Origin of the sequence: Dactylosporangium sp. NPDC050588, from assembly GCF_040654975.1 — a bacterium.
Lineage (GTDB): Bacteria > Actinomycetota > Actinomycetes > Mycobacteriales > Micromonosporaceae > Dactylosporangium > Dactylosporangium maewongense.
In genome coordinates, this window is record NZ_JBFAJA010000026.1 from 1 (window position 1) to 113234 (window position 113234).

The 113234-nt window shown below is 73.6% G+C and carries 107 protein-coding genes, 1 tRNA gene and 3 pseudogenes (1 of these 111 running past the window's edge); 53 read left to right on the forward strand and 58 right to left on the reverse strand.

Annotated features, from left to right (window positions below; all coding sequences use genetic code 11):
- Positions 1-45: 45 nt before the first annotated feature.
- Complete coding sequence (locus tag AB0I21_RS19460) at positions 46-918, reverse strand: AraC family transcriptional regulator (protein WP_360562856.1); 873 nt, start codon at positions 916-918, stop codon at positions 46-48.
- A gap of 136 nt (positions 919-1054) precedes the next feature.
- Between AB0I21_RS19460 and AB0I21_RS19465 the strand changes: the two genes are divergently transcribed.
- Positions 1055-1696: a hypothetical protein gene (locus AB0I21_RS19465; RefSeq protein ID WP_360562858.1), complete on the forward strand. Its 642-nt coding sequence runs from the start codon at positions 1055-1057 to the stop codon at positions 1694-1696.
- Positions 1697-1769: 73 nt separating this feature from the next.
- A complete protein-coding gene (locus AB0I21_RS19470; RefSeq protein WP_360562860.1) occupies positions 1770-2153 on the forward strand; it encodes a hypothetical protein in 384 nt (127 codons plus the stop codon).
- A gap of 75 nt (positions 2154-2228) precedes the next feature.
- Here AB0I21_RS19470 and AB0I21_RS19475 read toward each other — a convergent pair whose 3' ends face one another.
- From AB0I21_RS19475 to AB0I21_RS19485, 3 genes are all read right to left on the reverse strand, one after another.
- Positions 2229-2984, reverse strand: coding sequence for a carbohydrate ABC transporter permease (locus tag AB0I21_RS19475; protein WP_344500728.1), 756 nt, complete (start codon positions 2982-2984; stop codon positions 2229-2231).
- A 143-nt stretch (positions 2985-3127) separates the two neighbouring features.
- A complete protein-coding gene (locus AB0I21_RS19480) occupies positions 3128-4012 on the reverse strand; it encodes a sugar ABC transporter permease (RefSeq protein WP_360563042.1) in 885 nt (294 codons plus the stop codon).
- An 80-nt stretch (positions 4013-4092) separates the two neighbouring features.
- Positions 4093-5370, reverse strand: coding sequence for an extracellular solute-binding protein (locus AB0I21_RS19485; RefSeq protein WP_360562861.1), 1278 nt, complete (start codon positions 5368-5370; stop codon positions 4093-4095).
- A 271-nt stretch (positions 5371-5641) separates the two neighbouring features.
- On the opposite strand from AB0I21_RS19485, the gene AB0I21_RS19490 reads away from it, so the two are divergent.
- Positions 5642-6265, forward strand: coding sequence for a GNAT family N-acetyltransferase (locus tag AB0I21_RS19490; RefSeq protein WP_360562863.1), 624 nt, complete (start codon positions 5642-5644; stop codon positions 6263-6265).
- A gap of 122 nt (positions 6266-6387) precedes the next feature.
- Positions 6388-6534: a hypothetical protein gene (locus tag AB0I21_RS19495; RefSeq protein ID WP_360562865.1), complete on the forward strand. Its 147-nt coding sequence runs from the start codon at positions 6388-6390 to the stop codon at positions 6532-6534.
- 53 nt (positions 6535-6587) lie between these two features.
- Here the strand turns inward: AB0I21_RS19495 and AB0I21_RS19500 are convergent.
- The 3 genes and pseudogenes from AB0I21_RS19500 to AB0I21_RS19510 all read right to left on the reverse strand — a co-directional run.
- Positions 6588-6890 (reverse strand): annotated as a pseudogene (locus tag AB0I21_RS19500) (methyl-accepting chemotaxis protein); the annotation flags it as partial.
- A 271-nt stretch (positions 6891-7161) separates the two neighbouring features.
- Positions 7162-7965, reverse strand: coding sequence for an SAM-dependent methyltransferase (locus AB0I21_RS19505; protein ID WP_360562867.1), 804 nt, complete (start codon positions 7963-7965; stop codon positions 7162-7164).
- 78 nt (positions 7966-8043) lie between these two features.
- Positions 8044-9387 carry an extracellular solute-binding protein gene (locus AB0I21_RS19510; protein ID WP_360562869.1) on the reverse strand — a complete coding sequence of 448 codons (1344 nt, stop codon included), beginning with the start codon at positions 9385-9387 and terminating at the stop codon, positions 8044-8046.
- 219 nt (positions 9388-9606) lie between these two features.
- Here AB0I21_RS19510 and AB0I21_RS19515 point away from each other — a divergent pair, with 219 nt between their 5' ends.
- Both AB0I21_RS19515 and AB0I21_RS19520 read left to right on the forward strand, forming a co-directional pair.
- On the forward strand, positions 9607-10446 hold the full coding sequence (locus AB0I21_RS19515; protein WP_360562870.1) for a hypothetical protein: 840 nt from the start codon (positions 9607-9609) through the stop codon (positions 10444-10446).
- A gap of 241 nt (positions 10447-10687) precedes the next feature.
- Complete coding sequence (locus AB0I21_RS19520; protein WP_360562872.1) at positions 10688-11473, forward strand: hypothetical protein; 786 nt, start codon at positions 10688-10690, stop codon at positions 11471-11473.
- A 667-nt stretch (positions 11474-12140) separates the two neighbouring features.
- On the opposite strand, the gene AB0I21_RS19525 is transcribed toward AB0I21_RS19520, so the two are convergent.
- Positions 12141-13877, reverse strand: a complete 1737-nt coding sequence (locus AB0I21_RS19525) for a S8 family serine peptidase (protein ID WP_360562873.1) — start codon at positions 13875-13877, stop codon at positions 12141-12143.
- Positions 13878-14162: 285 nt separating this feature from the next.
- On the opposite strand from AB0I21_RS19525, the gene AB0I21_RS19530 reads away from it, so the two are divergent.
- From AB0I21_RS19530 to AB0I21_RS19545, 4 genes are all read left to right on the forward strand, one after another.
- The gene (locus AB0I21_RS19530; protein WP_360562875.1) at positions 14163-16595 is read left to right on the forward strand and encodes a SpoIIE family protein phosphatase; all 2433 of its coding nucleotides are present in this window, start codon (positions 14163-14165) and stop codon (positions 16593-16595) included.
- A gap of 85 nt (positions 16596-16680) precedes the next feature.
- Entirely contained in the window at positions 16681-17928 is a 1248-nt protein-coding gene (locus AB0I21_RS19535; protein WP_360562877.1) for a calcium-binding protein, read from the forward strand.
- Between the two features lie 99 nt (positions 17929-18027).
- The gene (locus AB0I21_RS19540; RefSeq protein ID WP_360562879.1) at positions 18028-18531 is read left to right on the forward strand and encodes a SigE family RNA polymerase sigma factor; all 504 of its coding nucleotides are present in this window, start codon (positions 18028-18030) and stop codon (positions 18529-18531) included.
- Entirely contained in the window at positions 18528-19886 is a 1359-nt protein-coding gene (locus AB0I21_RS19545) for a hypothetical protein (protein ID WP_360562881.1), read from the forward strand. Before AB0I21_RS19540 ends, AB0I21_RS19545 begins: the two co-directional genes overlap by 4 nt.
- Here AB0I21_RS19545 and AB0I21_RS19550 read toward each other — a convergent pair.
- The gene (locus AB0I21_RS19550; RefSeq protein WP_360562883.1) at positions 19834-21510 is read right to left on the reverse strand and encodes an MFS transporter; all 1677 of its coding nucleotides are present in this window, start codon (positions 21508-21510) and stop codon (positions 19834-19836) included. The genes AB0I21_RS19545 and AB0I21_RS19550 overlap by 53 nt on opposite strands.
- A 156-nt stretch (positions 21511-21666) precedes the next feature.
- Between AB0I21_RS19550 and AB0I21_RS19555 the strand changes: the two genes are divergently transcribed.
- On the forward strand, positions 21667-22383 hold the full coding sequence (locus AB0I21_RS19555; RefSeq protein ID WP_360562885.1) for a VOC family protein: 717 nt from the start codon (positions 21667-21669) through the stop codon (positions 22381-22383).
- Between the two features lie 26 nt (positions 22384-22409).
- Here the strand turns inward: AB0I21_RS19555 and AB0I21_RS19560 are convergent, their stop codons facing one another.
- Complete coding sequence (locus tag AB0I21_RS19560; protein ID WP_360562887.1) at positions 22410-23843, reverse strand: PepSY domain-containing protein; 1434 nt, start codon at positions 23841-23843, stop codon at positions 22410-22412.
- 149 nt (positions 23844-23992) lie between these two features.
- On the opposite strand from AB0I21_RS19560, the gene AB0I21_RS19565 reads away from it, so the two are divergent.
- Positions 23993-24691, forward strand: a complete 699-nt coding sequence (locus AB0I21_RS19565; protein ID WP_360562889.1) for a YcnI family protein — start codon at positions 23993-23995, stop codon at positions 24689-24691.
- Here AB0I21_RS19565 and AB0I21_RS19570 read toward each other — a convergent pair.
- Positions 24670-25197 carry a hypothetical protein gene (locus AB0I21_RS19570; protein WP_360562891.1) on the reverse strand — a complete coding sequence of 176 codons (528 nt, stop codon included), beginning with the start codon at positions 25195-25197 and terminating at the stop codon, positions 24670-24672. The genes AB0I21_RS19565 and AB0I21_RS19570 overlap by 22 nt on opposite strands.
- A 69-nt stretch (positions 25198-25266) precedes the next feature.
- Between AB0I21_RS19570 and AB0I21_RS19575 the strand changes: the two genes are divergently transcribed.
- Positions 25267-26130 (forward strand): LysR family transcriptional regulator, encoded by an 864-nt coding sequence (locus AB0I21_RS19575; protein WP_360562893.1) that lies wholly within the window; start codon positions 25267-25269, stop codon positions 26128-26130.
- 121 nt (positions 26131-26251) lie between these two features.
- Positions 26252-27835, forward strand: coding sequence for a pectate lyase (locus AB0I21_RS19580; RefSeq protein WP_360562895.1), 1584 nt, complete (start codon positions 26252-26254; stop codon positions 27833-27835).
- Positions 27836-27893: 58 nt separating this feature from the next.
- On the opposite strand, the gene AB0I21_RS19585 is transcribed toward AB0I21_RS19580, so the two are convergent.
- Entirely contained in the window at positions 27894-28652 is a 759-nt protein-coding gene (locus AB0I21_RS19585; RefSeq protein ID WP_344499944.1) for a PIG-L family deacetylase, read from the reverse strand.
- Between the two features lie 173 nt (positions 28653-28825).
- Here AB0I21_RS19585 and AB0I21_RS19590 point away from each other — a divergent pair, with 173 nt between their 5' ends.
- Complete coding sequence (locus AB0I21_RS19590; protein WP_360562897.1) at positions 28826-29782, forward strand: ion transporter; 957 nt, start codon at positions 28826-28828, stop codon at positions 29780-29782.
- Positions 29783-29802: 20 nt separating this feature from the next.
- On the opposite strand, the gene AB0I21_RS19595 is transcribed toward AB0I21_RS19590, so the two are convergent.
- The gene (locus AB0I21_RS19595; RefSeq protein ID WP_360562899.1) at positions 29803-31290 is read right to left on the reverse strand and encodes a phenylacetate--CoA ligase family protein; all 1488 of its coding nucleotides are present in this window, start codon (positions 31288-31290) and stop codon (positions 29803-29805) included.
- A gap of 99 nt (positions 31291-31389) precedes the next feature.
- Between AB0I21_RS19595 and AB0I21_RS19600 the strand changes: the two genes are divergently transcribed.
- Both AB0I21_RS19600 and AB0I21_RS19605 read left to right on the forward strand, forming a co-directional pair.
- On the forward strand, positions 31390-32532 hold the full coding sequence (locus AB0I21_RS19600) for a sensor histidine kinase (protein ID WP_360563043.1): 1143 nt from the start codon (positions 31390-31392) through the stop codon (positions 32530-32532).
- Positions 32520-33167: a response regulator transcription factor gene (locus AB0I21_RS19605; RefSeq protein ID WP_360562901.1), complete on the forward strand. Its 648-nt coding sequence runs from the start codon at positions 32520-32522 to the stop codon at positions 33165-33167. The genes AB0I21_RS19600 and AB0I21_RS19605 overlap by 13 nt, the downstream gene beginning before the upstream one ends.
- A 66-nt stretch (positions 33168-33233) precedes the next feature.
- Here the strand turns inward: AB0I21_RS19605 and AB0I21_RS19610 are convergent, their stop codons facing one another.
- Both AB0I21_RS19610 and AB0I21_RS19615 read right to left on the reverse strand, forming a co-directional pair.
- Complete coding sequence (locus AB0I21_RS19610) at positions 33234-35771, reverse strand: FtsX-like permease family protein (RefSeq protein ID WP_360562903.1); 2538 nt, start codon at positions 35769-35771, stop codon at positions 33234-33236.
- Between the two features lie 8 nt (positions 35772-35779).
- Positions 35780-36514 (reverse strand): ABC transporter ATP-binding protein, encoded by a 735-nt coding sequence (locus AB0I21_RS19615; protein ID WP_360562905.1) that lies wholly within the window; start codon positions 36512-36514, stop codon positions 35780-35782.
- Between the two features lie 139 nt (positions 36515-36653).
- Between AB0I21_RS19615 and AB0I21_RS19620 the strand changes: the two genes are divergently transcribed.
- Positions 36654-37589 (forward strand): 5,10-methylenetetrahydrofolate reductase, encoded by a 936-nt coding sequence (locus AB0I21_RS19620; protein WP_360562907.1) that lies wholly within the window; start codon positions 36654-36656, stop codon positions 37587-37589.
- Positions 37586-38356: a phosphotransferase gene (locus tag AB0I21_RS19625; RefSeq protein ID WP_360562909.1), complete on the forward strand. Its 771-nt coding sequence runs from the start codon at positions 37586-37588 to the stop codon at positions 38354-38356. The genes AB0I21_RS19620 and AB0I21_RS19625 overlap by 4 nt, the downstream gene beginning before the upstream one ends.
- Positions 38357-38376: 20 nt before the next feature.
- On the opposite strand, the gene AB0I21_RS19630 is transcribed toward AB0I21_RS19625, so the two are convergent.
- Together AB0I21_RS19630 and AB0I21_RS19635 are read right to left on the reverse strand one after the other, a co-directional pair.
- Positions 38377-38919, reverse strand: coding sequence for a hypothetical protein (locus tag AB0I21_RS19630; protein WP_360562911.1), 543 nt, complete (start codon positions 38917-38919; stop codon positions 38377-38379).
- A gap of 72 nt (positions 38920-38991) precedes the next feature.
- Positions 38992-39558 carry a hypothetical protein gene (locus AB0I21_RS19635; protein ID WP_360562913.1) on the reverse strand — a complete coding sequence of 189 codons (567 nt, stop codon included), beginning with the start codon at positions 39556-39558 and terminating at the stop codon, positions 38992-38994.
- 114 nt (positions 39559-39672) lie between these two features.
- Between AB0I21_RS19635 and AB0I21_RS19640 the strand changes: the two genes are divergently transcribed.
- Both AB0I21_RS19640 and AB0I21_RS19645 read left to right on the forward strand, forming a co-directional pair.
- Positions 39673-40071, forward strand: a complete 399-nt coding sequence (locus AB0I21_RS19640) for a cupin domain-containing protein (RefSeq protein WP_360562915.1) — start codon at positions 39673-39675, stop codon at positions 40069-40071.
- 33 nt (positions 40072-40104) lie between these two features.
- Positions 40105-40851, forward strand: a complete 747-nt coding sequence (locus tag AB0I21_RS19645) for an SDR family oxidoreductase (RefSeq protein WP_360562917.1) — start codon at positions 40105-40107, stop codon at positions 40849-40851.
- A 134-nt stretch (positions 40852-40985) separates the two neighbouring features.
- On the opposite strand, the pseudogene AB0I21_RS19650 reads toward AB0I21_RS19645, so the two are convergent.
- A pseudogene (locus AB0I21_RS19650) lies at positions 40986-41177 on the reverse strand (NAD(P)-dependent oxidoreductase); the annotation flags it as partial.
- A gap of 162 nt (positions 41178-41339) precedes the next feature.
- Between AB0I21_RS19650 and AB0I21_RS19655 the strand changes: the two are divergent.
- On the forward strand, positions 41340-44084 hold the full coding sequence (locus tag AB0I21_RS19655) for a CHAT domain-containing protein (RefSeq protein ID WP_360562919.1): 2745 nt from the start codon (positions 41340-41342) through the stop codon (positions 44082-44084).
- Between the two features lie 17 nt (positions 44085-44101).
- Here the strand turns inward: AB0I21_RS19655 and AB0I21_RS19660 are convergent, their stop codons facing one another.
- Both AB0I21_RS19660 and AB0I21_RS19665 read right to left on the reverse strand, forming a co-directional pair.
- Positions 44102-44626, reverse strand: coding sequence for a zinc ribbon domain-containing protein (locus tag AB0I21_RS19660; RefSeq protein WP_360562921.1), 525 nt, complete (start codon positions 44624-44626; stop codon positions 44102-44104).
- Positions 44627-44633: 7 nt separating this feature from the next.
- Positions 44634-45632, reverse strand: coding sequence for a M48 family metallopeptidase (locus AB0I21_RS19665; RefSeq protein ID WP_344499912.1), 999 nt, complete (start codon positions 45630-45632; stop codon positions 44634-44636).
- Between the two features lie 108 nt (positions 45633-45740).
- Here AB0I21_RS19665 and AB0I21_RS19670 point away from each other — a divergent pair, with 108 nt between their 5' ends.
- Positions 45741-46265, forward strand: coding sequence for an RDD family protein (locus tag AB0I21_RS19670; protein ID WP_360562923.1), 525 nt, complete (start codon positions 45741-45743; stop codon positions 46263-46265).
- Here the strand turns inward: AB0I21_RS19670 and AB0I21_RS19675 are convergent.
- Both AB0I21_RS19675 and AB0I21_RS19680 read right to left on the reverse strand, forming a co-directional pair.
- Positions 46191-48935 carry a dipeptide ABC transporter ATP-binding protein gene (locus tag AB0I21_RS19675; RefSeq protein WP_360562924.1) on the reverse strand — a complete coding sequence of 915 codons (2745 nt, stop codon included), beginning with the start codon at positions 48933-48935 and terminating at the stop codon, positions 46191-46193. The genes AB0I21_RS19670 and AB0I21_RS19675 overlap by 75 nt on opposite strands.
- On the reverse strand, positions 48928-49923 hold the full coding sequence (locus tag AB0I21_RS19680) for an ABC transporter permease (protein ID WP_360562926.1): 996 nt from the start codon (positions 49921-49923) through the stop codon (positions 48928-48930). Before AB0I21_RS19680 ends, AB0I21_RS19675 begins: the two co-directional genes overlap by 8 nt.
- Before the next feature lie 98 nt (positions 49924-50021).
- Here AB0I21_RS19680 and AB0I21_RS19685 point away from each other — a divergent pair, with 98 nt between their 5' ends.
- Positions 50022-51686 carry an ABC transporter family substrate-binding protein gene (locus tag AB0I21_RS19685; protein WP_360562928.1) on the forward strand — a complete coding sequence of 555 codons (1665 nt, stop codon included), beginning with the start codon at positions 50022-50024 and terminating at the stop codon, positions 51684-51686.
- Positions 51687-51689: 3 nt separating this feature from the next.
- On the opposite strand, the gene AB0I21_RS19690 is transcribed toward AB0I21_RS19685, so the two are convergent.
- From AB0I21_RS19690 to AB0I21_RS19700, 3 genes are read right to left on the reverse strand one after another with little or no spacing between them, the layout of a single operon-like run.
- Positions 51690-52166 (reverse strand): CoA-binding protein, encoded by a 477-nt coding sequence (locus AB0I21_RS19690; protein ID WP_360562930.1) that lies wholly within the window; start codon positions 52164-52166, stop codon positions 51690-51692.
- Complete coding sequence (locus AB0I21_RS19695) at positions 52166-53482, reverse strand: O-acetylhomoserine aminocarboxypropyltransferase/cysteine synthase family protein (protein ID WP_360562931.1); 1317 nt, start codon at positions 53480-53482, stop codon at positions 52166-52168. The genes AB0I21_RS19690 and AB0I21_RS19695 overlap by 1 nt, the downstream gene beginning before the upstream one ends.
- Positions 53479-54684, reverse strand: a complete 1206-nt coding sequence (locus AB0I21_RS19700; protein ID WP_360562932.1) for a homoserine O-acetyltransferase — start codon at positions 54682-54684, stop codon at positions 53479-53481. Before AB0I21_RS19700 ends, AB0I21_RS19695 begins: the two co-directional genes overlap by 4 nt.
- Before the next feature lie 87 nt (positions 54685-54771).
- Between AB0I21_RS19700 and AB0I21_RS19705 the strand changes: the two genes are divergently transcribed.
- The 4 genes and pseudogenes from AB0I21_RS19705 to AB0I21_RS19720 all read left to right on the forward strand — a co-directional run.
- Entirely contained in the window at positions 54772-55320 is a 549-nt protein-coding gene (locus tag AB0I21_RS19705) for an OsmC family protein (protein ID WP_344499896.1), read from the forward strand.
- Between the two features lie 10 nt (positions 55321-55330).
- Positions 55331-56545 carry an NAD(P)-binding domain-containing protein gene (locus tag AB0I21_RS19710; protein ID WP_360562934.1) on the forward strand — a complete coding sequence of 405 codons (1215 nt, stop codon included), beginning with the start codon at positions 55331-55333 and terminating at the stop codon, positions 56543-56545.
- Between the two features lie 77 nt (positions 56546-56622).
- Positions 56623-57087 (forward strand): hemerythrin domain-containing protein, encoded by a 465-nt coding sequence (locus AB0I21_RS19715; RefSeq protein ID WP_360562936.1) that lies wholly within the window; start codon positions 56623-56625, stop codon positions 57085-57087.
- A 114-nt stretch (positions 57088-57201) separates the two neighbouring features.
- A pseudogene (locus AB0I21_RS19720) lies at positions 57202-57492 on the forward strand (MarR family transcriptional regulator); the annotation flags it as partial.
- Positions 57493-57499: 7 nt separating this feature from the next.
- On the opposite strand, the gene AB0I21_RS19725 reads toward AB0I21_RS19720, so the two are convergent.
- From AB0I21_RS19725 to AB0I21_RS19750, 6 genes are all read right to left on the reverse strand, one after another.
- The gene (locus tag AB0I21_RS19725) at positions 57500-58588 is read right to left on the reverse strand and encodes a GNAT family N-acetyltransferase (protein ID WP_360562938.1); all 1089 of its coding nucleotides are present in this window, start codon (positions 58586-58588) and stop codon (positions 57500-57502) included.
- Between the two features lie 342 nt (positions 58589-58930).
- Positions 58931-61309, reverse strand: a complete 2379-nt coding sequence (locus AB0I21_RS19730; protein ID WP_360562940.1) for a tetratricopeptide repeat protein — start codon at positions 61307-61309, stop codon at positions 58931-58933.
- 175 nt (positions 61310-61484) lie between these two features.
- Positions 61485-63674, reverse strand: coding sequence for a DUF4132 domain-containing protein (locus AB0I21_RS19735; RefSeq protein ID WP_360562941.1), 2190 nt, complete (start codon positions 63672-63674; stop codon positions 61485-61487).
- 112 nt (positions 63675-63786) lie between these two features.
- Positions 63787-64473 carry an MOSC domain-containing protein gene (locus AB0I21_RS19740; RefSeq protein ID WP_360562943.1) on the reverse strand — a complete coding sequence of 229 codons (687 nt, stop codon included), beginning with the start codon at positions 64471-64473 and terminating at the stop codon, positions 63787-63789.
- A 144-nt stretch (positions 64474-64617) separates the two neighbouring features.
- Positions 64618-67533: a DUF6493 family protein gene (locus AB0I21_RS19745; RefSeq protein ID WP_360562945.1), complete on the reverse strand. Its 2916-nt coding sequence runs from the start codon at positions 67531-67533 to the stop codon at positions 64618-64620.
- Positions 67530-68882, reverse strand: coding sequence for an SWIM zinc finger family protein (locus AB0I21_RS19750; RefSeq protein ID WP_360562946.1), 1353 nt, complete (start codon positions 68880-68882; stop codon positions 67530-67532). Before AB0I21_RS19750 ends, AB0I21_RS19745 begins: the two co-directional genes overlap by 4 nt.
- A 69-nt stretch (positions 68883-68951) precedes the next feature.
- Between AB0I21_RS19750 and AB0I21_RS19755 the strand changes: the two genes are divergently transcribed.
- Positions 68952-69024: transfer RNA gene (locus AB0I21_RS19755), tRNA-Arg, on the forward strand.
- A 32-nt stretch (positions 69025-69056) separates the two neighbouring features.
- A complete protein-coding gene (locus AB0I21_RS19760; protein ID WP_360562948.1) occupies positions 69057-70589 on the forward strand; it encodes a hypothetical protein in 1533 nt (510 codons plus the stop codon).
- Here AB0I21_RS19760 and AB0I21_RS19765 read toward each other — a convergent pair.
- The gene (locus AB0I21_RS19765) at positions 70582-71712 is read right to left on the reverse strand and encodes a pyridoxal-phosphate dependent enzyme (RefSeq protein WP_360562949.1); all 1131 of its coding nucleotides are present in this window, start codon (positions 71710-71712) and stop codon (positions 70582-70584) included. The genes AB0I21_RS19760 and AB0I21_RS19765 overlap by 8 nt on opposite strands.
- 86 nt (positions 71713-71798) lie before the next feature.
- On the opposite strand from AB0I21_RS19765, the gene AB0I21_RS19770 reads away from it, so the two are divergent.
- The 3 genes from AB0I21_RS19770 (at position 71799) to AB0I21_RS19780 (ending at position 74806) form a co-directional block, all read left to right on the forward strand.
- Positions 71799-72767 carry an aldo/keto reductase gene (locus tag AB0I21_RS19770; protein ID WP_360562951.1) on the forward strand — a complete coding sequence of 323 codons (969 nt, stop codon included), beginning with the start codon at positions 71799-71801 and terminating at the stop codon, positions 72765-72767.
- Positions 72768-72842: 75 nt separating this feature from the next.
- Positions 72843-73541, forward strand: a complete 699-nt coding sequence (locus AB0I21_RS19775) for an Lrp/AsnC family transcriptional regulator (protein WP_360562953.1) — start codon at positions 72843-72845, stop codon at positions 73539-73541.
- Positions 73542-73645: 104 nt separating this feature from the next.
- Positions 73646-74806, forward strand: a complete 1161-nt coding sequence (locus AB0I21_RS19780) for an endonuclease (RefSeq protein WP_360562955.1) — start codon at positions 73646-73648, stop codon at positions 74804-74806.
- Positions 74807-74872: 66 nt separating this feature from the next.
- Here AB0I21_RS19780 and AB0I21_RS19785 read toward each other — a convergent pair whose 3' ends face one another.
- From AB0I21_RS19785 to AB0I21_RS19800, 4 genes are all read right to left on the reverse strand, one after another.
- A complete protein-coding gene (locus AB0I21_RS19785) occupies positions 74873-75232 on the reverse strand; it encodes a VOC family protein (RefSeq protein ID WP_360563045.1) in 360 nt (119 codons plus the stop codon).
- Positions 75233-75285: 53 nt separating this feature from the next.
- A complete protein-coding gene (locus AB0I21_RS19790) occupies positions 75286-78336 on the reverse strand; it encodes an ExeM/NucH family extracellular endonuclease (RefSeq protein ID WP_360562956.1) in 3051 nt (1016 codons plus the stop codon).
- 224 nt (positions 78337-78560) lie between these two features.
- A complete protein-coding gene (locus AB0I21_RS19795; protein ID WP_360562958.1) occupies positions 78561-79250 on the reverse strand; it encodes an ABC transporter permease subunit in 690 nt (229 codons plus the stop codon).
- A complete protein-coding gene (locus AB0I21_RS19800; RefSeq protein ID WP_360562960.1) occupies positions 79240-79929 on the reverse strand; it encodes an ATP-binding cassette domain-containing protein in 690 nt (229 codons plus the stop codon). Before AB0I21_RS19800 ends, AB0I21_RS19795 begins: the two co-directional genes overlap by 11 nt.
- A 108-nt stretch (positions 79930-80037) precedes the next feature.
- Here AB0I21_RS19800 and AB0I21_RS19805 point away from each other — a divergent pair, with 108 nt between their 5' ends.
- Both AB0I21_RS19805 and AB0I21_RS19810 read left to right on the forward strand, forming a co-directional pair.
- The gene (locus AB0I21_RS19805) at positions 80038-81177 is read left to right on the forward strand and encodes a histidine kinase (RefSeq protein WP_360562962.1); all 1140 of its coding nucleotides are present in this window, start codon (positions 80038-80040) and stop codon (positions 81175-81177) included.
- Entirely contained in the window at positions 81174-81842 is a 669-nt protein-coding gene (locus AB0I21_RS19810; protein WP_344499852.1) for a response regulator transcription factor, read from the forward strand. The genes AB0I21_RS19805 and AB0I21_RS19810 overlap by 4 nt, the downstream gene beginning before the upstream one ends.
- On the opposite strand, the gene AB0I21_RS19815 is transcribed toward AB0I21_RS19810, so the two are convergent.
- Both AB0I21_RS19815 and AB0I21_RS19820 read right to left on the reverse strand, forming a co-directional pair.
- On the reverse strand, positions 81815-82420 hold the full coding sequence (locus tag AB0I21_RS19815) for a LysE family translocator (RefSeq protein WP_360563047.1): 606 nt from the start codon (positions 82418-82420) through the stop codon (positions 81815-81817). The two genes, AB0I21_RS19810 and AB0I21_RS19815, sit on opposite strands and share 28 nt — an antisense overlap.
- Positions 82420-83148, reverse strand: a complete 729-nt coding sequence (locus AB0I21_RS19820) for a metallophosphoesterase (RefSeq protein WP_360562964.1) — start codon at positions 83146-83148, stop codon at positions 82420-82422. Before AB0I21_RS19820 ends, AB0I21_RS19815 begins: the two co-directional genes overlap by 1 nt.
- A gap of 98 nt (positions 83149-83246) precedes the next feature.
- Between AB0I21_RS19820 and AB0I21_RS19825 the strand changes: the two genes are divergently transcribed.
- On the forward strand, positions 83247-83822 hold the full coding sequence (locus AB0I21_RS19825; RefSeq protein ID WP_360562966.1) for an ABATE domain-containing protein: 576 nt from the start codon (positions 83247-83249) through the stop codon (positions 83820-83822).
- On the opposite strand, the gene AB0I21_RS19830 is transcribed toward AB0I21_RS19825, so the two are convergent.
- Both AB0I21_RS19830 and AB0I21_RS19835 read right to left on the reverse strand, forming a co-directional pair.
- Positions 83795-84244 (reverse strand): Hpt domain-containing protein, encoded by a 450-nt coding sequence (locus AB0I21_RS19830; protein ID WP_360562967.1) that lies wholly within the window; start codon positions 84242-84244, stop codon positions 83795-83797. The two genes, AB0I21_RS19825 and AB0I21_RS19830, sit on opposite strands and share 28 nt — an antisense overlap.
- 103 nt (positions 84245-84347) lie before the next feature.
- Entirely contained in the window at positions 84348-84932 is a 585-nt protein-coding gene (locus AB0I21_RS19835) for a hypothetical protein (protein ID WP_360562969.1), read from the reverse strand.
- Positions 84933-85064: 132 nt separating this feature from the next.
- On the opposite strand from AB0I21_RS19835, the gene AB0I21_RS19840 reads away from it, so the two are divergent.
- From AB0I21_RS19840 to AB0I21_RS19850, 3 genes are read left to right on the forward strand one after another with little or no spacing between them, the layout of a single operon-like run.
- Entirely contained in the window at positions 85065-85442 is a 378-nt protein-coding gene (locus tag AB0I21_RS19840) for a DUF2089 domain-containing protein (RefSeq protein ID WP_360562970.1), read from the forward strand.
- A complete protein-coding gene (locus tag AB0I21_RS19845; RefSeq protein ID WP_360562971.1) occupies positions 85439-85699 on the forward strand; it encodes a hypothetical protein in 261 nt (86 codons plus the stop codon). The genes AB0I21_RS19840 and AB0I21_RS19845 overlap by 4 nt, the downstream gene beginning before the upstream one ends.
- An 11-nt stretch (positions 85700-85710) precedes the next feature.
- A complete protein-coding gene (locus AB0I21_RS19850; protein ID WP_360562972.1) occupies positions 85711-86133 on the forward strand; it encodes a hypothetical protein in 423 nt (140 codons plus the stop codon).
- 1 nt (position 86134) lies between these two features.
- On the opposite strand, the gene AB0I21_RS19855 is transcribed toward AB0I21_RS19850, so the two are convergent.
- The 3 genes from AB0I21_RS19855 to AB0I21_RS19865 all read right to left on the reverse strand — a co-directional run bounded on the left by AB0I21_RS19855 (position 86135) and on the right by AB0I21_RS19865 (position 87932).
- Positions 86135-86926 carry a class I SAM-dependent methyltransferase gene (locus tag AB0I21_RS19855; protein WP_360562974.1) on the reverse strand — a complete coding sequence of 264 codons (792 nt, stop codon included), beginning with the start codon at positions 86924-86926 and terminating at the stop codon, positions 86135-86137.
- Between the two features lie 86 nt (positions 86927-87012).
- Positions 87013-87447, reverse strand: a complete 435-nt coding sequence (locus AB0I21_RS19860) for a DUF1801 domain-containing protein (RefSeq protein ID WP_360562975.1) — start codon at positions 87445-87447, stop codon at positions 87013-87015.
- Between the two features lie 29 nt (positions 87448-87476).
- Positions 87477-87932: a carboxymuconolactone decarboxylase family protein gene (locus AB0I21_RS19865; protein ID WP_360562977.1), complete on the reverse strand. Its 456-nt coding sequence runs from the start codon at positions 87930-87932 to the stop codon at positions 87477-87479.
- Positions 87933-88098: 166 nt separating this feature from the next.
- Here AB0I21_RS19865 and AB0I21_RS19870 point away from each other — a divergent pair, with 166 nt between their 5' ends.
- Positions 88099-90324 carry a tetratricopeptide repeat protein gene (locus AB0I21_RS19870; RefSeq protein WP_360562978.1) on the forward strand — a complete coding sequence of 742 codons (2226 nt, stop codon included), beginning with the start codon at positions 88099-88101 and terminating at the stop codon, positions 90322-90324.
- On the opposite strand, the gene AB0I21_RS19875 is transcribed toward AB0I21_RS19870, so the two are convergent.
- The 9 genes from AB0I21_RS19875 to AB0I21_RS19915 all read right to left on the reverse strand — a co-directional run bounded on the left by AB0I21_RS19875 (position 90325) and on the right by AB0I21_RS19915 (position 95048).
- Positions 90325-90657, reverse strand: coding sequence for a sigma factor-like helix-turn-helix DNA-binding protein (locus AB0I21_RS19875; protein WP_360562980.1), 333 nt, complete (start codon positions 90655-90657; stop codon positions 90325-90327).
- Between the two features lie 11 nt (positions 90658-90668).
- Positions 90669-90983, reverse strand: coding sequence for a sigma factor (locus AB0I21_RS19880; RefSeq protein WP_360562981.1), 315 nt, complete (start codon positions 90981-90983; stop codon positions 90669-90671).
- Positions 90984-91006: 23 nt separating this feature from the next.
- On the reverse strand, positions 91007-91663 hold the full coding sequence (locus AB0I21_RS19885) for a hypothetical protein (RefSeq protein WP_360562983.1): 657 nt from the start codon (positions 91661-91663) through the stop codon (positions 91007-91009).
- Positions 91664-91795: 132 nt separating this feature from the next.
- Positions 91796-92224 carry a nuclear transport factor 2 family protein gene (locus tag AB0I21_RS19890; RefSeq protein ID WP_360562985.1) on the reverse strand — a complete coding sequence of 143 codons (429 nt, stop codon included), beginning with the start codon at positions 92222-92224 and terminating at the stop codon, positions 91796-91798.
- The gene (locus AB0I21_RS19895) at positions 92221-92664 is read right to left on the reverse strand and encodes an SRPBCC domain-containing protein (protein WP_360562987.1); all 444 of its coding nucleotides are present in this window, start codon (positions 92662-92664) and stop codon (positions 92221-92223) included. Before AB0I21_RS19895 ends, AB0I21_RS19890 begins: the two co-directional genes overlap by 4 nt.
- Positions 92661-93005, reverse strand: coding sequence for a metalloregulator ArsR/SmtB family transcription factor (locus AB0I21_RS19900; protein WP_360562989.1), 345 nt, complete (start codon positions 93003-93005; stop codon positions 92661-92663). Before AB0I21_RS19900 ends, AB0I21_RS19895 begins: the two co-directional genes overlap by 4 nt.
- Before the next feature lie 56 nt (positions 93006-93061).
- The gene (locus AB0I21_RS19905) at positions 93062-93583 is read right to left on the reverse strand and encodes a hypothetical protein (RefSeq protein WP_360562991.1); all 522 of its coding nucleotides are present in this window, start codon (positions 93581-93583) and stop codon (positions 93062-93064) included.
- Positions 93580-94341, reverse strand: coding sequence for a hypothetical protein (locus tag AB0I21_RS19910; protein ID WP_360562992.1), 762 nt, complete (start codon positions 94339-94341; stop codon positions 93580-93582). The genes AB0I21_RS19905 and AB0I21_RS19910 overlap by 4 nt, the downstream gene beginning before the upstream one ends.
- Positions 94338-95048 (reverse strand): ATP-binding cassette domain-containing protein, encoded by a 711-nt coding sequence (locus tag AB0I21_RS19915; RefSeq protein WP_360562994.1) that lies wholly within the window; start codon positions 95046-95048, stop codon positions 94338-94340. Before AB0I21_RS19915 ends, AB0I21_RS19910 begins: the two co-directional genes overlap by 4 nt.
- Positions 95049-95160: 112 nt before the next feature.
- Here AB0I21_RS19915 and AB0I21_RS19920 point away from each other — a divergent pair, with 112 nt between their 5' ends.
- From AB0I21_RS19920 to AB0I21_RS19955, 8 genes are all read left to right on the forward strand, one after another.
- A complete protein-coding gene (locus tag AB0I21_RS19920; protein WP_360562995.1) occupies positions 95161-96012 on the forward strand; it encodes a histidine kinase in 852 nt (283 codons plus the stop codon).
- A 32-nt stretch (positions 96013-96044) separates the two neighbouring features.
- Positions 96045-96692, forward strand: coding sequence for a response regulator transcription factor (locus AB0I21_RS19925; protein ID WP_354894664.1), 648 nt, complete (start codon positions 96045-96047; stop codon positions 96690-96692).
- A gap of 54 nt (positions 96693-96746) precedes the next feature.
- Complete coding sequence (locus tag AB0I21_RS19930; RefSeq protein WP_360562997.1) at positions 96747-97988, forward strand: sugar efflux transporter; 1242 nt, start codon at positions 96747-96749, stop codon at positions 97986-97988.
- Positions 97989-98024: 36 nt separating this feature from the next.
- A complete protein-coding gene (locus AB0I21_RS19935) occupies positions 98025-98705 on the forward strand; it encodes a GPP34 family phosphoprotein (protein ID WP_344499812.1) in 681 nt (226 codons plus the stop codon).
- A 60-nt stretch (positions 98706-98765) separates the two neighbouring features.
- Positions 98766-99920 (forward strand): winged helix DNA-binding domain-containing protein, encoded by a 1155-nt coding sequence (locus AB0I21_RS19940; RefSeq protein ID WP_360562999.1) that lies wholly within the window; start codon positions 98766-98768, stop codon positions 99918-99920.
- Positions 99921-99942: 22 nt separating this feature from the next.
- Positions 99943-100491 (forward strand): hypothetical protein, encoded by a 549-nt coding sequence (locus AB0I21_RS19945; protein WP_360563000.1) that lies wholly within the window; start codon positions 99943-99945, stop codon positions 100489-100491.
- Between the two features lie 190 nt (positions 100492-100681).
- Positions 100682-101089: a YciI family protein gene (locus AB0I21_RS19950; RefSeq protein ID WP_360563002.1), complete on the forward strand. Its 408-nt coding sequence runs from the start codon at positions 100682-100684 to the stop codon at positions 101087-101089.
- The gene (locus AB0I21_RS19955; protein WP_360563003.1) at positions 101086-102228 is read left to right on the forward strand and encodes a DUF6596 domain-containing protein; all 1143 of its coding nucleotides are present in this window, start codon (positions 101086-101088) and stop codon (positions 102226-102228) included. Before AB0I21_RS19950 ends, AB0I21_RS19955 begins: the two co-directional genes overlap by 4 nt.
- 7 nt (positions 102229-102235) lie before the next feature.
- Here the strand turns inward: AB0I21_RS19955 and AB0I21_RS19960 are convergent, their stop codons facing one another.
- The 4 genes from AB0I21_RS19960 to AB0I21_RS19975 form a co-directional block, all read right to left on the reverse strand.
- Complete coding sequence (locus AB0I21_RS19960; protein ID WP_360563004.1) at positions 102236-102373, reverse strand: hypothetical protein; 138 nt, start codon at positions 102371-102373, stop codon at positions 102236-102238.
- Between the two features lie 122 nt (positions 102374-102495).
- Positions 102496-102828 (reverse strand): cupin domain-containing protein, encoded by a 333-nt coding sequence (locus AB0I21_RS19965; RefSeq protein WP_360563006.1) that lies wholly within the window; start codon positions 102826-102828, stop codon positions 102496-102498.
- 30 nt (positions 102829-102858) lie between these two features.
- A complete protein-coding gene (lepB, locus tag AB0I21_RS19970) occupies positions 102859-103410 on the reverse strand; it encodes a signal peptidase I (protein WP_360563048.1) in 552 nt (183 codons plus the stop codon).
- 214 nt (positions 103411-103624) lie between these two features.
- Entirely contained in the window at positions 103625-104080 is a 456-nt protein-coding gene (locus AB0I21_RS19975) for a TerB family tellurite resistance protein (RefSeq protein WP_360563007.1), read from the reverse strand.
- 229 nt (positions 104081-104309) lie between these two features.
- Here AB0I21_RS19975 and AB0I21_RS19980 point away from each other — a divergent pair, with 229 nt between their 5' ends.
- Entirely contained in the window at positions 104310-105503 is a 1194-nt protein-coding gene (locus AB0I21_RS19980; protein ID WP_360563008.1) for a hypothetical protein, read from the forward strand.
- A 39-nt stretch (positions 105504-105542) separates the two neighbouring features.
- Here AB0I21_RS19980 and AB0I21_RS19985 read toward each other — a convergent pair whose 3' ends face one another.
- A complete protein-coding gene (locus tag AB0I21_RS19985) occupies positions 105543-105938 on the reverse strand; it encodes an MmcQ/YjbR family DNA-binding protein (RefSeq protein ID WP_360563009.1) in 396 nt (131 codons plus the stop codon).
- A gap of 59 nt (positions 105939-105997) precedes the next feature.
- Between AB0I21_RS19985 and AB0I21_RS19990 the strand changes: the two genes are divergently transcribed.
- Positions 105998-107023 (forward strand): medium chain dehydrogenase/reductase family protein, encoded by a 1026-nt coding sequence (locus tag AB0I21_RS19990; RefSeq protein ID WP_360563011.1) that lies wholly within the window; start codon positions 105998-106000, stop codon positions 107021-107023.
- A gap of 1 nt (position 107024) precedes the next feature.
- Here the strand turns inward: AB0I21_RS19990 and AB0I21_RS19995 are convergent, their stop codons facing one another.
- On the reverse strand, positions 107025-108281 hold the full coding sequence (locus AB0I21_RS19995; protein ID WP_360563012.1) for a hypothetical protein: 1257 nt from the start codon (positions 108279-108281) through the stop codon (positions 107025-107027).
- Between the two features lie 105 nt (positions 108282-108386).
- Between AB0I21_RS19995 and AB0I21_RS20000 the strand changes: the two genes are divergently transcribed.
- The 3 genes in view from AB0I21_RS20000 to AB0I21_RS20010 are tightly spaced (each overlapping or abutting the next) and all read left to right on the forward strand, a layout consistent with a single transcriptional unit that may run on beyond the window.
- Positions 108387-110246, forward strand: a complete 1860-nt coding sequence (locus tag AB0I21_RS20000; protein WP_360563014.1) for a hypothetical protein — start codon at positions 108387-108389, stop codon at positions 110244-110246.
- Complete coding sequence (locus AB0I21_RS20005) at positions 110243-113002, forward strand: ATP-binding protein (protein WP_360563016.1); 2760 nt, start codon at positions 110243-110245, stop codon at positions 113000-113002. Before AB0I21_RS20000 ends, AB0I21_RS20005 begins: the two co-directional genes overlap by 4 nt.
- Positions 112999-113234 carry the beginning of a hypothetical protein gene (locus AB0I21_RS20010; protein ID WP_360563018.1) on the forward strand. 436 nt of this gene lie beyond the right edge of the window, so only the first 236 of its 672 coding nucleotides appear in the window; its start codon is at positions 112999-113001; its stop codon lies off the right edge, out of view. The genes AB0I21_RS20005 and AB0I21_RS20010 overlap by 4 nt, the downstream gene beginning before the upstream one ends.

Below are 113234 nucleotides of genomic sequence, written 5' to 3' on the forward strand. Positions count from 1 at the left end.
CGGCGCTCGGGCCGAGCGCCGTCGCGGGGCTGGCTGGTCAGCCGGTCATGACGCCGGCTCGACCGGGAGCCAGAGCTCGCAGGTCGCGGTGGCGAAGTCGGCGGCACGGTCGAGGATCGAGACGATGGAAGGGCCCGGCCGCAGGCGCCACGGGTTGGAGGGGAACCACTCGGTGGCGGTCGCCGCCCAGGTCGACTGCAGCGTCTGCGGGAACGGGCCGCTGGTGCGGAACACGGCCCACCGGCCGGCTGCGACCTCGATGGCGTCGAGGTCCTCCGGAACCGCCGAGCCCTGAGCGACGGCGACGCCGTGCAGGTAGGTCAGCTCGGTGCCCTCGGCGGCGTCGGGGTCGACGTCGTCGGTGACCTGCAGCAGGCCACCGGGTTCGGTGTCGCTCAGCGCCTTCAGGCGGACGTGCTCGGTCTGCGGCAGGGCGGCGATGTGCTCCTGGATGTGCGGGTTGACGCCGTGGTGGATCAGCGGCACGCGGGCCGCGTGCCCGATGAGCCGGAACGCGGGCCGCTCGACGATGCGGGTGTCCATGGGGTTGCTCCCTTCGACGGTCAGGCGGAACCTGACCTGCGGTTGTGTGCGAAGGGGGCCACCGTCCCGCCGGACGTCGCCGGGTGCGGCGCCGTGCACCGCCCGGAACGCCCGCCCGAACGCCTCGGTCGAGGTGTACCCGTACCGGACGGCGATGCTGAGCAGGTCGTCGCCGCCCTGCACGACGTCGGCCGCGGCCACCGTCATCCGGCGCCGCCGCACGTACTCCGACAGCGGCATCCCCGCCAGCGACGAGAACATCCGCCGCAGGTGGTACTCCGTGGTGCCGGCCGCCCCGGCGAGCCCGGTGACGTCGAGCTCGCCGGTCAGCTGCCGCTCGATGTGGTCCACGAGCCGGTTGAGCGCTGCGATCACGGTGGCCTCCCTTCGACGTCCAGCCTCGCCGCCGACGGGCCGGTCGCGCCCGACACCTGCGGACCGATCCGATCATCCGCCACCGTCGCCGCCACGGGACACACCGACACCGTTGCGGCGGCTAAGGTGCGACCCCATGGGCCTGCACTGTGGATTCCTCGTCGCCACCGCCGAACCCGCCGCGCTGCTGGAGGAGCTGTCCCGGCACGCGGGTGAGCTCACGCCGGGCGCCGTGGTCGACCGGACAGCCGACGCGGACGCCGGCGAGTTCGGCCTGCTGCTCGGCGGCGGCGACGGCCGGGCGTTCCTGGTCGACACGTCCATGATGCTGTCCGACGCGGCCGACATGATCATCGAGATGTCCAAGGTGCTGGGCACCGTCGTCGGCGCCGGCGCGGAGACGGTTTCCGGCTCGTACTGGCTGACGGTGGCGCGCGACGGTGACCTCGTCCGGCACGCGTTCATGTCGTTCGCGGGGCTGACCCTCGGCATGGCGATCGGTGCGCCGCTGCCGTGCGAGGAGGAGTTCCCGCTCGTCGACAGCAGCGGCGACGGCGTGTTCGCCGCGATGGCGGAGTTCGGCCTCGACCCGTCCGCGTGGCTGCGCTCCGGGCCGGCGACGGTCGTGACGTTCGACGCGACCAGGCTCCCGGCGGGCGGGCACGTCGCCGAGATCCGCCGCGAGCACACCGAGCGGCACGGGCGCCCGGATGGCGAGTGGCTGCACGAGCTCGTCGCCGTCGAAGCGAAGCAGTCCCGCCGGGCCGTCAGCGGTTGAGCGCGCCGGCCGGAGCGTCGTTCCCCGGTGTCGTGACTCCGCGGGGCGGGCTTCGGCCAGCACAATGGTCCGCATGGATGTGAAGCTGACCGTTGTGAGCCTGTTCCCCGACGACGCGGGGGCGCAGGACGAGGCCACCCGGCTGTTCGGCGCCGAGCTGTGGCGTGCGGGGGTCGACGCCGTGCCGGTCACCGGGCCGGCGCCGGAGGGGGCGAAGTCCGGCGCCGCGCAGACGATCGGGCAGCTCGCGGTCGCCGGGGTGTTCTCCGCCGCGACCGTCACCGCGATCAGCCAGATCGCGGTCGCGTTCATCAACCGGCACGCCGCGAAACGGATCAGGCTGACCGCCGGCGACGTCGAGCTGGAGATCGACGGCGACCTCGGCCCGGCGCAGCAGGAGGCGCTCGCCAAGGTCGTCGCCACGCTGGCGGACCGCGGGGCCGCAGCCGACCGGTAGGCCGGCACGAACGCGGAGGAGGAGCCCGCGACGGTGCTCGGCCCGGATGCGCCGAGCCCGCCGCGGGGCACGTAGTCAGCTCTTGACGGAGCCTGCCATGAGACCGCCGATGAACCAGCGGCCGAGCACGATGTAGACGAGCAGGGTGGGCAGCGACGCGATCAGCGCGCCGGCCATCGAGGCGGCGTAGTCCGGGGACTGGGCGCCGGCGAGGGCGTTGAGCGCGATGGTGATCGGGCCGTTGCGGGTGTTGGACATGAAGATGGCGAACAGGTAGTCGTTCCAGGCCGACGTGAACTGCCAGATCACCGTGACGACGAAGCCGGGCGCGGACAGCGGCAGGATCACCGACCCGAACGTGCGGAGCATGCCGGCGCCGTCGACGCGGCTCGCCTCGATCAGCTCGACGGGCACGGTGGTGGCGTAGTAGTTGCGGAAGATGAGGGTGCAGATGGGGATGCCGTAGACGCAGTGGACGAAGACCAGGGTCGGGATGCCGGGCGGCAGGCCGATGTCGTGGACGATCGAGCGCAGCGGGATCATGACGGCCTGGTACGGGATGAACATGCCGAACAGGATCAGCGTGAACACCACGTCGGCGCCGGGGAAGCGCCAGCGGGACAGCACGAAACCGTTGGCGGCGCCCAGGATCGAGGAGATGACCGCGACGGGGACGGCGAGCTCGAACGTGCGGATGAACGACGGCCGCAGCGACGTCCACGCCTTCTCCCACGACGCGAACGTCCACTCGTGCGGGAGGTTCCACTGGCCGTTGACGCCGATCTCGCGGCCCGACTTCAGGCTGGTCACGATCAGCACGTACGCCGGCATCAGCACGATGACGAGAAAGAGCAGCAGCAGCGCGTACGTGATGACCCGCCCGAGCGGCGAGCGGCGGTTGATCCCGCCACTCGGCTTGCGGCCGGGGGACGGCACCGTGGCGGCGTCGGCGGCGTCGCGTGGGATGGTGGCGGTCATGAGCGTCGCTCCACGCGGTTGTTGTAGACCAGGTACGGGATGATGACGACCGCGACGAGCAGCAGCAGGATGACCGAGATCGCGGCGGCCTTGGCGTAGTCGCTGGTGAGCAGCGTCTGCCACACGTACACGGCGGGGACCTCGGTGATCCACTGGGCGCCCGACACCGACATGATCAGGTCGAACATCTTCATCGACATGTGCCCGAGGATGATCAGCGCCGACAGTGCGGTCGGGGTGAGCTGCGGGAAGATGACGTGCCGGTAGAGCTGGTAGCCGGAGGCGCCGTCCATCGCGGCGGCCTCGCGCAGCTCGGCGGGGATGCCGCGGAACCCGGACAGGAACAGGGCCATCACGTAGCCCGACAGCTGCCAGATCGCGGGCAGGGCCATCGCGGCCATGCCCCAGTCGGGGTCGGTCCACCACGGGTTCTGCAGGAAGCCCAGGTGCAGGTCGGCGAAGATGCGGTTCAGGCCGCCGGCGGCGTCACCCGTGCCGGAGTTCATCAGCCACCGCCACACGACGCCGGACGCGACGAACGACACGGCCATCGGGAACAGGTACACCGCCCGGAAGAACCCCTCGGCGCGCACGCCGCGCTCCAGGAGGAACGCCCACAGCAGGCCCATCAGCAACGCGCCGAGCATGAAGACGACGGTGAAGACGAGCAGGTTCTTGAGCGAGTGCACGAACCGGTCGTTGATGTCCTCGGTGAAGAGGTCGACGAAGTTCTTCAGTCCGACGAATCCCTTGCTGCCCAACGCGTCGTGCTCGTCGGTCAGCGACAGCTTCGTGGTCCAGCCGATGAGGCCGTACACGAAGACGCCGAGCACGACGAGCGAGGGGGACAGCAGCAGCAGGCCCGGCGCCCACCGGCGCATCCGGGCCGTGTTCTTGGTGGTCAACGTTCTCCAATCACCGACGCGCCGGGGCTTTGTCCAAAGCCCCGGCGCGAAGACACCTACTTGCCGGCGAACTGCTTGGCGGCGGCGACGAGCGCCTTCTGCAGCGAAGCGACGTCACCGTCGCTGGAGAACTTGCCCTGCGCCGAGCCGACCGCACCCTGCCAGCCCTGCGAGCAGGCCGAGCCGTGCGGGCAGGACGGGACCGGGGTGCCCTTGGCCCAGTCGGCGATCGCGGCCTGCTGGTAGGCCGGGTAGTCGGTCGCGACGGAGTCGGTGCGGGCCGGGATGGAGCCCTTCTTCACGTTGAACGCCTTCTGCCCGGCCGCGGAGCCGAGGGTCTTCAGCCAGCACTTGGTGCCTTCGGCGTTCTTGGCGTTCTTCGGCAGCACGAACGAGTCGGCCAGCCACTGGTAGGCGTCGCCGTTGCCCGGGAACACCGAGTAGCTGTAGTCCTTGAAGTTCTTGGCGTCGAGGTCGGCGGCCTCCCAGTCACCCATGAGCTGGAACGCGGCCTTGCCCTCCATGAGCAGCTTCTCCGCGTCGGTCCAGTCGAACGTGTCGCGGTCCTTGTTGCTGTAGGTGAGCAGCTTCTTGTAGTCGTTGATCGCGGTCGTCACGTCCGCGCCGGCCCAGTCGGTCTTGCCGCTCCACAGGCCGTTGAACTTGTCGGCGCCGAGGTCGGAGATGAGCACGGCCTCGAACAGCATCTGCTGCGTCCAGTCCTTGCCCAGCGCGAGCGGCGCCGCGATGCCCTTGGCCTTCAACGTGTCCAGCTGCGTGAAGAACTCGGGCAGCGACTTCGCCGGCGCGGTGATGCCCGCGCTGGCGAGGACGGTCTTGTTGGCCCACAGCACGTTCGCGCGGTGGATGTTCGCCGGCACGGAGTAGATCTTGCCGCCGACGGTGAGGCTGTCGACGAGACCCTTCGGGAACGCCGTGGTCAGGCCCCACTCCTTGTACTGGGCGCTGAGGTCCTCGATCTGGCCGGCCTTGATGTAGTCGGACAGCTCGGCGCCGGCGTGCGCCTGGAACGTGTCCGGCGGGTCGCTCTGCTGCAGGCGGGACGCGAGGACCTGCTTGGCGTTGGAGCCGGCACCGCCGGCGACCGCGCCGTTGACGAACTCGTACTGCGAGCAGTCGGTCTTGAACTGCGCGACGAGGCCGTCCAGGCCCGCCTTCTCACCGCCGTCGGCCCACCAGGTGAAGACCTCGACCTTCTTGCTGCCACCACTGCCGTTGCTGCTGCCGTCGCCGTCGTCGGCGCCGCAGCCGCTCACCACGAGGGCGAGGGCGAGGCCGGCGGCGGTGACGAGCGCACGCGTCTTGACGCGCATGTGTCCTCCTGTGCGGGGATTACACGGGGGTGTTGAGAGATGTCGGTGTGTGGTCGAACATGTTCGAGCATGATTGAAAGACCTGCCCGAACCTTCGTCCCGTACAGGCTGTTCTGTCAACTCACGGCAATCAAACTGTGATGTGACGGCTCATGGCCCAGACTTTTGAAGAGACTTGACGAAACTCGCCACCTCGGCTTCTCAAGGCCGGACGCGGTCGATCGATGGATATTCGGCTGACGCCGGGCCTGCGGCGGCTTAGCCTTCGCCGGTGCCGTCCGACTTGATCATCCGTGCGATGCGCGCGCCCGCCGACTACGCCGCGGTCGCGGACCTGCTGACCCGCTGCGGCGACACGGTCACCGCAGAGGACCTCGCCGGGCAGGACGCCGCGATGCCGCCGCACGGCGCGCTGTCCACCGACGACGAGGGCAGGGTGGTGGGGCATGACCGCGTCCGGTACGTCTGTCCGGGCGACGGCGGCCTCGTCGGGTACGCCGTGGCCTGGCGCGCCCCATGGACGCCCGCCGGCGTGGTCGACGGCGACAGGTGCCGCCCAGACTGGCTGTTCCTCGCCCTGCACGACGAGGCCCCGCACGACGAGGCCCCGCACGACGAGCGGGTCGTCGGCGTGTGCCAGCTGCGCGCCACCGACGACCCGCACACCGCCTGCAACGACTACACCGCCGTCGCCCGCTCCTGGCGCGGCCACGGCATCGCCCGCGCGCTGAAGCTCCACGCCGCCGGACAGGCGGCCCGGTCCGGGATCCAGCACCTGCGCACCGAGGTCGAGGCCTCCAACGGCCCGATGCTCGCCGTCAACGACCGGCTCGGCTACCGACGCGGCCGGGGCCACCACCGCATGGTCAGAACCTGCGGGCGCGACGCCGGATAGTCGGCCGCGATCCACGCGGGCTGATTGAACCGGCGCCGTAGCGGGCAACCACTCTCCTAAGTGGTGTGTCGCGCCTCCCCCGGCGCGGCGCCGATCGGCAACGAATGCGAGGAGCGGTATTCATGGCTGAGAACACCAAGCAGACCAGCGAGAAGGCGGCCTCCGCGGCGAGCGAGGTCCTGCGCGACCCCGACGCGACCAACGCGGACAAGCAGGCCGCCGGCAGCGCGCTGTCGCAGAAGGCCCCGAAGTCCGGCTCGCAGAAGTGACGCACTGACGAAGGCCCGGCCGATCCGGCCGGGCCTTCGTCGCGCGAGGGACCTCAGCCGCGTTCGAGCAGCTTCGCCATGCGGGCCTGGTCCTCGAGGACCTCGTTGATGCGGGCCTGCACGGTGTCCATCTGGCCGATGGTCTCGCTGGTGACGTGGATGCCGTCGGTGACGGACTGGGCGTTGGTCTGGATGCCGGCGATCTGCTCGGCGACCTTCTGCGTCGCCGTGGCGGTCTCACGGGCGAGATCCTTGACCTCGCCGGCCACGACCGCGAAGCCCTTGCCGACGTCGCCGGCGCGGGCGGCCTCGATGGTGGCGTTGAGGGCGAGCAGGTTCGTCTGGTCGGCGATCGAACGCCGGGCGGGCCCGAGGACTTGGCAGCCAGACCGCGCCGCAGAGGAACCCGTAGGAGCCGACCAGCGACTCGACCGTGATCCGCCAGGTCGACGCCTCGTCGGCCGCCCGCTCCAGGGCTACGACCAACTGCTCCAACGCCTCCACGTCCCTGGGGAACGCGGAGTCGGGCTCCTGGACTCGACCACGTGCTCGCAGCAGGCCCAACGTGACCCCTCCGGTCGGTGCGGCGGCCGTACTTGCGACCAACCGGCGCCGAACCCTGCAACTTTACGGCTTCCGGGCGACCACCGCGTAGATCTGCAGGTCCTCGCTGACCGGGCGCTGATCCGTGTCGGGGCGCCAGTCGCCGACCGGGACGATGCCGGGCTCGACGATCTCCAGGCCCGCGAAGTAGCGCTCGAGGGTGGCGCGGGGCCGGGCGCGGACGTCGGTGCGGCCGGCGGCGAACATCTGCTCATACGCGGTGATGCCCTGCGGGGTGCTGAAGTCCATCGTGCCGTGGGTGATCACCAGGTAGCTACCGGACGGCACCGCGTCGACCAGGCGCTTGACGATGGCGGCGACCTGCTCGTCGTCGTGCACGAAGTGCAGGGTGGTGATCAGCAGGACGCCGACCGGGCGGGTCATGTCGAGCGTCTCGAGGAGGCTCGGGTGCTCCAGGATCGAGTCGGGGTCACGGACGTCGGCCTCGAGGTAGGCGGTCGCGCCGGACGGGTCGCCCTGCAGCAGCGCCCGGGCGTGCACCATCACGATCGGGTCGTTGTCGACGTAGACCACCCGCGACTCGGGGGCGACCCGCTGCGCGACCTCGTGCGTGTTGTCGGGCGCGGGCAGGCCGGTGCCGAGGTCGAGGAACTGCCGGACGCCGGCCTCGGCCAGGAAGTGCACGACGCGGCGCAGGAACGCCCGGTTGGCCCTGGCCAGGGCGACGACGGCCGGGAAGGCGGCGGCGATCGCGTCGCCGGACTCGCGGTCAGCTGCGAAGTGGTCCTTGCCGCCGAGCCAGTAACTGTACCGCCGCGCCGGGTGCGGCACAGTGGTGTCGATCCGGCTCTGCTCGCTGCTGTCCACCGGCATCCTTTCCAGGCGGCGTGCTGTGTCGTGACCGAACTTAGCGGTTCGTCACAACAACACCAACCACCGCCCGGACTACTCGCCGATGCCGGTCCGGCCCGGATCGGCCAGGGTCTCGTCGATGTCGGCGCTGGTCTTGGCCAGGATCGAGCGGACCTCGTCGCGGGTCAGCTCCCCCGGCGCGTGCCACAGCTCGGCGAAGTCCTTGGCGATCACGCTCTCCACCACGATCCACGCGGCGACCGACGGGTACATCCTGCCGTGGCCGATCATCTCGCGGAACGCGGCGTACGCGGGCTCCGTCTCCAGCCTCGTCCCGGCGACCGCCTCCGAGCGCGCGGGCCAGAGGCCGGTGCTCACGGCGTACCGCTGCTGGCTCTGCTTCCCGGTGAGGAACCGCACCCATTCGAAGGCGGCCCCGGGGTGCTTCGCGTCCTTGAGGATCGCCAGGTTGGAGCCGCCGAGGAAGCCGAACCGCCCGGCCCTGCCCGCCGGCAGCGGCGCGGTCGCCCAGCCGGCCCGCAGGCCGGGGCGGTCCGGGTCGGCCAGGAAGTCGCCGACGGACTGGGAGTTGTCGATGGTGACAGCGCCGCGACCGGCGGCGAACGCGGCCGGCACGTCGTTGGAGACCATCCGCGCCACCTGCGGGTCGTTGAACCGCGCGACCAGCCGCTGGTAGTAGCGCACGGCGTCGACGGCCGCCGGCTCGGACAGGCGCGACGCGGTGCCGGCCGCGTCCAGCAGGTCCCCGCCCGCGCTCCACACGAACGGTGCCACGTTGTGGATGATGCCGAAGGTGTTCTCGTTGCCGATCGCCAGCGGCGCGACCCCGCCGCCGGTGGCCTGGATCCGCTGCAGGGCCGCCTCCAGCGACTCCCACGTGGCGAACGCCGTGGCCGCGTCCAGACCGGCGGCCTTGAGCACGTCGGTACGGTAGAACAGCGCCCGCACGTCGACCAGCCATGGCATCGCCGTCGTGTCCGGGGATCCGATGAGATGGCTGGAGCTCCAGCTGGCGGCGGTGAAGGCCGTCTGCCCGCCGACCGCGTCGATCTCGGCCGCCGTGTAGGGGCGCAGCGCCCCCAGCTGGCTGAAGCCGCCGACCCAGGTGGTGCCGAGCTGGGTGACGTCGGGGCCTTCGCCGCTGGCCGACGCGGTGCTCAGCCGCGTGAGCGCGTCCTCCCAGACGACCCGCACGGGGTTGACGGTGATGTTGGGGTGCGCGGCGTGGAACTCCTTGGCCTCCTCGGCCACGGCCTTCTCCTGCAGCGGCCCGCCCGACGGCATGTACCAGAAGTCGATCGTGACGGGCGGCTGGTCCGCGGCGTACCCGACGGTCTCCTTCGCACCGTCACCGCCTCCGGCGCACCCGGACATCGCGAGCGCGGCGACGACGGCGACCGCCAGAACCCTGAACACGCCCCGTCCATCGGCCGCACGACCCTCCACTTGAGCCCCGCGACCAAGGCGAATAGTCGACACAAGTCGTGTCACGCGAATGAGGCCGACCGCGCACACCTGCGCCGATCCGGTTTTCGGCTGGTCGGGGGCGTGGTGGCCGGCCGATACCGTCCGTGCCGCTGCGCCGCCGGGCCTGGGGGTGCAGCCTGAAACGGAGGCCTTCGCCAGATGAGACATATGACTGTGCTGTTCGTGCTCGCCGTCGCCGCCGCCCGCGACAGGGCGCGCCAGGCCGCTCTGGTCGCGCCTGGCCGTCCGGCCGGCCGGGCGGGCGTGGCCGGCCCGCTGCACGAGCTGGCGGTGCTGCTGCTCGACGAAGGGCGGCCCGGGGACGCGCTCGAATCGGCCCGCACGGCCATCGCCGCGTGGCGCGCCGTCCTCGCCGACGACCCGGACTACTACAGCGGCGAGCTGGCCGGCACCCTCGCCGTCCACGCCCGTGCGCTGTGGGCGGTCGGCCGCCGAGGGGAGGCACTCGCCGCGGGCCTCGAGGCGGCCGACCGGTTCCGTGACCTCCTGCCCGCGAGCCGGGCCGACCTGATCCGCGCGCTCCTGCTGGTCTCCGGATTCCGCCGGGACGAGGATGCCCTTCCGCACGCCCTCGAAGCGGTGGAATTGGCCCGGGAGGCGGCGCCGGAGCTGCTCGCGCGGGCGCTGGCCCGCCTCGCGGCGGTCCACACCGGCCTGGGTCGCGCCGACGACGCCGCCGCGGCCACCCGGGAGGGGCTGGCCGTGTGGCTGCGGGCGGAGCCCGCCTCCGGCCTCCTCGAACCCGAGGACGCCGGAGTGCTCACCGGGCTCGCCGCGGCCCTCGCGTCGAACGGCCGGCCCGGCGTGGCGGTCGAGGTGATGAGCGCCGTCGCCACGGCGTACCGGCGCCGCATCCGCACCTTCCGGCTGATCGACGGCCCGGCCGGGCCCGCCGCGACCTCCGACGCGCGACAGTTGCGCCACCACCTGCGGACCCGGCTGCGCGACACCTTGCGCGCCAGGGCCGCTTATCACTCCAAGCGCTGACGGCCGCCGTCGCCGCCAGAACCCTGAGCACGCCCCGTCCATCGGCCGCACGACCCTCCACTTGAGCACGGGAGCCGGGGACGGATAGTCGACACAAGTCGTGTCACGGAAATGAGGCCGATCGCGCTGACCTGCGGCACCACGGCTTCCGGCCGCTCGGGGGCATGGCGGCGGGCCGATACCGTCCGTGCGGCTGCGCCCCCGAGCCTGGGGCGCACCTTGATACGGAGGCAATCTCAGCATGCGACACATAACCGCGTTGTTCGTGCTCGTCCTGGCAGGGGCCGGCCTGACCGGCTGCAAGGTCGAGACACAGGCCGGGACGCCGGCGGCGGGCCAGGTCGTCGGTTCGCCCGCGGCCGCGTTGCCGCCGAAGGAGGCCCTGCTGGCGGCCGTGCGGGAACTGGGCAGCACCGCCTACACGTTCGAGATCAAGCAGGGCGCGAAGACCGGCGGGGGCAGGATCGACCCCGCGGACCAGGCCGCCACGATGTCCATGGGCGGCCGGGTCGGGTCCATCGACATGTCCGTGGCGTACACCGTCATCGCGCCCGAGCTGTGGGTCAAGGCCGACTTCGGCGCGCAGCTCAACAAGGCGTGGGGCGTCGACGCGGCGCACTGGATGCGGGTCGACCGGTCGAAGGTCGGCGCCGCGGCGACGCTGCCGATCGACCCGGCCGGCGCACCGCGGCTGGGCATCACCGAACTGTGCGAGAGCGGTCTGGGCGAGGTTGAGCGGACCGATGCCAAACACTACAAGGGCACCGTCGACGTGACGGCCGCCGACACCATCCTGGCGCCCCCGGACGACGCGGTGCGCAAGGCCGGCGCGAAGGCCAAGGCGGTCCCGTTCACGGCGACCGTCGACGCCAAGGGCCGGCTGACCGAGTTCGCCGTGGACGGCGACGCGATCGACCCGGAGCTGTCGATCCGGCTGACCTTCGCCGGCTTCGGCTCGGTCCAGCCGGTCACCGCGCCGGCCGGCGCGGTGACCGCCCCGGACTCGGTCTACAAGCTGTTCGAGTGAAGCTCCCAGGGTGGGGTGCGGTGGCCGCCGCACCCCACACGGTTTCCCAGTAATCCTATCTACTAAGTATCAATTAGTCCACGCCCGGGCCGGCTTCGTGACGAGCGCGACGGGTCGTTGACAGCCGCGCATCGACGCTGCTGCACTGTTTGCATGGCCAGCACGCCACTGTGGACCCGCGACCACATCGACTTCGGTCGAGTGTGGTCGGCCAGCTGTCCCGCCTGACTCACGCCCGCTTCCTTCCGGCGACCCCTGCGCGACGCGGGATGTGTTCGCCCCCGAACCACTTCGTGAGGAACCCGTGATGTCGGCTCCGCGTGCCCGCAAACGTCCATCCACCGCAGACAGACACCGTTACGACTCGGCGTACGTCGTCGTCGCCGTCCCCTTCCCGGGTGGCGGACCGGCCGGCGACGTCGCTCCCCCGCTGGTCTTCCGGCTCCAGCCCCGTCCCCAGGGCCGGCGGCGATGAGGCGCGTCCGCACCGCCTACCGCTGGCTGCGCTGGCTGGGCGGCACCGACGCCGCCGACCGCCACTCCGGGCGCTGACCACCGCCGTTCCCCGCGCGGCCGCCGCCGGCGGACCAGCGTGGCGGCAGCACCAAAACGCTCCCGGTCGCGGGGTCGGAAACCCTGCGACCGGGAGCCGGTGAGCCGGGACGCGTCAGCCCCAGTAGCTCGCGGACCAGGCCTGCCCCGACCAGGTGCGGCCGGACCACGTGCGACCCGACCAGGTCCGGCCCGACCACGTGCGGCCGTCCCAGACGGCGCCGGACCACGTGCGGCCCGACCAGGTGCGACCGGCCCAGTTGCTGCCGGACCAGGTGCGGCCAGACCACGTGCGGCCGTTCCACGTGTCGCCGTTCCAGGCGGTGCCCGTCGTGCAGACCTGTGCCCAGCCGGCCGGCGTCCACGCCTGGCCCATGATGTCGACCTCGCCGGTGAGCTCGGCGCCCGTGTCGGGGTCGGCCACGTGCGAGGTGCCGCGCGACGCCTCCAGCGAGCCGAGGCCCGTCGCCGGCAGGTAGCCCTGCGCCGCGGCGGCCGGGGTCGGCGCCTTCACGGCGGCGGCGATGTCGAGCTGGCCCGCGCCCTGGGCGAGCGTGTCACCGGCCGGCATGGCGTCGGCGGTGCCCGTCAGCAGCTTCTTCACCTGGTCGGGGGTGAGCCCGGGGCGCTGCTGCAGCAGCAGCGCGGCGGCGCCGGACACGACCGCGGCGGCCTGCGAGGTGCCGCTGCCACGGAAGTACCGCTGGTCGGGGTCCTCGGGGATGCGCGCCTGCGGGTAGGCGGCGTCGATGAAGGCGTTGGGCACGCGCAGCGACACCACCGACTTGCCGGGCGCGACGAGGTCGGCGTGGCGGGCCGCGGAGCCGCCGGTGCTGAAGTCCGCGACGACGTCGTCGGAGCGGTCCGCGGTGGTCAGCGGGTCGGCGGCGCCGACGGCCAGGACGTTCGGGTTCTGCGCCGGCATCCCCACACGGGACTCCTGGAGGCCGTCGTTGCCGACGGACACCACGACGACGATGCCCTTCTTCCAGGCCGCCTCCACCGCGTACGACAGCGGGTCGAGGCGCTGGTCCTGGGTCGAGTCGGTGCCGAACGACAGGTTGAGCACCCGGATGTTGAGGCCGGGGTCGTCCTTGTGCGTCACGACCCAGTCGATCGCCGCGATGACCTGCGAGACGTCGACGGCGCCGTCGGCCGCGGCGACCTTCATGTTGACCAGGTGCGCGTCCGGCGCGACCCCGACGAACCGCTTCTTGTCCGCCTCTTTGCCGGCCGCGACCCCGCTGTCGCGGCCGGCGATGATGCCCGCCATGTGGGTGCCGTGCCCGAACGTGTCCAGGTTGCGCAGCGCGGGCGTCTGCGACTCGAACGACAGGTCGGGGCCGTTGACGACCTTCCCCGGCGTGTCGAGACCCGCGACCGGCGCGATCCCGGAGTCGATGACGGCGACGCCGACGCCCTGACCGGTCAGCTTCGCGCCGGACGCGTCGGTGGCCGACCAGACGTCCTGCGCCCCGATCGACTGGGTCAGGCTGTACATCGAGTGCTGGTCCTTGTCGGCGTTCCACTCCTCGCCCTGCAGGCGCACCGCGCCGTCGAGCGTGACCGCCCGTACCCCCGGCGCGGCGCTCACCGCGGCGAGCGCGCCCGCGGGAATCGTCGCGGTGAACGCCCCGACCAGGTCGAGGTGCTGCCCCACGGTGCCTCCCACCCGGGCTACGGCGGCCTCCGCTCCGCCGGACCCGTCATGCCGGACGATCACCGCCACCGACGCCTCGGCGGCGTGCCCCGTGCGGACGGCCGCGGCCGCCGGCCCCACGAGCGGCCCGGCCAGCAGACCGGTCGCCGCGGTCGCGGCAACAGCGGCCCGGATCAGGGAACCTGAACGCATCAAACCTCCATCTGACGGTGCGGTCATTCGATCGTGAGGCCCCCGCGGGCCCGGGACTGTCGTCCGATCAGCCGGTCCCGTCCCGTTTCGTGGTTACCACCGCCACATCGCCCGATTCCGCACCCTGCTCGCACCCGGCTCGCACCCGTCCCGCAACCGAGCCCGCCGTCTGCGAAGCTCCCGGCACCGACGAGGGGTCCGCGTCGCGCTGGTTCGACGGCGCGCGGCGGATGCGGGAGGATGACAGGGCGTCACCGGGACGCACCGGGGAGAAGGAGAGGCCCGTTGGGCGAGGACGGCGGCGCGCCGCGCGATGCGCGACTGCTGGCAATGCTCGACGACGACCGGCAGGGCTGGGTGCTCGCCACGGCGGTGCGCGAGGACGGCGAGATCGTCGACTTCGAGATGGTGTACATCAACGACGCCGGCTGCCGGTTCGCGGGCCGGTCCCGCGAGGAGCTGATCGGCCGGCGCTACCGGGAGCTGTGGCCGGAGACCGTGCACGACGGGACGCTGCCGCTCTACCGGGAGGTCGTGGAGACCCGGCAACCCGTCACCCGCACGGTCTACTACGACCGGCCGAGCGTGACCGGGCACTTCGAGATGCGGGTCAGCCCGTGGGGTGACGGGCTCGGGGTGCGGTTCGTGGACCTGCGGCAGCTGACGGTCGCGCCGCAGTCGACGGCTGGCACCCGGCTGTATGACGTCCTCGACGCCGCCTTCGACGGCTTCACGCTGCTGCGGGCGGTGACCGACGGCAGCGGCGCGATCGTCGACTTCGTCTGCGACTACGTCAACCAGCTCGGCGCGAAGCTCGTCGGCCGCACCGCCGAGGAGGTCATCGGGCACCCGCTCAGCGAGGTGTCACCCGGCAGTTGGGACGACGGCCTGTTCGACCGGTACCGGTCGGTGGCCGAGACCGGCGAGCCGTGGCTGGAGCAGCGGCCGTATCCGCAGGTCGGCCAGGTGTGGGAGGTGAAGGTCGCCCGGGCGCGGGCCGACGCCGGCACGCCGGCAGTGGCGGTGTCGTTCCGGGAGGTCACCGACCAGGTCGGGCAGCAGCGGCACCTCGCCGCCGTCGCCGCGGAGGCCGAGCGGGCCGCCGCCCGCGCGACGGACGCGGCGGCCCGCGCCACGGCGCTGCAGACGGCGACGACGGCGCTGGTCGCGGCCAGCACGACGGCCGAGGTGTATGCGGCGATCGGCTCGGTGCTGCGCCCGTCGGCGGGCGGCCAGGGCCTCGCGCTCCTGCTGCTGCACGAGCAGCAGCTGCAGCTGCGGTTCCACGACGGCTACGAGCCCGACGTCGTCGCGAAGCTGCGGGAGCTGCCGCTGGACCACCCCTATCCGGCGACGGCGGTCGCGCGGACCGGGCAGCCGCTCTACCTGACGTCCCTCGCCCAGTTCCAGGCCGCGCAGCCGGACCCGGCGGTGGCGGTGCCGGCGGGCGAGCGGCAGGCCTGGGCGTTCCTGCCCCTGGCGGTCGGTGGTGAGGTCCTCGGCACGCTCGTCGTCGGCTACCGCAGGCCGCGCGAGTTCGACTACGACGAGCAGGCGACGCTCATGGCCCTCGCCGGCCTCGGCGCCCAGGCGCTGCAGCGGGCGCTGCTCTTCGAGGCGCGCACCACGCTCGCGTCCGCGCTGCAGCGGGCGCTGCTGCCCGCGACGCTGCCGCGCGTGCCGGGGCTGCGCCACGCGGCCAGGTACCTGCCGTGGACCCACGGCGTCGACGTCGGCGGCGACTGGTATGACATCATCGACCTCGGCGAAGGGGCCGTCGGCGTCGTCATCGGCGACGTCGCCGGGCACAGCGCGGCGGCCGCGGCGACGATGGGGCAGGTCCGCAACGCGCTGCGCGCGTACGCCGGCGAGCGGCACAACCCGGCCAGCGTCGTGCACCACGTCAACCGGCTGGTGCTGGACCTGCACCCGGACACCATCGCGACCTGCTGCTACCTGGAGGTGCACCTCGCGGAGGGCACCGTCACCGCCGTCTCCGCCGGCCATCCGCCGCCGATGCTGCGCACCGCCGACGGCGTGCACCGGTTGCAGCTGCGGCCCGGCCCGCCGCTCGGCGTGACCCCTGACGCGGTCTACCTCGACACGACGCTGCTGATCCCGGAGGCGGCGACGCTGCTGCTCTACACCGACGGCCTCGTCGAGGACCGCCGGCACCCGATCGACCAGGGGCTGCGGGAGCTGCGCGCGGCCCTGCGCAGCGCGCCGACCCGCGAACCCGGTGGCACCCTGGACCACATCCTCGGCAGCGACGTCGGCCCGCGGCCCCGCACCGACGACGTCGCCGTCCTCTGCCTCACCAGCGACGCCGTGCCGACCGCGCCGCCGACCGCGCGGCGCCGCTTCCGGGGCGAGGCGATCAGCGCGTCGGCGGCCCGCCGCTTCGCCGCCGACGTGCTCACCGCATGGAAGCAGGCACCGATCATCGACGACGCGCTGCTGCTGCTCGACGAGGTGATCACCAACGCGATCCAGCACACCGTCGGTGACGTGACCGTCGAGCTGCGCCTGGGCGAACACCTGCGGGTCACCGTCCACGACACCAGCATCCGCCCGCCGGAGCGCCGGGCGGCACCGGACGGCGCCGACCGCGACAACGGCCGCGGCCTGCACATCATCGAGCAACTGGCGGCCGCGTGGGGCTCCGAGCTCGTCCCGACCGGCGGCAAGCTCGTCTGGTTCGACCTGCCCCGCGTCTGACCGGGGATGCCAACCTGGTCACGCAACGTGTCGGATAGCTGACCCCGTCGGAGCGGCCGGTGACCGTCGCTGGTACCACGGCTGCATGATGCGACGGCTGGCCGCGCTCACTGTGGCGGCGACGATGAGCACGGTGCTGGTCACGGTCGAGCCGGCGGCGGCCGTGCCGCCCGGCGGATCGGCGGGCACGGACATCTCCCACAACCTGACCTTCAGCGGTGCCCCCGGGTTCGCCAACGACGTCGTGGTGACGAAGTCCGGCACGACCGTGACGATCGACGACATCCATCCGATCAGCGTTTCCGGCGACTGTACGCACCCCGTGCTGGGCGACGACACGGTCGCGCAGTGCACGGTGTCGATGTCACCCGACATCCACGTCGAGCCGGGCGACTGGAGCGACCGGGTCACGGTGATCGGCGGCGGCTCGGTGCACTGGCTCATCGGTACCGGCGACGGCAACGACACCATCGACCTCACCGGCGTGACCGTCTCCGGCTCCAACGTGGCCGCCGGCAACGGCAACGACACCGTCACGTCCAGCACGCACGGCGAGCAGATCGACGGCGGCGCCGGCACCGACACGGTCAGCTACGCACAGCACCCCGGACCCGTCGCCGTCGACCTGAGCACCGGCGACGGCGGCCCCGAGCACGACGGTCTCGCCGCCGTCGAGGCGGTCGTCGGCGGCCCCGGCGACGACACGCTCACCGGCGACGCCGGGGCCAACACGCTGAGCGGCGGCGACGGTGACGACCTGCTCAGCGGGGGCGGCGGCGACGACACCCTCCTCGGCGGCGAAGGCGCCGACACGATGTACGGCGGCACCGGCGTCGACACGGTCAGCTACGGCGACCACGCGGTCCCGGTCACCGCCAGCCTGGACGGCCTGGCCAACGACGGCGCACCCGGCGAGGGCGACCTCATCGGCGCCGCCGTGGAGAACCTCACCGGCGGCTCCGCCGACGACGTCCTCTACGGCAACGACTCCGCGAACGTCCTGCGCGGCGACCCGAGCGGCAACTGGCTGCCCATCGCCGGCGGCGACGACACCATCTACCCGCTCGGCGGCAACGACGTCTCGTACGGCCTCGGCGGCGACGACACGATCACCGACGGCGACGGCGCCGACACCATCTACGGCGGGTACGGCGCCGACGACCTCCACGGCGGCGCCGGCGGCGACACCATCCACGGCGACCAGGGCGCCGACACGCTGTCCGGCGGCTCCGGCTACGACGCCCTCGACGGCGGCGCCGACATCGACTGGTGCCACGCCGACACCGGCGGCGCCAGCAAGACCGCCTGCGAGTTTCCGGGCCAGCTCCCCTGACCTTCCGCGCCGACACCGCATCCCGCAGAATTTCCGGGCGGCGGGCACAACCGATCCGGTGGTTGCTGCGATCCAGGAGGTGAGCAGGGAGGGAGCCGGATGCGGGCCGACGAGGAGCACGCCTACGTGCAGTACGTGAGCGACAGGGTGCTCGCGCTGCGCAGGACCGCCTACCATCTGTGCGGGGACTGGCACGAGGCGCACGATCTGGTGCAGGCGACCTGCATCAAGCTGTACCGGCACTGGGGCAGGATCAGCGCCGCGGACTCGCCGGACGCCTACGTGCGGCAGGTGCTCGTCAACGTGTACCTGCAGCAGCGCGGCACGTGGTGGGCGCGCAACGTGCGGCTGTTCACCGACGCCGAGCCCGATCCCGTGCCGGTGGCGCCGGCGCTGGAGCACCGGGTCGACCTGCACGCGGCGCTCGCCAAGCTGGCGCCGGGGCAGCGGGCGGTGCTGGTGCTGCGGTACTGGGAAGGGCTCGACGTCGCGGAGACCGCTCGGGTCCTCGGCTGCTCGACCGGCACGGTGAAGAGCCAGACGTCCTACGCCCTCGCGGCGCTGCGCCGCCTCATGCCCGACTACGCCTGGGAGGCGCGGTGAGCGAGCAGCTGTTCCGGTCGGTGCCGCTCGACGAGCCGCCACTGCCTCCGCAGTACGTCGACACCCTCGTCGCGCGGGGGCGCAGGTCCGTGCGGCGCCGCCGGGTCGCCGCGGTGATCGCCGTCGTGGCCGTGCTCGCCGCCGGCCTCGGGCTGCTGCCGCTCGTGCGGCCGGTCGCCGTCGTGCCGGCCGCGCCGGGGGCGACGCCGTCGCTGCCCGACCACATCGCGCCGTACTCGTCGCTGACCAGCACCGTCAGCCGCTCCCCCGGCGGGCGGGCCGTCATGCTGTACCAGTTCGGCAACGGCGAGCTGTTCAACCAGTTCCAGCCGCTCGCGCTCGGCGCCGACCGGGACACCTACCGGCAGCTGGACGCGGCCGAAGGGCGCCGCGGCATCCGGCCCTGGCTGCTGTCGCCGGACGGGACGACCGCCGTCCTCACCGAGGACCGGATCGCCGTCGACGCGCTGACCCTCGTCGACCTGCCCACCGGGCGCCGGCGGGCGGTCCCGCTGCCCGCGCCGACGGGTGCGGTGCCGCTCGCGTTCTCCCCCGACGGGCGGACCCTGGCGTACTCGGCGGTGCCGATGCCGATGGGCGACCCGTACAACAGCACCCTCGGCGAGTCCCGCCGGACCGGCGTGCTGACCCTGGTGGACCTCACCACCGGCCGGCACCGCACGCTGAGCGGCGTGACCCCGGTCTTCGCCGCGTCGTTCGCGCCCGACGGGCAGCGGATCGCGGTCCAGACCGGGCCCCAGGTCGAGATCGTCGACCTCGACGGCGCGGTGGCGCGGACCGTCGACCTGCCCGCCGAGCACATCCTCACCATGAACGCCGCCTGGTCGCCCGACGGCCGTCTCCTCGCCGCGACCGGCGCCACGACCTCCAGCGGCGGCGACGGGATCGTGCACTACCACCGGCGGATCGTCTTCGCCGACGCCACCGGGAGCGGGCCGGTGCCGGAGCCGGTCGCGGCCGAGGAGATGCTCGGGTGGCGGTCCGGCGACCGGATCGTCGCGCTGGTCCCCGCCGGCGAGGGCCCCGGTGAGCTGCGGGACGTGCCGCTGGACGGCGGGCTGCCCGGCACGCTGCTGAGCCGGTTCGACGCCGGGCAGAGCTGCGAGTACGGGACGCAGACGTGCCAGGCGTACGAGATCCGCATGGCGACCGGGCTGCTGCCGTCGCTGGTGATGCGCCCCGCCGACCCGGACCGCGGGCCGTGGCCCGGGTGGTTCACCGTGACCACCGCCGGCGGCAGCGTGTTCCTGGTCGTCGTGGTGTTCCTGCTGTACCGCCGGATCACCCGCCGACGAGGGGCTGGTGCGTCGCGGGAAGGCGCTGGAACGGAATGAGCCCCTGGACCCGGTCGGGGCTCAGCTGGAGCACCTGGTCGGCGTCGACGGACACCGCGAGGAGCAGTGCGGTCGGCGTGGGGTCGACGCCGTCGACGAGCACGACCGGGATCTTCCCCGCGTCGATCATCTCCGCGATCGCCGCCGTCTCGTGCGGGTGCGGCGGCGTCTCGGCGGTGATGGCCAGCACGGTGTGCGCCGGCAGGTGCCGGCGCAGGCCCGCGACGAGCTGAAACCCGATGCCCGTGCCGCCGTCCCGGCAGACGACCGCCAGCTCGTGCCGGGTGGCGAGGGTCGCGAGGACGGCGGTGACGTCGCCGAGGTAGGCGCGGACCTGCGGCCCCTCCAGCGCCACGATCGTCGTGGCGGCCTGCGACGCGTCGTCGGCCTGGGCCGCGACATCGGCCGGCGCGGGGAAGGCGACGGCGGCGCCGATCCAGGCGCGCCGGGCCCGCAGGCTGGTCGCGCCGCTGACCGCGGCGGCGGCGAGCAGGATCAGCCCGATGGCGTAGGAGCCGTTGATGTCGTGCACGGTGCTGAGCAGCAGCGCCGGGAAGAGCCCGACCCCGCTGCCGACGGCGCCGATCACGCCCGTGATGGTGCCGGCCTGGGCGGGCGGCGCGGTGCGCCCGATGAGCGCGAGCACGCTGCCGAACGCGGTGCCCAGCGCGACCGCGACGCCCCCGAGGGCCGGACCCGCGGCCCAGGCGAGCGGCAGCTCGAACGCCAGGACCACCAGCAGCGCGGCGAGGGCGGTGAAGCAGGTGCCGATCACGGCGGTGGGTGCGCGCCGCCGGCACAGCCAGCCGCCGAACGGCCCGGCCAGCGCGCCGAGACCGACCGCGCCCGCCGCGAACAGCATGGCCGCGGTCCAGCCGACGCCATACGTGTGGTGCAGGTACGCCGGCAGGTACACGTCGAGGGCGACGAGGCCGCCGCACGAGACGCCGTACCAGACGGCGAGATAGCGGGTGACCGGCCTGCGCACCAGGGCGGGAACGGCCGACCAGGCACCCCCCGGCCGCCGCCCGGTGGTGGGGCGGTCGCGCAGCACCGCGGCGGCCAGCACGGCGTGGCCGAGCAGCGCGCACGTCAGGATCAGCGGGCCGTGCTCCCGGTCGATGGCGACCGTGGCCCGCACGGCGACCCCTGCCGTGGCGGCGAGGCACATGCCCGCGGCGAGGAGGCTCAACGTGGACGCCCGGCGGCCGGGCGCGACGGCACGCACGAGGGCGCCCGCGGCGGCGGGCAGGCCGGCACCCCCGACGCCGAGGGCGCACGCCACGACGATCAGCGCCGCGAGCCCGTCGACGACGGCCAGGGCCCCCGCCGCGATGGCCGCGACGAGGCTCACCGCCGGCAGCACGATTCTGGCCCCGAACCGGTCGGTCAGCACCCCCGCCGGGACCCGCAGCAGCACGCCGACGACGAGCGGCACGCTGCCGAGCAGTGCCCAGGCGCCCTCGTCGAGGCCGAAGCGGTAACCGAGCTGCGGGCCGAGCGGGCCGATCAGCATCCACGCCCAGTAATGCAAGATGTAGCCCGTGACGGCCACGGCCAGCGTGACGCCGACCCTGCCCACCGGCGCCGCCCTGCCCGGCGGGTCGACCCGCCGCATCAGCATCGTGCCATCAGCCCCGCACCCCCACGCAACGCTCGGCCGGCCCACCTCGTCTGCTGGACCTCACTCCTCAACGACCTGAGGACGTAGCCGGTTACGCGTGCCCCGGACGAGATCCCGCGCACGGGTGCGCCGCCGCGGCGGTCGTATCCTCGACGCATGATCGGAACGCTGGACGTCGTGGTCCTGGACGCCGCCGACTACCGCGGCCTGGCCGCGTTCTACGCCGAGCTCGCCGGCTGGGAGCAGACCTACGCCGACGACGACTGGGTGTCGCTGCGCGCGAACGACGGATGGAAGGTCGGCTTCCAGCTTGCCCCCGACCACCGCCCGCCGCTGTGGCCCGGCCAGGAGCGCCCGCAGCAGGCGCACCTGGACCTCCGCGTCCCCGCCCTCGAGCCCGCCCTCGAGCGGGTGCTGGCGCTGGGCGGCACCCTGCTGCGCCGCAACGACCGCTGGATCACCGTCGCCGACCCGGCCGGCCATCCGTTCGACCTCTGCTGGCATCCTGGCAACGACGGTGTGACCCTCCTCGGCCCGGTCGTGGACTGCGCGGATCCGTGGCGCCTCAGCCAGTTCTACACCGCCCTGCTCGGCAAGCCCCTGACCCACAACGACGACGACTTCGCGCAGATCGGCGACAACGGCGACCGCCCCGTCCTCTTCCAGCGCGTCAACGGCTACACCCCGCCGCGCTGGCCGGACCCGGCCCACCCGCAGCAGCTGCACCTCGACGTGCTGGTCGACGACCTGGACGAGGCCGAGGCGGCGACCCTTGCGCTGGGCGCGACCCGACTCCAGGCCGGCGGCGACACCTTCCGCGTCTTCCTCGACCCGGTCGGCAAGCCCTTCTGTCTCTGCGCCCAGCCCGGCTGACCCGCCCCGGCCGGCCCGGGGCACCGCTACGCGACTGCCGGCGGGTCCGCCGCGGCGCGACGGCGGCGGAGCAGGCCGGCGATGACGTCGATGACGATGAACGCGGCGAGCGTGACGCCGAACGTCGGCAGGGCCCAGCCGATCGCGCCGGTGACCACGATGCCCGCGATGAGGACGGGCGGGCGGACCCGGCGCCACGCGCCCCGGGCGGGCGGCGCACCGGTCAAGGTGCGGGTGGGCCGGCGCTGCCACCACATGCGGTAGCCCCAGACGATGACGCAGAGCAGGCCGATCGCGAGGGCGGCGAGGAGGATCTGGTTGGCCGGGCCGAACAGGTAGCCCATGTGGGCCTGGACGCCGAGGCTGGTCAGCTGGGCGAGCAGCGGCCAGTCGGCGAAGTCGGAGCGGTCGGTGACGGTGCCGGTGACCGGGTCGACGGCGATGCGGTCGAAGTGGACGGGCCACACGTTGTCGTTCTCGAAGACGGTCCAGGCGGCGCCGTCCGCGGCGGGCGGGGTGATGTCCATCGGCCCGGTGAGGCCGTTCGCGCGGGCGATGCGCAGCACGGCGTCGACCTGGGCCGGGTCGCCGGCCGTGGCCGCCGCGCCGCCCTCGCCGTGGTGGCCACCGCCGCCGGAGGGAGCGCCGGACAGGGCGGTGCTGACGGCGGGGCGGCGCGAGTCGAGGCCGTCCAGCGCGAGGCTGAAGTTGGCGCCGGCCCAGTCCGACCAGGTCAGGCCGGTCGCGGAGAGGAAGAGCAGGCCGGCGGTGAGCCAGACGCCGGTCGCGGCGTGCATGCCCCGGGTGCGGCGGACTCCCTTCGCGGCGCGCAGATCATAGAGCAGTGTCGCTTCGGTACGGCGCCGCCGCCGCTCCCCGCGGGACCGCCACTGACGGTTGCACCACAGGACGAGCCCGCCGAGCACGACGACCCACAGCCAGCTCGCGGCGGTCTCCGAGTACACCAGGCCGATGTCGCCGAGGAGCAGGTGGCGGTGCAGGTCGTCGAGCCGGGTCGTCAGCGGCGTCTCGCCGAACCAGGTGGTGAGCTGGCCGCGGATCTCGCCCGTGTAGGGGTCGACGTAGACGGTGTGCGTCTTCTCGCCCAGCGACGGCACGCTGAAGACGACCTTCGTGGTCGCGTCCGGCGCCGACGCCGGCGTGACGGAGGTGAAGGTGCCCGACGGGTGGGCGGCGATCGCCGCGGCGACCTGCTCCGACACCGGCTTCGGCAGCCCGGGCCCGACCCGGGCCACGTGCAGCTCCTTGTCGTAGACGAGGTTGTCGAGCTGCGGGGTGAACACGAACAGCAGCCCGGTGACCGCCGCGGCGACGAGCAGCGGCGCGACCAGCACCCCGGCGTAGAAGTGCAGGCGGGTCAGCAGCGGCACGATCGACCAGACCGGCGCCCCGGGGCGGGGCTGCACGGCTGGGGGTGAGACGTCGGTGACGACGGACATCGGGGAACCTCCGGATACAGGCGATCGGGGCGGGCGGGCCCACGAGCATGTAGTCGCCGCCGGACCGGAGGAAGTTCCCGGGAACTTGTCGCGCCCGATCGCCGACTACCTCATGCCCCATTCCGCCGAAAACCGAGGAACGCCAACCCATGCGTCTCACCCGCCCGGCCGCCGCCCTGGCCGCCGCATTGATCGCCGTCTTCGCCGTCCCCACCGCCGCGGATGCGCACGTGACCGTCAACCCGGGCGCCGCCACGCAGGGCGGCTACACCAAGGTGACGTTCCGGGTGCCGAACGAGCGCGACGACGCCTCCACCACCAAACTCGAGATCGCGCTGCCCACCGACAAGCCGATCGCGTCGGTGTCGCTCAAACCCCTCCAGGGCTGGACCGCCGTCGCCGAGACCAGCAAACTCGCCACCCCGATCAAGACCGACGACGGCGAGCTCACCGACGCTGTCTCCAAAATCACCTGGACCGCGTCAGCCGGCGCGGAGATCAAGCCCCACCAGTTCCAGGAGTTCGACGTCTCCCTCGGCCCCCTGCCGACCACCGACCAGATCGACTTCAAGGCCCTCCAGACCTACTCCACCGGCGAGATCGTCCGCTGGATCGACGAGCCCGCCGCCGGCGCCGAGGCCGAGCACCCCGCCCCCGTCCTCAAGCTCACCAAGAAGACCGGGACGCCCGCCACCACGGCCGTGATCACCGCCGCGCAGGACGCCGCCGACACCGCCACCGACAGCCAGACCGACGGCACCGCGATCACGCTGGGCATCGCCGCGCTGCTCGCCGGGTTCGCGGCGCTGTTCGCCGCCGTGGTCGCCTACCGCCGTACAGGCGCCTGATCCAGGGCCTGATCGAGGCTGCGCAGGATCGCGGCCTCGGCGGCGGCCCACGCCTCGGTGTGGTGCAGCCACGGCGGCGCCGGGGCCGGCTGCGGGCCGAACAGGAACCGGTGCGGCACGATGCCGCGCAGCGCCTCGTGCACGTCGAGCTTGTCGTCGACGAAGTGGGTGATGCCCAGCTCCGCGCAGTGCACGGCCTTCTCGGGCCGCCGCAGGCAGAACCGGAGGTGTTCGCGGGGGATCCCGGTGCGGGCCGCGAACGCGTGATGGTCGAGCCACTGCCGCGTGTGGCGCTGCACCCGCTCGCCGCACTTGGAGATCAGCCACACCTGCTCGAAGCGCGGCACGAGACGGGCGAGGGCCTCCAACGCGCCGGGCACCGCCGGCGTGGCCAGCATCCTGGCGGGGTCGCCGCTGAAGAACTGGGTGTCGCCGCCGCCCGGGGCGGACCCGCCGATGATGACCCGGCCGATGTCGACGCCGAGCCTGCTGCCTGCTGTGTTCATGTGGTTCAGCGTCGCCGCCGCGACGCTAGCGCGGAACTATTCTTGTCCGCGCGACTATAGTCTGCGGTTATGGCCGTGTCGCCGGACGCCCTCGCCGCGTTCGCGGTGTTCGCCGAGCACCTCAACTTCACCCGGGCGGCGGAGCGGCTGCGCATCTCCCAGCCCGCGCTGCACGTGAAGATCGGCAAGCTGGCGCGGGAGCTGGGCCGGCCGCTGTACCACCGGGTGGGGCGGCGGCTGGTGCTCACGCCCGACGGTGAGGCGGTGGCCCGGTTCGCCCGCGCACACGACGAGCGGCTCGCGCAGTTCCTGACCGAGTTCGCCGGTGCCGCGCCGCGCCGGCCGGTCGTGCTCGCCGCCGGTCAGGGCGCCTACCTGTACCTGCTGGGCGACACGATCCGGGCGGTGCTGGCCGAGGAGCCGACCCGGCTGCGCCTGATCAACTGCGACCACCGGCAGATGCTCGCCGCGGTGCGGACCGGGCAGGCGCACCTCGGGGTGAGCGTGCTGGACGTGCTGCCCGAGGACCTGACCGTGGCGGAGCTGGCGACGTTCCCGCAGATGCTGTTCGTGCCCGAAGGACACCGGCTGGCCCGGTGCAGGAGCGTCGGGCTGCGCGACCTGGACTGCGCCCGCATGGTCGTGCCGCCGCAGCACCGGCCGCACCGGGTGCTGCTGGAGCAGGCGCTGCGGGCCGCCGGCGCCGGCTGGACGGTCGCGGTGGAGGCGGAGGGGTGGCCGCTGATCGCGCAGTTCGTCGCGCTCGGCGTGGGGCTGGCGGTCGTCAACGGCTGCGTGCCACCGCCCGCGGGCGTCGTCGCCCGGCCGGTCCGGGACCTGCCGCCTATCACGTATCACCTGGTGCATCAACCAGCGGCGATGTCAGACCCGCGGATCACCGGTCTTGTGCAGCGCCTTCTCGCCCGCGCCTGAAAATTTCACGGCTCCCGATTCCTGCAACAAACCTGCACACCAGAACCCTTGTCGTGGAGGAAAGCGCTTTCCTAGTATCGGGTTCCGCCGATGCTTTCACACCCCCACCCGGAGGCTTCGAATGAGCTCAAAGACCCGAACACCCCGCCTCGCGTTCCGAGCCGGCGTTGCCGCGGCCGCCACCGCCATCGTCGGCACCGCGATCGGCGTCGCCCTGTCCACGCCGGAGGCGTCCGCGGCGACCGGCGGCGTCACCGGCTTCGCGACCCAGAACGGCGGGACCACCGGCGGCGCCGGCGGGCAGACGGTCCGGGCCACCACCGGCACCGCCATCCACGCCGCCCTGTGCAACCGCGCCAGCAGCAGCACCCCGATCATCATCCAGGTCGAGGGCACGATCAACCACGGCAACACGACCAAGGTCTCCGGCAGCAGCTGCAACACCGCCGAGGACAAGATCGAGCTCAAGGAGATCAGCAACGTCACCATCATCGGTGTCGGCGGCGGGGCGGTCTTCGACCAGCTCGGCATCCACATCCGCGACTCGAGCAACATCATCATCCAGAACGTGACGGTCAGGAACGTGAAGAAGTCCGGCTCGCCCACGTCCAACGGCGGCGATGCCATCGGCATGGAGAGCACCGTCCGCAACGTCTGGGTCGACCACGTGTCCCTGGAGGCGTCCGGCGGCGAGTCGGCGGGCTACGACGGCCTGTTCGACCTCAAGGACGACGTGCAGTACGTGACGCTGTCCTACAGCACCCTGAAGAACTCCGGCCGTGGCGGCCTCATCGGCTCCAGCGAGAGCGACCGGGGCAACAGCTACATCACGTTCCACCACAACTCGTACACGAACATCGACTCCCGCACGCCGCTGCTGCGCGGCGGCATCGCGCACATCTACAACAACTCCTACGTGAGCCTCAACGAGTCCGGCATCAACTCCCGGGCCGGCGCGCGGGCACGCATCGACAACAACTACTTCAAGAACTCCAAGGACGTCATCGGCACGTTCTACACCAGCGAGGCCGGCTACTGGCAGGTCGCGGGCAACATCTTCGACAACGTGACCTGGTCGCCGAAGGGCACCGACACCAACCCGGCGGGCCCGAACCCGACGTCCAACACCAGCGTCAGCATCCCGTACAGCTTCTCCCTCGACCCGGCCAGCTGCGTGCCGGACGTCGTGAGCCGCACCGCGGGCGCGAACAAGGGCCTGCAGGTCTCCAACGGCAGCTGCACGCCGACCAGCCCGACCGGCGGTCCGACCTCCGCCGGGCCGACCTCGTCGTCGCCGCGGCCGTCCTCCCCCGGCCCGTCCTCGCCGGGACCCACGCAGGGCGGCACGAACCTCAGCATCGGCGCCGGCTCCGACGGCTCCAGCAAGGCCGACGGCACCAGCTACGGCGACGTCCGCGACGGCAGCATGAGCACGTACTGGTCGCCGTCCGGCACGACCGGCTCCATCTCCATCAAGTGGGGCTCGGCCACCGCGATCTCGCGCATCAACATCCGCGAGGCGTCCGGCTCCACCGGCGTCATCCGCAACTGGCGCGTGCTCAACGGTGACACCGGTGCGGTCCTCGCGTCCGGAACCGGCGCGGGCGTCATCACCTTCACCCGCACCTCGCTGAAGAAGGTCACCTTCGAGATCACCAGCGCCACGGGCACCCCGAAGGTCGCCGAGTTCGAGACCTACGCCTGATCCGCGGGCACGGGCGGCGGGGCCGGATTCCTCCGGCCCCGCCCGCTCGCGGCAGCGGTCAGAGCAGGCTCAGCTTGAACACCTCGAACGCGGCGGCGAACGTGACGCCGAGGCGGGTGCCCGTCTGCCGGGAGAAGCCCTCCAGGAACTCCTCCGCGTCGAAGTCGCCGGTGCCGAGACCGCGCAGGTAGGCCTCGTGCGCCTCCAGGGACCGCACGCCGAGGTCGAACGTGGCGGTCGTGTCGGCGGCATGCTTGGACAGCGGCGAGTTCGCCGCCCACACCTGCCGCACCCCGCCCCACCGCTCCAGCCCCTCATCGATCTGCTCCCGGAACACCCACCGGTTCCCCGCATCGCGCGCGGCGTCGAGGACCGCCCGGCCCGTGACGATGTGGTCCGACATGTTGAGCGCGTCGCCGGCCTCGTCCCAGCTGTCGCGGAAGTTGTTCGTGATGACGATGTCCGGCCGGTGCGTGCGGATCACCCGCGCCAGCTCGCGCCGCAGCGGCACACCGCCCTCCAGGACACCGTCGGGCAGGCCCAGGAACTCCACCTGCGACACCCCGACGATCTGCGCGGACTCCCGCTGCTCCCGCTCCCGCAGCGGCCCGGCCTCCGCCGGATCCATCCCGTCGATGCCGGCCTCGCCGCTGGTCAGCAGCACGTACGCCACCTCCTTGCCCTGACCGGTCCAGCGGGCGATGGCGGCGGCGGCGCCGAACTCCAGGTCGTCGGGGTGCGCGACGATCGCGAGGGCCCGCTGCCAGTCCTCGTCGACCGGCTGCAGCGGGTGCGGTGTGGCAGGCGTTTCAGTCATGCCTCCCATCTTGCTGCACGTCGCGCGCCGAGGGCGCCAGGTCCGCCCGGGCCCGGGCAGGCCGGTTGAGCACGGCATCCTCGGGCGGGTTGTCCCGTCGATCCGGACATGTCGATCATGTCGTAGGCTGCGTCCCGGTTTGAAGGTCACCGTCCTGGGAGTCCGGCCCGTCAATGAACACCATCCATCCGTCCGTGGCCCGCGTCGCCACGGCGTGCCGCGCGCTGATCGACGCGCGCTGGTTCACCGTCGCCTCGTTCACGGTGATCGTCATCAACGCGGCGGTGCTCGGCCTGGAAACCTACGACGGTGCGCACCGCGCCGCCGCCGGCGTGCTCCGGGCCGTCGAATACGGCTGCATCGTGTGCTTCGCGGTCGAGCTGCTGGTGCGGTTCGGCGCGCAGCTGCCGGCGCCGCGGGCGTTCTTCCGTGACGCCTGGAACCTCTTCGACCTGTTCATCCTGCTCTCGCCGCTGCTGCCGGGGGTGCGGGAGAACGTGACCGTGCTGCGCATGCTGCGCCTGGCCCGGATCGTGCGGACGTTCCGGCTCTTCCCGAGCCTGCGGGTCATCCTGGTGGGCATCCGGCGCAGCCTGCCCGGCCTCGGCAGCTTCCTGCTCGTCACCGTCCTGCTGCTGTACGGCTACGCCATGCTCGGCTGGATGATGTTCGCCGACGCCAACCCCGCCCGGTACGGCACCGTCGGGCAGGCGATGCTGACCCTGTTCCTGCTGCTGTCCCTCGACGGCATCACCGACACCCTGCAGACCGGCCGCGCCGTCACCGAGTGGGCGGTGCTGTACTACGTCTCCTACATGGTCGCCGCCTGCTTCCTGCTGACCAACCTCCTCGTCGGCGTCGTGCTCAACGCGCTGCAGGACGCCCATCAGGAGGAGCGCGACACGGCGAACGCCGCCCCCGCCCCAGCCGACGACCCAGCCGAAGACCCAGCCGAAGACCCCGCCGATGACCCTGTCGAGCGGCCGGGAGACGCGACGGTCGCGGCGCAGCTGGCATCGTTGCGGGCGGCCGTCGACGCCCTCGAGCAGCACCTCGCCCGCCAGGCCGCGACGGACCCGGCCGGACCGGTGCCGCGCCAGCCGTCGCCGGTCGGCGACGGATCAGGCTGAGGCCGGCGAACGCGGCGGGATCACCCGGCCGGGCGGGTGTAGCGGTGCTTGACCTGCGGCGGGAAGTACTCGGGGTCGCCGGCTGGGCGCAGCTCGACCCGCGGGGTCTGGTAGGCGGCCGGGACGTAGTTGGCGAACTCGCTGTTGAGCCTGCGCAGCTCGTCGCGGATCGCGCCGGCCAGCTGCCCGGCCCTTGCGGGGTCGCCGGTCTCGCCCTGCGCGAGCTCCGCCACGACGGACAGGTGGCGCTCCTCGTCGCTGTCGGAGAGGACCTGCAGGACGAACTTGCCCGTGACCCAGTCGCTGATGCCGTCGCGTTCCAGGGCGACGGTCACGTTCTCCGGGTAGATGTTGGCGCCGAAGTACGACACGGTGAACAGCGACCTGCCGAAGACCCACACGAACGGCAGCCGCGGGGCGGCGCCGGCGTCCAGGCCCTCCTCCGGATCGAAGCCCAGGCCGGCGCAGTACGCGAGCATCGCCTCGTGCGACAGCAGGCCGCCCTCGTCGGCGATGTGGTAGCGGACCAGCGGGATCCCGCCGTCGCCGGTGAAGAGCAGCGTGCCCTCGTGGGTCTCGAAGTAGCGGGTCGCCGGGTCGTACTGCACGAGCGTCGGCAGCCGCGGGTCGCCGAACAGCGCGCGGGCGGCGTCGGGACGGCCGGCGAGGAACCGCCGGATCGCCACGCTCAGCGGCGTCTCCGTGCCCAGGACGCCGGCGTCGGCGGTGCCGTACAGCGAGACGGAGTCCGACAGCGGGTCCGCCATGCCGGCCCTGGCGCCGACGAGTGTGCGCCACTCCTCGCTGAAGACCTCACCGGCGAGCAGCAGCTTGATCGCGTACGCGGGGCAGTCCACGCCCCGCTCCCGGCCGGCGTCCACGACGTTCTTCACGAACGGCGGGTACCCCGCGAGGACCACCTGCTCGAAGTGCGGCCCCAGCTCCTGGACGACCCGCAGGATCTCGTCGACGTTGTTGCCGGGCGTCGCCACCGTGACCGGGTAGCCCTTCGCGGCCAGGTGCCGGCAGGCGGCGGCGGTGTACATGCCACCGACCCACGACCCGAGCGCGAAGCACACCACGACGAGCGTGCGCCGGCGGTCGGCCCGGAAGCTGCCGACCAGCGCCTGCTCGAACCGGCGGGCGACGACGAGCTCGTCCGGCACGGAGCGCGGCCACACGGTCGGCTGCCCCGACGACCCGGACGACACGGCGACCGTCTCGGCGCCGTCGAGGGTCCCGCCGCGGCACAGCTCCGGCAGCGGATACCGGCGGTGGTAGTCGGCCTTCGTCAGCAGCGGCACCCGCGCGAGGTCGCCCGCCGTGGCGATGCCGGCCGGGTCGACGCCGCGCTCCCGCAGGAACGACCGGTACGCGGGCACGCTCGCGGCGACGTCGTGGAACAGCCGCAGCGCCCGCTCGGCGCCGTCCTCCACTGTCGCCGCGCCCGGTGGTGCCTCGTAGAACTCGCGCAGGCCCGCGAGGACCCGCCGCGCCCTGTCATCCACTGTCCGCACTCCGTCCGGTAGACGCCCGGCCGATTGTATTGGCGGGCGCGACGATCTTTGGGCAGACTCGACGCCGTGCGGGCGGCGCGGCGGGGCGGGGTGTACCTCTTGGGCTCGCTGCTGTCCGCGGTCGGCACCGTGCTCGCGCTGCCACTGCTGTGCGTGCCGCGGCTCGCCCGGTGGTGGGCGGCCTGGCACCGCGGCCGCGCCCGGCGGCTGCTCGATCCGGCGTCTGGGGCGCGGCCCACGCTGCGGGCGGCGTGGGCGGACGCGGCGACGGGCCGGACGGCCGGCGCCCTGCTCTGGCTGCCGGTGCACGCGGTCACGGGGGTGGCGTTCGGGCTGCCGGCGCTGCTGTGCGTGGGCAACATCGTGGTCGCGCTGATCGCGACGCCGCTGTGGTGGGCGTTTCCGTTCGTGGAGCGGCCGCGGCTGTTCATCGACGTGCCCGTCACCGGGTGGGCGACGGCGCTGACCCTCGGGCCGCTGCAGATCGTGCTGCTCGCCACGCTGGCCTTCGTGGCCTTCCCGCCGGTCGCCCGCGCGCACGCCCGGATCTGCGTGGCGGTGCTGGCGCGCCGGGCCGGCGAGGAGCTCGCCGAGCGGGTCGAAGTGCTGACCCGGACCAGGGCGGACGTGCTCGACGCGCACGGCGCGGAGCTGCGCCGGATCGAGCGGGACCTGCACGACGGCACCCAGGCCCGGCTCGTCGCCATCGCGATGCGGCTGGCCGTGGCCCGGCAGGCGTTCGCCGAGTCGCCGCGGGACGAGCAGTTCGTGGAGGGGCTGCTCCGGGACGCGCACGAGGGCACCGAGGAGGCGATGGCGGAGCTGCGTGAGGTGATCCGGTCCGTGTACCCGCCGATCCTCGCCGACCGGGGGCTCGACGGCGCCCTGACCGCCGTGGTCACCCGCTGCGGCGTGCCGACCCGGCTGGAGATCGGTGAGTTCGAGCGGGTCCCGGCCGCCGTGGAGGCCGTCGTGTACTTCGCCGTCGCCGAGGCGCTCACCAACGTCGCCAAGCACAGCGGCGCGACCGCGGCCCGGGTACGGGTCGGCCGCACCGCGGACCGGCTGTCGGTGGTCGTCACCGACGACGGTGCCGGCGGCGCCGACGAGCGGCGGGGCACCGGCCTCGCCGGGATCCGCCGCCGGGTGCTCGCGCTGGACGGCGCCGTCGACGTCGACAGCCCGGCCGGCGGGCCGACGACCGTGACCGTGGAGCTGCCGTGCGGGTGGTGATCGCCGAGGACAACGTGCTGCTGTCCACCGGGCTGGAGCTGCTGCTCGGCCGGGCCGGCTTCCAGATCGCGGCCGTCGCGCAGGACGCGGACGGGTTTCTCGCCGCCGTGCGGGAGCACCGGCCCGACGTGACGATCGTCGACGTCCGGCTGCCGCCGACGTTCCGCGACGAGGGGATCCGGGCCGCGCTGCAGGTCCGGCGGGAGCACCCCGGGCTGCCGGTGCTGGTGCTGTCGCAGTACGTGGAGCAGCAGTACGCCGCGGAGCTGCTCGCCACCGCCGGCGGTGGTGTCGGCTACCTCCTCAAGGACCGGGTCAGCCGGGTCGACGGGTTCGTCGACGCGCTGCGCCGGGTCGCCGACGGCGGCAGCGCGATGGACCCCGAGGTCATCGCCCAGCTGGTGCAGCGCGCCGGCGACCCGCTCGCCGCGCTCACGCCCCGCGAACGCGAGGTGCTCGGGCTGATGGCGCAGGGCCTCGACAACACCGCCATCGGCGCCCGGCTCGTCATCACGGACAACGCCGTGCACAAGCACATCGGCAACATCTTCGCCAAGCTCGGCCTCGCCGTCACCGACAGCGGCCACCGCCGCGTCCTGGCCGTCCTCGCCTACCTCAACGCCGCCGGCCGCTGAGCGGCGCCGCCGAGGCCTTCGCCCGCGAGCGGCGACGGCGTGGCGCGGCGCGGCGTGGCGCTGCGTTCACGAGCGGGCACCGATCGCGTCGACCGGCGCCGGCCGCATCGCGATCCGGGTCGACGTCATGATCGCCGCCCAGCCGAGCAGCGCCGCGACGGCCACGATCCCGGCGTACATCGGCGGCGGCACCGACGGGATCAGCGACCTGGTCAGCGCGAAGCTCGTGCCGACCAGCGACGGGAGCGCGGCCAGCGATCCGATGACCACGGCGGCCACGACGACGATCCTCGTCTCGCCGCGCATCATCGCGCGCACCTGCCCGGGGCTCGCGCCGACCAGCCGCAGCAGCGCGAACTCGCGGAAACGCGCGGCGGTCGCCATCACCAGCGTGTTCACCACCGCGATCGCGAGGTAGCCGAGGAGCACCGCGTTGAGGGCGAGGCCGACCACCGACTCGCCGGCGGTGGCGTCCTGTTGCGCGGCGACGAACGAGTCCCGGTCGCTGACCCGGACCGTCGGCAGGTCCCGGACGGCGGCCCGCAGCGCGTCGCCGAGCGCCCCGGCGTCGGTGCCCGGCGCCGCCGCGACCAGCACGGCGAGGTCGAGCCGGTCCGTGGTGTGCGCCAGGACGACGTCGTGCGGCAGGGTGACGTCGCCGAGGCCGAGGCCGCGCTCGTAGATCGCCACCACCGTCGGGGTGACCGGCGTGCCGTCGCCGAGCCGGAGGTCGACGGTGCCGCCGAGCGTCGCGCCCAGGGTGCCCGCGGCGATCCGGCTCAACGCCACCGTGTCGCCCCGCAGGTCCGCGACGTCGCCGTCGAGCACGCCGAGGTCCAGGGTCGCCGCGAGCCGGTCGCCGGTGACCCCTTGCGCGGCGTAGCTGCGGATCTGCCGGTCGTCGCCGGAGCCGAAGAGGGCGAGGGTCCGCGTGCGCACGAGCGGGGTCACCGCCGCGACGCCCGGCACGTCCCGCAGCGAGTCGGCGACCTCGGGCGACACCCCCGCGGAGGTCGCGGTGACGACGTAGCCGGCGCGCAGCCCGTCCCCGGCCTGCTCCCGGGCGGCCGCACCCGCGGTCGTGCCGCTGAAGAGCTGCCCGGCCGCGAGGGTGACGCCGATGATCAGCGGGGTGGTGGCCGCGGCGAGCCGCCGCGAGTTGGCGCGGGCGTTCGCGGTCGCGAGGAACCCGCTGACGCCCGACCCGCGGTGCAGCCAGGGGCTCAGGACGCGGACGGCGCCGGTGAGCAGCCGCGGCCCGAGCAGCCCGACGGCGAAGACGAGCAGGAACGCCGAGAACGCGGCGCCCTCGGCGGCGCCCTCGCCGGGCACCCGCAGCGGCGGCACGATCGCCATGGCCAGGCCCGCTGGGACGAGCAGCAGGCCGGCGGCCAACCGGATCCGGCCGAGTCTCGCCGGCTCCGCGGCGGCCTCGCCGAGCGCGTCGACCGGCCTGAGCCTGGCCGCGCGCCGGGCCGCGATCCAGCCGCCGAGGCGGGCGCCGATCAGGCACAGCACCGTCGCGGCCAGCAGCGGCAGCGGGCCGATCGACAGCTCGAAGTCGTCCGGCACCGCACCGGCGAGGGCGAAGACGCCGCGCAGGAGGAAGGCGAGCCCGATGCCCGGGACCACGCCGAGCACCGCGCCGAGCGCGCCCACCAGCACGGTCTCCGCGGCGATCATGCGCAGCACCTGTTTCGGGGTCGCGCCGATCGCCCGCAGGAGGGCCAGTTCCCGCAGCCGCTGCCGTACGGACAGCGCGAGGGTGCTCCCGACAACGACCATGATCACCACGACCATGCTGCCGCCGAAGGCGAACGACAGTTCGGTGATGAACGACCGCGTCGCGCCGACGTCGAGGAACTCGGCCTCGCCGCGGTCCCTGCCCGCGTAGACGACCACACCCGGGACCGCGTCCTTGACGGCGCGGGCGAGGTCGCCGGCGTCGGGAGCGGCCAGCACGCCGATCACGGCCACCCGGTCCGGCCGGCCGGTCAGCTCCATGGCCCGCTCGTCGGTGAAGTACACCGCGGGCTGCCGGCTCCCCGGCGGCACCGCGATGCCGGTCACCCGGTAGGTGGTCGTGTTCGAGCCGACCGCGAGCCGGACGTCCGCGCCGGCGGCGACGCCGGCCCGATCGGCCAGCGTGGCGTCGAGCACCACGTCCCGCGGCCCGGCCGGCGCCCGCCCGGCGCTGATCGTGACCGGGCCGAGCGCGGCGGAGCCCCAGCCGTGCCCCAGCACAGGGCGTCCATCCGGCGCGTCGGCCGTCAGCAGGCTCACCGGGACGCTCACGTCGGCGATCGCCGCCCGTACACCGGGAACCCGCGCGATCTCCGCGACCTTGGCGGCCGGCAGGGTGGCCCGCTCGGCGAACCGCGGGTCGACGTCGTCGGCCACCGGCAGCGCCTGCGGGGCACCCACCACGAGGTCGGCGGCCCGGTAGCGTTCGGTGGGAGCCCCGGAGCGCTCGCTGCTCTCCAGCAGGATCCCGCACGCCGTGATCACCGCCGAGCCGAACACCACCGCCACGAACGCCGCGACGAACGCGCCCTTGCGGTCCTTGACGGTGCTCCATGCCAGCCACACAGCCAGCCACAGCATCCGCCGGTTCACGCGTCCCCCAGGTGCGTCAGCCGCTGCGCGATCCGCTCCGCGGACGGCCGGTGCAGCTCGCCGGCCAGCCTCCCGTCGGCGAGGAACACGACGGTGTCGGCCCGCGCCGCGGCGACCGGGTCGTGCGTGACCATCAGCACCGTCTGGCCGAGCTCGTCGACGATCCTCCTGAGCAGATCCAGGACCTGGCGGCCGCTGCGGCTGTCCAGCGCGCCGGTCGGCTCGTCGGCGCACACCAGGTCCGGCTCGGTGATCAGCGCCCGGGCGACCGCCACCCGCTGCTGCTGGCCGCCGGAGAGGCTGCCCGGCCGCCGGTCGTGATGCTCGGCGAGCCCGACCGCGGCGAGGACGCCCGCCAGCCGCCCGCGGTCGACCGGCTTCCCGGCCAGCCGCAGGGGCAGCGTGACGTTGTCCGCCACGCTCAGCGCGCCGAGCAGGTTGTACGCCTGGAACACGAACCCGATCCGGTCCCGCCGCAGCCGCGTCAGCTCGGTCTCGGACCGGCCGGACAGCTCCGTGTCGCCCAGCAGCACCCGTCCCGACGTCGGGCGGTCCAGCCCCGCCGCGCAGTTGAGCAGCGTGCTCTTGCCGGACCCGGACGGCCCCATGACCGCGGTGAACGTCCCGCGCGCGAACCCGGCCGTCACCCCGTCGAGCGCGCGCACCGCGTGCTTGCCCGACCCGTACACCTTCGACACCGCATCGAGGCGCACCGCACAGTTGGATCTCATGCCCTCCGAGGCTAGGCACGGCGGCGACCAGGACCGATACCCCGCGCCACCGCATCCGTGGTACAGCGGGCTGTAGTGCCGCTGAGGCGTGAGTCGGGTGACATCGTCCTCGGCGGGGGTCGGCTCGTAAGGTGATGGGATGTCTGGAAGTGCTCTTCACCAGAAGCTGGCGGAGGCGCGGTCGGGGGTCCTGCTGTTCAGCCTGACACCGCCGCGGCGCAGCGAGAGCGATGAGCGGGTCAAGGAGATCGCCGCGGTGACGCTCGACCGGCTCGCCGGGCTCGACGTCGACGGCCTCATCCTCTACGACATCGACGACGAGTCGGACCGCAACCCCGACGAGCGGCCGTTCCCGTACCTGCCGACGATGGACCCGGCCGTGTTCCACGCGGAGCACCTCGGCGGCTGGGACAAGCCGACGATCATCTACCGCTGCGTCGGCAAGTACCACGAGGACGACCTCGCCGACTGGCTGCGGCACGCCGACCCGAGCCGGGTCCTCAGCGTCTTCGTCGGCGCGTCGTCGGGCGACAAGTCGGTGCGCACCGACATGCGCCGCGCCCAGGCCGTGCGGCGGGAGGTCCGCCCCGACCTGCCGCTGGGTGCCGTGGTCATCGGCGAGCGGCACACCCGCGGCGGCGACGAGCACCTGCGCATGCTGGCCAAGCAGGAGCGTGGCTGCTCGTTCTTCGTCTCGCAGGTCGTGTACCACGTGAACGACACCAAGAACCTGCTCTCCGACTACTTCTACGCGTGCCGGGAGCGGGGGACGGCGCCACGGACCGTCGTCTTCACGCTGTCGCTGTGCGGGTCGCTCAAGACGCTCGAGTTCGTCCGCTGGCTGGGCGTCGACGTGCCCCGCTGGCTGCAGAACTCGATCCGCTTCGCCGACGACCCGCTCGCCGAGTCCTACCGGCAGGCCATGGCGATCGCCCGGGACCTCGCCGACTTCTGCGAGCACCTCGGCATGCCGTACGGCTTCAACGTCGAGAGCGTCTCGATCCGCCGCGCCGAGATCGAGGCCACGATCCGGCTGGCGGCCGACGTCGCGGCGCTGCTGCGGGAGCGCCGTTGACCGCTGGAGGCGACGGGCAGCGCCTCGCCGGCGGGTTCGACAACGGCGCGGTCCGCGTGGGCGACACCGTCCGGCGGGCCGCGGGGGTGTGGACGCCGGCCGTACACCTGCTGCTGCGGCACCTGGAGTCCGCCGGGTTCGACCGGGCGCCACGCGCGCTCGGCCTCGACGACCAGGGCCGGGAGGTGCTGTCCTTCCTGCCCGGCACGGTCGTCGGCGCGCAGCGGCCGTGGCCGGAGTGGGTGCACAGCGACGACGCGCTGCGCCAGGTGGCCACCTGGCTGCGCGACTACCACGCCGCCGTCGCGACGTTCGTGCCGCCGGACGGCGCGGTCTGGCGCGACGGGAGCGTCTGGCGGCCCGGGCTCGTCATCGCGCACAACGACGCCGCGCCGTACAACGCGGTCTGGTCCGGCGGGCGGCTGGCCGGGTTCTTCGACTGGGACCTCGCCGCGCCCGCCACGGTCGAGGAGGACCTGGCGTCGGTCGCGTTCGGGTGGGTGCCGCTGCACGCGCGGCACGTGGTGGCGGCGGAGGGGTTCACGGCGTTCGCCGACCGGCCGCGCCGGCTGCGGCTGTTCCTCGACGCGTACGGGTGGCCCGGCCCGGCCGGCGACTTCGTCGGTGTCGTGCGCCGGCGGGTCCTCGCCATGGCGGCGGAGGTCCGTCGCGCCGCGGCGGCCGGCGACGCCACGTTCATGCGGATGCTGGCACACGGCACCGACGCGACGCTGGAGGCGGCGGCCGCCGAGCTCGCCTCGTTCTAGTCCTCGTTCTGGTCCTGGTTCTAGACCGTCAGGAGCCGGTCCAGCAGCTGGTGGTACCGCAGGACCGTGTCGCGCATGCCCTCGGTGCTGTCCGACGACCGGGCGCCGGCGCGTTCGAGCTGGTCCTCGCGCTCGTGGACGCTGGCGGACAGGGCCTGCATCGCCTCGTCGACCAGCTGGCGCGCCTCGGTGACGCTGCCGCGGGGGTCCTCGACGAAGTGGGTCTGCACGTCGTGCCAGCGGTGCCGGAACTCGTCGGCCTTGCCGGTGTCCCAGATGCTCAGGTCGCGGACGCCTTCCGGCACGGCGGCGGTGGTCTGCGGCGCGGCCGGCTCGCCCGCGCCCGTGGTGGTCGTCTGCGGCGCGGCCGGTTCGCCCGCGCTCGTGGTGGTCGTGGGTGGCGCGGCCGGCTCGCCCGCGCCCGTGGTGGTCGTCTGCGGCGCGGCCGGTTCGCCCGCGCTCGTGGTGGTCGTGGGTGGCGGCGTCGCGGGCGGCGTCTGGAACGCCCCGGGTGGCTGTGGCGCCTGGCCCCCACCGACGGGAGCGTTGTCGTCTCGGATCACGGTCGCGCCTCCTTGCATCCCTGCGTCTCAGCGGTTCCCTGTGGTTCCCTGTGTATCAGCCGTGCCTTCGTCTCAGCCGTGCCCGGGGATCGGCCGGCCGCCGCCCGAGGGTTCGCCGAGCAGCTCGGCGAACAGCAGGCGGTAGTGCATCAGCGCCTGGCGGAGCTGCTCCGTCGACGCCTGCCCACGCTCGTTCACCTGGTTGATCTCGTGGGCCTCGCGGTAGTGGCCGAGCGTCTCGGCGTGGTCGACGCTGAGGTCCTGGACCCGGACGTCGAAGTCCCCGGTCGGGTACCCGCGCTCGTGCATCACCTTCGTCACCAGTTCGTCGGCCTCGCGGGTGGCCGCCTCCGGCTCCTCCACGAAGTGGGCCTGCATGCGTTCCCACTGCTCCGCGTACCGCTGCCGCTGCTGAGGATCGAGCTCCTTGAGGTCCAGCTCGTCGTGGCGGCGCTGGCGCTGCTGCAGGTCGCGCTCGGCCGCACGGCGGCTCGACTGCTCGCCGATCGCCCGGTCGTACTCGGGCCCGAACTGCTGCTTGAGCTCATTGGTGCGACGGTGCCGGCTGAAGCTGACCGCGATGAGCGCGATGACCAGCACGACGATGATGGCGACGAGCAGGACTGCGGTTGAGGACATCACGAATCCCTTCCGAGGTTGCCAGGTCCGACGCTACTGCGGCGCGGGACGGCTCGGCCTCACCCTCTCGCCGGCGGCTTGTGTGGGCCCGGCCCGGGCGGGTAGTGCGCCGGCATGAAGGCTCACTCTGATGCCTGGCAGTCGGCGCTCACCGTCGTCCAGGAAGCGACACCGCCGTGGATCCCGGCCGACGCGCACGAGATGACGGTCCTGGTGGAGTTCCCGCCGGGAGACCCCGGCACCCCGCCGCACCGGCACCCCGGGCCCGCCTTCGGTTACGTCCTCGAGGGCGAGATGCTGTTCGAGCTGCAGGGCTCGCCGCCGCGGGTCGTGAAGGCCGGGGAGGCGTTCTGGGAGCCGGGCGGCGACGTCATCCACTTCCAGGACGGCAACAACCGCGACGACGTCCCGCTCCGCTTCGTCGTCACCATGTTCTGCACCCCCGGCGAGCCCATGCTGACGCTCGTCGACGAGTCCGAGCTCCGGACGCTGTCCAGGCAGTCCCGGCGCTGAACGCTGTGTAGGAACGCTTGTAGGGAGGACATCATGCACATCGCTGTGATCGGCGGCACCGGCCGCATCGGCTCGCGGGTGGTCGACATCCTCACCTCGCGTGGCCACCGGGCCGTGCCGCACGCCCTGTCCACCGGTCTCGACCTGTTCACCGGCCGGGGCGTCACCGAAGGCCTGCGCGGCGCCGACGTCGTGGTCAACGTGACCAGCTCGCCGACGTTCGACGACAGGGCGGCGGCGTTCTTCCGCACCACGATGGACAACCTGCTGCGGGCGGCCGTTTCCGAGGACGTCGGCCACGCGGTCCTGCTGTCGATCGTCGGCATCGACCGCGTGCCCAACCTCGCCTACTACCGGGCGAAGGTCACGCAGGAGGACATCCTGAAGTCCGCCCCGGTGCCGTACTCCATCGTCCGCGCCACCCAGTTCTTCGAGTTCATCGACACGGTGATGTCGTGGACCTCCGACGAGCACGCCGTGCGCCTGCCGGCCACCCCGATCCAGCCGATCGCCGCCGACGACGTGGCCCGCGCCGTCGCCGACGTCAGCGTCGGAGCGCCGCTGCGGGGCACCCGGGAGGTCGCCGGCCCCGACGTCTTCTCCCTCGACGCGCTGGGCCGTCTCGCCCTCGCCGCCCACCACGACCCCCGCCCGGTCATCACGGACAATTCGGCGGGCCTGTTCGCCGCCGTCCCGGGCGACGCCCTCATCCCCCGTTCCGGCGTCGTCATCGCCCCGACCCGCTTCCAGGACTGGTCCGCCCGCGTCCCTGTCCGCTGAACCGCTGCCAGAACACCGCGTCCAGCTCCCGCTCGACCAGCGCGCGCTCCACCGGGGCGCACGAGGTCGACGGCCTCAGCGACGCGCCCCTGCCGGACGAGCCGGACCGCCACCCGCGTGCCGGTCTCGTCCGGTCAGGTCGCGGGCTCGCGGAGCAGCTGGGCGAGGCGGGCGTAGTCGTCGCCGCCGTGGCCCGCGGCGACGGCGCGGTCGACGATGCGCTGGACGGCGCGCAGCGGGGCGGCGTCGATGCCGCGGGCCGTGGCGGCGTCGGCGACGTGGGCCACCGCAGAGCCGGCGGACGCGATGCTGGAGATGTCGGCGGGGAAGCGATGTCGGTGTCTGTCACGCCCGGATCACCCGATCGATCGAGAAGCTCGCCGCTGCCCGCGCCATCCTGGACCGCCTGATCCAGGGCCCCTGACGGGTGCGCGCGGCGCGATCGGGGACTGTCGCGCGTGAGGGGCCGTCCTCTACGTTGGTCCGTGATGGAACTGATCCTCAAGGCGATCGACGTGGACGGCCGGCATGCGTGGCGGTGGCTGTTGACCGACGCCGCCGGCAGCGTGCTCGGCGATCACACCGTCAGGGTCGACCGGTCGGCCTGGCAGGCCGCCGGAATGGACGACCTGCACCGGTTGGTGCGCCACGGGAGCGGGGGCGGGCCCGCGGTCCTCGACGGGTTCGGGGAGTGGCTGGGCCGGGAGGTGCTCGGGGAAGGCATCGGCCGGGCGATCGTGGCCGCGCGGCCCGCCACCGTGTGGGTCGAGGCGGCGCCGCCGGTCGATCCAGGGCCGCTCGAGTTGGCGCATGTCGCCGGTGTACCGCTGGCCGCCCGCGGCGACATCGCGCTGGTCTTCGGGGCAGCGGGCGCCGGGCAGGACAAGCGGCCGGTCGGGACGCGGCTGCGGATGCTGGCGGTGTTCAGCCAGCCGACCGCGACCACGGCGCTGGCGCTGCGGCACGAGCGGTTCGCGCTGAGCCGGCTCGTCCGCCGGCTGGCGGCGCACGAGCGCAAGGCGATCGACCTGGAGGTGCTGCAGTACGGCGCGACCCGCCAGGAGCTGATCAACAAGATGTGGCTGCGCCAGGGGCCGGACGTCCTGCACATCTCGGCGCACGGCACCGCGGGCGGCCTCGTGCTGGAGTCCGAGTCCGGCGGCCGTGACCTCGTCGGCACCGACGATCTCGTCGAGCTGCTGCGCCCGGGGAAGAACCAGCTGAAGCTGGTGGTGCTGTCGGCCTGCGAGTCGGGCGCCGGCCTGGCGGAGGCGGCGGCCTGGGCCGGCCTGGCCGGTGACCCGGATGGCGCCCCTTCCGGCCGGGACCTCGCCGGATGGGGTCTGCCAGGCACGGAGCGCGGCCCGGTCCGATGGGCCGGCAGCAGCCTGGCGGACGTGATCGCGCGCGAGCTCGGCGCCGCGGTGCTGGCCATGCGGTTCCCGGTGAGCGACGACTACGCCATCGCGCTGGCCCGCGAGGTGTACACCGGGCTGTTCACGTTCGAGCTGCCCGTGGCCGCCGCGGTCGCCCGGGCGGTGCCGGCGGCGGTAGGCATGACGCCGACGCTCGACCGGCCGGCGATCTCGATCGCCGTCCCGACGCTGCACGGCGCGGCGACCGCCGCGCTGCCGCTGGTGCCGCCGGCCGCCGGGCCCGTGCTCGACCCGGCGCAGGCGCCGATGGCGGGGTTCCCGGCCGAGCCGGAGTCCTTCGTGGGCCGCACCGCGGTGCTGATCTCCGCCGGCCGTGCCCTGTCCGCGGGCAGCGGGTTCACGACGGTGCTGCTCGACGGCGAGGCGGGCGTCGGCAAGACCGCGTGCGCCCTGGAGCTCGCCTACGGCCGCCACGACACGTTCGCGGCCTCCGCGTACTGGGCCGCGCCGCCGCCGGACGGGTTCGCCGGCGCGCTCCTCGGCCTGGCCCGGTCGCTGGAGCGCCAGCTGCAGCCGTACGGGTTCGCCATGGCCGAGGCGGTCGAGTCGGTTGCCGGCCTGCACGCGTTCCTGCCGCAGCTGACCAAGCTCCTCGCGGACCGTGGCCTGCTGATCGTGCTGGACGGCCTGGAGAGCCTGCTCACCCCGGAAGGCCGCTGGCGCGACCCGCGCTGGGCGGACCTGATCGGCGCGCTCGCCGGGCACCGCGGCGAGTCGCGGGCGATCCTGACCAGCCGGGTCGCCCCGGTCGATCTCCAGCGTCCCGACGTGTGCCGGCACCGGCTCCTGGGCCTCGACCTGATCGAATCGCTGCAGCTGATGCGCGAGCTGCCCGGCCTGAGCGGGCTGCTGCCGGCCCGCGCCGGCGAGCACCGGTCCGGGCAGGCGGGTCCCGGCGGCGACCGGGCCCGGTGCCGCAGGATCCTTGACACCACGCGCGGCATCCCGCAGCTGATCATGCAGGCCGAGGCGAAGCTCGCCATCGGCGTCCCCGCCGACCTCTGGGAGCCCGTCGCGCCGCCGCCCGACGAGCCGGAGCCGGCCACACCATGGATGCCGCCCGTGGAGCCACCGCCGGCGCAGCCCAGCACCTCCACACCACCGCCCGTAGACCCGCCGCCGCCCGCAAACCCGCCGCCGTTCACGAGCCAGCCACCGCAGACGAGCCCGCCGCCGTTCACGAGCGCGCCACCGCAGACGAGCCCGTCACCGCAGACGAGCCCGCCGCCGTACACGAGCACGTCACCGCAGACGAGCCCGCCGCCGTACACGAGCACGCCACCGCAGACGAGTCCGCCGCCGTACACGAGCACGCCGCCGTACGGGTACGCGCTGCCGTTGCCGGGCGAGGCGCCGCCGATGCCCGCGGCACCGCAGTCACCGGCCGCGCCGCCGGCCGCGTTGATCGATGCGGTGGTCGCGGCCCGTACCGGCGCGATCACCGGCATGCAGGTCGCACCCGCCGCCCGCAGCCGCCTCGAACGGACGATCCGCAACACGGCGGGCGTCGCCGACCGCGAGCAGACCCTGGCGGTCGGCCGGCTGCCGGTCGGCGCGGGGCTGCTCCTCACCGACGCGGCGCTGTACTGGCTGGACAAGGACCGCGGCTCGGTGGTGATCGCGGTCCCCTACCGGGCGTTCCCCGGGCGCACGTTCCGCTCCGTCGCCAGCATCGCCGGGGCGCCACCCACCCACGTCGACCTCGGCGACGGCATCCCCCGCTCGGCGGGCGGCGCGGCGGCCGACCTGATGGACCTGCTGAGCGCCATGCAGGCGGAGCTGCGCGCCACGTCCTGACGCCGCCCGGCGCCGCGTCACCCGACCGGCAGCGGCGCCCCGCAGTTGGTGCAGAACCTGCCGGTGTCGTTGACCTGTCCGCACCGGGCGCAGCCGTTCGCGGGCGGCTGGCCGGGCGCCGCCGGTGCGGGCGGCGGCAGGGCCTTGCGGTGCTCGACGCTGCGTTCGATCACCCTGATCGCGTCGTTGTCGATGCGCGCGGCCTGGACCACGCCCCACACCTGCGTGAGGATCACCGGCCAGAACACGAAGGCCGTGATCAGCGTCGGCAGCGCCTGCTGGCCGAGCACCCCCACGCCCGCCCGGGCGACCAGCGCCTGCTCGTCGCACTCGAGCCGGATCTTCAACGCGGTCCGCATGCCCGCCACGGTGCGGAACATGCCGGTGCGGGTGACGTCGACGTCCCACGCGCCGGCCCCGGTCCGCGCCGACACGACCTGGTAGCCGGCACCCTCGAAGTGCCGGGTCACGTCGGCGACGATCGGCGCCGGGTCGATCGGTGCGTCGAGCCAGAAGCGCCGCTCGCTCTTGAACACGCCCATCGCCGGTTCACCGCTTCCAGGCCGGCTGGGCACCGGCCTGCGGCACCGGCTGCCCGGGGATGGGACCCGTGGCGGCCACGGCGGGCGCGCCGCCGTAGATGAGCGTCGTGCCGCAGCGCTGGCAGTGCCGCCAGCCGGGCTGGGTCCGCCCGCCGCAGCTGTGGCAGCGCGGCGCCGACCGCACGCTCGCCGCCAGCGCCGCGAGGTTCGCGAACGTCGGCGTGCCGACCCAGCTCTGGATCTCCCTGACCCGCACCGCCAGCAGCGGGTGCGTCGAGGACTGGCTGATCTGCCACTGCAGGAACCGGTCCCACTTCGACTCCCGCAGCGCCTCGTATTCGAGGGCCTGGTCGGCGAAGGGCTGGATGTTCTGCGTGTAGCGCGAGTCGTGCCGGATGCCCGCGAACCGGAACATCACCCGGGTGATCGCGTCGGCGCTGCCCATGTACGCCGCGGCCGCCCGGTCCGCCGACAGCTCGCTCTTGCGGCTCCAGTTGCTCAGCGCCATCCGCAGCGGGTGCGAGGCGACGCTGAGCACCGTGGAGGCGATCGGGATGTTGGCGGCGCTGCCGACCTTGACGGTGAGCTCGATGAACTGCGCCATCGAGTGGAACAGCATGTGCTGGCACAGGATGTGCCCGCACTCGTGCGCGATCACCGCCTCGATCTCGTCCGGCGACAGGTGGTCGAGCAGCCCGCTGTACAGCGTGATGGACGTCCTGGTCGCGCCGGTCGTGAACGCGTTGACCGGCCCGAGCGCCAGGTACAGCTCGGGCTCCTCGATCCCGAACGCCTCGCAGATCGGCGGCAGCAGCCGGTAGATCTCCGGCAGCTGGTGCGGCCCGAGCCGGAGCGCCTCCGCGAGCTGGCTGTTGCGGATGAGCCGTTCGCTGAAGTTCTTGTGGTACGTCTTGACCGCGTTCTGCAGCCCGCTCATCGACTCCAGATGGCGCCGCGCCGACTCGTCGGCCGGATGCAGCAGGTCGCTCGCGGAAAACGTCGTCATCCCATCACCCGATTCGTTCGGTCCGTCCCCACGGGCACATCTGACGGACCGCACGGCACCCGCCGCCCGGGATGACCCGTTCGGGGGACGCCGGACCAGGTCGCTGGCATGATCGGGGACGTGGAGGAGGGGCCGCCGATGGCACCGGCGACGGTCCGGGACCGGGCCGTGGCGCGGCTCATCGACACCGGGGTGCTGGCCGGGGCGGTGCTGGTGCTGGGGCTGGCGGTGCTGCTGCTCGGGGACGGCAGCCGGTTGCCGGCGATGCTGGCGGTGCCGGCCTTCGGGGTGCTGTGCGGCTACGAGTTCGTGATGCTCGGCGCGTACGGCGAAACCATCGGCAAACGGGTGATGCGGCTGCGGGTCGTCCGCCTCGACGGCGATGAGCCCGGGTGGGGAGCCGCGTTCAGCAGGACGTTCTTCCTGACCATCGCCGGCTGCCTGTCGTGCGGCCTCGGCGGGCTGCTGTTCTACCTGTCCCCGCTGCTGGACCCCGGACCGTGGAAGCGCGGCTGGCACGACCACGTCGCCGCCACGTTCGTCGTGTCCACCCGGGACTCAGACGTGGTGGCACGCGGCACGGTCGACGAGCCGCGGTGGCGTGCTCTCGCACCGCGAGCGCTCGGGCGGTGACAGGGTGGCGTACAGGGGGCACCGCGGGCGGAACGGGCAGCCGGTGAGCCGCTCGTCGGCCGCCGGTGGGTCGCCCGGCAGCAGCATCGGCGGGCGCTGCCGCGCGGCCACCGGGTCCGGCACCGGCACCGCGGACAGCAGCGCCCGCGTGTAGGGGTGCAGCGGGTCGCCGAGGACGAGCGCCGCGGGACCCGTCTCGACGACGCGGCCGAGGTACATGACGCTGACGACGTCCGCGATCTGGGCGACCACCGCCAGGTCGTGGGTGACGAACAGGTACGCGAGCCCCAGGTCCCTCTGGAGCCGTCCCAGCAGCGCGAGGATCGCGGCCTGCACGGTCACGTCGAGCGAGGACACCGGCTCGTCGAGCACCAGCAGGTCGGGGGCGACGCTGATCGCGCGGGCGATCGCGATGCGCTGCCGCTGCCCGCCGGAGAACTCGTGCGGGAAGCGACGCGCGAGGGCGGGGTCCAGCCCGACGAGGCGCAGGACCTCCGCGACCCGGGCCCGCGCCGCCGGGCCGGGGCGGCCCTGGGCGAGCAGCGGCTCGGCGACGACGTCGCCGACGGGCAGGCGCGGGTCGAGGCTGGCGAACGGATCCTGGAACACCAGCTGCATCCGGGACCGCAGCTCGGCCTGGTCGGCGGCGGTGAGTCCGCTGGAGACGGTGCGGCCGAACAGCTCGATCGTGCCGCCCTCCGGCGGCCGCAGGCCGAGGATCTCCAGCAGCGTCGTGGACTTCCCGCTGCCCGACTCCCCCACGACCGCGTGCGTCTGTCCGGCGTGGACGGTCAGGTCGACGCCGTCGACGGCGTGGACGCTGCCGACCCGGCGGCGGAAGACACGTCCCTTGTGGACACCGAAGGTGCGGCGCAGCCCGGTGACCCGCAGCACCGGCGGCGTCGCGACGGGCCGGGGCGGCCTGAAGGCGTCGAGGCGGGGTTGCGCGTCCAGGAGGTCGCGGGTGTACGGGTCGGCCGGGCGTCCGTACAGCTGCCGCACCGGTGCCTGCTCGACGATGCGGCCACCGCGCATCACCGCGACCGTGTCCGCCATCCCGGCGACCACGCCCAGGTCGTGGCTGACCAGGACGAGCGCGGCGCCGGTGGCCTCGCGCACGTCCTGCAGCACGCGCAGGACCTGCGCCTGCACGGTCACGTCGAGGGCGGTGGTCGGCTCGTCGGCGAGGATGACGTCGGGGTCGTTCGCGATGGCCATGGCGATCATCACGCGCTGCCGCATGCCACCCGACAGCTCGTCCGGAAACGTCCGGGCGCGCAGCTCCGGCGACGGGATGCCGACGAGCCGCAGCAGCTCGACGGCCCGCCGGCGCGCCTCGGTCCGGGACACGTCGCGGTGCGCGGTGATCGCCTCGGCGAGCTGGTCGCCGATGCGGTACACCGGCGTGAGCGCGGACAGCGAGTCCTGGAAGACGACCGAGGCCACGTTGCCGCGCAGCCGCCGTAGGTCGCGCGGTGCGGCGCCGATGACCTGCGTGCCGCCGAGGACGACGCTGCCGGAGACGGTGGCGGCGGCGGGCAGCAGGCCGAGCGCGGCGAGGACGGTGACGGACTTGCCGGAGCCCGACTCGCCGACGATCCCGAGCACCTGTCCACGGTGGACGGTGAGGTCGATGCCGTCGACAGCCGGCGGCCCGTCGCCGAACCGGACGCGGAGGTCCCGGATCGCGAGCACCACGTCGTCGTCCACTGTGGACGACCCTGCGGCTGTCGCTGGTCCGGCCTGTCGCGGTGGGCGGGCCATTCGCGGTGGGCGGGACGGGCGTGAGCGCGGGTCGACGGCGTCGCGCAGGCCGTCGCCGACGAGGTTCACGGCGAGGACGAACACCACGAGCAGCCCGGCCGGGTAGAAGAACATCCACGGATAGGTGACGGCGGACGGCGTGCCGGCGGCGATCAGCGTCCCGAGGGACACGTCCGGCGGCTGGACGCCGAACCCGAAGTAGGACAGTGACGTCTCGGTCATCACGGCGGCACCCACGGCGAGCGTCGCGTCGATGATGAGGAACGAGGCGGTGCTCGGCAGCACGTGCCGCACGATGACGCGCGGCGCCGACACGCCCATGAAGCGGGCCGCCCGCACGAACTCGAGCTCCTTCAGCGAGATCGTCAGCGACCGTACGACCCTGGCGGACACCATCCACCCGAAGGCCGCGAGCAGCCCGACGAACGCGACCCAGCCGCCGCCCCGCAGCCGCGGCGACACGACGGCGATGACGAGGAACGACGGGAAGACGAGCAGCAGGTCGACGACGAGGACGAGACCACGCCCGGTCCACCCGCCGACGTAGCCGGCGACCGCGCCGACGGCCGCCGCGAGCACCGTCGACACGAGCGCCACGGCGAGCCCGATGAGCAGCGACTTCTGCAGCCCGCGGACCGTCTGGGCGTAGACGTCCTGCCCGATGCCGTTGGTGCCCCACCAGTGCCGCGCGGACGGCCCGGCGCGCAGCGCGGTGTAGTCGATGTCGTCGTAGGACCAGTGGGTGAGGTACGGCCCGGCGAACGCGAGCACGAACAGCAGCAGCACGATGACGGCGCCGGCGAGCGCACCCCGGTCCCGGCGGAACCTGCCGGCCATCACCCGCAGCCGCGTCGGCGGCGCCTGCCCCGCCTCGTCGACGACCTCCGCGGCAAGCGCGTCAACCACGGCGGACGCCCAGACGGACGCGTGGGTCGAGCACGGCGTGCAGCACGTCGGCGAGCAGGCCCGCGAGCAGGACGGTGACGGCTGCGAACAGGTTGACCGCGACGACCGCGTTGACGTCGTTGTTGTTCACCGAGTCGATGAACCACTCGCCCATGCCGTGCCAGCCGAAGATCTTCTCGGTGAAGGTGGCGCCGGTGAGGACGCCGAGGAAGCCGAAGGAGAAGAACGTCGACATCGGGATCAGGGCGGTGCGCAGGCCGTGCCGGATGAGCGCGGCGCGGCGGGACAGCCCCTTGGCCTCGGCGGTGCGCAGGTAGTCGGCGCCGAGCACGTCGAGCATCGCGCTGCGCTGGTAGCGGCTGTACGTGGCCAGCGCGACCAGGCCGATCGACAGGGTCGGCAGCAGCAGGTGCACCGCGCGGTCGGCGAAGAGGGTGAGCCCCGAGCCGGTCAGTCCGGGGGTCGACTCGCCGGTGAACGCGACCAGCTGCCGCCCGCTCGCCTGGTTCACGGCGAGGGCGCCGATCTTGAGCAGCAGCGCGATGAGGAACGTCGGCATCGACAGCAGCAGGAACGCCACGAGGGTGAACGAGCGGTCCGGCAGCCGGTACTGCTTGACGGCGGTCCACGCGCCGGCGGCCACCCCGGCGCCGATGCCGAGCAGCGTGCCGAGGACGAGCAGCCGCAGGCTGACCCCGATGCGCCGGCCGAACTCGGCATTGACGGAGGTGCCGGTGATGCTGACGCCGAGATCGCCGTGGACGGCCCGGGTGGCCCAGCCGGCGAACCGCGAGGTGACCGGCTCCCGGTCGTCGAGGCCGACCGCGCGGAGCTGCCGGTCGACCTGCGCGGCGGGCGGCGGTGGCAGCCGAGCCTGGAAGTACGCGCGCGGCGACAGGGCGGTTGCCGCCAGCAGATAGGACAGGAACGCCGCAGCCAGCAGAAGCACGACGTAGTACGCCAGTCGCCGGGCAAGAAAGGCGAGCACAACACCTCACATTCACCGCTATCGTATCGATAAACGTAGCAGAAGATGTATATATAGCTGATCGACAAACTAGGAGACGAGGGCGGGAGGCGGTTTCGATGAGGAACTCCACGGTCCTGGCAGTGGCCGCGGTGCTGCTGGGCACGTGCCTGGCGGCGGGCTGCGGCGACGACGGCGCGACACCGGCCAAGCAGGGCGAACAGCCGAAGACCGGCAGCTCCGACATCAACCCGAAGCCGCGCGAGTCGCTCCGCAAGGGCGGCACGCTGCGGCTGTCCATCCAGCAGTGGATCACCCAGTACAACGTGGGGCAGACCGACGGCACGCAGGGCGACGGCGCCTCGATCCTGGCGCTCACCCAGCCCGCCCTGTGGTTCCTCGACGACAACGGCGTCCCGGCCGCGAACCCCGACGTCCTCGCGGGTGCCGAGGTGAGCAAGGAGGGCGGCGCGCAGGTCGTCACGTACCGGCTGAACCCCAAGGCGACCTGGTCGGACTCGACGCCGATCACCTGGCAGGACTTCGCCACCCAGTGGAAGACCCGCAACGGCACCGACGAGCGCTTCCAGGTCGCCTCCACCACCGGCTACGACGCGATCACCGCCGTGGAGCGCGGCGCCGACGACCGGACCGTGAAGGTGACGTTCAAGGCGCCGTACGCGGACTGGCGGTCACTGTTCGACCCGCTGCTGCCCGGCGCCGCGCTGGACACGCCGGAGGAGTTCAACACCGGCTGGATCGAGAAGATCCCCGTCTGGGGCGGGCCGTGGAAGCTCGGCACCGCCGACAAGACGACCCAGACGATCACCGTGGTCCCGAACGAGGCGTACTGGGGCACGAAGCCGCTGCTCGACTCGGTCGTGTTCCGCGCCCTGGACGCCGCGGCGATCACCGACGCGTACCTCAACAACGAGATCGACCAGGCGCCCGGCCGGGAGGCCGACGCGTACCGCCGGCTCGCCGGCGCTGCCGACACCGCGATCCGTACCGGTGGACGATGGGACGAGACCCAGCTGACGGTCGGCCGCAACGGCCCCCTGGCCGACGAGCGGGTCCGTCAGGCCGTCGCCAACGCGATCGACCGCACGGCGCTCGCCGCGGCGCAGTCGGCCGGGCTGCCGTTCAAGGTCAACACGATCGGCAACCACTTCTTCATGCCGAGCCAGGACGGGTACCGCGACAACAGCGGCGACACCGGCGGGTTCGACGTCGCCCGGGCGAAGCAGCAGCTCGACCAGGCCGGCTGGGCCGCGTCCGCCGACGGCAGGACCAGGACGAAGGACGGCGGCACGCTGAAGCTCGTCTACGTCGTCAACTCCCGCGGCAGCACGGACCTGCCGCAGCTGGTGCAGAACATGCTGGCCCAGGTCGGCATCGCCGTCGAGCTGCGCAAGGTGCCCAGCAACGACTTCTTCAGCAAGTACGTCAACATCGGCGCCTTCGACCTCACGTCGTTCCGCAACGTCGACAACATCTTCCCGTCGTTGCTGTTCCCGGTGTACCGCAGCGACGGCGAGCAGAACTACGGCAAGGTCGGCGCGCCGGAGATCGACAAGCTGCTCGACCAGGCGGGCGCCGAGACCGACCGGGGCAAGGCCGTGGACCTGCTCAACCAGCCCGACGTCCTGCTGTGGAAGGCAGGCCACTCGGTGCCGTTGTTCCAGACGCCGCAGATCTCGGCGGTGCGGCCTGGGCTGGCCAACTTCGGCGCCTTCGGCCTGCGCAGCGACCGCCAGTACGTCGACGTCGGCTGGACGCGGTGACCGTTACTGCAGGCCGCCGCGCACCGACGTGATCCGGGAGGTGTTGAAGCCGAGCCAGTGCATGCGCCCCACGTAGCGGGCGTGCTCGACCTTCAGGCACCGGTCCATGATCACCGTCAGCCCGCCGTCGGTGGCGATCAGCGCGCCCTCGTCGTTGATGACGCCGAACTGCGTCCACAGCGTCCCCGCGCCGATCGCCACCGCGTCGCGGGCGATGTCCGGCAACGCGGAAGGGGCACGGAACACGTTCACGATGTCGACCGGCACCGGGACGTCGCGGAGGCTCGCGTAGCTGGTCTCGCCGAGGATCCGCGGCTCGCGCGGGTTGACCGGGATCACCTGGTACCCGTGCCGCTTGAGGTAGTAGCCGACGAAGTGGCTGGCCCGCAGCTCGTTGCCGGACAGCCCGACGACCGCGATCGTCCGCGCGCCGTGCAGCACCCGCTGGATCGTCAGAGGATCCTGGAAGGGGGACGTCATCACGCACCTGCCTTGACGTTGGCGAAGCCCTGCTCCAGGTCCCAGATCAGGTCGTCGACCGACTCGGTGCCGACCGACAGCCGCACCGTGCCCGGCGCGACCCCGGCCGCGCGCAGCTCGTCGTCGCTGAGCTGGCGGTGCGTGGTGCTCGCCGGGTGGATGATGAGGCTCTTCGCGTCGCCGACGTTGGCCAGGTGCGACCACAGCTGCACGCCACGGATCAGGTCCTGCCCGCCCTCGCGGCCGCCGGCGCACTCGAAGGAGAACACCGCGCCGGCGCCCAGCGGCAGGTACTTGTCCACCAGCGGACGGTACCGGCTGCCGGGCAGCCCGGGGTAGGTGACGTTCGCGGCCAGGTCGTGCGCCTCCAGGAACGCAGCGATCCGTCGGGCGTTGGCGACGTGCCGGTCCATCCGCAGCGACAGCGTCTCCAGGCCCTGCAGGAACAGGAACGCGTTGAACGGCGACAGCGCCGCACCCAGGTCGCGCAGCGTCTCCGCGCGCAGCTTCATGAGGTACCCGTAGGTGCCGAACGTCTCGTGGAACTGCAGTCCGTGATACGCCGGCGACGGGTCCGCGACGACGGGGAAGCGCCCGTTGGACCAGTTGAACGTGCCGGCCTCGACCACGACGCCGCCGATGCTGGTGCCGTGCCCGCCGATGAACTTCGTCGCCGAGTGGATGACGATGTCGGCGCCCCACTCGATCGGGCGGCACAGGTACGGCGTGGCGAACGTGTTGTCGACGATCAGCGGCAGGTCGTGCTCGTGCGCTATGCGGGCAATGGCCTCGATGTCCAGGACGTTGCCCGACGGGTTGCCGATCGTCTCGCCGAAGAACGCCTTGGTGTTGTCCCGGACGGCCTTCGCCCACGCGTCGGTGTCGTCCGGGTCGACCCAGGTCACCTCGACGCTCATCTTGCGCAGCAGGTGCTTGAACTGGTTGACGGTCCCGCCGTACAGCGCGGACGACGACACCACGTGGTCGCCGGGCTGCAACAGGGTGAACAGCGCCGCCGCCTGCGCCGCGATCCCGCTGGCGAACGCGACCGCCCCGCTGCCGCCCTCGAGGTTCGCGACCCGCTCCTCGAAGACCGCGACGGTCGGGTTCATGATGCGGCTGTACGTGTTGCCGTACTCCTGCAGGTTGAAGTACGCGGCGGCGGACTCCGGGTCCTCGAAGACATAGCTGGTCGTCTGGAAGATCGGCACGGCCCGCGCGCCCGTGTTGGGGTCGGGGCGCTGCCCGGCGTGCAGCTGCCGGGTCTCGAACCCGAACTCGCGGGCCTCCTCGGCCCGCAGGGGCTTGTCGGTCACGGTGCCTCTTCCAGGTTCAGAAATGCGCGGATCAGGGGCGTCTGCCGGGCTTCCTCCAGCAGGAAGCAGTCATGCCCGTACGGCGCGTCGATGACGTGCAGCTCGACGGGCTTGCCCGTGCTTTCCAGGGCGTCGTGGATCTCCTGCGAGGCCTGCGGCGGGTACAGCCAGTCGGATGTGAACGCGATCAGCAGCGTCCGGGCCCGCACGTGTTCCAGCGCCCGCTCCAGGGATCCCTCGCCGTGCTGGCGGGCCAGGTCGAAGTAGGTCAGGGCGCGCGAGGTGTAGAGGTACGTGTTGGCGTCGAACCGGCGCACGAACGTCTCCGCCTGGTGCCGCAGGTAGCTCTCCACCTGGAACTCGGCGTCGGTGATCGTGTAGCGGACGTCGTCGGAGGACTGCAGCCGCCGGCCGAACTTGTCGCCCATCGACGCCTGCGACAGGTAGGTGACGTGACCGACCATCCGCGCCACGCCCATGCCCGCGTCGGGCTTCCGGCCGGTGCCGTAGTACTGCCCGCCCTGCCAGTCCGGGTCGCGCATGATCGAGTCGCGGGCGATCGCATTCCACGACAGGCCCTGCGGGTGCAGCGCGTGCGTGCTGGCGATCATCACGACCGCGTCGACCTGGTCGGGGTAGAGCACCGCCCACTGCAGGGCCTGCATCCCGCCGAGGGACCCTCCGGCGACCGCGGCCAGCCGCTCGATGCCGAGCACGTCGAGGAGTGCGCGCTCGGTCCGTACCATGTCAGCGACGGTGATCACGGGGAAGTCGGCGCCGAACGGCCGGCCCGTCTCGGGGTCGATCGACGAGGGGCCGGTGGTGCCCGCGCAGCCGCCGAGCAGGTTCGTCGACACGACGAAGAACCGGTCGGTGTCGAACGCCTTGCCCGGGCCGATCATCCCGTCCCACCAGCCGAGACCCTTGCCGGCCGAGCCGTCGCGGTCCTCGGCGCCGAAGCCGTCGCGGGTGCTCTCCCTCGGCCTGCTGGACTCCCCCGCGGCGTGTGCGTCGCCGCTCAGCGCGTGGCAGACGAGGATCACGTTGTCCCGTTGCGCGCTCAGCGTCCCGTACGTCTCGTATGCGACACGAACTCGGGACAGCTCCCGGCCGCAGTCGAGCTGGACCGGTCCGGGCAGGTCGGCATACTGGGTCTCGACGACGCCGACCGAGCCGGCCGCGCGGGTCGAGGCTGAACTCATGGTGGCGATCATAGCCGTCGCCGCGAAGCCGATGTACTGTCAACCATCCCGATGGGGAATATGGCTGTTTGAAGGGAGCGTCATCCGATGACCACGGTTGAGAACGGCGTCAACGTGCAGGCCCTGCTCGAGGCGCGCACCGCGCTGCAGAGCGCGCCCGAGGCCGCGCAGTTCACCTGGCGGGCGACTTCGAAGTGGGACCACGGCGTGCACAGCACCACGCGGGTCCAGCAGTTCTATGGCCTCGGCCAGGAGCAGAGCCACAAGAACGAGTCGGTGTTCGACGCCGACCACCCCGCCGTCTTCGCCGCCGAGGACAACGGCATCACCCCGATCGAGTACCTGCTCGTCGGCCTCGCCGGCTGCCTCACCGCGGGCGTGGCGTCGGTCGCGCAGAACCGCGGCATCCAGCTGCGCTCCGTCGACGCCGTCGTCGAGGGCAAGCACGACATCCGCGGCATCCTCGGCGCCGACGCCGACGTCCGCAACGGCTTCAACGACATCAAGGTGACCTTCACCATCGACGCCGACGCGTCGAAGGAGGACATCCAGGCGCTCGTCGCACAGTCGCAGAAGCGGTCCGCGGTGTTCGACGCGCTGACCAACCCCACCGACGTCACGGTCGAAGTGGCCTGAGGTCTCCACGTTGAACGTCACCACCGTCGTCATCGGCGCAGGGCACGCCGGCCTCGCCGCCAGTCACTTCCTCCGCGAGCGGTCCATCGACCACGTCGTGCTGGAGCGCGGCGAGGTCGCCAACTCGTGGCGCCGCGAGCGGTGGGACTCCCTGCGGCTGCTGACGCCCAACTGGCTGACCCGCCTGCCCGGGTCCGCCTACGACGGCGCCGACCCCGACGGGTACATGACGATGGGCGAAGTGGTCGACTTCATCGAGCGCTTCGCCACCGTCACCGCCGCTCCCGTCCGCACCGGCACCACGGTGACCGCGGTGCGGCGGGTCGACGACGGCTATCACGTGGTCACCGACCAGGGCCTGTTCCGCTGCCGGACCGTGGTCATCGCGAGCGGCGCCTGCAACCGGCCCGTGGTGCCGGCGCTCGCCTCGGCGGTCCCCGGTGACGTCGAGCAGTTCACGCCCTTCGACTATTCCGGGCCGTCCAAGCTCCCGGACGGCGGGGTCCTGGTCGTCGGCGCCTCGGCGACCGGCGTGCAGCTCGCCGCCGAGCTGCAGCGCTCCGGCCGGCCCGTGACCCTCGCCGTCGGGGAGCACACGCGGCTGCCCCGCACGTACCGCGACCGCGACATCCTCTGGTGGATGGACGCCTCCGGGGTGTGGGACCAGCGCCACGACGAGATCGACGACCTCACCCGCGCCCGCCGGCTGCCGTCGCCGCAGCTCGCCGGCACACCGGACCGCTCGACGCTGGACCTCAACGCCCTCACCGACCTCGGCGTCCAGCTCGTCGGCCGCTGGGCCGGGCTCCGCGACGGCCGCGCGCTGTTCTCCGGCGGCCTGCGCAACGTGTTCGCCCTCGCCGACCTCAAGCAGCAGCGCCTGCTGCGGGGGTTCGACGCCTTCGCCGGCCTCCCGCCGATCGAGCCGTTGCCCCCGACCCGGGTGCCGGCCACCTCCCGGTTGCACCTCGACCTCACCTCCGGCGAGATCCGCAGCGTCGTGTGGGCGACCGGCTTCCGTCCCGTGTACGACTGGCTCGACGTCCCCGTCCTCGACCCCAAGGGCAACCTGGACCACGACGGCGGCGTCCTGCCCAGCCCCGGCCTCTACGCCCTCGGCCTGCCGGTCCTGCGCCGCCGCAAGTCGACCTTCATCCACGGCATCGAGGACGACGCCCGCTTCGTCGTCTCCCACCTCGCCGCCCACCTGGCGGCGCGCGCCTGATTGAATGGGTCCAGCATCGCGTGCCGGTGACGGTCTGCGTCAGGCATGGAGGTGCGGGACCGAAGGGCAGCCATTCCATGGCACCCCAGCACGGCGACCGGGCGGTCGCGTTCAGCCTCCAGCTCAAGCAGGCACACCAGGAGCTGCGGCGGCAGCTCGCCACCCTCAGGGCCGGCTCCCCCGGCACGCTCACCACGCACTGCCTCGCGTTCTGCGCCGCGGTGACCGCGCATCACCAGGGCGAGGACGCCGGCATGTTCGCCGACCTGCTGCGGACGCGCCCCGACCTCGAGGGCACCGTCGCCAAGCTCGTCGAGGACCACGAGATGATCGCGTGGATCCTGACCCGCATCACCGACCTCCTGCGGGGCCCCTCGACGGATTCGCTCGCCGGCGAGCTGGACGGCCTGGCGGCGATCCTCGAGTCGCACTTCCGGTTCGAGGAGCGCACGATCAGCGCCGCCCTCGACGCCACCCCGGACACCGGCTGGTCGGCCGGCGTCTTCGAGTTCCGCGACGCTACCGGCGGGCCGCCGTCCTGACCGCCAGGGCATCGGCCGCACGCTCATGAAGCTCGGCGAGCAGGCCCTGCCGTCGACCGGCGGCGGCGAACGCACCGTCGTCATCGTCATGTCCGACGTGTACGAGCACCCGGCACCACGGTCGGCGAGGTCGCCGCCCGGACCGGCCTCCCCCAGAGCGCGGTCTCGGGCGCCGTGGCCCGCCTGCGCGAGGCGGGCTCCGTGCTCGCCGAGCCGGACCCCGCCGACCGCCGCCGCCAGCTCCTCGCCCGCAACCCCACCCCCACCGCCCGCCAGCGCGAGGTCGCCGCCATCGACATCGCCCCGACGGTCGCCGCCGCCCTCAGCACCGACGAGCCGGCGGCCCTCAACGAGGTCCTGACCGCCCTGGAAACCGTCGCCCGCCACCTCCGCCCGCACCGCTGACCGCTGGCTACGCCCATCCCACCTGGACGAGGATCTCCGTGGCGATCGCAGCGGGGGCGCGGTCGTTCGTGACCGTGAAGTCCTCGACGGCGGTCGCGACCGGTGGCCGGTCCAGCGCCTGCAGGTGTTGTTCGAGCTTCGGCCCGGCGTCTCGTCGGTACAGGCGGTCGCGGACGGTGTCGACATCTGCGGTCAACCTGACCACGCGGACGTCACAGCCCGCGAGGCTCGCCTCGAACCGTTCCCGCTGGGCCACGCTGTCGATGACGGCCGCGACGACGACGAACCGCGCCCCGGCGGCCCTGAAGTTCGCCCACACCGAGGCCAGGTTGGCGCACTTGAGCTCGTCATAGCCTCCCGCACGCGGCCCGAACTGCGCCAACAGGTCCGTGTCGACGACCGCCGTGACGTGGCCGGCGGTGGTCAGCACCCGTCCGACCGCGTCCGCCACGGTCGACTTCCCCACCCCGGCGACGCCGGTGAGCAGCAAGGCCCGGCAGTCAGGCGGCCGATCGGCCGCCGCGTCCGGCCGCAGCGGGAACCAGTAGCTGACCGTGGGACCTTGCGCGGCAAGACCACCGCCCAGCGACTCGTACAGCGCCCGGGCCGGGGCATTCGCCTCACCCGTCGTCAAGAACATCCTGCTGGCACCGGCCCGCGCGCCGTCCGCCATGAACGCCCGCAGCAACGCCCTGCCGACTCCCCGCCGGCGGTGCTGCCGCGCCACCTCCAGCCGATGCAGGTACAGCATCGAGGACGCATCCGGCCGGACCAGGTGATAGCCCCAGCACCAACCGAAGATCTCCGCACCGTCAGAAGCCACGAAGGCCAACGCGCCTGGACTGCCCAGAAACGCCCCGCCCCCACCCGGCACCACCCCGAACTCGGCCATCGCCCGATCGAAGAGCCGAACGTCGGCCACCCCCACTCGACTGATCACACGCCATTGTGCCCCTCGGTCAGCCAAGATCCTGAATCTCTTCCTGCAGGTTGCCCCGGTGCTGTGCTCGCACTGTGGGCCCGGCATCGCTATGACACATAGCGACCAGGCCGTCGAGAACCAGCCCTCGTCCGCCACCGCGAACGCAAGCCCCACAGCTGCCCCACCGCGCTGCGTTGTGTGGAGATGCGGTGAAGCATGTGCCGGACGACCCGCGATCGACGTCCAGGCCCATCCGGAGGACTTCTGGGTACATTGATCGAGGTCTGACGCCGCCGCAGCCCGCCGGGGATCGCCACGAGCTCGGTCCGCGACGTGCCGCGTAGCCGGGGGCTGCCGTCGCGTCCCCAGTCAGGGTCGCGTCAGGTCAAGGCGACGTCACGGGCGTGCCGGTCTCCGTCATGGATGCGTTCGGCGGCGGTGCCGTTGTGTCTCAGGACAGCGCCCGGAACGCCTCCCGCGGTGATGGTGGCTTGGACGAGCACGTGGCAGGTGTCGTCAGTGAGGGCCTCCTTCGGGGGCGCGGGTCAGGCGGGTGCGGAGGCCGTCGGCCTCGGGCATGCCGAGCTCGGTGAACAGCGCGACCGCCTTCTCGTGGTGCGCGCGGGCGTTGGACAGGTCGTGCAGGGCCTCGTGGGCGTCGCCGAGGCCGAGATGGGCGCGGGCCTCCTGGTCGCGGGCGGCGGCGATCGTCGCGACGGCGAGGGCGGCCGCGTGGTGGGTGAGGGCGGTGGACGGGTCGCCGAACGCCATGGCGGCCTCGCCGAGGCCGTTGCGCGCCCAGGACTCGCCGAGGCGGTCGCGGCCGTCGAGGAACAGCTCCAGGGCCTGGCGGTGGTGTGCGGCGGCCTGCTCCGCCCGGCCGAGCCGGTGCTCGACGATGCCCAGGTCGGTCAGCGCGGCGGCCACCCCCAGGAGGATGCCGAGCTGCTCATACAGCACGAGCGCCCGCTGCTGGTGCGCCTCGGCGGGACGGTAGCGGCCCAGGCGCTCCTCGACGAGGCCGAGGTTGTTGAGGGCGCGGGCCTCACCGGTGCGGTCGCCGGCCTGCTCGAACAGGTGCAGCGAGCGCTCGAACCTGGCGGCGGCGGCCTCGAGCCGGTGCCGCTGGCCCTCGGCCAGGCCCTGCCCGAGGGCGGCGCGGGCCTGGCCGGCGAGGTCGCCGAGGTCGGCGAACAGAGCCTCCGCCCGGTCGAACTGCGCCGTGGCGGTGGCGGGCCGGCCCTGCCGCAGCAGCGCCAGGCCGAGGGCGTCGCGGGCCGCCGCCTCCCGCGCCCGGTCGCCGAGCGCCGCGTCGGCGGCGAGACCGTGCACCGTCACCGCGTCGGCGGGCGGGCCGTCGACGAGATAGCGCGCCAGGATCGCCGCCAGGTCGACGGTGTGCGCCGGGTGCCCGCTCGTGGCGGACTCGGCGACGATCGCGAGCAACGCCGCCCGCTCGGCCTCCAGCCAGGCGTGGGCCGCGTCCCGGTCGCCCGGCGGCAGGACCGGCGACGCGGCCGCCGGCATCTGCGCACGCGGAAACAGCGTGGCGACGGCGCTCGCCGCGGTCGCGCGGTAGAAGTCGAACATCCGCCGGCGGGCCTCGCCCGGCTGCTCGGCATGTGCGCCCGCATACGCCCGCAGCAGGTCATGCATGCCGTAGCGGCCCGGACCGGTCCGGTGCGCGAGGTGTGCCCGGACGAGCAGCGCCAGGGCATCGCGCGTCTCCGCCAGGCCGGCACCGGTCAGGCTCGCGGCGGCGTGCGCGTCGAAGTCCGGCCCAGGATGCAGCCCCAGCAGGCCGAACGCCCGCGCGACCGGCTGCGGCAGGTGCCGCACCGACCACGACAGGACCGCCGGCACCGACGCCCGCGGGTCCTCACCGGCGGCGAGCACGGCGAGCCGGCGCCGCTGGTCCTGCAGCTCGTCGACCAGGTCCGCCAGCGTCACCTCGGGGCGCGCCGCGATCAGCTCGGCCGCGACCCGCAGCGCCAGCGGCAGCCGCGCGCACTGCTCGGCGAGGGTGGCGACGGCGTCGGGCGCGGACCGGGCCCGCGCCCCGATCAGCCGCCGCAGCAGGACCTCCGCGTCGCCGGCGGTCAGCAGGTCGACCTCGACCCGCCGGGCGCCGTCGACGGCGACGAGCCCCGGCAGCGTGTCGCGGCTCGTCACCAGCACCGTGCACGACGCGGTGCCGGGCAGCAGCGGCCGGACCTGCTCGGCCGACGACGCGTTGTCCAGCAGGAGCAGCAGCGGGCGGTCGGCCACCTCGGTGCGGAACCGGGCGGCCCGGTCGTCCTCGTCGACCGGCACGTCCTCGGCGGCGACCCCCAGCGCCGTCAGGAACCTGGTGAGGGCGTCGCCGGCGGCCATCGGCCGGGCCGGGTCATAGCCGCGGAGGTTCACATACAGCTGCCCGCCGGGGAACCGGTCGCGGACGTGGTGCGCCCACCGCACCGCGAGAGCCGTCTTGCCGACGCCCGCCGGCCCGGTCACGACCGCGACGAACACCGCCGTCGGCTGGTCGGCGGCCGCGACCGCCAGCGCGTCGAGGGCGGCCAGCTGCGCCTCCCTGCCGGTGAACGCCGACACGTCCGGCGGCAGCTGCGCCGGCACCCGACCGGAACCCGCCCGGCCGCCCGCGGGCGGCTGGGCGGCGACCCCGGCCGCGCAGCGGCGGAAGTCCTCGGCGTCGGCGCCGGTCAGGCCGAACACCTGCGCCAGCAGCCGCACCGTCGGCGGCCGCGGCACCCCGATCCGGCCGCCCTCCAGCTTGACGATGCTGCGGACGCTCAGGCCGGCCTTCGTGGCCAGCTCCTCCTGCGTGAGCCCCAGACGCTGCCGGTGAGCACGCACGAGCGCTCCGAACGCCCCGTCGACCTCGACCATCGCCATCCCCAGACCGCGTGTTCTGCCGCTGCCGCCACCCTATGCCTCCGGTACGACAAGTTCCGACCAAGTTCCGGTCAACGTCCTGGAGGTCCGGCCACCCGTCGGCGACGATGAATCCAGTGAAGGACGGCACCGGTGACACGAGGGCACCGGTGCCGTCCTTCCTTTGTGCGATGGTTCAGGTGACGGCGTACAGCTCCGCGAGCACCTCCGACAGGGCGGCCGCGTCGCAGCGCCCCATCGGGATGCGGCGCGCGACCTGCCAGTGGTCCGACCACGAGTCGTCGGCCCAGATCTCGGTGACGCGCTGCTCGCGGACGGCGGTGACGGCCGACGTCTCCACCCCCGGGTCCAGCTCGACCAGCATCGTCAGGCCGCCGGGCAGCCGGTGGGCGAGCTGCGTGTGCAGCCGCTGCTGCCGGTGGTATCCGTTGCCCTGCCACCGGGCGCTGCCCAACAGGTGCGCGATCCGGTCCGCCGGCACCGGTCCGAACCCGGTCAGGCCCGTCATGTCGCGTTGCGCCTCGGTGAGCGCCATCGCCGGGCGGTACAGCTGCGGAAACGGCTGCAAGATCTCGTAGTCGGTGAACACCTGCACCCAGCCGGCCAGGTCCCCGCCGAGGTCGGCCGGGTGCACGACGCCGAGCCACGCGTCGCCGCCGACGGTCACCGTCGCGTCGTGGCGGTCGGTGAAGCTGCCGTCCTCCGCGATGCGCAGCGCCCGGACCAGGTGGTCGCGCGGCCCGTACTCGCCCCACAGCAGCCGCCGCGCGACCGGCCCCAGCACCGGGTGCGGCAGGACGACCGCCGGGAGGTCGCGGGCCGGTCGGAACCGGCGCGCGAGCATGTCCCGTTCCAGGCGTGCGACCTGCGCCGCCGCGGCCGACCGCAGGTCCTTCTTCAGCCGCAGGAACTGTTGGTACGCCGCAGGGTTCGTGTCCTTGACGCCCGGCTTCGGCGGCCGGGCGAGGCGCCGCCCGTCGGCGTCGGCGACGAACGCCGTGAGCTGCCCGTCGACGCCCACCGTGAACGCGCGCGGCCCATAGTCGAGGGTGACGCCGGTGTCCAGCCCGTGCGCCGGCGCCAGCCGGTCCGCCAGCTGCGTGACGGTCATCCCGCGCCGCTCGGCGGCCTGCGCCAGGTAGTCGCCGGTCCGGTCGTTCGTCGGCCCGGCCGACAACCGTTCCTCCACCGCCAGCAGATGCCGAAGCGACACGTCGGTGCCGGCGGTGGCCAGCACCGCGAGCCCCTCGACCGACCGCTCCCACCGGCCGCCCTGCGACCACGACCGCCGCAGCGGCGCGAGCATGTCCATTGTGGAGTCGTCGCCGACGTGGGCCTGCGCCGGCACGACCCACGCCTCCGCCGGCGGCATCCCGTCCGCCACCCACGCCGTCAGCAGCGCCCGGCCGAACTCCGCCAGACTCCCCCGGTCACAGTCGTCGATCAGCGCACGTGTTTGCGGATCCGGCAGGTGTACGAGCGGCTGCCGCGCCTTCGACGACTCCACACCCGACGTGGGACGGTCCCGCCGCGGGGCCGGATCACCGGGCGGCGGCTCGGGCGGATCCGCCAGCCGCGCCCGGGTCAGCCCGTCGACCAGCCGCGCGACCTCATCCAGCGGCATCGTCCCGCCACCGGCCAGGCTGATCTCCGGCAGCCGCTCCGGCAGCGTCCACCCCGGCCGCTTCCCTCTCCGCGCCGCCCGCGGCGCCGGTTGCTCGAGTCCGGCGGCGACCAGGTCGGCGACGTCCGGCCCGTACTCCGCGGCGGCCTCGGCGATCGTCGGCCCGTGACCGATCGAGGCCAGGAACCGCAGCCCCTCCTCGGCGTGCTGCCGCTCCCTGGCGGAGCGTCCCGCCGCGGCCGGGATCAACGCCCGCGCCGCGGTCCCGGCGTGCCGGCCCAGCCACAGCCGCGCCCACAGCCGCGCGGACCCGAGGTGCCGCAGCCACCCGGCCACCAGCGTGGCCACCTCCGGCGCCCGGAACGGCAGCAGCAGCACCCCCAGCTCGTCCGCGTGCTCCTTCGCCTCGCCGCGCACGAACGGCAGCGCGTCCAGCTCGAACCGCGCCACGAGCACCCGGCACAGATCGACCCGCTGCCGGTGCCGCAGCGTCACCAGCTTGCCGAGCAGCGCCCGCGCCGGCACCTCCGGCCCCTTCGCGAACAACCACACGACCTGCGGCGGAGTCAGGTCGGAGACCCGGTCCGCGCCGGCCGCCACCGCACCCCAGTCGGGCCGCTCAAGGCCGTGCTCGAGCGCCGCGGCCCGCGACCACCACAGGTCCCGCTCCCCGTCCTCCCACGCCATGCCGGCGGGCTCCTTGCACACCAGCCCCTCGACCACGACCCGCCCTGCCGCCATCGCCCGGCCTCCCCGCTCGTCCCACCGGCGGCATGCCCCTCCCGCCCGGCCCGGTCCGGCGACCGTACCGGATCGCTATGTTCCCTCCGGGATCGAGCCGACCCGGGTGAGGTCAGTGGGCGGACGTCGTCGGAGGTGCCGGCCGGGGCTTGGGGAGGCGTTCCTCGAGCGTCGCGCGGAGGTCGTCGGGCAGGCCTTCGATCGCGAGCAGGCCGGGCAGCAGCGCTGTCTCGGTCATGTACGCGCGGAACGCCTGCGCGATCGTCACCCCGTGCGACGGGCGGTCCAGGACGGTCACCGGGTCGCCGGCCCACACCTCGCCCGGCTCCACCACGCGCAGGTACGCACCGGGGCGGACCGACCGGGTGAACGTCTTCAACCAGCGCGGCTCGCCCATCTTGTGCTGGAACGTGGAGCAGGGAATCCGGCCGAACGTCGGCTGCAGGACCAGCCGCGGGCCGATCCGCCACAGCTCGCCGATGACGGCGCCGTTGACGTCGACGCCCTCCGTGGTCAGGTTCTCGCCGAAGAGCCCGTTGGCGAGCCGGCGGGTCAACCGGGCCTGCCACCAGTCGTAGTCTTCCCGGGCGTACGCGTACACCGCCTGGTCGTCGCCGCCGTGGTTCTGGATGTCGTAGATCTGGTCGCCGACCAGGCCGGTGTGCAGGCCGGTCGTCTTGGGCCCCGGCGCGCGCACGGTCACCAGGTGGTCGACCGGCTGCTTGTTGATGCCGGTGAGACCACCCTTGGCCGGGTTCGGCTCCGGCACCGCGAGGTTGACCGAGAGAATCCTGCTCACGCCCAGCAACCTATCGACCCCGGCCACCATCCGCCGCCCAATTTCCGCCCACGAAGCGCCGGCCCACCCGCAACCACCAAGCGGTGCCGGCGGCAGTGGCTGCCCACACGGCGCCGGCATCGCAGTGGTTGAGATGGCAGGAGATCAGGACGTGGTCAGGGTCCGATGCAGGCGTTTCGCCTCGACGACGAGGCGGGTCGAGCCCTTGCGTGCGGCCAGGTCCGCGAGGCCCGGCACCTCACCCCGGCTGCCCGACGCCGCCGCAGCGGTCGAGGCGAGCGTCAGCAGGTCCGGCAGTCCGCGCGGCGTGACGTGCGCCTTGCCGTCCGCGCCTCCCCCGCCGCCCCGGACAGCCGCCCCCGACGCCGCAGTCGCCCCAGCCGAGCTGGAAGCCCCAACAGAGCTGGAAGCCCCAGCCGAGCCGGAAGGCGCCGCCGAGCCGGAAGGCGCCGCCGAGCCGGAAGGCGCCGCCGAGCCGGAAGGCGCCGCCGAGCCGGAAGCCGTGGCAGAGGCGGAAGCCCCAGCCGAGCCGATGGCCGCGGCCAGGTCCCTTGCGGCGGCCCTGACGGCGGCTCTGGTGAGGGGTGCGGCGGACGCCGGCGGGGTGATGGCGGGACCCGGCGCGGGCCTGCTGGTCTCCGCCGGCAGCAGGCCGCCGAGCGCGCCCGACGCGATCCGCCACGTCAGCGCCGGGGCGATGCGGCCCGCCTCCTCCAGCTGGGTGACGACACGGCTCAGGACGATCAGCTTGGTGTCGGCCATGCGGGCCAGCTGGGCGCCGAGCTCGCCGCCGTCGAAGTCATCGGCGCCGCCGAGCGCCATGAGCGCGTCGAGCGCGGCGATGCGCTCGTCGGCCTGGGTGGCGGCGAGGCCGTAGGCGACGGCGGTGAGGGTCGCGGGGCCGACCGGGCCGGCGAGGTCCGCGAGCAGCGGCAGCAGCTGGACATTGCCGCGGCCGGAGTCGAGGTCGGCGGCGCCGGCGACGAGGGGCAGCAGGCACGCGGCGACGATCTCCCGCTGCGACGGCAGCACCGCCGGCCACAGCGCGGCCAGGCCGAGGCCGTCGCTGCTGTCGGCGTTGACGACCGGGGGTGCCGCGAGCTCGGTCAGCCAGTAGGGGTCCAGACCGGACCGGTCCGGCGACGAGGTGGCGTAGAAGCGCGACTCGGGCAGCCATTCGAGATAGCGGCCCCGCTCGGCGCGCTGGCGGTGCACCCGGACCACCCGGACGTCCGGCCGGCCGGCGCCGCCGGTCTCCAGCCACTCGACGAGGGTCCGGCCGGCGTCCGAGGTCAGGGTCCGGGCCTGCCGCAGCGCGTCGGGGTCGGCGCCGGCGGGCAGCCGGTACAGCGCCTGGCGCAGGTCACGCTTCCACGGCTGCCAGCCCTCCCGCTCGGCCCGCGCGAGCCGCTCGACCAGCGCGGCGGGGTCGAGCAGCCCGTTGACCAGGGTGGGTGTCGCGACCAGGGACGGGACCGGGTCGGTGGACAGCCGCATGACGATCTCGGCCAGCCGGATCGTCAGGACGCCCTGCAGCTTGGCGTAGGAGTTGCCGAGGCGGAAATCGGCGGGGGTGCCCTTCAGCGCGCGGGCCGCGTCGTCGAGGACAAACGGCAGCCCGGCGGCCTTGTTGAGCACCGCGGTGAACATCGCGACCGTGCGCCGGTGGCCCTCGGAGCCCCACCAGCCGTCGCCGATCCGGTTGTGGGCCCGCTGCATCACCGGGGCGATCGCGGCGCGCAGCCCGACGGGGTCGGCGGCGTGCATGCGGACAACCGCCGCGAGGACCCGCTCGAACGGCACAGTCTGCCAGTCGGTCTGGTCGAGCGCGGCGATCTCCTCCGCCAGCTCGTCGGGGGTGGCGATCGGCTCGGGCATGTCGGCGGCGCCGACCGGCGCGGTCAGCAGGTCCGGCTCGGGCGGGACGACCTGCACGTCGGTGACCCCGGGCGCCGCGTGCTTCGCCAGGAACGCCGCCGCGCGGTCGCGGGCCTGGACGTCGGGGTGGTCCGCGGCGACGGCGACGACCTCGGCGATCTCGGCGACGCGGGCGGGGTGCCGCTTCGCGAGCTTCTCCAGCCAGATCAGCTGCGCCTTGACGAGGCCCTTCTCGCTGCGGGTGAGGACGGTGCGGGACGCGTCGAGCAGCGACTCCAGCTCCACGCCGCCGGCCGCCTCCGCGGTCTTCAGCACCTTCTGCGCCATCGTCGCCACCGAGCCCATGGCGTCGGTGAGCAGCTTCAGGTAGATCGTGGTGCGCTCGGCGACCTCGGCCTCCGTCGGGGCGAGCTTGTCGTGGAAGCTGACGAAGGCGTGCAGCACCGCCTTGGGGCGGCCGGCGAGCAGGGCGTCCAGGCAGCGGTCGAGGATGTCGGCACGCGGGAACCGGCCCTCCTCGACGAGGGTGGCGGCGGCGAAGAGGATGCCGGGCCATGTGACCCACTTGCCGGTGTCCGGGTCGTGGCCGCCGATGGTGGCGGCGATCCCGTCGCGCTCGAACGCGTGCGGCAGCAGCGCGTCGGTGAACGGGCTGCCCCGCAACTTGTCCAGCACGGCCTTGTCCCGCTCCGCCACCTGCAGCGACAGCAGCCAGCCGTCGACGAACCGTTCGCCGGTCGGGACCGGCACGCCGGTGGCGACGACCAGGTCCGCGACGAGGCTCCACGAGCGCAGCGACCCGCCGTCGCGTGGCAGCTTGCCGGCCAGCCTGGTCGCGAGGTCACCGAGCCACGGCACGCCACGGTCGGCGGCGGCGCGCAGCACCGGCTGCGGCTGGATGGCCGACCAGGGCCAGCCGCGCCGGGCGATCACGGTGACGGCCTTCGCGGCCGTCGACGCGCATCCGACGGCGGCGACCGCATAGGCGGTGGCCTGCTGCGGGTTGAACCAGGTGCCGGCGTCCCCGCGCAGCGCGACGAGCTTGTGGCCCAGCTCGGCGCGCTGGGTCTCGTCGAGGTCGCGCAGCGCCTCCACGGTGGCCGCGAAGTTGCCCTTCTGCAGCATGGCCAGCAGGTCGGGCCACTCGATCGGGCCGGAGCGGCGGCGGGTGAACAGGTTCACCGGGTCACCGCCGGGGCGACGGCACGGGCCAGCTCGGTGGCCAGGGCGTGCTTGCATGGGCCGCGTCCGCCACGGTACTTCGCCCACCACGGGCAGGTGCAGTGCAGCGCGTCGCCGGCCGCGCGGACCCGGTAGGTCTCCTCGCCGCTGCGCACGCTCGCCCCGGACCCGTCCAGCGTCACCGCGCCGGTCTCGACGAGCGCCCGGGCGCCGGCCAGCCGCGGGTTGTGCCGCTCGGCGCGCTGCGCGTCATAGGGCAGCACGCGGTGGAAATAGGCCGCCTCGGACACGTCGAAACCGACCTGGCCGGCGGTGCCGAGCTGGGTGAGCGCCGCCCTGACCCGCGCGGCCGGCATCGCGGCCTGCTCGGCGAGCGCGTCGACGTCGACCGTCGGGTCCCAGGCGAGCAGCGTCGCGATCAGCTCGGCGTCGTCGGTGACGTCGTCGCTGGCGAGCGCGGCGAGGACCGCGCCCTCGCCGGAGAAGCCGCGGCTCGGCTGCGGCGACAGCGTGAGCGACAGGCGCAGCTCGCCGGTGTCCAGCTCCCACGTGCTCGACACGGGCCCGCTGCCGGCGGTGACCGCCGGCCCATAGACCCGCAGGTGCTTGGCGAAGCGCAGGATCGGCTTCAGCGCGGCGAGGCGGGCCGGCCCGGGCAGGCAGACGGCGCCGGGCACCGGGCGGGACGTGAGCCGCAGCGAGCGGCCGGCGGGGACGGCCCACAGCACCGAGCGGTCGCCGCCCGACGGGAGCCGGCGCAGGAACGCGGTCGCCTCGGCCGCGGACAGCTCCGCCCGCGGGTCGAAGCCGGACGCGATGACCTGCACCTCGGCGAACCCGCGCAGCCAGCGCGACGGCAGCGGCACCTTCTTCTCCACCACCGCACCGTCCATCGTGGACACCGTGAGGTCGTCGGGGCCGACGCTGACGTGCAGCGGGTCGACGCCGGTCAGCCGCTGCAGCGCCTGCCGCAGTGGCGTGTTGACGTCGACGTTGGTGGTGCCGTGGTCGACGATCTCACCGTCGAGGCCGGTGGGCAGCACGTCGAGGCGGGCATAGACGCCGCAGCAGCCGGAGAACGACTCGAACCGCAGCCGGTCCCGGCTGCCGGTGACGACCGGGTCCAGGCTGGCCGGGCTCAGGGGCTGGAAATAGCGGGTGCGGGCCACCTCGGCGACCGCGAGCAGCCCGGCCGCCGCCGCGGCGGGCGTGGTCAGGAACCCGGTGAAGAACCGCGGATTGGCGGTGACGGCACGCTGCGCCACACCACCGGCGGTCTGCAGCTGCAGCCCTCCGTCGTGGAGTGCCGACGGGGCCAGATAGCTCAGCGACTGCACAGCGTTGCTCATGCCCGACAACGTAGCTCCCGGGTACGACATTTTTTCTGAAGGCGGGTCGTGGCCTAGGCTCGCGAGCGGCAGGCCGTAGTGCAGAGGTCGTCACACCACCTTGCGAAGTTGGAAGACGCCGGTTCGAATCCGGTCGGCCTGCCGCCTCAGACCCCGCGTGGAGGTAGCACCGCAGTGCGCAACGACCTGCCGCAGTGGCGCCGGATCAGGGCCGAGTCGCTGCCGCACGACGTCGTGGACGCGGCGGCCAGGGCCCGGGAGGCCGGTGACTGGCGGCGCGCCGCCGAGCTCGCCCGCTGTGACGTCGACATCGCTCCGGGGCACGAGAGCGACGACCTGCGGCACCTGAGCCTCGACCTGCTGTGGTGGCACCTGCCGAGGCACCGCGGCGGGATGAGCACGCTGCAGCCGATGGTGAGCGCGGTCCTGCCGCCGCGGGCCGGTGCGGACAGTGCTCCGCTGCTGAAGGTACGGCTGCCGAAATCGCCGACCGGGCCCCAGCGGCTGCTGCTGACCGTGACGACCCTGGCCGAGCTGGAGCACGAGCGCTGGTATGTCGCGCCCCGCTACACCTGGGACGTGCGCGAGGCCGCCGCCGTGCGCAAGGCGTGGGGCGGGTCCGCGGCCAGGATGCCGTTCCTCACGCCGGAGGGCGAAGCGCTGCCGGAGGACGCGATCGCCGCCGGTACCGACGAAGCCGCCACCACCGAGCGCATCCATCGGCGGATCGTCGCCGGCGACCTCGAAGGCGCGTGGCGCGAGTGCGGCATCGACGTGCGCGGGGTCGACCCCGAAGCCCTGCAACGGCCCTCGGCGCCGCCGACGCTGCCGGTCGGGGTCGCGGACGAGGCCAGAGCCGCCGCGGCCGCGTTCGGCGTGCAGCAGGTCGCCACCCTGTACGGCGCCTCGCTGACGCTGACCGTCGACGGGATGACCGCCGAGGCCCTTGATCTCAGCGAATACCTGGAGGTGCCGACCCGGATCCTGACCGGGTCCGTGCCGCCGGACCTGGCGCTCCTCGCGGCCGGACTGCAACGCCCCGCCGACCTGCACCCGCTCGTCCGCGAGGCGCTGTTCCCGGGGTCGGTGGCGGCCCACGGTGTTGCGAGACCCGACGCCGCCCAGACCACGGTGCGAGTGCGCTGCCAGGGCGGATGGCACCGGGTCGGTGTCGACGGCGGTGCGCTGCGCCTGCCCGACCACGACGAGGAGGAGCAGCTGCGCGAGCGGGTGCTGCGGTCCCTCGGCGGCGCCAGCACCGGCTGCTACGCCGTGCAGCAGACCTGGACGACCGGCGTCGGCCGGCTGCCGCACGGGCTCGCCGCGCAGCGCCGGCAGGTGAAGCACCGCATGCAGCACGGCGACACCGGCTGGCTGCTCGACGGCCTCGGCCGCGGCGTGATCGACCCGCAGATGCGCGACGCCAACGGCTGGTCGCTGCTGCACCTGGTGATGTGGGTCGACTGGGAGCGGGTGCTGCCGCTCCTGCTCGCCGCGGGCGTCCCCGTCGACGCCCGGGACCGCGTCGGCCGGACGCCGCTCTACCTCGCGGTGATGAACGGCGGCCCGCCGGAGCTGATGCGCCGCCTGCTCGCCGAGGGCGCCGACCCGCGCGCCGAGACGGTCCACGGCTCCTGGCCCGCGTACGTCGCCCGGTCGCGCCAGTACTGGCAGGACCTGTCGTTCCTGTTCGAGCCGGTCACGTAGCGGGCGGCTTGGACTTCAGCCCGCTGCCGCACAGCGGCGCCACGACCGTCCCTGCCGGCTCGACCTCGCCGGCCTCGACGGCCGCCCAGCAGACGGCGGACGTCGGCTCGACGTAGAGGCCGGAGCGGGCCAGGGCAGCGTGGGCGGCCCGCACCTGGTCGTCGGTCACGGTGACGACGGCGCCGCCGGTCGCACGGACGGCGGCGAGGATCTGCGCGCCGCGGGCGGGCCGGGCGATGGCGATCCCCTCGGCCACGGTCCCCTGCGTGTCGATGTCCGCCGGCACCGGCGACCCGCCGGCGAACGCGGCGGCCAGCGGCGCGCATCCGGCGGCCTGGACCGCGACGATGCGCGGGAACCGCTCGATGTGCCCCGCCTCGAGCAGCTCCGCGCAGGCGAGGTGGGCGCCGAGGACGAGGGTGCCGTTGCCGACCGGCAGCACGAGCGTGTCGGGCAGGCGGCCGCCGAGCTGCTCCCACACCTCGTAGACGTAGGTCTTGGTGCCGTGCACGAAGAACGGGTGATACACGTGGCTGGCGTAGAACACGCCCGGCTCGCCGGCGGCGAGCGCCGCGGCCCGGGCGGTGTCCTCGCGACTGCCGGGGATCTGGTGCACGGCCGCGCCGTAGGCCCGCAGCTGCCCGACCTTCCCGGCGGAGGTGTCGGCGGGCACGTAGACGTCGCAGGCGATCCCGGCGCGGGCGGCGTACGCGGCGACGGCGGTCCCCGCGTTGCCGCTGCTGTCGGCCATGAGCCGCGCGACGCCGAGCCGGGCAGCGAGCGCCACGAGCAGGACCGCGCCCCGGTCCTTGAACGACCCGGTCGGCATGAGGTGGTCGACCTTGAGCGTGACCCCGGGCCGCCCAGGCCGCCCGGGCGCACCGACCAGCGGCGTCATCCCCTCCCCCATGGTGATGTCGCCCGGCTCGGCGATCGGCAGAGCTTCCCGATACCGCCACAGGCTGGTGCCCCGCCCGGCGAGGTCGGCCAGGGACGGCGGGGCCGCGGCGAACCCGTCGAGGTCGAGCACGCCGTGGCACTTCGCGCACCGCCAGGCCAGGCTGCGCAGCGGTTCGGTGTGGCCGCACGCGCCGCAGCGCAGCGACAGGGATTCCAGCGTCACGCGCTCGATAGTAAACGTCCAAACTCTAGACGAACAGTCCAGGCGCGTGATGTGCGAGGCTGTGGGGAATCAGGGAGGGCAGCGCATTGGAGTACGCACGGCTGGGCCGGACCGGGCTGCGGGTGAGCCGGATCGGGCTGGGCTGCATGAGCTACGGCGTCGCCGCCGCGGGCATGCACCAGTGGACGCTGGACGAGGACGCCGCCGCCCCGTTCTTCCGCCAGGCCGTCGAGCTCGGCGTCACGTTCTGGGACACCGCCAACGTCTACCAGGGCGGCACGTCGGAGGAGTTCGTCGGCCGCGCGATCCGCCGGTTCGCGCGGCGCGAGGACATCGTGCTCGCCACCAAGGTCAGCGGGAAGATGCACGACGGGCCCGGCGGCAGCGGCCTGTCCCGCAAGGCCGTCCTGGAGCAGGTCGACGCGTCGCTCCGGCGGCTGGGCACCGACTACATCGACGTCTACTACATCCACCGCTTCGACCCCGAGACGCCGGCCGAGGAGACCATGGCCACGCTGCACACGCTGGTGCAGGCGGGCAAGGTCCGCTACCTCGGCGCCTCGTCGATGTGGGCCTGGCAGTTCGCCAAGCTCCAGCACGTCGCGGTGCTCGGCGGATGGACACCGTTCGCGGCGATGCAGGACCAGTACAACATCCTCAAACGTGAAGAAGAGCGGGACATGATCCCGATGTGCCTCGACCAGGGCGTCGGTCTCACACCGTATTCGCCGCTCGCGAAGGGCAGGGCGGCGCGGCCCTGGGGCGAGCGGACGGCGCGGTCCACGTCCGACGCCGTCGCCCAGGCGTTCGACCGCGACGTCGACCGGCCGGTCGTCGACTCGATCCAGCGGGTCGCCGAGGCCCGCGAGGTGCCGATGGCGCAGGTCGCCCTGGCCTGGCTGCTGACCAGGCCGGTGGTCTCCTGCCCGATCGTGGGTGCGACGAAGCCGCACCACCTGCGCGACGCCGTGGCCGCCCTCACCCTCGAGCTCACCGCCGGCGAGCTCACCGAGCTCGAGGCCGCCTACACACCGCAGGACAACTTCTGGTGGTGAGCACGCCGGCGTCGGCCGGACCGGCGCCGAGGTCCGGACTTCTGGCGGATTCTGACACGTTGGTACCGTCTGACGGTGGATCTGGACACGCTCGACCGTCAGGTCGTGCACGCGCTGCAGGTCGACAGGCGGGCGCCGTTCAGCCGGATCGCGGCCTTGCTCGGCGCCTCGGACCGCACGATCGCCCGGCGGTACGGGCGGCTGCGCGAGGCCGGCGCGCTGCGGGTCGTGGGGCTGCCGGACGCCGCGACCCTCGGCCACGTCGACTGGCTGGTGCGGATGCGCTGCTCGCCCGACACCGCCGTGCCGGTGGCCGCGGCCCTCGCCCGGCGCGAGGACACGTCGTGGGTGACGCTGGTGTCCGGCGGCACCGAGATCACGTGCATCACCCGGACCCGGTCGCAGTCCGCGGACGGTGACCTCCTGCTGCAGAGGCTGCCCCGCACGCCACGGATCTCGGTCCTCAGCGCGCACTGCATGCTGCGCGGCGTGGCCGGCCTGCACGGCTACCACGCGGAGGCCATGATGTGGCTGACCGTCGCGCCGTCCGCCCTTTCGGCCACGACCCGGGCCCTCGCCACGCACCCGCAGATCGCGTGCGCCGCCGCGACCACGGGCCCGGCCAACATCGCGGCGTCGGTGATCTGCCGCGACCTGAACGAGCTCTACGAGTACATCGCCGGGGACATCGGCTCCCTCGACGGCGTGGCCTCGGTGGAGACCGCACCGGTCGTGCGCCGCGTCAAGGCCGGCGGCACCCTGCTGGTGACCTGACGCCCGCACCCTACATGTAACCCGCCCGCCCTCTGCGGTCCACGCCGCCCGACACATCGGCAACCTACGATGTCTCCACACGGCTGCGAGATGAGGTTCTGGCCATGCGGAGATCGCGGCGGATCGCGACGGTAATTGCCCTTACCCTGACCGCGGCCGGTGCCGCCGTGGTCATGACCTCGACCGCGGCGGTGGCCGCGGACCTTTCGGTGAGCCAGGCGCTCGCGGCGCAGGACGGCCGGTCGGCCTCCGTCGTCGGGTACGTCGTCGGGCAGCCGACCGCGACCAACACCGTGCTGCGGTCCGGGTTCACCGGCGACACGGCCCTCGCCCTCGCCGACTCCGCGAGCGAGACCGGCACCTCGCGGATGCTGTACGTGCAGATCACCGCCGCCTATCGGGCGCAGTTCGGGCTCCAGACGAACCCGTCGGTGATGGGCCGCCGGCTCGTCGTCGCCGGGCAGCTGACCGCGTACTTCTCCCACGGCGGCCTGAAGTCCCCGACCTCGGTGGCCTTCGCCGGCACCGTGCCCACCGGCAGCCCGACGAGCAGCCCGACCACCGGCCCGACCGGCCCCGTCGAGACCTACTACGCGGCCGCCGCGGGCAAGACCGGCACCGCGCTGCGCAACGCGCTGCACGGCATCATCAAGACGCAGACGAAGCTCACGTACGACCAGGTGTGGGACGCCCTGAAGGACACCGATCAGGACCCGAACAACAGCGCCAACGTCATCCTGCTCTACTCGGGCCGGTCACAGAGCAAGTCGACGAACGGCGGCGGCGCCAACGACTGGAACCGCGAGCACGTCTGGGCCAAGTCCCACGGCGACTTCGGTACCGCCACCGGCCCCGGCACGGACGTCCACCACCTGCGCCCCGAGGACGTGTCGGTCAACTCCGCCCGCGGCAACAAGGACTTCGACCTCGGCGGCTCGGCGGTCAGCGAGGCCCCCGGCTGCCTCACCGACAGCGACTCCTTCGAACCCCGCGCCGCCGTCAAGGGCGACGTCGCCCGCATGATCATGTACATGGCCATCCGCTACGAGGGCGACGACGGCTGGCCCAACCTGGAGATCAACAACTCGACCGCCAACGGCTCCGCCCCCTACATCGGCAAGCTGTCGGTCCTGCTCCAGTGGAACCAGCAGGACCCGCCCGACGCCTTCGAGCGCCGCCGCAACGACCGCATCTACGCCACCTGGCAGCACAATCGCAACCCCTTCATCGACCACCCGGAGTGGGCCGCCGCCATCTGGGGCTGACCCCGACGCGAACGGCCGGTCGCGGGCTGCGACCGGCCGTTCCGCACGCCGGCGCGAGCCCGGGTTTCAGCTCCGGGGGAAGAACTCCGTCTCGGGGCGCTGCATGTACTCCATCGCCGCGGTGAACGCCGGGTCGCCGAATCGTCGCTCCAGCTCCTCGGGCGTCACGTCCTCGATACGGGTCTGGATCCACCACACGTTGCCGAACGGGTCACGCACCCGCCCGACCACGTCCCCGAAGGCCAGGTGCGTGACCTCCGAGATGGACACGCCTCCGGCCTCGACCGCCCGCCGGTGTACGGCGCGGGCGTCCTCGACGTACAACCGGAGGAACGCGGGCGTCGCCGGCCAACTCGGATATCCGCCGTTCAGGCCAGCTTCCGTCCTGTACAGCCGCCCGATGCGCGCGCCCTCGCCGGCACCTATGCAACGGGGGCCGCCCTCGGGATGAGGACGGCCCCGTTCTTACAGCACGAGCGTTACGGCAGGAGCTTCCAGGGGCCCCACTGGTCGCCGGGGGCCTGGTTGCGGGTCCACCACTTGGCTTCGTACTTCTTGCCCTGGTAGAGGACCACGTCGCCGGTGGTGAAGATGCGCGAGGCGGTCCAGATCGCGGTGCCGTCGGGGGCGGTCGAGATCTGCTGCCACGGGCCGTAGGGGTCGCCCGGGGCCTGGTTCTTCGTCCACCAGGTCGCCTGCCAGACCGAGCCCTGGTAGAAGACCTTGTCGCCGGCGTTGTAGACCGTGGAGGCGGTCCACGCCGGGGCCGGCGGCGTCACCGGCGGGTTCAGGCCGATGACGACCGGGTCGTGGTCGGAGGCCGCGAACGGGTCGCCGCCGTTGAACAGCAGCGTGGCGTTGTAGTTGTACCGGCTGTACGCGTAGGCGACCGCCTCCTGCGCGTTGATCTGCCAGACGTCGGCGCCGGTGACCAGCGTGCGGGCGGCCGCGTTGGCCAGCACGTGGTCGAGGGAGCCCTGCAGGCCGTCGAAGGAGTACGTCGACTCGTTCGGGTCGAAGGCCGCACCGAGGTCGGTGTAGCCGGCGTCGTACAGGACGTGCATCGGGTCCTCGTGGGTGTACGAGTTGAGGTCGCCGACGAGGAAGATCCGGTCGGTGCCGACGCTCGTCGCGACCTGGTTGGCGAACGCGACGGTCTCCTCCGCCTCACGGACCCGCGTCGCGTTGAACGAGCCCTGGTTCTTCGCCGGCGAGGACGTGTCCTCGGCGTCGCCCGGGTACAGCGGGTCGCCGCTGCCCTTGGACTTCCAGTGGTTCGTGACGACGAGGAACGCGTCGGCGTCGGTCGCGCCGGCCTTCTTGAACGCCTGCGCGAGGGGCTCGCGGGCGATCGAGAACGGCTGGCCGGGGCCGGACGCGGTCGTGAGGATCACCGAGGTGCCGACGAGCGCGATGTCCGCCGGCTTGTAGATGAACGCGCTGCGGATCACGTCCTCTTGGGCGATCGGTGGCAGGACGGCCGGCGACGGCACGTACGCCCACACGGGGCCGCCGGCGGCGGCGTTGAGCGCGTCGACCAGCTGGGCGAGGGCGGCGTCGCGGGGCTTGCCGAACTTCGCCGAGTTCTCGACCTCTTCCAGCGACACGACGCTGGCGCCGAGCCGGTTGATGCCGGTCACGATCTTCGCCTGCTGCCGCTGGAAGCTGGCGTCGTTGGCGGCGCCGCGGACACCTGCCGCGTTGCCCGGCCCGACGCACTTGTCGACGGCGATGTGGGTGCCGGCCCGGTCGTCGAAGTAGCTGCAGGTGCCGAAGCCCTGCGCGACGTACGACTCGCCGGTCGTCGGGAAGTAGTTCTCGACGTTGAACGTCGCCAGGCGCACCGTGCCGCCGACGTTGGCCGGCTGCTGGTTGCCCGTGCGCGTGTCGCTGAACGTCGCGACGGCGGCACCGTTGTCGGTGACCCGCTGCCGCGGCTGGAAGTTCCAGAGCGAGAAGCGGTACTCGAGGATCACCGGCTGGTTGAAGGTGACCTTCGACCCGATGCTGACCGCGTTGGTCGGCGTCAGCCACGGCAGCGGGGTGCCCGTGTTGGCGGAGCCGCTGTAGTTGACGCTGGAGCCGTCGTCGAGGGTGATGCTGCGGGCCGCGTTGTCGGCGACCGCGGCGAGCGCCTCGGCGCTGCCCGGCCGGCCCGCGTCGGTCGGCTGGCGCAGCGGCGCGTCACCGGCGGCGAGCGTGAACGAGCCGTACCAGTTGGCGTCGTAGTTGTCCGCGACGGTGAACGTGCCCTGCGGCGCGATCAGCTCACCCTCGTGGGCCTCCTTCTGCGCGGCCGTGGTCAGCGACGCCCACGGGATCGTGCCGGGCACGACGGCCGGCAGCGGGGTCGCCAGCTGCGTGACCGTCGGCGCGGAGATCTCCGTCGTGCCCTGGAACTCCACGACGTTGCCGGTGACCCGCACGCTGTCGCCGATGTGGACCTGGCCCGCCGCGGCGGAGCCGAAGACGAAGATCGCGTCGGAGGCACCCGGGGTGGCGTCGTCGGCCTCGGCGCCGCCGGACCCGCCCGTCTGCAGGTAGAAGCCGTTGAAACCGCCGGTCGCGTAGACGGCGGTCACGACACCCTCGGTCGTCACGTTCCGGCCGACCTCCGGCGACGTGTCGGTGTTCGTGCCCTGGATCGCGGCGATCGGCAGCACCGTCGTGGTCGTCGTGACGGTGTACGTGAACGTGGCCGAGCCGCTCGCGCCGCCCGACTCGGTCGCGGTGACCGTCACCGACGCGGTGCCGGCGGCGGTGGGCGTACCTTCGACGACGCCGCCGCTGGAGATCGTGAGGCCGTCGGGCAGGCCCGTCGCGGACCACGTGTAGGGCGCGGCCCCGCCGGACGCGCTCAGGGTCAGTGGCGAGATCGCGGTGCCGACCGTGGCGTTCTGGTTGCCGGGGCTGGTGACCGTGACGGTCGCGGTGCCGCCGTCGGACGCCGCGTTCTGCGGCACCGGGGTGGCCGTGCGGAAGTCGGCGCCGTTGTTGTCCGTGTCGGCGCCGGCCGCGTCCCGCTGGTAGCTCAGGACCAGGGAGTTGCCGGTCGCGGCAGTGCCCTCGGGCGCGTTGCTGGTGCCCCAGCCGACGCGGTCGATGACGGCCGCGTCGGTGGGCAGCACGCCGGTGGCGCTGGCCGCGATGTACAGCGTGCCGCCGCCGGCGCCCGGGTTGACGCTGGTGCCGGTGAACAGGTCGGGCGTCGGCAGCGGCGCGCCCGGGTTGGTGGTGGAGTTGTTGCCAGGCAGCATGATCAGGAAGTGTCCGTGCGCCGCCACGGCGCCGGTCAGCGTGAACACCTGCGACCCGCTCGGCACGACGGTGCTGGTGGGGGCCCGGTACTGCAGCGTCGTGCCGCTCAGCGGGATCGAGGCGGACGTCGGGTTGTACAGCTCGACGAACTTGTTCAGGTAGCTCGCGCCGGACGAGCCGCCATTGACATATACCTCGCTGATGACCAGACCCGTGCCGGCCGGGTTCGCGGCGGCAGGATCGGCGAGTAATGGCCAGGCAGCGCCGGCCATGGTAAGGGACAAAACGACGGTTGTGCGTCGGATGACCGCACGGGACATAGACCCGGACCTCCAGGTGGGCGTGATTCGGCTCCGTCACTGCTGGAGGCCGACTCACGGACGTTAGGCCCTGCCGGCGGACGAGAGCTGAACGGCGTGTGACAGCCTAAGGCAGCTTCCCTGGATTGACGCCGGTGTCAGCATGAGGCGAGGGTTATCCCCATCGACGCATCGACTCACATCGGGTCGCGGCGTTGGGCGGCGACGGCGGCGATCGTGAAGGCCGCGGCGTAGCCGGCGAGGACCGCGGCGGCCGTCCACTGGTCCAGGCCGGTGGCGGCCGGGAGCCGGCCCAGGGCGCTGCCGGCCCGGAACGGCAGCCAGCGGGCCGCGTCGGTGCCGATCAGCTCGGCGGCGACGCCCTCGATCAGGGCGAGCCAGGCCAGGGCGCCGGCGACCGCGGCGATCTGGTTGCGGACCAGGGCGCCGAGCCCGACGCCGATCGCGGCGAAGGCGGCGTTCCACCCGACGTCGCCGGCGAGGGTCGGCCACACGTCGTCGAGCGTCGACGACGTCCAGGAGCCCCACACCGCGATCGTGGCGAGGGCCGTCACGGAGGCGGCCACGCCGAAGCCGGCGCCGAGCAGCGTGTGCACGGCGAGCTTGTCCAGCAGCACCCGCTCGCGGCGCGGCGTGGAGAGGTAGGTGTCGGCGACGGTGCGGTGCCGGTACTCGCCGGCGACCGCGATGACGCCGAGGATCAGCGGGAACAGGGCGACGAGCCCGACGTGCGCGGCGGCGCCGGCGACGTCGTCGGGGTGGCCGGACAGCCGGCCGCTCGCGCCGAGCACGACCAGGGCCACGGCGGCGGCCAGCAGCAGCCACGGGGTCCGGACGGTGGCGAGTTTGCGCAGTTCAGTTCGCATTCGAGGTCACCGCCAGGAAGGTGCGCTCCAGGTCGTCGCCGACGGGGCCGGCGTGGCGCAGACGGCCGGCGCCGACGATGACGGCGTGGTCGGCGGTCTGCGCGATCTCCGACAGCACGTGGCTGGAGACGATCACCGTGCCGCCGGCGGCTGCCCGCCGCCGCAGCAGGCCGCGCAGCCAGGACATGCCGGCCGGGTCGAGGCCGTTGGCGGGCTCGTCGAGCACGAGCAGCCCGGGGTCGCCGAGCAGGGCGCCGGCGAGGCCGAGCCGCTGGCGCATGCCGAGGGAGTACGTGCGGACCCGCCGGTCGGCGGCGCCGGTCAGGTCGACCTCGTCGAGGACCGCGTCGACGCGGGCCATCGGCAGCCGCGCCGAGCCGGCGAGGATCCGCAGGTGGTCGCGGCCGGTGCGGCCCGGGTGGAAGCCGCCGGACTCGAGGACGGCGCCGACGGTCCGGCGCGGCTCGGCGAGGTCGTGGTAGGCGCGGCCGTCGATGAGGGCGGTGCCGCTGGTCGGTCGGGCCAGGCCCAGCAGCATGCGCAGGGTGGTGGTCTTGCCGGCGCCGTTGGGGCCGAGGAAGCCGGTGACCGAGCCGGCGGGGACGTCGAAGGTCAGGGCGTCGACCGCGCGGACACCCCGGTACCGCTTGGTCAGCTCTCGGACGTGGACTGCTGTCATGCCGCCAACGATCGCCGCCGGGGCCGGAGAAGTCGTCCCGCAGCGGCGGCATCCCGTATACCGCGGCTGCGGGATGTCCACGCGGTAGCACCGGCCTACCGTGTGGGCATGCGCATCGACCCGGCCGTCGATCTGGCCATCGGGCTCGTCGTCGGGGTCGTGGTGCTGGCGACCACCCACGGCACGCCGCACGCCGCGCCGCTGGACGTGACGGCGACGCTGGTCGCGGCGGTCGCGTGCCTGGTGCTGGCGTTGCGGCGGCGGTGGCCGCTGCACACGTTCCTGGTCAGCTCGGTCGCCGCGGAGGCGTACCTGGTGTTCAACCACAAGACGGCGAACGGCATGCTGATCCTGGCCGCGCCGCTCATCGCCCTGTACACCGTCGCGGAGTCGGCCAGCCGCCGGCGCGCGCTGACGATCGGGGTCCTGGCGGTGTCCGCGTTCGCCGGCCTGCACATGCTGGCGAAGCCGGCGTCGTGGCTCGGCGCGGAGAACCTCGCGCTCGCCGCGCTCGGCGGGCTGGCCGTGGCCGCCGGCGACGGTGCCCGCAGCCGGCGGGAGTACCTGGCGGAGGTGGAGGCGCGGGCGCTGCGCGCCGAACGCGACCGTGACGCCGACGCCCGCCGCCGCGTCACCGACGAGCGGCTGCGGATCGCCCGCGACCTGCACGACGCCGTCGGGCACCAGCTGGCGCTGATCAACGTGCAGGCGGGCGTGGCCGTGCACCTGCTCGACGCGCAGCCCGTCCGGGCCCGGGAGGCGCTCACCCATGTACGGCACGCGAGCCGGACCGCGCTCGGCGAGCTGCGCGACACGATCGGCCTGCTGCGCCAGCCGGGTGACCAGCTCGCGCCGGTCGATCCGGTGCCGGGGCTGACGGGCCTGCCCGACCTGCTCGACACGTTCCGCCGGTCCGGGCTGGCCGTGTCGGCGTCCGGGCTGGGCGACGCGCTCGACCTGCCGGTGCCCGTCGACCTGACCGCATACCGGGTGGTGCAGGAGGCGCTCACCAATGTCTGCAAGCATGCCGGTGCGGTGGCCGTACACCTCCTGCTGCAACGGTCTGAAGAGGCCCTGACGATCCAGGTCGAGAACGCACCGGGGACCCCGGGCCGGCCGGCGGCGCCTGGAGTCGGGCTGGTCGGGATGCGGGAGCGGGTGTCGGCGCTCGGCGGGTCCGTGGAGTCGGGCCCGCGCCCTGCCGGCGGTTACCGGCTGACCGTGGTGCTGCCGCTGGAGGCCCGGTGATCCGGGTGGTGCTGGCCGACGACCAGCCGCTGATCCGCAGCGGGTTCCGGGTGTTCGTCGACTCGGCCGACGACGTGACCGTCGTGGGTGAGGCCGCCACCGGGCGCGAGGCGGTCGAGCTGGCCCGCTCCGCCCGCGCCGACGTGGTCCTCATGGACATCCGCATGCCCGACCTCGACGGCCTGGCCGCGACCCGGCTGATCACCGCCGACCCGGACCTCGCCGGCGTGCGGGTGCTCATCCTCACCACGTTCGAGGTCGACGAGTACGTGTTCCAGGCCCTGCGTGCCGGCGCCGGCGGCTTCCTCGGCAAGAGCGCCGAGCCGGCGGAGCTGCTCGCCGCGATCCGCACCGTGCACCGCGGCGAGCAGCTGCTCTCCCCGGCGGCGACCCGTGCCCTGATCGCCCGCTTCCTGGCGGAGCCCGCGCCCGCCGCCCGCCGCCGTCTCGACGCGGCGCCGCTGGTGGACCTGCTGACCGGTCGCGAGCGGGAGATCGTCGGCCTGGTGGCGACGGGCCTGTCCAACGACGAGATCGCCGCCCACCTGCGGGTCAGCCCGCACACCGTGAAGACCCACATCAACCGCTCGATGACGAAGCTCGGCGCCCACGACCGCGCCCAGCTCGTCGTCGTCGCCTACGAGTGCGGCCTCGTCCCCAGGTAGACCGTCCAGACGCCGACGGCGAGCAGGACCGCGGCCCCGAGGCGAGGCAGCACCGTCCGCGCGAGCACGCGCCCGCCGCGGGACAGCGCGACGGCGCAGCCGGCCAGCCAGACCGTGAGCACCAGGGCCTGCGCGGTCGTGAGCACCGCGTACTGGACGCCGATGGCGGTGCGGTCGTCCATGAACTGCGGCATCAGGGTCAGGACGATGGCGGCGGCCTTGGGGTTGAGGAGGTTTGCCAGCAGCGCCCGCCGGAACGCCGGGCCCCGCCTGTCACCCGTCGTGCCGGCGGGACGCCGGGTCCGGAGCGTCCAGAGCCCGAGCCCGATCAGGTACAGGCCGCCGGCCAGCTGGACCGCCCGCCAGGCGGCGTCGGAGCGCAGCACCAGTGCGGACAGGCCGGCCGCGGCCAGCGTGGCGTGCACGTAGAGCCCGGTCACGGTACCGGTGATCACCAGCGCGGCATCGCCGGTCCGGCCGGCGGCGACGCTGTCGGTGAGCAGGGCGAGACTCGCTCCGGGCGCGGCGAGCAGGGGCGCCACCGCCAGCACGAACCCGGCGACGGCGGCCGGCTCCATCACGACACGACACGGTAGTGGGTGACGATCCTGCCGCCGTCGACGACGTGGTACGCCAGGGCCGGCGGCGCCTGCAGGTCCGCGACGCCGTCGCCCTCCCACGGCAGGCGCAGGGTCCACGTGACGGCCGGCGCGCACAGCACGGGCCGCCCGGCGAACGTCGTCGCGGCCGCCGTGTGGGCATGACCGGCCAGGACCCCGAGGACGTTCGGGTGACGATCGAGGACGGCCGCAAGGGCCTGCGGCTCGGTGAGCGCCATCGAGTCCGGCAGCGGGTGGTGCAGCGGCACGGGAGGGTGGTGGAACGCGACCACCGCCGGGGCGTCGCCGAGATCGTCCAATGTGGACCGCATCCAGGCGAGGGTCTCCTCGTCGAGCCGGCCCTCGTCCCGGCCGGGGATCGTCGAATCGCACAACAGAACGGCGAGGTCGCCGAGCCGGTGTAGCCGGTTGACCGGGGTGCCGGCCGGGGGCTCGTCGAGCAGCACCTTGCGGAAGGCACCGCGGTCGTCGTGGTTGCCGGGGCAGGCCAGCACCGGCGGGCCGCCGGCGAGGAGCCGCCGGACCGTCTCGTATTCGCCCTCCGCGCCGTGGTCGGCGACGTCGCCGGTGAGCAGCACCGCGTCCACGGGCAGGTCGCGGAGGTGCTCGAAGACCCGGCGCGCCCGCGCCTCGCCGCGCTCGGTGCCGTCGATGTGCAGGTCGCTGATGTGCGCCAGCAACGCCATGAAGCCCCCTTGGCTAACGGGATCAATTGCATCTGACGTTAGGCACTGTAAGGGATCCAGCTAATGGATTCAATCAAGAATTGCGTTAGCATGGTGGAGTGAGCGACTGGGACCTGGTGCTGAGCCTGGTCAGCACGATCCGGCACGACGGCGACGGCGGGTCGGTCGACGACCTCGCCACGGTCGACGGCCTCGCCGCGTGGCTGACCACCGCCGTGCCCGACGACGGCCCGGACGCCGACGAGGAGCTGCGCGTCCGGGTGACCGCACTGCGCCGGGCCGTGCGCTCGCTCTTCGCGCGAGCCGTCGCACCGGACCCGCCGAGCAAGGCCGACGCCGACACCCTGCTCGGCGTCGGCGCCGCCCTTGCCGAGGTCAACCTGGCCGCCCGCGCGCTGGGCCCGCCGACCCTGTCATGGCCCGAGGAGGGGCCCGCCCGCGTCCGGTACGCGATGCCCGCCGCCGCCCCCGCCGACCGGCTCCTCGCGGACCTGGCGCGGGCCGCCATGGGCTTCCTCGCCGGTCCGGACGCGGCGAGGCTGCGGGCCTGCCCGGCCCCGCGCTGCGTGCGCTACTTCCTGCAGGGCGACCCCCGCCAGGCCTGGTGCAAGCCGTCCTGCGGCAACCGCGCCCGCGTCGCCCGCCACTACCGCCGCCACCACGAGTCCGCCTGAGCGGTGCCGGCCGGGGACAGTTCGGCGGCGAGAGCCTCGCAGACGGCGGCGACCTCGGTGGACTCGGTGCGGACCCGGTCCAGGGCGGCGGCATCCGGGAGGTGGCCGTCGCGGGCGCGCTGCTCGATGCCGGCGAGCAGGTCGGCGAGCCCATCACCGCCGATGTTGGCGGCGGAGCCCTTCAGGGCGTGCGCTTGGACGTGGCCGGCGACCGCGATCGGCTCCGGCCCGCGTCGATGTCGGCGGAGCTGGCGGGGCGCACGGACGCCGAGGCCGAGCTGCGGATCCGGTGCATGCTCCGCCGGCAGATGTCGCTGCTGCGGAGCCAGCTCAAGAGCGATCTGGCGATGTACCGCGACGACCAGCGGCTGCGGCGGCTGCGTCCGGACGAGCGGGAGCTGCTGGCCCAGTGCCACATCCACCGCCCGTGGCACACCGTGCTGACGCGACTGCCGGTCACGTCGAGCCGCATGACCGGCTCCATCTGCACCTGCGGCCAGTGCGGGCCGCTGCGCTGACCCGGGCTCAGGGCGCCAGCAGCTGCTCGCGCAGGACGGTGGTGAGCTCGTCCATCGGCAGCGTGCCCTTCTCCGCGATGACGGTGAGCGTCTGGTACGCCGGATCCACCGGCCGCGCCAGCGTGATCACGGCGACCGGCTCCGTGTAGTGGTTGGCGGAGTTGGTGTATTCCGAGTAGTCCTGGGTGAACGCCGTCGCCTCGCCCAGCGGCGTCTGGATGCTGGTCGCGCCGGCGCGGAGGTCGGCGGGGATGTCCGCGGTGCTGCGGTAGACGCCGTGCCGGCCGTTGATGCGCCGGGTGTCGCTCGGCAGGGGGCAGCTGGTCGCATAGGCCGTGAACCGGACGAGCCGGCCGTCGCCGAGGCGCACCCGCGTGTCGACGCCAGGGCAGCCCTGCGCGCCCGGCGACTGCGGGATGAGCCGCTGGCCGGCGCGGAGGCTGACGCTGAACGGGACGGGCCCGCCGACAGGCGCGGTCGTCGGCGCCGACGCCTCGGTCGGCTCCGGTTTCGGGCGCGGCGGCACCGCGCCGTCGCAGCCCGCGGCGGCGAGGACGGTCACAACGGCGGCTGCGGCGAATGTGCGTCTCATGGCAGCTCTGACCGGCCGCAGGGCGGCGGCGTTCCCCGCTGTCAGGATCGCGACTCCCCTCCAGAGGGCGTAATTAAAAATCTTAAGATCAACTTCTTGAAAGTTAATCTTCAGCGTGTGCATACTTCAGGTATGACAGAGCAGGCGATGGACTGGCAGGAACTGACGAACCTGACCCGGGGCCGGCCGTTCGTCGTGGAGCGGGTGCGGCTGGCCGACAGCGAGGTCGCGATCGAGGGCCGGTTCGAGCTTCCGCAGCTGGCCCAGCTCAACGTCGAGGACCAGGTCTTCGTCACGGCGTTCGTGCGGTGCCACGGCTCCATCAAGGAGATGGAGCGGATCTTCGGGGTGAGCTACCCGACGATCAAGGCGCGGCTGAACAGGATCACGCAGTCCCTGGACTTCGTCGAGACCGATCCGCGGCCGTCGCGGGCCGACGTCATCGACCGGCTGCGGCGCGGTGAGATCACCGCGCAGCAGGCACTGTCCGAACTGGACGGTCGCACATGATGCCGCAGCTGCTGACGGTGCGGGTCGACCGGCGGCACCGCCGGCCCGTGCGGCTCTGGATCCCGGTGCTGCCCGTGGCGCTGATCCTGGCGCCGCTGCTGGTGCTGGCGTTGCTGGGCGGGATCATCGCCTGCCTCATCTTCCGCATCAGTGTGCCACGGACCCTGGGCACCGGCTGGCGCGTCGTCTCCGCGCTGCCGGGCACCCGGGTCGACATCAAGGACGGCCACACGGCCTTCCTCGTCTCCATCCGATAGGAGCGTCAACCATGAACGAGCAACGCAAGGACATCCTCGACATGCTCGCCGCGGGCAAGATCACCGTCGACGAGGCGGAGCAGCTCATCGCCGCGCTGGAGCGCGACCAGCCGCTCGTCGCGACCCTCCCCGAGGCCCGGCCGAAGGGCAAGCCCAAGTACCTGCGGGTGCTGGTCGACACCCTCGAGGCCGGCGAGCCGGGCCGCGTCAACGTCCGCGTGCCGCTGCAGCTGCTGCGCGCCGGCGTGAAGCTGGTGGCGCTCATCCCGCCGCAGGCGCTCCAGCACGCCAACGCCGAGATGCACAAGTCGGGCGTGCCGTTCGACCTGACCCAGCTGAAGCCCGAGCAGCTCGAGGCGCTCATCGAGCACCTCGACGAGATGACCGTCGACGTCGACCAGCCCGACGCCAAGGTCCGCGTCTTCTGCGAGTGAGCTACGCGGCCCGGGCGAGGAACAGGTCGCTCAGCCGCACCATGTCGATCCCGCCGCCGTTGGCGTCCAGCACCCGCGCGGTCTCCGAAAGGGCCAGTTCACGGTCGGCGACGGGCAGGATCCGGTAGGCGGAGATCGAGGTCAGGTAGGCCAGGTAGCGGCCGGTGTCGTAGCTGACATGGTCCCGGAACCGCACCGACCGCAGGTCAGCGAAGCGCCCGTCACGCTGGCACTCCTCCAGCGGCCAATCTTCCTCACCGGTCCAGGCCCCCGACACGTCGCCGTAGAAGGACGCGACCGCGGCGTGCGGTGAGTGCTCCACACCGTGCCGGCGGTCGATCTCGGCCAGCTCCGCCTGCAGCCCGGCGTCCACGACGCCGTGCGGGTTCCAGAACAGCGCGAGGGTGCCGCCCAGCTCCAGGGCGGCGTGCACCAGATCCCACCGGCGGCCCGGGTCCGTCCAGTGCCAGGACGTCGCCGCGTACAGCAGCCCGAAGCGCCGGCCTGCGCGCTGCCAATCCTCGAACGCGCTCACCTCGACCGTCACCGCACCGTGCCCGGCGGTGTTGCGACGGAGCACCTCGGCCATCCGCTCGTCGGGCTCCACGCAGACGACCGGCACGCCACGGGCCGCGAACTGGACCGTCGCCTTGCCGGTGCCGGCCCCGATCTCGGCCGCCGGCCGCGCACCCAGCGCGGCGTAGGCGAGGACCTCGTCGACCATGTCGTCGCAGTAGCCGGGCCGCCCGGCGTCGTACAGCTCCGCGACCTCACCGAACACCCTGCTCCGCATCTCACGCATGATGCCCGTGCCGCACCGCGGAAGGCCCCCTGGGGAGGGGGCCTTCTGGCGGCAGGGCGAACCAGCAGCGACTGGGCTCAGCCGACGGCCTGCTTGAGCAGGGCGGCGATGCGGGCCTCGGCGTCGGCGGACAGGGTGGTCAGGGCGAAGTACGTGGGCCACATGGTGCCGTCGTCCAGCTGGGCCTCGTCGCTGAAGCCGAGGACGGCGTAGCGGGTCTTGAACTTGGCGGCGCTCTGGAAGAAGCACAGGACCTTGCCGTCGCGGGCGTAGGCGGGCATCCCGTACCAGAGCTTCGACGTCAGCGTGGGGGCGCTCTCCTTCACGATGGCGTGCAGGCGCTCGGCGAGGGTGCGGTCGGCGTCGGACATCTCGGCGATCTTCGCCAGGACCTCGCTCTCGGTGTCCGCCTTGGCACCACGCCGCGCGGTCGACTTGAGCTCCTTCGCCCGGTCCTTCATCGCGGTGCGCTCAGCGGTGGTGAAGCCGTCGTACTTCTCGGTGTTCGCCATGATCGTGCCTCTTTCTCCAGAGATGGGGATCACCACTGCCCGGCCTGCTGGCGGGTGGGTGCGTTGAGTCGGTTGAAGGCGTTGGTGACGGCGATGTTCAGCAGCAGCGCCGCCAGCTCCTTGTGGTCGAAGTGCTTCGCGGCCAGGTCCCACACCTGGTCCGGGACGGCGTCGGGCCGGTCGGCGAGCCGGGTCACCGACTCGGTGAGGGCGAGCGCCGCCCGCTCCTCGTCGCTGAACCACGGCGTCTCCCGCCACGCGGCGACGGCGTCGACCTGGTCGTCGCCGGCGCCGTGCCGGCGGGCCTGGGCGGCGCCGCCCGCGACGCACGGCCCGCAGCCGTTGATCTGGCTGGCGCGCAGGTGGCTCAGCGCCAGCACCCGCTCGCTCACCCCGGCGCCGGCGATCGCGCCGGTGAGGGCCATGAGGGCCTCCATCGCCCCGGGGATCAGGGCCGCCGGGTTGGGCATGCGCTCCGTCGACATCGCGAACTCCCTTGCTGTGTGCTCTCGCTGACAGGACCCATCTGACCAGCGGCGCACCCCGCCCCTCGACGCCCGTGGGACACCGTGGGACACGCACGACGGCGCTGAGCTGGGCAGATACCCCGTCGAGCCGACCGCGTGGGGCGGGACGGGTACGGTGTTGCACGTGTCGAGCCCGCAGGAACACCTCGTCGCGCAGCTCGCCCGGATCAAGGAGCTCAGCGGGCTCAGCCTGCGCGCCCTCGCGACGAAGGCGAGCCTGAGCAGCTCGTCGCTGTCGCGGTACATGTCGGGCCAGCTGGTGCCGCCGTGGGAGGCCGTCGTCGCGCTCTGCCGGGCGGTGGGCCGCGACCCGCGCCCGCTGCGCGCCGTGTGGGCGGAGGCGGCCAAGGCCGGCGCCGCTCCCCCGCCCCGCCGCAACGACCTGCCCGCCGACCTGTTCGACTTCACCGGCCGGGAGGCGGAGTCGGCGCTGGTCGAGCAGCTGCTGCGCACCGCCGGCGCGGTCGCCGTCGACGGCATGGGCGGGGTCGGCAAGACCAGCCTCGCCGTGCACGTCGCGCACCGGGTCGCCGGCGCGTACCCGGACGGTGGGCTGTACCTGGACCTGCACGGGTTCACGCCGGGGCAGGAGCCGCTCGACCCGCCCGCGGCGCTGGGCCGGCTCCTCGCCGCGCTGGACGTCACCCACCCGCCGGCCGGCCTCACCGAACGGGCCGCGCTGTGGCGCTCGGAGCTGTCCCGCCGGCGGGCGCTCGTCGTGCTCGACAACGCCGTCGACGCCGAGCAGGTGAGGCCGCTGCTGCCCGGGGCCGGGAAGTCCGCGGTCCTCGTCACCAGCCGCAACCGGCTCGTCAGCCTCGACGGCGTGCCGCCGGTGTCGCTCGAACCCCTCGCCGACGGCGACGCCGCGCGACTGTTCGGCCGCGCGGCCGGGCTCACCGCCACCGAGGAGGACGCCGTCGGCCAGGTCCTCCAGCAGTGCGCCGGGCTGCCGCTCGCGCTGCGGATGGCCGGCGCCCGGCTACGGCACCGGCCCGGCTGGACGGTCGCGGTGCTCGCCGAGCGGCTGCGCGACGCCACCGGCCGGTTCGACGCGGTCTTCGGCATGTCGCTGCAGCAGCTCGACCCGGACCAGCGGCGCGTGTTCCGCCTGCTGGGGGTCCTTCCCGGCGCCGACTTCGACGCCTCGACGGCGGGCGCCCTGGCGGGCCTGCGCTCCGGCGTCGGCGCGGTCCTCGACGAGCTCGTCGACGCGCACCTGCTGCAGGAGGTCGCGCCGGGCAGGTTCCGGATGCACGACCTGATCCGCCAGTACGCCGCGGACCTCGCCGCCGACGAGGAGCCCCAGGCGGACGCCGCGCTGCGCCGCGCCCTGGACCACTACCTGGCACAGGCCGTCGCCCACGAGCGGACCCTGCCCTCGCCGCACCGCCCGCGGCCCGAGCCGGGCGACCCGGCGCGGGCGATGGCCTGGTTCGAGCTGGAGTACGTGAACCTGGTCGCCTGCGTCGACGCCGCCGTGCGGATCGGCGCCGACGAGGTCGCCGCCGGGCTGCCGCAGCTGATGCGGGTGTACTTCTTCCGCCACCGCGGCACCGACGACCAGGCCCGGCTGCTGGAGGCGGCGGCCGGTGCGGCGGGCCGGCTCGGCCGGGAGCGGGAGCGGGTGGCGCTGCTGTCGGACCTCGGCTTCACCCGCGCCGCCGCGGGCCGGCTGACCGAGGCCATGGCCGCCTACGAGCAGGCCCAAGCCGCCGCCGCGGACGACGACGAGGCCGCCGCCGGGCTGGCGCTGCGCACCGGCATGGCCCACCGCGACCTCGGCGACCTCGAGGCGGCGCGAACGCAGCTGCGGCGGGCCGGCGAGCTCTTCGAGAAGCTCGGCCGGCCCGCGGGCCAGGCGCAGGCGCTGGCCATCGACGGCTGGGTGACGCTGCGGCTGGGGCGGCCCGCCGAGGCGGTCGAGCTCGCGCGGGCCTCCGTCGCCCTCGCCGCCGGCCCGGGCCGGATCACCGGGCTCGTGACGCTCGGCCTCGCCACCGGCGAGCCGGAGGAGGCGCTGCGCACCCTCCAGGACGCGCTGCGGCTCGCGGAGGAGCACGACCTGGCGCACAACCAGGCGCTGTGCCACAACGCCCTCGGCGTCGCGCTGCGCGCACAGGGCTCGCTCGACGAGGCCCTGAAGCACCACCGGCGCGCCCTGGAGCTGCTCGAACCGCTCGCCGAGGTGCAGCTGGAGCTCGACTGCCGGCACGCCTACGCCGAGACGTGCCGGGCCGCCGGGCTGCGCGACGAGGCCGCCGCGCAGCTCGAACGGATCCTCGCCGTCGCGCGGGACCTGGCCCGGCCGCACGACGAGCAGCTCGCGCGTGCGGCCCTGGCCCGGTAGTCACCGCTGGAAGTACTCGCCGTTCCAGGTGTACCGGATCTCCTGGCCCGACGCCGTGGCCAGCGTCAGGACGCCGTTCGCGAGTGACCAGTCCGACACGGTCGTGCCTGCGGGCGGCCGGACGGCGTCGACGGCGCGGAACGACCCGTCGGTCTGCCGATCGAGCACCGCCACGAACGCCGCGCCGCCGCGGTGCAGCCACGACTCGACGGTGCCGACGGCGGCGTCCATCTCCCGCCCCACGTCGGCGACCGGCAGGTCGATCAGGTGGTGCAGCACGACGGCCCGCCGCTGGTCGGCCGGCAGCCGGCGCAGGGCCGCGACGAGTGCCACATGGTCGGGGCTCAGCGCGGGGACGTCGGTCGTGCGCTCCCGGCCGAGATACGCGCGGGCGACCCCGCCGCGCCGCCACCGGGACGTGGCGAGGTTGGCCGCGACCCGGCGGATCCAGGCGAGCGGGTCGTCGTCCGTGAGACGTCGCCCCAGCGTTGCCAGGCGCGGCAGAACGCTTCCTGGGCGAGGTCCTGCGCCTCGGCGAGGTCACCGGCGAGCGCGTAGACCATGGCGACGACGTCGCCGTAGCGTGCGTCGTAGAGCGCGTCGAAGTCGGCCGCGGCGGGCGGCGGCCGGTCGGAGGCGCGGCGGTCGTGCTCGGGCATGTCACGTCACACGCTATGCCCGTCTATCCGGTTGCGGCCTTCCCCGCCGCGTCGTCCACCGTGTGGTTCGCGGTGCCTTCGACGGCCCGGCGGGCGTGGCGCAGGCTCAGCACGACGGTGGTCAATAGGACGAGCTCGCCGAGGTTGCCCAGCCACGGCACCGCGAACCCGGCCGCCGCGGCGGCGAACATCGCGACGGCCCCGGCGAACAGCCACGGCCACCCGTCGCGCCGCCACAGCACCACCCCGATGCCGATGAGCACGAGGATCACCACGACCGCCGGCACCGGCGGCCCGGCCGCGTTGTCGTTGACGTAGCGGAGGGTGTCGGCGTGCCGCTCGGGCACCAGCCGCAGCCGCACGACGTCGGCCCAGATCCCGAGCCCGACCAGCACCGCCGCGAGCGCCGTCAGCGCCCTTCGCCCGCCCCTCGCCAGCCCGGCCAGCCCCGCCCCGACCACGATGAGCAGCGGCGTGAACAGTGCGTGCCCCACGAACCGCCCCGCGTTGAGCCCTTCGAGCGCATCCCCTTCACCGACGAACCGGCCGGCCGCGATCACCGCGTTGTCGTAGACGAGCGCACCCGCCACCACGACGACGAGCCAGGCCCGCAGCCGCGCCGCCACCACCCCGGCACCGACCATGCCGACCGCCAGCACCGCGAAGATGAGTGACACCATGCCGGACCCACCGTTTCACTGATAGAAACACAGTTCCACTCACGGCAACGTACGGCCCTTCGCCGGGACCGGTCAATCACTTCCAGGCATCGAACTCGCTGAGAACGTCCGGGACCCGGTCCTGGGGCGTCGTCAGAGCTCGGCGCGAAGCTCGGCGCGGCCGGTGTCGGCGTCGAAGGGCACCGACGCGTGCTCGTGAACGATCGTCCAGGCCTCGCCTCGGCGGCGCAGGCAGCTCGTCGCGCGCACCCACATGCCGACCTCGGTGCCGTCCCGCATCGTGCCGCTGATCCGGACCAGGAAGTGGCAGAACGCGACGTCGGCGCCGGCGGTGATCTCGAGGTCCCGGATCTCGTGCCCGATCCCCGTGCGGTACGACGCGATCCACCGCTCCAACCGGTCGGCCGGGTCCTCGCCGCGGCGGACGAGCGGGCCGACCGCGTCGAACAGCACGAGGTCGTCGTCGTAGCCGGCGGCCGCGGTGGCGGCGTCCCGGCGGGCGAAGGCGCGGGTGCGGGTCTCCAGCAGCGCGCGGATCTGCTGCTCGCTGCCGGCCGTCATCGCTGGGCCACCTGACGGCCGAGGGCGTCCAGCCAGTCGCCGGTGCCCTGCTCGCGCCACTCGGGCTGTTCCTGGTCGTCCAGGAAGGTTCCCTGCTCGGTGAGCACCAGGCGGGTCCCGTCGCCTTCGCGGGCGAGCTGCACGGTGGTCAGCGACACGGTCGACAGGACGCTGCCGGTGAACAGGGCCGTGGTGTACACGATGCGCTCGTCGGGGACGATGTCGTGATATTCGCTCCTCGCGACGAGGTCGGTCCCGGCGCCGCCGTGCACGGCCTCGGTGCCGCCGACCCGGAAGTCCAGCGAATACCGCTCGTCCTCGGCCGCGAACCACTTCGCCTTCGTGTCGCGGTCGGACCAGGCCGCGAAGACCGTGGCGGGCGCGGCGGCGTAGGTCCGCTCCAACGTGAACGTGCTGTGCTTCACCGAGTGGTCGGTCATGATCCTGGCTCCTTGTGCTCGTCGTCGAGGACCGCGCCGAGGCGGTCCAGGCGGTGCTCCCATGTCGTGCGCTGGCGCTGCAACCACGCCTCGGCGTCGCGGAGGCCGGCGGGATCGATCTGGCAGGTGCGGACCCGGCCGGCCTTCTCCGACCGCACCAGCCCGCTGTCCTGCAGCACCTGGAGGTGCTGGACCGTCGCGGCGACGGTCACGCCGAGCTGGGCGGCCAGCTCGCTCACGGTCGCCGGGCCGCGGGCCAGTCGCTCGATCACCGCCCGCCGGTTGCCGTCCGCGAGCGCGTGGAACACCCGGCCCGTCGCCCCCGCCTCATGCTTAAGCATGCACTTAACCGTAGCCGCCTGACCGGCAAAGCTCAAGTGACGGCTTAAGTTTTTGGTCAAGCGTCCCGGCGGTGGAAGACGTACGCGGCCGCAGCGACGGCGAGCAGCGTGCCCGTTGCGACCGCCGTGGTATCCGGCGCGTAGGTGGTCCGGAGCAACGGGCCGACGTAGTACACGACGAGCAGCAGCACCACGGCCGCCTCGGCGCGCCGGACGAGGGTGCCGGCGGCCGCGGCGAGCAGGGTGGTGAGCGTCAGGTGCGTGGTCGAGTGGAGGGCGACCAGCGCGGCGACCGGCAGCGTCACCGCGGCCAGCGCGACGACCTTCGCGGCGTACAGGGGCAGCCGGCGCGGCATGGCGAGGAGGGTCGCTCTGATCTGGTCCCCGCCCTGGTGCTCGGAGGCGGTGGCCAGGACGCCGAGCACCAGGAACCCCGCCTGGACGTAGCGGACGGGCTGCGCCGCGTCCAGGGACGCCAGCAGGAGCGCGACGGCGACCGTCAGCAGCACGGTCAGCCGCAGCGACGGCAGCGTCAGCAGCTTGCGCAGCTCGGCGTGCAGGAGCGTCAGGAGTGTCACGGGTCGCGCCGGTGGAAGAGCGCGGCGCCGACGGTGAGGAGGGCCGCGATCCACGCCGTCATCACCAGGCCGGCGGTGACCGGGGCGATTCGGACCGGGAAGTCGGGCGTGTGGAGGAACATCTGCGCGCCGACGATGTCCGGCAGGTACGCGGCCGCGTCGGTGACCTTCGTCAGCAGGTACGACACGGAGACGACGGTGCTGTTCACGATGAGGAACGTGAGCGGCACGATCCCGTTGCGCGTGATGAGCGTGATGGCGAACGACAACAGGGCGATCAGCGTCCAGTACAGGACGGCGGCGGCGACCCGGCCGGGCGCGGGCGCGGACACCCGGTCGCCGTGCAGGGCCTCGGTGAGCGTGAGCGCGGCGGCGGCGGTGACCGCGGCCTGGGTCGCGGCGACGAGGACGAGCGCGGTGGTCTTCGCGGCGAGCAGGCGCAGCCGGCCCGGGACGGCGGCGAGCGTCGCGGTCAGCTGGCGGGCGCGCGGGGCGTCGTGCCCGGTGTTGGTGTATTCGCTGCTGATGATGACCACGCCGAGCACCATCGGGCCGATGAGCCCGACGCCGAGGTCCTGCAGTCCCAGGTCGGACGTGTCGGTGATGGTGCCGTCGTCGATGCTGCGGCGGATGTACGGCGCGTTGAGCAGCACGATGACGGGTGCCAGCAGGGTGCCCAGGACGATGCCGATCCAGGCGGTCGGCAGGCCCAGCAGCTTGCGGACCTCGGCCGCCACCGCCCAGCGGAAGGCGCTCACCACGGCGCGCCCGCGGTGGCGGTCAGGGCCAGGAACGCGTCCTCGAGGGTCGCGTGGTCGCCGGTGACCTCGGCGAGGCCGCCCTGCACCAGGATCCGCCCCTGGTGGATGACGACGACGTCGTCGGCGATCTCGGCGAGCTCGCCCATCAGGTGGCTGGACAGCAGCACGGTGCCGCCCCGCGCGGCCCGGTCCCGCAGGAACTCGCGCATCCACCGGATCCCGGCGGGGTCGAGGCCGTTGACGGGCTCGTCGAGGACCAGCACGGCCGGGTCGCCGAGCAGGGCGGTCGCCAGGCCGAGCCGGCGGCTCATGCCGAGGGAGTAGCGGCCGGCCCGCTTGCGGGCGTCGCCGGCGAGGCCGACGACCTCGAGCACCTCGTCGGCGCGCGACACCGGCAGGCCGTTGCTCACGGCGACCCAGCGCAGGTGCGCGCGGGCCGTCCGGGCGCGGTGCGCGCCGCTGCCGTCCAGCAGCGCGCCGACGACGGTGAGGGGGCGGTCGAGCGCGCGGTACGGGCGGCCGCACACGAGCGCGGTGCCCTGCTCCGGGCGGTCCAGCCCGAGCAGGACCCGCAGCGTCGAGGTCTTGCCGGCGCCGTTCTGCCCGAGGAACCCGGTGACGCGTCCGGGGCGCGCCTCGAACGTGACGTCGTGCAGGACCCGCGCCCTGCCCTTGCGCTTGCTGACGCGATCGATCGTGATCATATGCCGAGTCAACCGGGGCGTCCGGCCGCGGGCATCGGGCCCGGCTCGGATCGTCGCGGCGGCGTGCGACCGTGGGCCGTCAGACCCTGGTCTGAGCACTACAGTCGGCGGCGTGAACGCCCATCCGCGTCCGTCGGGACGCTCCAGCGTCTTGCCGGTGCTCGTCATCGTGGGCATGGTGCTGCTGGCGGCGATGTGCACGGTCGGCGGGGACGGCCCGGGCCGGGTCGTGCTGCCGTGGGCGATGGTCGGCGCCGCGCTCGCCGCCGCGGCGTGGGCGGTGCGCCGCGCCCGCGCGGACCGGGCCGCCTACGAGTCGCGCCTGACCGCGTGGGCCGCGTCGGAGGCGGTGCTCGCCGAGCGGCTGCGGATCGCCGGCGACCTGCACGACATCGTCTCGCACGGCCTGGGGCTCATCACGGTCCGTGCCGCGGCGACCCGGCACCTGCCGAAGCCGGCGGAGGTCGAGGCGGCGCTCACCGACATCGAGGACGCGAGCCGGCACGCGACCGCGGAGCTGCGGCGGATGCTGACGGTCCTGCGCGAGCCGTCCGCCGCCGGGCTGCGCGCGCCGCTGGACGGCCTGGACGACCTGCCGGCGATCGTCGACGGCGCGGCGGTCGCCGGCCTGCGCACCCGGCTCACCGTCGACCCGGCGCTCGGCGCGGTGTCGCAGGGCGTGCAGGTGGCGGTGTGCAAGACCGTCCGGGAAGGGCTCAGCAACGCCGCGCGGTACGCGGGCCCCACCGACGTCCGGGTGGCCGTGCACCGCGACGGGCGGTTCGTCGTGGCCGCCGTGACCGACGCCGGGCCGTCCGACCCCGCGTGGCGGGCGTCGCCGGGCGCCGGGCACGGCCTCGTGGGCCTGCGGGAGCGGGTGACCAGCCTCGACGGCACGCTGACGGCCGAGCCGGTCGACGGCGGCTTCCGGGTCGCCGCGCGGATCCCGGATGACGCGGCATGACGTACATGACGGATATCGCGGACATCAGGGTCATGCTGGTCGACGACCAGCCGCTGCTCCGCCACAGCCTCGCGATGATCATCAACAACGAGACGGGTCTCCGCGTGGTCGCCGAGGCGGGTGACGGCGCCGACGCCGTGGCGCAGGCCCGCGCCGCCAGGCCCGACGTGATCCTCATGGACGTGCGGATGCCGCACCTCGACGGCCTGCAGGCGACCCGCCGCATCTGCGCCGACCCGTCGCTGGCCGCGGCGCGCGTGCTGGTGCTGAGCATGTTCGAGCTCGACGAGTACGTCTACGAGGCCCTGCACGCGGGCGCCTCCGGCTTCCTGCTCAAGGACGCCCGGCCCGCCGAGCTGATCGAGGCGATCCGCCGCACGCACCGCGGCGAGTCGCTCTTCGCGCCGTCGATCCTGACCCGGCTCGTCGCGCACTACGTGGCCGCGCCCCGCCCGGACCGGCCGACCGCGGCGCTGCGGCGGCTCACCGGCCGCGAGGTCGAGGTGCTCACGCTCATCGGCGGCGGGCTGTCCAACGACGAGATCGCCACCGCGCTGTCGATCTCGGTGAAGACCGTGAAGTCACACATCACGCACCTCATGGCGAAGCTCGCGGCGCGGGACAGGGCCCAGCTGGTGATCGCCGCCTTCGATGCGGGTCTGGTACGGCCACGCTCCTGAAAGCGCCGCGAAACGGGGTCGCGCGGGGTTTGGCTGTAGCGGTACAGTCCGGCCATGACCTTGGCCGCTCCGCCGCGCCAGCGGCCGCTCAGTCGTGCCCTTTTACCGCTCGGGCTGATGTTCTTCGCCGTCGGCATCTCCGTCGCCGTCGTCTTCCCGTTCCTGTCGCTGTTCCTGAGCACGGCCGTGCACGCGGACCCCGTCCAGGTCACCGTGTTCCTCATCGCGTCACCGCTGACCGGCGTGCTGGTCTCCTCCGTGGTCGGCCGGGTGTCGGACCGGTGGCCGATCCGCCGGAAGATCCTGGTCGGTGCCGCCCTGTTCGGTGTCGTGGGCAGCCTGGTCGCGATGTTCGTCCGCGACTACTGGGTGCTGTTCGCGCTGTGCATGACCGCCTACGCGTTCGCCGGCTCGCTGTTCCCGCAGTCCTTCGCGTACGCCCGGCAGATCCTCGAGCGGGACAGCCCCGGCCAGGCCGCGATGGGCATCAGCGCGCTGCGGACCGTGTTCTCCCTCTCGTGGGTCGGCGGCCCGGCGCTCGCCGCGGTGCTGCTGGACGTCGGTGGGTTCCGGCTGGTGTACGGGCTGGCCGCCGCCACGTATGCCCTCGCCGCGCTGATCGCGGTGGTCTGGCTCGAGGAGGTGGAAGCGCCGGCCCCTTCGAAGACGGCGGAGCCTTCGGCCGACGCGGCGGCGGAACCTTCGGCCGGGCCGGAGGGGCCGCGTTGGGTGCTGTGGCTGACGATCGTGGCGTTCGTGCTGATGCAGGTGCCGATGACGCTCGGTGTGCAGGCGCTGCCGCTGTACATCGAACAGGACCTGCACAGCGATGCGTCCCGGGCCGGTCTGATCCTCGGCCTGTGCGCCGCACTGGAGATCCCGCTGATGCTCGGCCTCGGCGCGCTCACCACCCGCTTCAAGCTGCAGACGCTGATCCTCATCGGCGGAGCGTGCGGGACCGCCTACTACGCGATCGCCTGGGTCGCGCCCAACCTGTGGGTGCTCGCCGCCGGGCAGGTGGTCAACGCGCTGTTCATCTCCGCCATCTCCGGCGTCGGCATCACGTACGTCCAGAACCTGCTGCCCGGCCAGCCGGGGCGGGCCACCACGTTGTACACCAACACGTTCCCGATCGGGTCGGTCGTCGCCGGCCCGTTGTTCGGCGTGGCCGCGCACTTCGGCTACCGGTCCGCGTTCGGCATGAGCACCGCCCTGATGGGCGCCGGGTTCCTGCTGCTCGTCGTCACCGCCATGTGGGTCCGGCCGTCACGCGCCGCAACGTACCCGACACGGTAATGCGGGACGAGCGGGCGCGCGCTACCGTTCCGAGCCATGAGTTCCGTTGCACTGGCGGAGGAGCTGCTCCTGCTCGCCTACGATGACGACACCGGGAAGGCCACCGGCTCCCACATCGGCCTCGACCTCGGCATGGCCGCGGGCGTCCTGGTCGACCTGGCGCTCGCCGGGCGGCTGGCATACGCCGGGGGGATGATCGTCGTCGTCAAGGACGCGCCGACCGGCGAGCCGATCGCCGACGAGGTCCTCGCCCGGGTCGTCGGCGACACGCCGCACACCCCGGCCTCATGGCTGCAGCGGCTCCGGCACGGCCTGCGCGACCGGGTCCTGGCCGACCTCTGCTCCCGGGGCATCCTCACCGACGTCGACGAGGTCCAGCTCGGCTTCATCCACGTGCACCGCTATCCGATGGCCGACGCGACCGTGGAGACCGAGGTGCGCGCCCGCCTCGGCCGCGCCCTGACCGGCGACGACGTCCCCGACGAGCGGACCGCGGCCCTCGCGGCGCTGGTCGCGGCGGCGCGGATGGAGCCGGCGCTCTACCTGTCGGGCGACGAGATCGCGGCGGCGCACCGGCGGCTGGAGGAGATCAGCGACAACGCCGGCTTCACGGGCACGGTCAGCATGGAGGAGTCCTCGATCCGCCCGTCGGTCGCGCTCGTCGTCAGCGTCCTCGTCCAGGCCATCCAGACCGCGCTCGGCACCGCCCGCGCCTGACCCCCGCTCGTGACGGCGGGCCGCCCGGCCCGCCGTCCGGCCCTGTGGCAGCATGTCCGGGTGCGTCACGTGTCCGACGACCAGCGCCGGGCCCGGCTCGCGGTCCGGCACGCGCTCGCCCCGGACTTCAGGGTGGCGACCCCCGAGGCCGTCACCGGGGCGATGACCGTCCTGCACGCCACCGAGCCCGCCACGGTCCACCTGTCGTGCCAGGCCCGGACCACGGACCTGGCCCCCGCCGACGTGGACCGCGCCCTGTACCAGGAACGGACCCTGGTCAAACAGCTCGCGATGCGCCGGACACTCTTCGTGTTCCCGCGCGAGCTGCTCCCGGCCGCCTGGCCGAGCGCGTCCGCCCGGGTCGCCGCCGGCGAACGCACCCGCCTGGTCAGGGACCTCGTCGCCACCGGCACCACCACCGACGGCGACGAATGGCTCGACCGCGCCCGCACCGAGGTCCTCGCCGCGCTCGCCGTTGCACCCGACGGCCTGCAGCCGACCGAGATCCGCCGCGCCGTACCGATGATCGACATCACGCTCGACATCACCACCGCCGACCCGCGCGTGTCGACCCGCGTCCTGACCTTGCTCGGCGCCGCCGGCGACATCGTCCGGGCCGCCAACGCCGGCGGCTGGCACCTGTCCCGCCCGCGCTGGACCCTGATGTCGTCGTGGCTGCCCCCGGCGGAGCACGTCGTGGCGGCGGACGGCTACCGCGAGATCGTGCGGCGCTGGCTCTTCACCTTCGGCCCCGGCACCGAGGACGACCTGGTCTGGTGGCTCGGCGCCACCAAGGGCATCGTCCGTGCCGCCCTCGCGGCCCTCGGCGCCGTGCAGGTCTCGCTCGACGGCGGCGGCACCGGCTGGCTCCTGCCCGACGACCTCGACGACCTCCCCGACCCCGGCCCGTGGGCCGCCCTGCTCCCCGTCCTCGACCCGACCGTCATGGGCTGGCGGCACCGCGACTTCTACCTCGGCCCGCACCGCGCCGGCATCTTCGACCGCCGCGGCAACGCCGGCACCACCGCCTGGTTCTCCGGCCGCGTGGTCGGCTGCTGGACCCAGGACCCCGCCGGCGTCGTGCAGCTCCGCCTCCTCGAGGACGTCCCCGCCGACGCCCGCCGCCTGCTGTCCGCCGAGGCCGACCGCCTGACGCAGTGGTGCGCGGGCTTCCGCGTCCCGACCATCTACAACTCCCCGGCCATGCGCGCCTGACCGCCCCGGGTACCGTGTGCCGATGGGGGAAGCGGTCAACGTCATCGATCTCGACGAGCCCGCGGAACGGTCCGTGCGACCGTCGGTGGCCGGGCGGTGGCGGCGCCGGGTGCCGGTGAAGGCGGTGGCGCTCGTGGTGCTCGGCCTGCTGGTCGGGGGCGTCGCCGGTCAGCGGTGGGAGGCCGCGCGGCAGGAGGAGCGTCAAGCGGCGGAGGTGTCGCTGTTCGCGACGGTGGCCGGGCTGGAGGCGATCCGGAGCGACGGCGAGCGGCTGACCATCGAGGGCACCGCGGCCGTGCTCAACGGCGGGCCGAGGCCGGTCCAGGTGGCCGGCGCGGGCGTGGTCGCCGACGTCATGGTCTGGGGCGAGCACCGGATCGAGCCGGGCGCGGCGGGCTGGTTCCGGGTCAGCGCCACCATCACCTGCACCGACGACGCCGCGAGCCGGCCGCTGCGGGTCGGGCTGGTGGCAGTGACGGAGGACGGGGTCCGACGCCCCGTGACGACCACGATCCAGCTGAACGGCACCAGCTGGCAGGACCAGGTGAGGCGCGGCTGCCCACGGCGGTGACCGCCCGGATTCCGGCGCCGCCCTGGTGCGGATGCTTGTGGCCGGGGATTTGTCGGGCTGGCGGCGTGGGGGCTGGGTGAGGTCGGCGGCGCGGGGTACATATTTTTTCGCCGGGGTGTCTGACGGTGTCGAGAACGGGGAGCCGGCTCCGTCCCAGGGGGACAACCGGTCGAGAACGAAGGAGCACACCGTGAAGTACCTGCTGCTGAAGCACTACCGTGGTGGACCGGCGCCGGCGGTCGACTACCCGCCGATGGATCAGTGGGCGCCGGAGGACGTCGACGCGCACATCCAGTACATGCGCGACTTCGCGACCAAGCTGGAGAAGTCCGGTGAGTTCGTCGAGATGCAGGCGCTGTCGCCCGAGGGCGCGTTCGTGCGGCACGACGGGGAGGGGCGGCCGCCGGTGACCGACGGGCCGTTCGCCGAGACGAAGGACCTCATCGCCGGCTGGTACGTCATCGACGTCGAGTCGTGGGACCGGGCGCTCGAGGTGGCCGGCGAGCTGTCCGCCGCTCCCGGCCCGGGCGGCAGGCCGATCCTCGAGTGGCTGGAGGTCCGGCCGTTCTACACCGAGCTGCCCTCGGTCGGCGAATGAACGAGTCCCTGCTGCGGGAGCTCGTGCCCGCGGTGATCGGTGTCCTCGTCCGGCGCGGAGCGGATTTCGCGTCGGCCGAGGACGCCGTGCAGGAGGCGCTGATCCGGGCCTTGAAGCTGTGGCCGGACGACCCGCCGCGCGACCCGAAGGCCTGGCTCGTCGCCGCGGCGTGGCACAAGTTCGTCGACGCCGCCCGCTCCGAGGCGTCCCGGCGGGACCGGGAGCTGGCCGTGCAGGACGAGCCGCCCGCCGGGGCGGTGCCCGGCAGCGACGACACGCTCCGGCTGTACTTCCTGTGCGCGCACCCGTCGCTGCCGCCCGCCGCGGCCGTCGCCCTCACGCTGCGCGCCGTGGGCGGGCTGACGACGCGGCAGATCGCCCTCGCCTACCTGGTGCCGGAGGCGACGATGGCGCAGCGGATCAGCCGCGCGAAGCGCCGCATCGCGGGGCAGTCCCTCGACCGGCCCGGCGACCTGGGCACGGTGCTGCGGGTGCTGTACCTCGTGTTCAACGAGGGCTACAGCGGCGACGTCGACCTGGCCGCCGAGGCGATCCGGCTCACCCGCCAGCTCTTCGCGCTGACCCGGGAGCCTGAGGTCGCCGGGCTGCTCGCGCTGATGCTGCTGCACCATGCGCGGCGCGCCTCCCGTACCGGCGCCGACGGCCGGCTGGTGCCGTTGAGCGAACAGGACCGGTCCCGCTGGGACACCGCCCTCATCGCCGAGGGCGTCGAGATCCTGCAGGCGGCGCTGGCCCGCGACCGGCTCGGCGAATACCAGGCGCAGGCCGCGATCGCCGCCCTGCACGCCGACGCGCGCAGCACGGAGTCGACCGACTGGGTGCAGATCGTCGAATGGTACGACGAGCTGCTCCCGCTCACCGGCGACAGCCCCGTGGTGCGCCTCAACCGGGCCGTCGCGGTCGGCGAGGCCGACGGCCCGCGGGCCGGCCTGGCGGCGCTGGGCGGCGTCGACCCCGCCGTCCCCCGGTATGCGGCGGTGGCGGCCCATCTGCACGAGCGCGCCGGCGACCTGGCCCGCGCCGCGGACCTCTACGCCGAGGCGTCCCGCGCCGCGACCAGCGTCCCGGAGCGCGACCACCTCACCCGCCAGGCCGCCCGCGTCCGCCACCGCCGCTGACCGGCCGTCAGCCGTTGGCGATCACGAAGTGGAAGTCCTGCACCGAGACCTTGCCGGACGCTTGCGCGGTCCCGGCTCCGATCAGTACCGACGCCGCCGCCGCGACCAGTGCGACGGCGGCCACGCGTGCCCATCTGCGATGCATGTCGTGCTCCTCAGTGTTGATCTGGTTGTTCCGGCCCGCCACGGTACGAACGCCGCCGGTCGCCCGCACCACAGCTGATCAACATCCGACTGCACGCCCTGCCGTGCAACCGCTCGGGCGTCTCAGGCGTCGCCGCGGCTGCCGTACGCGGGGCCGAACACGACGAGCAGGGCCAGGTCCTCGGTCACGTCGGCGAACCGGTGTTCCTCGCCCGCCGGCACGAACACGACCGACCCCGGGCCCACGTCCGCCGACCCGCCCGGCGTGACGATCCGGGCCCGGCCCCTGGTGACCACGTAGATCTCGTCCTCGGTGTGCGGGCTCTGGTCGTCGAGCCCGCCCGCCGGGATGCAGTACGTCCCCACCGACAGGTCCCGCACCCGCAGGTGCTCCACCCAGTCGTTGGCCGCCCCGGTGGGCGCCTTCCACTCCCCCGCGCCTTCGATGATCCGCATCCCGGCAGCGTAGATCGTGGCGGTGGTGGGTCAGTGCGGGTCGGGCACGCCGGCGAAGGTCGAGGGCACCGAGAGGCTGCGCCATCTGGGGAGGGGCCAGCAGGTGACGAACGCGCGGCCCACGACGCGGTCGACGGGGACGGTGCCGCTGGAGGCGCCGAGGTGGGCGCGGGAGTCGGCGGAGGCGCTGCGGTGGTCGCCGAGCACGAACAGGCGGCCGGCGGGCACCGTGACGTCGAACGGGGTCATGGACGGCTCGTCGCCCGGGTAGAGGTAGTCCTCGTCCAGGGCGGTGCCGTTGATGGTGACGCGGTGCTTGTCGTCGCAGCACTTGACGCGGTCGCCGGCGACGCCGATGACGCGCTTGATGTAGTCCTCGTCGGGGCCGGCGGACCACGCGGCCGGCGGGCGGAAGACGATGATCTCGCCGCGCTCGGGGTCACGGAAGCGGTACAGCGCCTTGTTGACGAGCACCTTGTCGTCGATGATCAGCGTCTGCTCCATCGAGCCTGACGGGATGAAGAACGTCTGGACCAGATAGGTGCGCACGACGATCGCCACCAGCGCCGCCACGACAAGCATGACGATGTTTGCCGTCCAGCGCGACCGCCTGCTCTTCACGTTCCCCGTTGCAGGCACGGCCGCAGCGTACATCGTCGATGCCAATGGATCTGCCCGGCACTGGCGGCGGTCGTTGTGGCGTTGGCGACGCGGCTACGTTCAGCACGCAGATCAATACATTCGGTGACAGTGCCGGCGCGGGGCCGGGGCCGCCGCGCCGGGTGTGCAGGGCTTGCTACAGGTCGAACTCCGCCGGTGGGATGCCGACGGCGAAGCAGGCCTCGCGGACCGCCTTCTTCTCGTTGTCGTCGAAGTTGCCGTCGGCGCCGCCGATGATGATGCCGATCTGGATGACGGCGCGGGCGTGGTCGGGCTTCGACTTGAGCTTCGCGATCGTGGCGATCGCCTCGACCTTGCCGAACTCGAAGTCGCGGACCAGCCGGTCGGCGTAGAAGGCGAACTTCTGCCGCAGCTCGTCGGGCGGGAAGACCGCCAGGATGTCGTTGCTGGTGATGACGCCCTCGGTGCGCTGGCGCTCCGACGGGTCGATGCTGCCGTCCGCGGCGGCAATGAGCGCGCACATCGCCATGCTCGCGTTGGCGAACTCCTTGCTCTTGAACTGGCCGGCCCGCGTCTTGAGCTGCCCGCTCATCTCCTGCGTCCGGCTCTTGAGCTGGTCGAAGAATCCCATGCTGCCATCCCCCATCGTTCGAAGCCCCCGCCGGGAAGCCTACCCGCGCCGCCTGACAGAAAGCTGCGAGCGACCGGCGGCCCGAACAGGCGTCACCCCGTACCGGCGACGCTGCCGCAACATGGGAACCTCTGTGGACAATTAGCGACATTTCACCCACATGTGAGGTTGACCGTTGAGATCAGCGTGCCGGGTATCTCGTCGCCTGATCGCCGGTACCGTCGAGGGTGTGGGGTGGCGGCTCGTGGGGGCGGGCGCGGCGACGCTTGCGGTCCTCGCCGGCGCCGCGGTCACGATCGCGGTCACGGCTCGGCACAGACCGGCCGGCGGACCGGACGGCCGAGACGTGCTGTGGCGGCGCATCCCCGATGCCTTCGCGGCGCCGCCGGGTGCCACCGTGAGCGCGGTCCTGCTGTACCCGTCGGCGGACGGCTGCTTCTCCGCCACCGGAATCGTCGACGCCGGAATCCGCCGGCACGTCGGGTTCTGGGTCGCCGCCGGGGCGTGCGACACCGTCCGGCTCGAGTGGCCCGTGGAGGTGCCGCCGACGAACCCTCAGATCACCCAGCGCGAAACGGTCGTGGACGCGACCGACCTGGACGGCAACGGCACCTGGCTGACGGTCGCCGCCGCCACCGCCGGCGACCGTGCGTGGGGCGACACGACCCTCGGCGGCCCGGCCGGCGGGGTGTCCGGCCGGCTCCGCGAACCCCCCGACGGCCGTGGCGACGTGCCGGTGGCCGCCGGTGCCATCCACGGTCAGTACGCGGTCGTCGGACGGCACGGCGACGAGCCGACGGTGTACCTGTCGCCCAGCGGGAGCCACTGGTGGGACCGCCCGCTGCCGCTGCCCGGCACCGGCCCGGCGGAGCCGCTCGGCGTCGCGGGCGCGCCGGACGTGTTCCGCCCCGAACGCTCCGCCTTCGACATCGGCCCGGGTGTCGTGGTCGGCCGCGCGGGCGGCACCGCCGTCATCTGGTCCAGCGCCGACGGCGGCTTCACCTGGCAGGTCCGGGCGCACCCGGAGGCGGCCGAGCTGACCGGCGTCGTGCACGACGGCTCGGCGTTCGTCGCCACCGGCGCCGGCCCGGGCGGCGACGCCGTGGTCCTCACCTCCGCCGACGGCGTCACCTGGCAGCGGGATCCCCGCACGGTGCCGGCCGGCGCGAGGCCGTTCCGTTCGGTGTACGCGCTGCGCTCACCCGCTCGGCCGGAGTTCGATCTCGGCGGCCCGCCGGCGCCACCGCCGTCCGTCTACGCCGTCAGCGCGGACGGTGAGTGTGCCACGGTGTGGCGGCGCGACCCGGACGCCTGGGTGGCGGAGCCGCTCGGCTGCCACGGCGTGCCGACGTCCCTCGCCCAGCTCGCCGACGGCCGCGTCGCCGCCATCGGAGGCACCACGCTCTGGCTGCGCACGCCGTAAGACCGGGAGGGCTGCGTGGACCATGGACAGCGACCGCGATCAGGCGTCCTGGTCCAGGAGAGCGACGCGGCGGCGGCCGGCGGTCCGCCGGTAGCTCGCGTCCAGCAGTTCGGCGATCTCGTCCCAGTCGGTGTCGCCGTCCAGGTCCACGCCGATCCAGCCGGACGGGCCGAGGTACGCCGGGACGTAACTGCGGGCGTCCTCCAGCAGCGCCTCGCGTTCGGCCGGGTCGACCAGCACGAGCACCGAGCGCTCGTGCTGCCGGTAGGTGCCATCGACCTTGACCGAGCCGCCGTAGTAGGCGAACACCTTCGTCGTGTAGAACGCCGGGTGCCCGTGGGAGATCTTCTCCGCGGCGTCGGGCAGGGCGAGCGCGAGCTCCCGCACCCGGCCCAGGATCGGGTCGGCGTCGTCGAACATGATGGGGTGGGCCACCCAGCGACGATAGCCGGATCAGCGACCGCACGGCGGAGAAGCCACATTAGAGTCGGTGTATGCGAGCGGTTTGGATCACCAGGGCCGGCGGCCCCGAGGTGCTCGAGGTGCGCACCACGCCCAACCCGTCGCCCGCCGCGGGCGAGATCCGCATCCGGGTGCACGCGGCCGGGCTGAACTTCGCCGAGGTGATGGCCAGGCAGGGCCTCTACCCCGACGCGCCGCGCCTGCCGTGCGTCGTCGGCTACGAGGTGGCGGGCGTCGTCGACGCGCACGGCCCGGGCGTCGACGGCCCGGCGATCGGCAGCCGGGTGCTCGCGCTCGTGCGCTTCGGCGGGCACGCCGAGCTGGTGTGCGCCCCCGTCGCGCAGGTCGTCGAGCTGCCCGACGCGCTGGGGTTCGAGGAGGCCGCCGCCATCCCGGTCAACTACCTCACCGCGTACCACATGCTCTTCCGCGTGGCGAACCTCCGCGCCGGCCACCGGATCCTCGTGCACATGGCGGCCGGCGGCGTGGGCCTCGCCGTGCTGCAGCTGTGCCGCACCGTGCCGGACGTGGTGACGTTCGGGACCGCGTCGGCCGGCAAGCACGAGGTGCTGCGCGAGTTCGGCTGCACGCATCCGATCGACTACCGCACCGAGGACTACGCCGCCCGGGTCCGTGCCCTCACCGGCGGGGACGGCGTCGACATCGTCCTCGACCCGCTCGGCGGTCGCGACTGGAAGCGCGGGATGCGGCTGCTGCGACCGGTCGGGCAGCTCATCGCGTACGGCTTCGCGAACGCCGCCTCCGGTGAGCGGCGCAGCATCCTTCGGCTCGCCCGGCAGGCGGTGGGCGTGCCGCTGCTGAGCCCGCTCGGCCTGATGAACCAGAACCGCACGGTCAGCGGCGTGAACCTCGGCCACCTGTGGGGCCGCCCCGACCTGCTCCGCGAGGAGCTGTCGGCGCTCATGGACCTGTGGCACGCCGGCGTGGTGCGGCCGCGCATCGACGGCGTGTACCCCTTCGACCGCGCCGCCGACGCGCACCGCCGCCTCGGCGAGCGCCACAACATCGGCAAGGTGCTGCTGGTGCCCTCCGGCTGACCTACGTCGCCGCCCGCACCCACAGGTCCCGGTTGCCGGCGATGACGACCCGCCCGTCGCGCAGCGTCGCGACCGCCTGCGGCGGGGCGTCACCGCAGCCCAGCTCCCCGCGCTGCCACGCCCCGGCGCCGTCGCCGAGCCAGACGACGCCGCAGTAGTCGTTGCGCTCGTCCACCTTGTGCTGCCGGGAGTCGTCGATGACGCCGACGACCACCACGGTCCCGTCCTGGCCGACGGTGACGTCGGAGACCCGCCCGGCCCCCATGCCCTCCACCGTGCCCCGCGTCCACGTCAGCCCGTCGACGCTGGTCAGCACGTACGTGGAGTCCTGCTGCCCGCCGCCCTCGATCCCGCCGAATGCCAGCCACCGGTCGCCGGCCTTCACCAGCCGGGTCAGCACGAGGCTCGCCGGCATGCCGTCCACTGTGGACACCTGCCAGGTCCGGCCGCCGTCGGTGGACCGCCACGCCCCCGGCTGGTCCCACCCGTAGCCGATCGCGACCACGGTGTCGCCGTCGGCCGCGAGCACCGCGAGCAGCTGCCGCTCCGCCCGGCCCTGCCGCGGCGCCGCCGGCAGGTCGACCCGCCGCAGCGTCACGCCCCCGTCGTCGGAGACGAGGACCGCCGGCGGCTGCTCCTTCTTCGCGGTCAGGTCGGCGTTGACGACGATCCTGCCGCTCGCCGTCCGGACCATCCCCCTGACCAGGCTCCGCGAACCCTGCCCCTCGAACCCGGTGGTCGACAGGTCGAGCCTGGCCAGCTGCTCGGGTTCGCCGCCGCGGTGCCGGTAGAGCCCGGAGCCCCCGGCGGCGAGGACGCTCCCCTCCGCCTCGACGACGAACCCGTCGCCGCCGATCCCGCCACCGGCCCACCCGCCGCCCTTCCCGGGCGGCCGGTCCCCACCGGCGGCGCTCCCGCCCGGCGCAGGGTCGATCGCCAGCCGGTCACACGCCTCGTTCCCAGTCCAGTTCGCCCCGACCGCCCGGAACCCGTTCTGGTACGTGCCGATCCCGAGCACGCACCCCCCGACCGGCAGCAGCCGCTGCAATCCCTGCCCCTGCGGGATCCAGTCGGACACCGCCGGCCACTCGACCGCCCCGCCGTGCCTGACGAACCCGAGCTCGGTCGCCGGCACCTTCCCGAGCCCCTTGCGCCCCGCGGTGTCGGCGCTCCACCCGTCGTCGCCGACCTGCTGCGCGCACCCGCCGGCACCCAGCATCATCGCGACCACGACGACAGCACGAACCGCTCGGTACATCCCCGGATCCTCCCAGACCCCCGCGAATCCCATCGCCCGCGCGGGCGGCCGGAGATAGGGAATTTTCCTCTTCTGGGGGTCGGGCGGCGGCCGGAGACTCGCGGCATGGGTGACGAGGCGGTGCCGTGGGCGGCGGAGCTGGGTGAGCGGCTCTTCGTGACGCCGGGGCGGTGGGGGTGGCGCAGCGTCGACGTCGTGGAGAGCGAGCGGCCCGACGGGCTCGTACTGTCGGAGCGACCGGAGTGGGTGGAGCCGCCGCGGCCGGACACCAGCGAGCTGCGGCGGGCGGTGTCGGTCGCGTTCTGGGCGCTGATCGGGCAGGTCCTCGCCGTGTTCGGCGGGCTGGTCGCGGCCGGCGTCCTGCTGCCGCGGGTGCGGCAGTGGCTGGCCGAGCAGGGGTTCGAGGGGGACGCCTACCCGGCCGTGCGGCTGTTCGCGGGGATCGGCCTGCTCGCGCTGGCGTTCAAGGTGCTGCCCCGGATGGGCGCGTACTACGTGGCGCTGCGCAACCAGCGGGAGTTCGAGGCGCCGTTCCGCCGGGCGAGGAGGCTGGAGCGGCGGCGGTACGCGACGGCCGCCGCCGAGTGGAACGACGCGATCCGCCGGCGGGACGAGCGGGTGCACGCGCGCAGGGACGGACCGGAGTGGATCCCCGTGCTCCCGGAGGTGCCGCCGGCCCGCACGGACGTGATCGGCGGTGACCCGCGCCGGCACGGCTGGGCGAGCCTGCTCGTCACGCTCGGCACGTCGGTGCTGGCCGGCGGGGAGCGGATCGCGCTGCTGGACCTCACGGGGCGCGACGTCGGCGGCGGGCTCGAAGCGGTCGCGCGGGCCCGGGGGCGGGCCACACACCGGGTCGACCTGCCCGGGGCGGGCGTCGACCTGTTCGCCGGCGTCGGCGAGGAGGCGCTGCTCGACGTGGTGACGTACACCCTGACCGGGCGCGACGAGACCGGCGACCTGCGGCACGAGCGGGCCCTCACCAGGGACCTGCTCCGGCAGGTCCTGCGCACCCTCGACGGGCCGGTCACCCTCGCGCGGCTGGCCGCCGGGGTGCAGGTGCTGCGCAGGGCCACGGCCGCTCCGGTACTGACCCCCGCCGAGCTGCGGCAGCTGGCCGAGCGCGTCGGCGAGGTCGGCGACGACGACTGGTCGGTCCGGCAGCTGCGGTTCGTCGCCGGGCAGCTGGCCGTGCTCAGCGACGGCGAGACCGTCCGGGTGGGGAGCCGGCCGCTGTGGGCGGACGCGGCGCTGTCGGTGGTGGCGACGGCGGGCGGCCGGGACGACCGCAAGGACCTCGTCGACCGGATGCTCGCCCACCTCGCGCAGGCGGCGATGCACCGCGGCCGGAGGTTCGCGGACGTGTTCGTCGTGGCGGGCGCGGACCGGCTCGGCGCGGCGACGTTGGAGATGCTGTCGGACAACGCCCGCGCCGCCGGGATCAGGCTGATCCTGATGATCGACCAGCCGCAGGGCGACATCGAGCGGACCGTCGGCACCGGCGGCGCGGTCTGCGTCATGAAGCTGTTCAACCACCGTGACGCCGAGGTGGCCGCCGCGTTCATCGGCCGCGAGCACCGGTTCGTGGTCAGCCAGGTGACCCGGGAGGTGGGCCGGGCGTTCACCGACGGCGGCGGCGACACGTTCACCGGCGCGACCGACCGCGCCTCCGACGCCCTGCCCGGCGCCGTCCGCGAACGCGGCGCCACCACCGGACTCGCCGAGTCGCGCGGGCACACGTGGTCCGGGGTGCGCAGCTGGTCCTCGACGCAGCAGGTGAGCTCCGCCTCGGTGTCGTCGCGGGTGTACGAGTTCCTGGTCGACCCTCAGCAGCTGATGGGCCTGCCGGAGACCTCGTTCGTCCTCGTCGACAACACGGCGGGCGGCCGCCGGGTCGAGCTGGCCGACGGCAACCCCGGCATCTGCCTGCTGGACCGGGTGGCGCTGCGGGGCGGGGACGGGTGAGCGGGGACGCGCTGCGGGGGTTCCGGTTCCACCGCCTGCTGGAGGTCCCCGGACCGGCCGGCGACGAGGAGCTGCGGGCCGCGGTCGACGGCTCCCACGCCGCCCTCGCGGGCCACCCGGACGCCGCGGTCATGGCGGTCTGGACGGGCCCACCGGCGGACCGCCGGCTGCGGCTCCTGCTGGCCGGCCGGCCGCTGTTCCCGCCCGCGGTGGACGGCGGGGTGCTGTTCCCGCCCGGCGCCGTCGCCGAGCCGTTCGACGCGGGCGCGGTCACCGCGCTGCTGGACGCGTTCCCGCACTGGGTGGTGTGCGAGGGCCGGTTCGACCCGCTGTGGGGCGGCGAGGACGTGCGCGGCGCGTTCGACAGCTTCGTCGGGCACCTGAGCGAGCCGTTCGCGTTCCTCGTCGTCGCCGTGCCGCTGCCCGCCGCGGCGGTCGAGCCCGAGCTGGACGGCCTCGTCACCGACATCGTGGCTCTCGACCGGCCGCAGCTGAGCGAGGCCGGCCGCCGCACCCTGGAGCGCAAGCAGGCCAGGCACAGAGAGCTGACCCGCGCCCAGCTCGGCGGCGCCTGGCGGGTCAAGGTGCTCGTCGCCGGGACCGTCCCGCGGCAGGCGGCCGTCACCGCCGCGATGCTGTGCGCGGTCGCGCAACTCGACGGCCTGCCGTACCGGCTGATCCCTGGCGACCAGGCCCGGCCGCTGCGACAGGCGCTGGACGCCGGCGGCTGGTTCACCGCCGGGGCGCCGCTGCTCACCGCGCTGCTCCGCCCGCCCCGGCGGGAGCTTCCGGGGCTGCGCCTGGTCACCCCGCACACGTTCGACGTGACCCCGGAGCAGCCGACCGGTGAGGGCGTGCGGCTCGGCGCCGTCCTGGACCGCGCGAGACACCCGTGCGACGAGCTGTGGCTGCCGTTCGGGGCGCTCAACCGGCACACGCTCGTCTGCGGCACGACCGGCGCCGGCAAGTCGCACACCGTGCGGCACCTGCTCCGGCAGGCGACCCGGCGGGGGCTGCCGTGGCTGGTCCTGGAGCCGGCGAAGGCGGAGTACGCCCGGCTCGGCGGCGCCGTCGTCATCCGCCCGAACGACCCCGACGCGCCGCCGGCCGGTCTCAACCCGCTCGAACCGGCGCCCGGCTTCCCGCTGCAGACGCACGTCGAGCTGCTGCGGGCGCTGTTCCTGGCGGCGTTCGCGGCGCACGAGCCGTTCCCGCAGGTGCTCGCCGCCGCCCTGCACCGCTGCTACGAGGAGCTCGGCTGGGACCTGACCCTCGGCGCGCCGGTGCACCCCGGGCAGCGACCGCGCTACCCGACCCTCGGCGACCTGCAGCGCGTCGCCGAGGCCGTGGTCCGCGACGTCGGCTACGGGCGGGAGATCTCCGACAACGTGCGCGGGTTCGTCGCCGTCCGCCTGGCCAGCCTCCGCCTCGGCAGCGTCGGCGGGTTCTTCGACGGCGGCCACCCGATCGACGTCGACCGGCTCCTGTCCCATGACGTCGTGCTGGAGCTGGAGGACGTCGGCGACGACACCGACAAGGCGTTCCTGATGGGTGCGGTCGTCATGCGGCTCGTCGAGCACCTGCGGGTCGCGCCGGCCGGCCGCGGCCTGCGGCACCTGACGGTGGTGGAGGAGGCGCACCGGCTGCTGCGCCGCCCCGGCACGGACACGCCCGGGCCGGCCGCGCACGCGGTCGAGCTGTTCGCGGCGCTGCTGGCCGAGGTCCGCGCGTACGGCGAAGGCATCGTCGTCGTCGAGCAGATCCCCGGCAAGCTCGTCCCCGACGTCGTCAAGAACACGGCGGTCAAGGTCGTGCACCGGCTCGCCGCCGCCGACGACCGGGACCTCGTCGGCGCCGCCATGAACCTCGACGAGGAGCAGTCGCGGCACCTGCTGACCCTCGCGCCCGGCGAGGCGGCGGTCTTCCCCGACGGCGCCGACCACGCGCTCCTGGTGCGGGTGCCCGGCGGTACCGCCGCCGAAAACGCCGACAGGCCGGCCGTCGCGGACGTCGGTGCCGTCATCGGCCGGCGCAGCGTCACGTGCGGCGACGCGTGCCTGCGGTCGGCCTGCACGCTGCGGCACATGCGGACCGCGCGGCAGCTGCTCGCCGCCGAGCCGTGGCTGGCGCTGTGGGCGGAGCTGGCGGTCCTGGCGCACCTCGCCGGCCACCCGACGCCGGCGCCGCGGCCCGACCTCCGCGAGGCCCTCGCGGGCCGGGCGGCCGGCGCGCGGGTCCTGGACTGCGCGATCTCCCACGCCGTCGACGACGCCGTCGCCGTCCGGTCGTCCGTGCTGCAGCCGTCGGTGAGCCCGGGCGCGCTCGCCGCCCACGTGTGCGCGGCCCTGCGGGCGCCGGGCGGGCACCGGTGCGGGGACGACGCCCTGACGTTCCTCGCGCGGCCGTACCGGTGGGAGCGGGTGCGGCACGCGCTCTCCCTGAGCGGGCCGGACGGACCGGACCCGCGGACGGCGCGGTGGCAGCGCGAGCTCCACCGGATCATCCCCGGCACGACCCGCGCCGAGCAGCTGGCGGCGGTGACCGGCTGGCTCGCCGAGGAGCACCGCGACCGGCCGCGGCGCGACCTCGTGACGTTCGGCGCCCGGCGACCGTCCACTGTGGAGGCGGCGGTCGGCGGTGCACCGGACGCCGGCGACTGGCCCGAGCGGGTCGGCACCGCACTGACCCAGTTCGACGGCTGCACCTGGCCCACCATCCACCTGCTGACCCCGGCCCAGCGAAGGAGCACACCGTGAGCGACTCCGGATCCATGTCCAGCGACTCCATGTCCAGCTCGATGTCCACCTCGATGTCGTCGTCGAGCGCCACCGACTCGCACAGCGACCATCACAGCGACGCACCCGCCCACACCGCGGCGAGCGCCGCCGCCGACCAGGACCGCGACTTCCACGACTACGTGACCAGCCCGCACGAGCCGTCCGGCGAAGGCGCCACCGCCACGGGCTCCCCGATCGGTGACGGCGGCCA

Bases quoted from the DNA above. Each gene is read 5' to 3' on its own strand.
- AB0I21_RS19570 (WP_360562891.1), bottom strand. From the start codon at position 25,197: ATGAACACAGCAGGCAGCAGGCTCGGCGTCGACATCGGCCGGGTCATC.
- AB0I21_RS19555 (WP_360562885.1), top strand. From the start codon at position 21,667: ATGATCGGAACGCTGGACGTCGTGGTCCTGGACGCCGCCGACTACCGC.
- AB0I21_RS19660 (WP_360562921.1), bottom strand. From the start codon at position 44,626: ATGGGCGTGTTCAAGAGCGAGCGGCGCTTCTGGCTCGACGCACCGATC.
- AB0I21_RS19635 (WP_360562913.1), bottom strand. From the start codon at position 39,558: ATGTCCTCAACCGCAGTCCTGCTCGTCGCCATCATCGTCGTGCTGGTC.
- AB0I21_RS19925 (WP_354894664.1), top strand. From the start codon at position 96,045: ATGCTGGTCGACGACCAGCCGCTGCTCCGCCACAGCCTCGCGATGATC.
- AB0I21_RS20000 (WP_360563014.1), top strand. From the start codon at position 108,387: ATGGGTGACGAGGCGGTGCCGTGGGCGGCGGAGCTGGGTGAGCGGCTC.
- AB0I21_RS19880 (WP_360562981.1), bottom strand. From the start codon at position 90,983: ATGCCCGAGCACGACCGCCGCGCCTCCGACCGGCCGCCGCCCGCCGCG.
- AB0I21_RS19640 (WP_360562915.1), top strand. From the start codon at position 39,673: ATGAAGGCTCACTCTGATGCCTGGCAGTCGGCGCTCACCGTCGTCCAG.
- AB0I21_RS19955 (WP_360563003.1), top strand. From the start codon at position 101,086: ATGAACGAGTCCCTGCTGCGGGAGCTCGTGCCCGCGGTGATCGGTGTC.
- AB0I21_RS19915 (WP_360562994.1), bottom strand. From the start codon at position 95,048: ATGATCACGATCGATCGCGTCAGCAAGCGCAAGGGCAGGGCGCGGGTC.
- AB0I21_RS19485 (WP_360562861.1), bottom strand. From the start codon at position 5,370: ATGCGCGTCAAGACGCGTGCGCTCGTCACCGCCGCCGGCCTCGCCCTC.
- AB0I21_RS19515 (WP_360562870.1), top strand. From the start codon at position 9,607: ATGACTGTGCTGTTCGTGCTCGCCGTCGCCGCCGCCCGCGACAGGGCG.
- AB0I21_RS19795 (WP_360562958.1), bottom strand. From the start codon at position 79,250: ATGCGAACTGAACTGCGCAAACTCGCCACCGTCCGGACCCCGTGGCTG.
- AB0I21_RS19685 (WP_360562928.1), top strand. From the start codon at position 50,022: ATGAGGAACTCCACGGTCCTGGCAGTGGCCGCGGTGCTGCTGGGCACG.
- AB0I21_RS19585 (WP_344499944.1), bottom strand. From the start codon at position 28,652: ATGACTGAAACGCCTGCCACACCGCACCCGCTGCAGCCGGTCGACGAG.
- AB0I21_RS19885 (WP_360562983.1), bottom strand. From the start codon at position 91,663: ATGGTGTCACTCATCTTCGCGGTGCTGGCGGTCGGCATGGTCGGTGCC.
- AB0I21_RS19850 (WP_360562972.1), top strand. From the start codon at position 85,711: ATGAACGAGCAACGCAAGGACATCCTCGACATGCTCGCCGCGGGCAAG.
- lepB (WP_360563048.1), bottom strand. From the start codon at position 103,410: ATGCTTGTCGTGGCGGCGCTGGTGGCGATCGTCGTGCGCACCTATCTG.
- AB0I21_RS19655 (WP_360562919.1), top strand. From the start codon at position 41,340: ATGGAACTGATCCTCAAGGCGATCGACGTGGACGGCCGGCATGCGTGG.
- AB0I21_RS19930 (WP_360562997.1), top strand. From the start codon at position 96,747: ATGACCTTGGCCGCTCCGCCGCGCCAGCGGCCGCTCAGTCGTGCCCTT.
- AB0I21_RS19525 (WP_360562873.1), bottom strand. From the start codon at position 13,877: ATGCGTTCAGGTTCCCTGATCCGGGCCGCTGTTGCCGCGACCGCGGCG.
- AB0I21_RS19565 (WP_360562889.1), top strand. From the start codon at position 23,993: ATGCGTCTCACCCGCCCGGCCGCCGCCCTGGCCGCCGCATTGATCGCC.
- AB0I21_RS19480 (WP_360563042.1), bottom strand. From the start codon at position 4,012: ATGCGCCGGTGGGCGCCGGGCCTGCTGCTGCTGTCCCCCTCGCTCGTC.
- AB0I21_RS19895 (WP_360562987.1), bottom strand. From the start codon at position 92,664: ATGACCGACCACTCGGTGAAGCACAGCACGTTCACGTTGGAGCGGACC.
- AB0I21_RS19715 (WP_360562936.1), top strand. From the start codon at position 56,623: ATGGCACCCCAGCACGGCGACCGGGCGGTCGCGTTCAGCCTCCAGCTC.
- AB0I21_RS19550 (WP_360562883.1), bottom strand. From the start codon at position 21,510: ATGCTGATGCGGCGGGTCGACCCGCCGGGCAGGGCGGCGCCGGTGGGC.
- AB0I21_RS19805 (WP_360562962.1), top strand. From the start codon at position 80,038: ATGCGCATCGACCCGGCCGTCGATCTGGCCATCGGGCTCGTCGTCGGG.
- AB0I21_RS19975 (WP_360563007.1), bottom strand. From the start codon at position 104,080: ATGGGATTCTTCGACCAGCTCAAGAGCCGGACGCAGGAGATGAGCGGG.
- AB0I21_RS19730 (WP_360562940.1), bottom strand. From the start codon at position 61,309: ATGGCGATGGTCGAGGTCGACGGGGCGTTCGGAGCGCTCGTGCGTGCT.
- AB0I21_RS19840 (WP_360562970.1), top strand. From the start codon at position 85,065: ATGACAGAGCAGGCGATGGACTGGCAGGAACTGACGAACCTGACCCGG.
- AB0I21_RS19995 (WP_360563012.1), bottom strand. From the start codon at position 108,281: ATGTACCGAGCGGTTCGTGCTGTCGTCGTGGTCGCGATGATGCTGGGT.
- AB0I21_RS19855 (WP_360562974.1), bottom strand. From the start codon at position 86,926: ATGCGGAGCAGGGTGTTCGGTGAGGTCGCGGAGCTGTACGACGCCGGG.
- AB0I21_RS19580 (WP_360562895.1), top strand. From the start codon at position 26,252: ATGAGCTCAAAGACCCGAACACCCCGCCTCGCGTTCCGAGCCGGCGTT.
- AB0I21_RS19815 (WP_360563047.1), bottom strand. From the start codon at position 82,420: ATGGAGCCGGCCGCCGTCGCCGGGTTCGTGCTGGCGGTGGCGCCCCTG.
- AB0I21_RS19465 (WP_360562858.1), top strand. From the start codon at position 1,055: ATGGGCCTGCACTGTGGATTCCTCGTCGCCACCGCCGAACCCGCCGCG.
- AB0I21_RS19960 (WP_360563004.1), bottom strand. From the start codon at position 102,373: ATGCATCGCAGATGGGCACGCGTGGCCGCCGTCGCACTGGTCGCGGCG.
- AB0I21_RS19860 (WP_360562975.1), bottom strand. From the start codon at position 87,447: ATGGCGAACACCGAGAAGTACGACGGCTTCACCACCGCTGAGCGCACC.
- AB0I21_RS19700 (WP_360562932.1), bottom strand. From the start codon at position 54,684: ATGAGTTCAGCCTCGACCCGCGCGGCCGGCTCGGTCGGCGTCGTCGAG.
- AB0I21_RS19615 (WP_360562905.1), bottom strand. From the start codon at position 36,514: ATGAGATCCAACTGTGCGGTGCGCCTCGATGCGGTGTCGAAGGTGTAC.
- AB0I21_RS19670 (WP_360562923.1), top strand. From the start codon at position 45,741: ATGATCGGGGACGTGGAGGAGGGGCCGCCGATGGCACCGGCGACGGTC.
- AB0I21_RS19690 (WP_360562930.1), bottom strand. From the start codon at position 52,166: ATGACGTCCCCCTTCCAGGATCCTCTGACGATCCAGCGGGTGCTGCAC.
- AB0I21_RS19750 (WP_360562946.1), bottom strand. From the start codon at position 68,882: ATGAGCAACGCTGTGCAGTCGCTGAGCTATCTGGCCCCGTCGGCACTC.
- AB0I21_RS19820 (WP_360562964.1), bottom strand. From the start codon at position 83,148: ATGGCGTTGCTGGCGCACATCAGCGACCTGCACATCGACGGCACCGAG.
- AB0I21_RS19540 (WP_360562879.1), top strand. From the start codon at position 18,028: ATGCGGGCCGACGAGGAGCACGCCTACGTGCAGTACGTGAGCGACAGG.
- AB0I21_RS19935 (WP_344499812.1), top strand. From the start codon at position 98,025: ATGAGTTCCGTTGCACTGGCGGAGGAGCTGCTCCTGCTCGCCTACGAT.
- AB0I21_RS19945 (WP_360563000.1), top strand. From the start codon at position 99,943: ATGGGGGAAGCGGTCAACGTCATCGATCTCGACGAGCCCGCGGAACGG.
- AB0I21_RS19560 (WP_360562887.1), bottom strand. From the start codon at position 23,843: ATGTCCGTCGTCACCGACGTCTCACCCCCAGCCGTGCAGCCCCGCCCC.
- AB0I21_RS19520 (WP_360562872.1), top strand. From the start codon at position 10,688: ATGCGACACATAACCGCGTTGTTCGTGCTCGTCCTGGCAGGGGCCGGC.
- AB0I21_RS19900 (WP_360562989.1), bottom strand. From the start codon at position 93,005: ATGCTTAAGCATGAGGCGGGGGCGACGGGCCGGGTGTTCCACGCGCTC.
- AB0I21_RS19865 (WP_360562977.1), bottom strand. From the start codon at position 87,932: ATGTCGACGGAGCGCATGCCCAACCCGGCGGCCCTGATCCCCGGGGCG.
- AB0I21_RS19790 (WP_360562956.1), bottom strand. From the start codon at position 78,336: ATGGCCGGCGCTGCCTGGCCATTACTCGCCGATCCTGCCGCCGCGAAC.
- AB0I21_RS19475 (WP_344500728.1), bottom strand. From the start codon at position 2,984: ATGCCGGCGTACGTGCTGATCGTGACCAGCCTGAAGTCGGGCCGCGAG.
- AB0I21_RS19610 (WP_360562903.1), bottom strand. From the start codon at position 35,771: ATGCTGTGGCTGGCTGTGTGGCTGGCATGGAGCACCGTCAAGGACCGC.
- AB0I21_RS19495 (WP_360562865.1), top strand. From the start codon at position 6,388: ATGGCTGAGAACACCAAGCAGACCAGCGAGAAGGCGGCCTCCGCGGCG.
- AB0I21_RS19990 (WP_360563011.1), top strand. From the start codon at position 105,998: ATGCGAGCGGTTTGGATCACCAGGGCCGGCGGCCCCGAGGTGCTCGAG.
- AB0I21_RS19735 (WP_360562941.1), bottom strand. From the start codon at position 63,674: ATGGCGGCAGGGCGGGTCGTGGTCGAGGGGCTGGTGTGCAAGGAGCCC.
- AB0I21_RS19780 (WP_360562955.1), top strand. From the start codon at position 73,646: ATGCGGAGATCGCGGCGGATCGCGACGGTAATTGCCCTTACCCTGACC.
- AB0I21_RS19835 (WP_360562969.1), bottom strand. From the start codon at position 84,932: ATGAGACGCACATTCGCCGCAGCCGCCGTTGTGACCGTCCTCGCCGCC.
- AB0I21_RS19665 (WP_344499912.1), bottom strand. From the start codon at position 45,632: ATGACGACGTTTTCCGCGAGCGACCTGCTGCATCCGGCCGACGAGTCG.
- AB0I21_RS19800 (WP_360562960.1), bottom strand. From the start codon at position 79,929: ATGACAGCAGTCCACGTCCGAGAGCTGACCAAGCGGTACCGGGGTGTC.
- AB0I21_RS19705 (WP_344499896.1), top strand. From the start codon at position 54,772: ATGACCACGGTTGAGAACGGCGTCAACGTGCAGGCCCTGCTCGAGGCG.
- AB0I21_RS19965 (WP_360563006.1), bottom strand. From the start codon at position 102,828: ATGCGGATCATCGAAGGCGCGGGGGAGTGGAAGGCGCCCACCGGGGCG.
- AB0I21_RS19470 (WP_360562860.1), top strand. From the start codon at position 1,770: ATGGATGTGAAGCTGACCGTTGTGAGCCTGTTCCCCGACGACGCGGGG.
- AB0I21_RS19535 (WP_360562877.1), top strand. From the start codon at position 16,681: ATGATGCGACGGCTGGCCGCGCTCACTGTGGCGGCGACGATGAGCACG.
- AB0I21_RS19590 (WP_360562897.1), top strand. From the start codon at position 28,826: ATGAACACCATCCATCCGTCCGTGGCCCGCGTCGCCACGGCGTGCCGC.
- AB0I21_RS19645 (WP_360562917.1), top strand. From the start codon at position 40,105: ATGCACATCGCTGTGATCGGCGGCACCGGCCGCATCGGCTCGCGGGTG.
- AB0I21_RS19845 (WP_360562971.1), top strand. From the start codon at position 85,439: ATGATGCCGCAGCTGCTGACGGTGCGGGTCGACCGGCGGCACCGCCGG.
- AB0I21_RS19890 (WP_360562985.1), bottom strand. From the start codon at position 92,224: ATGACGGCCGGCAGCGAGCAGCAGATCCGCGCGCTGCTGGAGACCCGC.
- AB0I21_RS19620 (WP_360562907.1), top strand. From the start codon at position 36,654: ATGTCTGGAAGTGCTCTTCACCAGAAGCTGGCGGAGGCGCGGTCGGGG.
- AB0I21_RS19575 (WP_360562893.1), top strand. From the start codon at position 25,267: ATGGCCGTGTCGCCGGACGCCCTCGCCGCGTTCGCGGTGTTCGCCGAG.